Raw genomic sequence first — 114,762 nt, forward strand, 5'->3', positions numbered from 1 at the left:
ATCGACGTGTCCGAAGCGATGATCCACGTCGCCATGGGGAGCCTGTTGTTGCGCCGTATCAGCCATTAAAGCAAATTATCAAACGGACTCTGAGGTCCCACTCTGGTCTTTTGTAGCCTTTTAAATAGAGCGCTATAACACCGCATTCAGTCCCAAACTTTTCGTGGCACCACCATTGGGTTCCACATGGTACCGCCAACATACCTATCTCCAGCAGGAGCGGAGCAGACAACGTGCTCCTATCGTGAATGCGGCCCTGACCGGAGACGCAGAGCCGTCCTTATTCCGACAGTCAATCCACAATACAACTCACAGCAATTTATCATTCCCATAATGGGATTAAATTGGCAGGTCTTTTCAGTAGCTTATCGACTTTGCTTGAAAAGGCTGACGGACTGCATCGCATTTTGAAACAAAAAATATCTAGTATTTTATTATATTAGATGATTATTAAAACTAATTTCAATAATACATTTGATTAGAAATATGAAAAATAATAAATGATAATAAATTTTGGAAAAATATGACGGCATCTGCGATTATATTCTCGTGGATGCCGTCAATATATGCGTTGGCTTCCGTCGATCTTTTGAAAGGGTAGATACCCATGAACGCAAAATATTGGCGTCAGGGGCGATGCCCACGACTTTGAGCGTGCCCAATGAACTTCTGATTTTTCGCACATGGGCCAGATCGCCGAGTGTTTCACATGGATGATTGGACCTCGTCCGCGCGTTGATGACTGGAGCCCGCATGGCTGATGCCAGTTCCTTCAAAGTAGCCAGTTCCTTAGTTCTGACGACAAGAAGGTCGTACCAATTGTCGACGTAGCCCGCGAGATCAGCAGTAGTTTCTCTGGCATTGAAGCTGATCGGCGGTTGAACCACAATGCCGCCCATCGCCATTGCGCCGAGATCGAAGGCGACGGTATTTCGCCATCCGGTATCATCAACGATGAGGCCGATCCGCTTGTCTTTCAAGGTTTGCGGCATTGTGTGGCTGTCCCATTCGCGAGCGAGCTTTTCACTTCTTTCGAGCAGGCTTGCCAGGGTATCGATTGGAAGAGAATGGAATTCCAGAAAATCTCTATTGGCTTGAAAAGTCATATGACACCGATTTCGAGCTTAGTACTATTGCTGGCAAGGTCGCCGAAGAAACAGCAGTTACCAAAGTGGATTCGGTTTCGCCTTCGATGCAATGACGATGACTGCTTTAAGGCGCAAAGCGGACCCGCAATAGCTTCTCCGCAATTAGATGGTGAGTAATTGGGGTGGCTTCTATCGCTCATAAGTATGTGATATTAAGAGCGATAGAAAGGACCCCTATCGCTCATGCCCTGGAACTGGACACAGCCTGATTGGCCAAACTTTCGCTATGACGCATCCGCGCTCGCGGCACTGGAACAGCGATTTCTGCTCGCCTCCGGCGTGATCATCGGCGCCGTGCGCCATATCGGTTCGGACGAGCGTGACCGGTTGCGCATCGAACTCTTGAGCGACGAAGCGGTCAAGACGAGCGCCATTGAAGGCGAAACACTGGACCGCTTGAGCGTCCAGTCATCGCTGCGGCGGCAGCTGGGCCTGGATACGGACCGGCGTTCGGTGCAACCGCGCGAACACGGGATTGCGGAAATGACGGTCGACGTTTACGGCACTTATGCTCTGCCGCTTGATGACGCGACGCTGTTTCGCTGGCATACCATGTTGATGACCGGCAGCCGACATCTGGAACGCATCGGTACTTATCGCAGCCATTCCGACGCCATGCAGATCGTCTCTGGCCAGTTCGACCGTCCGACCGTCCATTTCGAGGCGCCACCGTCAGCGCAGGTGCCGGACGAAATGCACCGCTTCATATCGTGGTTCAACGCAAGCGCTCCGACGGGCGGTACGCCCCTCCCCGCGCTCACCCGCGCCGGGCTCAGCCATTTGTGGTTCGAAAGCATCCACCCGTTCGAGGACGGCAACGGGCGTCTTGGCCGTGCACTGGCCGAAAAGGCACTGGCCCAGTCGCTGGGGCAACCGAGCCTGATCATGCTGAGCTTTACCATCGAGCAGCGACGGAAAGCCTATTACGATCAGCTGGAAATCCATCAGCGGACCCTCGACGTTACGAATTGGCTGGTGTGGTTCGCTGAAACCGTGCTGACGGCGCAACAGACCACACTGGATCGCATCGCCTTCACGATCGCCAAGGTGCATTTTTACGACCACTTCAGAGACGCATTCAACCTACGTCAGGAAAAAGTCGTGGCGCGTCTGTTCGAGGCGGGACCGGATGGCTTTATCGGTGGCCTCAGCGCCGACAATTATCTCGCCATCACCCGCACCTCGCGCGCCACCGCCACCCGTGATTTGCAGGATCTGGTCGATAAGGGCGCCTTGACCCGCAGCGGCCAGCTTCGCTTCACCCGCTATACGCTGAACTGGGATCCGTTTGCAGGATGAAAGCGTTGTAATCATTGCATATTGAAATCACTATGAAACTGAAATCAGCCTTATGTATCGTCACCGTGACGGTGGTTTCGCGGCTATATCACATATGATAAGTATAGGTTATCGAAGGTTATTTGACCAATGCATTGACCAACCTGCGGAAAAGCGCTACAACAGCCATGAAGAAACGATATTTGCTGCCACCTGATTAACAGCCGGAGGATCTGGCCATGACTGTAACCGTGAAAGTTGCCGAAGCCAAAACGCATCTTTCAGACTTGCTGGCGCGGGTTGAAGCGGGCGAAGAGGTGATCATTTCGCGTGGCAACACACCCATTGCGCGCCTCGTTGCGCTAGATGAACGGCGTCAGCGCCTGGCCGCAATTGAAGCCGTACGGGCTTTCCGGGCCCAGGCGCAACCTGTCACTCAGGATGAAATCCGCTCATGGATTGAAGAAGGGCGCCGCTACTGATGGCTTTTATTGTCGACGCCTCAGTAGCCGGTGCCTGGCTGCTGCCTGATGAAGATCATCCATTCGCCACCGAGATGATGAACCAGTTGGCCGATGAAGACGCGGTTGCGCCGGAACTTCTGCAGCATGAAATCCGCAGCATTCTGCTGAGCGCTGAAAAGCGCGGTCGTATCGCTGAGGACATGGTGTACACAGCCCTGACGCGTTTTCGCGCCCTGCCGCTGCGTCTTGTAACGCGCAGTGAGGATTCAGAAGTTATTCGGGTCGCGCGACGCCACCAGCTTAGTGCTTACGATGCCGCTTATCTGGCGCTCGCCCTGACAGAAAGCCTGCCGCTGGCTACGCTGGATCGCAAACTGGCTGCCGCCGCCCGAGCGGAAAAGGCCATTGTTCTAGGCCCACTCGCCCATGATCACTGAGAGTGATCAATCCAGAACACTATTGCGCGCTGAAGCACTCGACACGATTGCCGCCGTTTTGCCGATGAACCGGCGCGACATGCTGGCTGGCATTTTGACGGATGAGGATGTCGAGACGCTCCGCCATCTGGTCCATGAAGGCATGGGCGAAAACACGCTGCGCGCCTTGACCTCGGATCTGGCCTATCTCGAAGCCTGGTCAATGGCTGCCACCGGCAATCCCCTTCCCTTCCCGGCGCCGGAAGCCCTGTTGCTGAAATTCGTCGCGCATCACTTATGGCGGCCGCAGCAACGTGAGATCGAACCTGATCACGGCATGCCAGCCGACGTGGAAGGGGAATTGCGCCAACAAGGCTTTCTGCGCGTGTCGGGACCGCATGCGCCGGCAACGGTACGCCGTCGTCTGGCCAATTGGTCGACACTGACCCGCTGGCGCGGTCTGGAGGGATCGTTTTCATCGCCTTCCGTCAAATCGGCCATCCGGCTTGCGGTGCGCGCTCTGAACAGGCCGCGCAGGCGCAAGAGTACCAATGCGATTACCGGCGATATTCTGGGCAAGCTGCTGGCAACCTGTTCCGGCGAGGATCTAACCGCTATCCGGGATCGGGCTATCCTGATGGTGGCCTTCGCCTCGGGTGGGCGCAGGCGCAGCGAAGTCGCTGGCTTGCGTGTAGAACAGCTCATCAAACACCCCCCGGTCACCGATGGGGATGGTCCTCCCCTCCCCTCGCTCGGCATCCATCTTGGTCGCACCAAAACCAGTGGTGCCGATCACGATGAAATCGTCTATCTGACCGGCCGACCCGTCGAAGCCCTCACCCGCTGGCTGGAAGCAGCCAGGATCGACAAGGGCAGCGTGTTTCGAAAAGTCGATCGCTGGGGCAATGTGTCCACGCGAGCGCTCGAACCAAGCGCCGTCAACCGGATCGTCAAACAGCGGGTGCAAATGGCAGGGCTTGAACCGAGGGAGTTTTCAGCGCACGGGTTACGCTCCGGCTATCTCACCGAAGCCGCTAATCGTGGTATTCCGCTCCCGGAAGCGATGGAACAATCGCGTCATCGCTCCGTACAGCAGGCGTCCGACTATTATAACAACGCCAAGCGGCGCAGTGGACGCGCGTCTCGTTTACTGAGCTGATCCAGAAAACCCTTCGTACCCTCAAAAAATACGGCATCTGCCGTATTGTTCGGTCCGTTGTGCGTCAGTAAGGACTCAACGATAACAGTTAAAATCTGGCCAGCTCTCGGGGGAATGACAATGGTTGGGAGTTCTCGATTGCGGCTGTCACAAGCAACGTTCTTATCAACGAACTCCTCGCCTGTTTGCTTCAAACTTCCCGATTCAAGGATTTTGTCTGCCAGAACGCCCCTCTATTTTGCGAAACCGGCGATAGCCACGCTGTTCCTCACTCTGTTTTCACCGATCACAGCATTCAGTGCCGAACACTCCGGCGGTAATGGGGGTGCCTCGGACCAATTCTTTCAAAATGATGCGGCGTTCAGCATGCTTCAAGGGGGAAAGGGAGGAAAATCCGGGGTAGCAGGCGGCTCCGGTCTTACGCCAGACTTCAATTCCGGTTTCTACGGCGAAGGCAGTGGTGGAGGCGGAGGCAGTGTTGGGAGCGACGGCGGAAATGGTGGCAATGGAGTCGACAAAGCAGGTAAACTGCCAACCACCGGTGGCCAAGGAGGATCCGGAGGAACCGCACCGGGAAGCAACGGCGGGAATGGTCAGGACGCCGTCGGCAAGGGTGGCTACGGTGCCGGCGGCGGCGGTGGCGGCGGCGGCGCAAATGGGCTTGAAGACATCGCCCTTCATCTCACCGCGACAGACCTACTTCTGGGTGGCAGTGGCGGCAGCGGCGGAAACGGACTCGAACTGTCAGGACAGGATCATCACGGCGGGGGCGGGGGCGGGGGAGCCGGCGGCAATGGCGCAATTGTTGGCGGCCTGATGAACAACTATGGAATTATTCGAGGCGGAATGGGCGGCAACGGAGGTATTGGTGGAGCAGGTCTGCCGGCATCTGGCACCGGGGGTGCGGGTTCGGGAGGTGACGGAGGTGACGGATTGCAGATACAGGGCTCCGATCTTTCGCACTTAAATGTTGGCCTCATACAAGGGGGCTCGGGCGGAGACGGCGGACGGGGCGGAAAGGGCAATAGCGGTTTCAAATATGCGGGCAACGGAGGTAATGGTGGCGACGGTGGTACCGGCATTTATTTGAATGCCGGGAACAATCTGACGAATGCTGGAACGATCCTGGGAGGAAATGGCGGAGCCGGTGGAGATGGCGGTATCGGCTTTCAATTGTCATCCCAAAATGGGAATGATGGCGACGATGGGACTGGCGGAGTGGGGATCATCGCCAATGGCGATACTCGAATCGTCAACTTTGGTGCGATCAGCGGCGGGTTGTCGGGTGACCATCAGACGCGTTCTAACGCTCTGCTCTTCCGTGGTTCGGCAAATGTCTTGGAACTTGCCGGCCGTTCACAGCTGATAGATGGGATCGAGCTTGACAGCGGCAGCACAGTGACCATGTCTGGAATCGATGGGCCCGTTGGATTAGATAATGATTTCAAACTTGGAGCAGGTTCGGCGTTAACACTGAACGCGGCCAGCTACAATCTCCATCTTTCTGGAATGGTCTCCGGAGAGGGCGGACTAATAAAAGATGGTTCAGGAATAGTTGAGCTGTCCGGCATCAATTCATATAGCGGCGCAACAACCTTAAACGCTGGCGTTCTGACTGTTTCTTCGGATGCAAACTTGGGCGGTTCTTCCAGCAATCTTGTGTTGAATGGCGGTGCGCTCGAAACGACAGCAACGTTTGCAATGGTACGCAACGTCGACGTGACGTCGACTGGATATATCAACACCGCTATTGGCACCGTACTTTCACTCACAGGCACAATCCAAGGCGTCGGCAATCTGACAAAATCAGGCGGCGGTGTCCTCGCTTATGATGGCCGGTCATCAGCCTTCACGGGAACAACGTCTGTTCTCTCAGGCGGGCTCATTGTTGGCTCAGAAGTCACAAAGAATAATACGCGGCTTGCCGGCTCCGTCTTAATAGAGAATGGCGCCTTACTCGGCGGACACGGGTCCGTAGGCTCCGGGCCAGGTTCTCTAGTCACGCTCGCTCCGGGAAGCAGGTTGGCTCCTGGCAACTCCATTGGCACGCTTACTGTCGACGGCGATCTGACGCTGAAACCTGGTTCAGTTCTTGAAATCGAAATTGCCAGCAATGGCACTTCCGATCGCGTCGATGTGGCGGGAACTGCTACAATTTCCGGCAGCAGTGTCTCGGTTGCCACCATCGATCCGGAAACCAGTTATCAGAATGGTCAACTCTACCATATCCTGACCTCCCACGGCGGTGTCAGTGGTGAATTCGCAAGCGTTATGTCGAACTCTGCCTTTCTCGATATGAGCCTTGCCTATAGTGACACCGCAGCAGATCTCAAAATCTGCCTGAATACCGGCTGTCCCATTCCGGTTGAGCCTGAACAGCCCTCCCCTGCCCTCTTTACGACCGTTGCCCAGACCCGCAATCAGTATGCCACGGCTGGCGGCCTGGATACGCTGGAGCAGACGGGTTCTTCGCTTGCGCTCTACAACAGCCTGCTGATGCTGTCGGCCGATGAAGCGCGTGCGGCTTTCGACAGCCTTTCCGGTGAGGCTTACGCTTCCGCCGCGGGCGTTTTTATCAACGAAAGCCAGTTTATCCGCAATGCAGCCCTTGGTCGTCTGCAACAAGCCTTTGGCGGCGCTCCCGCAACGCCGATCAATGCGCTTTCCTATGCCGAAGCGCAAAGGCCTGTTTCCGCTTCCGCCTCGGCCCTCCATGCCGTGGCTCCGGGCAGCATTGCTCCTGCTCATAATCTCTATACCGCCTGGGGCTATGCCTATGGCGCATGGACGAGACAGGATGGCGATAGCAATGCTGGCAGCGTAAAATCATCCGTTGGCGGCTTCATCACCGGTATTGACGGCTTGGTCCTCGATACATGGCGTCTCGGCCTTCTGGCAGGCTACAGCCATTCCAGCTTCGATGTGGATGATCGCGCTTCATCGGGCAGCAGCGACAATTATACACTCGGGGCCTATACGGGAACGGAATGGAAACTTGATAATGGTCATGCCTTGGCGTTCCGATCCGGACTTGCCTATACATGGCATGATATGGACATGAACCGTTCTGTCGCCTTTCCCGGCTTTGCCGATAATCTGACCGGCGATTATGATGCTGGAAGTGTTCAGCTCTTTGGCGAACTTGGCTATAAGATCCACTACGGCAAAGCCCTGTTCGAGCCTTATGCGGGTCTTGCCTATGTTCGCCTGAAGACCGATGGATTTGATGAAACGGGTCAGACTGCTGCCGCCCTTTCGGTTCAGTCCGGCACGACGGATACCAGCTTCTCAACGCTCGGCCTCCGCGCATCGACAGAGTTCGGTCTGGGCAGCATCACGGCAACGGCCCGAACCGACCTTGGCTGGCGACATGCCTATGGCGACATCACGCCGGTTTCCACCGCAAGCTTTATCGGTTCAAACGCCTTCACAGTCTCTGGGCTTCCGATCGCTGAAGATGCAGCTCTCATCGAAGCAGGACTTGATTTCAGATTGACCGAAGACGCCACACTCGGCCTGTCCTATAACGGCCAGTTTGCTTCCGGCGCCAAACAGAACGGATTCAATGCGAAACTCAGTGTGAGCTTTTGAATTGGAGTCCGCCTATGGCTATCATCCAGTGATCAAGAATGGCCAATCCAGGCAAAAAATATTCGAACAGATGGATCAACAGCCCTTCGGTGCCAAGGGCCTCATTAAGCCCACGGAGCCCCTCGGATGTTAGGCTACGCACTGCCCTCCTCCATTTTTTCAAGCGAAGGGTGCCGCGAGACTAATCAACATGTGGCGTGCGATCATTATCTAATAATGAAATCGCTTCCGTTCGCGCCCTTCCAACCCAGTCGAGGCGTGCCGCATTTTTCATTGAATGTCTGAGTGTACTTTGTAACGACACAGTCTGCCGCAGAAATTTGATTTCTTTGTCCCGAGCTTACACAACCAGCCCCAACTACCATTATTGAAACAAGTATCACAGTGTTGATAGACTTCATTACCATTTATATAACTCTTACTTTGGTTTTCCGAATGCGAATAATGAATCGCCATCTCGGCATTTGAACGCCTTGAATAGGCTCACATTCTTTAGTGTTGACGATTTATACAACATATGTGAGCTTTTACTCACATTGTCTACTCGCATTAGGAAATCGAGAATATGGCCAAGCTCAACGCTACAAATCCCAGAAAAGCCGCCTCGCAAGAGAGGTCGAGAATGACCGTCGAGGCGATACTGGATGCCACTGCTCGCGTTTTGGTGCGCGACGGATATGCGCGGGCCAGCACAAATCGCGTCGCTGCAGTAGCGGGAGTGAGCATTGGATCGCTTTACCAGTATTTTCCCAATAAGGAGTCGCTTGTGGCTGCGCTCGTCGCAAGGCACAATCGTGAAATTCTGGCTCTGCTGGAAAATGCCATGCAGGAATGCGCGTCAGACGACCTGAATAGTGCCATGCGGGAGCTCATTCGCGCGATGATTGCTGCGCACCGGGTTAATCCTGAGCTCCACCGTATCTTGAAAGAAGAAGTTCCCCGTATTGGAAAACTTGCCGAGGTGGAAGCCATCCGAAAGGACACGCTCCATCTGGTTCGGCATTATCTGGAGAAATGCAAGGACGACGTTCAGCTCAATGACCTCGATACGGCTGCGTTTATATGCGTAACGACAGTGGAGACGTTGACCCATGCCATCGTTCTCAATGACTGCGGCCATTCCCTCTCCGACGAAGCCGATATTGTCGAGCACATCACCCGGATGATTGCTGGATATCTGGGCACTGCACCAATACCTATCCGTGCTATTTTGAAAGAAGCCGCCTGATCTCAAAGGTTCAAGATGTGCTCGAACCGCCGCAACGACTATTTCTGGGGCCGGTGCCCTCATAAAATGGGGCGTGGGCACGCTTTATCTTGATCGAACCAATACCTATTCCGGTGGCACAAATATCTCACAAGGAACCGTCGTGGCCAACCGCGCCACGGACGAGAGCATCGACACGTTTGGTAATGACGCAATCACTCTCAATGGCGGAACCTTGCACGCGGCGGTTGACGGCGCGATCATAAACAGTACCGCGCAACCCCGCCGCCTGGCTGATGCATGTGGCGAAGTACCGCGCGCTAGACCGGCAGCGTCGTACCACGCTGATCGACGGCGAGCATCGCGAACTGGCAATCGACCTCACGGAACTGGTACAGGCCGATCCCAATATCGAAGCCAGGCTTGATGAAGTCATTGACGATGACTGTTGCGGCTGATCTTTACGGCCTGCCATCCCCCGTTGCCCGCCGAGCAGCGCCCGGCACTGGTCTTGCGGCTCTTGGGCGGTTTATCGACACCGGAAGTGGCGCACGCCTTTTTCGTATCTGAAGCCACCGTGGTTCAACGCATCGACAGCTGTCTTCGACCCCCCTCAGGGCCGGGAACGACGGCAGCGGCATTCCACCGTGCTGAAAGTGGTTTGTCTAATTTTTAACGAGGGTTATATGGCAAGCGAATGCGCACACTGGCTACGTGCGGATCTTTGCAATGAAGCGCTGCGCCTCGGGCTCTCGCTTGCGGCATTGATGCCAAACGAGTCCGATGTCCACGGTCTTGCCGCCCCTATGGAATGGTAGGCATCGCGCTTTGCCGCCCTCTCCGACAAGGCAGGAAACCCGATCCTCCTGCTGGTCAGGATCGCAGCCGCGGGACTGGTCGCAGATCCGGAGCGGCCTAGACGGCCTGAACCGCGCCATGGCCGTCACCCCGGCGCCTATCAACTTCAGGCGATGATCGCATCTTGCCAGCGCGCGCGCCTGCCGCCGAGACCGAATGATCGTCATTGCCGCTTGTTATCAGGCGCTGGCGCTCGTTGCGCGATCCCCATTGCTGAACTGACCGGCAATGCGCGCGAACGGGCCCCGCTTCTGGCCCACGCTATCGCAACCAGTTCATAACGCTTGGGACGTCCTGGTTGTTCTTGCGTCAGGCATTTCCGGAGCTGTTGTCTCGATCGAACAGCGACAAACTACAACAGACCTTCGATACATTAAACGAGCGGGTTGGTTTTAGTTTTAGTTTTAGTAGTACAGCGTAACGTTCAGGTTCGAACGCTTTCACGGTACCCACAGTTTCGATTTCAAAACATGCCCCTCTTCCAAGCTGATTAGATTTTCCCGCTAACCCAAGACGTCACTTTCTACATCACCTGCAGAGGATAATTCGCAGCCACCAGGCGGGAATGGCCATGTCGGTTACGATGATGTCCCGGTTGCGGTGTGCAGAACGGAGTTCGTTAGCGTATTCGTCAACTCAAAGCATGTTGAGATCTGTTTGCTTTCATCAACGACAAGAGCATTTGCGCGATGGAGAACTCACCTACTCGTGCTTTGTGGGTTAGAGAACGCAAATAACCGCCGGCTGATCCGATTTCGCTTATGCGCTGTAGAATGCCGGCAATTGTCGCAGACAATCCTTCCACGCCCATGATCTTACAGGCTTCATGATAGGCTGATCGCGTGATGCCAAGGAAAGCTGAAACAGTTCTCGTTGCTTCAATTAAATCACGCCATGACGAAATACCGGTTGGTCGGTAATCCTTGATGTCAGGACACGCTCTGAGCACGGTCTCAAGAGAGAGCTGTTTCGTGGGGTCGGGATTGCTGATCTTAATCGTGGTCACGGTGGATGATGAAGAAGGCTCGTTCAAATCATTCATTTTTATATTTTGAGATTCAAAATGGGATTCAGGCAGGGATTCAATTTGATGCCGCTCATTTTGGTCGTGATTGGTGCTCAATTCTTCGCTATTATCTTGATGAATCAAAGCCTTATCAATTTCTGCCCGAAGTCCGGTCAGCTTGACGAGAATGTCTTGAAGTTCTTTCGTTGAAGCACGGCGCGGAATGGCGTCAACGATTATGCGAAAGCGCGAATGAACATCCGACCAGAAGCTGGATGGAGAATCCGCCAGTGCTGCATCGATCATTTGGGTGAGGTCTCGTCGCTGCAAGGTGATCTGTTCACGCATGCGTTTGAGAAGCGCGGCGTCGGCCTGAATTTGCCTGGCGGCTTGTGCGATTTCCTCTGCACGGTCGAGAAGCGGCGCCAATGAAAAGCCAAAAGCTTCTTCTACCTGCCCTGCCTCGTTTTTATACGCATAGCGTTTGCCGTTGGGACTATCGCGCCGCGCAATCAGTCCGCATTCGATGAGAGTAGCAATATGGCGACGGACAGTCGATTCCGGCATCCCATGCGCTCGCAAGGAGAGCTGACGATTGGAAGGAAAAACAACTAGACCGTTTTTGACGGTGATTTCATTCTCGGGAAGAAACGACAGCAACGAGCTTATCACCGCCAGACAGCGATCGTTGATCCCGAACACTGACTTGGCAATGCAAAGCTCTTTATAGATCGCCCAACGGTTGACCGTCTTGCCATCCAATTTGGTTGGTGACGAAGGCTTCAATTGGCCAAACACCATCCTTCGCCCACGAAAAGTGGACGTTATTGACTCCAGAATTTGCATTTCCTCTTACCTTTTTTCAGGCAAAAGAAATTCAGCCGCCATAATGACGTTATGACTCTTGACACTGATTCATGGAAATGCGATTCTCTGAGTGCTTAAATCTGAGGAAGGCTTCCATGCGGCAACGTTTTGGGGGCCTTTTTCTTTTGCGTTTTAGTCTCCTGGGTTATGTATCGGTTAGATCGAGTGCTGAAGGCTTACGCTTCCCAGGCTATTTGGGTGCTTCGCTGGCCTTATATTCAGCATAGAGCTCTTCAAGTCGCGACTGGATAAAGTCGGCAAATTGCGGAGCCGCCTTGTCATTGAAGGTGAACTGTACATTTTTGCCAGCTCGTTTGATGGAGACAGGCTGAATACCGTCACCGAGAACAGGTGATAGAACAGCATTCTTTTGACGCTTATCCTTCGACGCTGACAATTTGAGCGCATCGAATACGAATTGAAATCGATCGTCTGAAGGCAAAGTGGAAAAGCCAGCGCTACCTATGGTGTCCGTTGCGACAGATTCGCCGACAGTTGTCAAAAGGCTAACGAAATCTTCCCAGCGCGTACGCCCGATAGACGGGGCACGGCCAATCTTGCGGATGATCTCTTCGGGGATCGACTTTATGATCGTGATCATCTTGGACAGGATGGCTTTATCAATGCCCGTCGACTGATAAAGCGTTTCTCGCGAATAGCCCTGCCCCTCCAAAATATAGGCAAAGAAAGCCTTTTCGATGAAGGAGAGGTTTGAACGCGTATTGTTTTCCTGGCCCTGATGAATAACCAGTTCTTCATCGGTGAGTTGTTTGACAACCGCTCTGACCTTGATGCCGAGCGCTTTAATCGCTGCGACGCGCCGATGGCCATAAGCGATCTGAAACCGATCCGCATTCTGTGGGTGAGGGCGCACCAGAATTGGCACCAGCTGCCCGCTGTCGCGGATCTGCTCAATGAGCTTTGTTTGGTCCTCATCGTCAAATCCCAGACGATCGGAGACGAACGAACTGTCAATCAGATCGGGATCAAGTTCGATGATGGTTTGACCAGTTGAAAGCTGACGTTCGATTTCATCGGCGCGGGCGGACCGTTCGTTGATCTTTTCAAGAGACTGCGAAATTGCGCCAAGCGCCGCTGGACGATTTGCACGGTCTCGATCCAAACCTGCAAGCGGCCTCGCCTGCTCGAAGGACGCTTGTGTGGAGCGATCGTCAGTTTTCTGCGATGGCTCGGTCTGTTCAGAAAAGTCGAAAATGTTCTTGCGGGCCATGGTTAGTTACGCCCCCAGGTCTGGCGAATTAGGTCTTCAATCTCAGCGTTGACAGATGTCAACGATTCCAGCGCGCGATCATAAGTACCGCGGGAGAATGCAGAACGATCAACTTCATAAAGGGTCTGTTTTGTCAGGCCCGCGTCGGAAATAGCGGTCGATTTCAGCATCGGGGTTTCAAGAACACGGTTGCCGAATATCGAGCGCATGAAGCCTGCCATCTGGTTTTGCGGCGCGTCATTGGGTTCATAGCGGGTGATCAGATAACGCATCCAGTCATATTGCGTATTGCCACCAGCGCGCTCAACAACAGCGAGGAGGTCGGACGTCATATGCAGAAACTGGTTCATCGACATAACATCAAGCATCTGTGGGTGGACGGTGATTAAAACCGATGTGGCCGCGCACAAGGCGGACAGGGTCAGGAAGCCCATCTGCGGCGGGCAATCAATCACAACGACATCGTAAAGATCTTCCACCACTGCAAGGCAACTGCCGATGCGTGAGAAGAACATGGCTTCATTCTTCTGCTCAGCCAAAACCTTGGGCGTTTCGTGTTCGAATTCCATGAGCTCAAGGTTGCCCGGAATGACATGCAGTCCCGGCGTATAAGTCGATCGAACAATATCGGTAATCTCACGCCGTTCCGCATCATAGCGAATGGCGCCATACAGCGTATCATTGACGCGCACATCAAGCTCAGGCTGATGACCGAACATCGCCGAAAGTGAGGCCTGCGGATCGAGATCAATGGCCAGAACCCGATATCCGCGCAAAGCCAGATACTGGGCGAGGTGGGCCGACGTCGTGGTTTTTGCAGAGCCACCCTTAAAGTTCATGACCGAAATGATCTGCAACTTCTCGCCGTTGCGACGATGACGGATATATTTGCCGTGCGTCTTGGGCGAATTGTCATCTAGCAATTGCCGAATGGCGTGGATGTCCTGAATGGAATACATCCGCCGACCATTGCTCTGGGGCGCAGGTCCGTGGCCTTCCGATACGATCTGCCGGAGGTAGCCTTCCGCCACGCCTATAAAAGATGCAGCTTCCGCGGGCGTGAATGAGCGAATCGATTTCTGCGCTGTTGGCGGAAAAATGCGCATTTGATGCGCCTGAAGTCGCTTCGACAGCTCTTCAGCGTCGGCTTCAATCAAAGACTGAAGGCTGCTATGAGGTTGCGGAGATGCTGTCGGGTTTTGGTGCATGGCTCGTCCTTATCAGCGCATATTCAGTAAAACGTAACAAATATGCGCTGACAAAGATGCCCCGATTCTGTCTTCACCGCAATTTGTTTTTAGTTAATGAATAGTTAACATCAAGCAAAGCAATTATCGGGACTAAAGGATTTTACTGACGAGCAATCTGGTGGTAATTTAATCTTCCGTCATGTGTTGTTTACGTTGACAGCTGTCAATGTTGCCGGAAATGCGCTGACAACTGGGTCTGACGCAGATTGGTGAAGAATAAATCTGTCTAGAGCCGAGCCGGCATTTCTGAAAAACTCACGAGATTGCCAGGATTTCAATTTCATTGTTGCCCAAAATGACGATATCACCCACAGATTTACCGCTGACGGACCGTGCCAGCGGCGAAACGAACGATATCGTGCCAGACTTCGGATTAGCTTCGTCCTCGCCGACAATCTGATAAGTTTGGGTTGCGCCACCATCCCTGCTGATGGATATAACGCAGCCGAAACCGACATTCGATGGATGTTGTGAAGTTGGCACGAGCTGCGCTGAATGAAGGCGGGCGGTATAATATCGGAGGTCACGCATTGGATGTGCCGTCTGCCGGCGGCGTTCTGAGATGTCTTCGATCGAATTTGCGACTTCATACGCAGCTCGCGCCTTCTGGAGCTCCGCTTGCAGAAGTAGCAGACCCTTCTCTGTCACAAGATTGGGGTGAGACGAGATTTCACGATCTGGCAGTATCGTTTCCGAAGCTGCTTCCGCGCTCTCTTCTTTGGCGAAGGCAACACTCATAGAAAAACTCCTTCCAGCTATTGGAGGCGATGATAACCGATTCTTACTCAGCCCTACAGCCTGAAGACTTGGATTTACGACCGGGGTCAAATGCCCATGCCGGACGATTCCGATGCGTTATTCATGTCGTGATAGGGCTCTCACATATGGATGGAATGCGGTGAAAGTGCTGTTATGGGTGGCAAAGAGTTGTTTGCGCAGACGCGTTGACAGCTGTCAATTTCAGTTTCGATTGAATATGGCGGGCGTGGGCAATAACGAAACGAGCGCAGTCGTACGCACGAGTAAAACGTTTGCGGTTTCAAACAATTCTTTTGTTATCCCAACGCGTCTCCAAGCATGAATAACTTGTCTCGCCGTCATCTCAAGGTCGACCGTGAGGCTGCCGACGTTACTGTTGGGCTGGCTGCTGCGGTCATATAATCGGGATGACGGGGCGCATCGATTGATATTGCTGATCGTAGGAGTATTGCTGGACTGGGCGAGAATATCGAATAACTACACGGGTTGGGGTTGCCCGCAGTCTCACAGGTTATACCGGGCATTCCAACCCGGTGCGCAAAACGAGACGCGCATGAACGAGTGTTTATAAAGGTACTGGGGCGATGGATTTCAATGAAATCAAGCTATTGAAACTATGACGAAAAATTTCGTAAACAAAAGCTAAGTCGAGCTTAAATTTAGCTCGAGCGATTGTCTGTTTTTAATTTTTTTGGAGGAGTGTTCCAATTCGAACGTTGTCGCGTGAGCCAGAGCGTATCGCAGCATTGGACACGAAAATTTATAACTGATTGACACCAAAAAATCTACAGCTGTGTTTGCCCAAAGACCCAAAGAATCTGTTTTCGACCGGCTAAAAGGCATCAGACGTGTTGGGCCCTCATGTGCGAACGGCTCCAGCGAAAACCTTATAGCGATCATTTCCGGACTGTTTCAGTGCGGAATGTTGGGATGCAAGTTTGGTTATCGGGTGGAAGATGATCCCCGATAATGTGGGAATCCGCATTCGATAGGTGTCGTAGTTCGATACCAACAATGGCGTAATGTTCAGCCCATAATCGTCGATTAGCCTAGGCGACCTTGTATATTGGTGATGTTCCTCTGACGGCGCGCATAACCTACCCCTTTAACGATCAGAACGGAGTTTCCGATCCCAGCATTTCCGTTTCAGGAATGCTGGTCTCGAATGCTCAAGCCCGGGTGATTGGCTTTGCTTTCGCCGGCTGGTTTGTGGGGGATGTGCGTTGGTTGCGTATTTCGTCGGATTAATTGGAGAGCGAGTCGAACAGGCGCCGGTGGTTCGGACAGGACTGGCCTCTTGGAAGAATAGTCCGGCATCGATCATGCATCTCGACATAACCAAGGCGGTCTTGTTAGTCGCAGCCGGTCTCGCCCTCACAGCGCCGGCAGACGCCCAGACTGCTTGCACATCGTCGCCATGCACGGGCGCTATGGTTATTGACGCAAACTCCGCCGACTATTTCCCCAACCTATCCGGTCCCACCTGGCTGTTTCAGGACACAAGCCTGCTCAACGCGACGGCTACCAATTCTATTAGCGGCGGTACGCAAGCATTCTATAATTCGAGTGCGCTGAACGCCACCGCGATGAACTCCATTATTGGCGGATCGCAATATTTCAACGACCTCAGCAGTCTCAATGCGTCACAATCATTCGCCATTGCCGGCGGCGGGCAGAGCTTCTACGACACCAGCACGCTAAATGCATCGGCGACAAATGCGATTAGTGGCGGCTTTCAGTATTTCAACGCCAGCAGCAGGCTGGACGTGACAACGGTAGGCGGCCTCGGTGGCGGGCAGCAGGTTTTTTATGACACCAGCGCGTTGAACGCCGCGACAGCGAACGCCATCGTTGGCGGCTCGCAGTTTTTCAATGGCAGCAGTCATCTAAATGCGACCGCATCAAGCGCAGTCAACGGCGGAACGCAGAGTTTTTACATTAATAGCGTCATGGCGTTGACAGCTGCCAACGCGCTGAGCGGTGGTGAGCAATATTTCAATGACAACAGCGTGTTGGATGCTGGCGTGGGCGAAGCGGTCGGTGGCGGCGCGCAACATTTCTACAATCTCAGTGTCTTGAATGCGTCGGCGGCCAATGCGGTCAACGGTGGCGCTCGGGAGTTTCACGATAGCAGCGTTTTCAACGTTTCCGCCACCAGCGGTCTGAGTGGTGGCGCTCAGACCCTCTATGGCAATAGCACGCTTAATGTTCTCGCCACTAACGCAGTGACGTCAGGTGTTGGCGTCAATTTCGACAATCTGCCGGGTGGCGTTGGGGGAACCATCAAACTCAATGGGTTTAGTACAACCGTCGGCGCTATCAACAGTATCGGCGCAGGCGCTGGTCTCGTTGAAAATGGCGCGGCGACAAGCAGTGTCTTGACCATTGACGGTTCGTCTGTCGGCCCGTCACAATTTTCCGGCGTGATTCAAGATGGCGGCAGCGGTCGGCTGGCTCTGCAACTCAACAGCGGTGTGCTGACGCTTGGTGGTGTCAATAGCTTTTCAGGCGGCACGACGATAGCGGGCGGCGTGTTGCAGGTGTCGCGCGATAATAATCTGGGCGATCCGTCCGGCGGTCTGGTTTTCAACGGTGGCGCATTGGCGACAACGGCGAGTTTTCAGACGGGCCGGTCGATCACGCTTACGCAGGCCGGAATTTTCGATGTGCTGGATAATACCGACCTCACCGTGAACGGTGTCATATCGGGACAGGATGATCTCGTGAAGGTGGGGGCAGGGACGCTTCAACTCACAAATAGCAGTAATAGCTATCGCAACACGGTCATTGAGGCGGGTCGTCTCGTCGGCAATTCGGAAACGATTGCGGGCAATATCGCAAATGCGGGTGTCGTCGTTTTCGCGCAGGCAGTTGATGGCAATTTTGCCGGAAATATAGCGGGCGCAAGCGGGGTTGCCGGAACGATGATCAAGGAAGGATCTGGCAGCCTTATCTTGAGTGGCGCGTCAGATCTCAACTGGATCATACAGCAAGGCGATCTGACTTCCAGCGCGGAACGTTTCTCCGGTGATGTCTCTATTGCTGCCGCGGCCGCATTTACATTCGATCAGGCGACCAGCGCGCAGTTTACCGGTTTGTTGACGGGTGAGGGGACTTTCATCAAGGCTGGACCCGGAACGCTCGCCTATAACGGCGAAAGCCCCATATTCGCAGGCATGACCAACGTGTCCGCAGGCGACTTGATCGTCGGATCGGATAATAGTCACAGCAATGCGGTTTTGGGTGGCTCCATCATTATAGGAGACGGCGCCTTGATTGGTGGGCATGGCTCCATCGGTTCGGGCAGTGGGTCGCTGGTCGACATTTTGACTGGCGCAACTTTGTCGTCTGGTAATTCGATTGGTACGTTGACAATCAACGGAGACCTGACGCTTCAAAGTGGATCGACTTTCGCCGTTGATATTGCAGGCGCTGGCATGAGCGATCTGACGCATGTGACCGGCGCAACCACGATTTTGGGCGGAAATGTCAGCGTGACCGCCCTCGATCCCGCCACCAGTTATCAAAGCGGACAGACCTATACGATCCTCACATCGGATGGCGGAATAAACGGCGCTTTTGGGGATACAGTTTCGAAGTCGGCCTTTATCAATGCAAACGAGACCTATGATCTCAACAACGTCAAAGTGACGATTGCTGTCAAAAATTTGGGCCAGACAGACGGGGGAGGTGTCGACCCGACCTTGGGCTCACCGGCGCTCTTCGAAACTGTTTCGGAAACGAGGAACCAGATCGCGACGGCAAAGGCGCTGGATACGCTGCAGCAGTCGGGGCCACCTCTCGAACTTTACAACAGATTGTTGATGCTCAGCGCTGATGAGGCGCGATCTGCTTTTAACCTTCTGTCCGGCGAAGCCTATGCTTCAACGAAAGCAGCACTCATCGAAGGAAGCGCCGTTATTCGCGACGCCATGAACAGTCGTTTGCGATCAACCGAAAGCTTTGTGCTGTCGCCCTCCGCAACTCTACTTTCCTATGGTCCCGAGAGTGGCTCGACTGCCGCCAGGCCGAACGCGTTTGCGGCTATGACATCCACATCACGCGAGCAAAATTATAACGCCTGGATTCAGGGTTATGGTAACTGGGCTTCCATTGACGGAAACGGCAACACTGCGCGGCTTGACTACAATACCGGCGGCTTCGTTGCGGGAGTAGACGGTACCGTATTCGACAATTGGCGTCTTGGATTGCTGGCGGGCTATAGCCGGACAACATTCGATGTGGATGGTCGTTCATCCTCCGGGCAAAGCGACAATTATACATTGGGCGCCTATGCGGGTTCGTCCTGGACACTGAACAATGGCAATGCAATCGCCTTCCGCACCGGGCTTGCCTATACGTGGCATGAAATCGAGCTCGACCGATCCGTCATTTTTCCGGGCTTTTCCGATAGTCTGAACAGCGATTATCACGCCAGCACGTTTCAGGCTTTTGGCGAACTTGCTTATCAATGGGGTAGGGAAGATGCTCCATTGGAAGCGTTTGCTAATCTCGCTTATGTGCATCACCGCACGGATGGCTTCAATGAAGCGGGAAGAACGGCGGCGCGGCTCCCTGTCGATAGCGATACGATGGACACGGCTTTCACCACCATCGGCTTGCGGGCGTCACGACATTTCATGCTGGGCAATGTATCGGCCAATGCGCACGGGTCTATTGGCTGGCGTCACGCCTATGGCGATATCGACACAAGTTCGACGAACAGTTTCAGCGGGTCATCCGCCTTCACGGTTTACGGAGCGCCGATTGCGAAGGACGCAGCGCTCATCGAGGCTGGCCTGAACTTCAATCTTTCCCGCAGCGCCACGCTTGGGGTCAATTATACCGGCCAGATTGGTTCTCACGCCTATCAACAGGGTGTAAACGCCGTGCTTAGGGTGAGGTTTTGACCGGGGCGGAAATCGCGGCGGCAATGGCTTCGCGCAGTTCATCGACATCAATGGGCTTATGCAGCATGAGTGCCCCGCTGGCATTGACCTCCCTCAATCGCGCGGGAGAGGTATCTCCGGTGACGATAATCGCCGGCAGAGGTCGCCCGACCACCGAGCGCAGAGTTTGAATGGCGTCGAGCCCGGTAACGCCTCCGCCCAGCCGATAGTCGGCAATGATCAAATCGACCGGCGCGTCCCCACTCTCGAGGGCTGCCGCATAGGATGCCTCAGCCTCTGCGGCTGAGCGCCCCGGATAAATCCGGTGCCCATCAAGGTGAAGCAGCTGCTCCATGGCGTCGATAACATCTTTCTCGTCATCAATGACGAAGACGCCGAGCGAGGCTTCCACTTCGAGCGGCAGATGCCCTGGCGGGTTTGCGTGGTCTTCGTCGCGGGTTTGGGGAACCGTGAGCGAGAACATCGAGCCTCGGCCCGGAATGGACACGAGTTTCAACGGATGCCCCAGCAGCATGGCTGTGCGCCGGACGATGGCGAGCCCTAGTCCCAGACCTTGCGACCGGTCGCGCGCCGGATTGTGCAGCTGGACAAACTCCTCGAAAATCTTCGCCTGTTGATCGGTTGGAATACCGGGGCCGGTATCGAAGACCTGAATTTCGATCGCATCGCCGCGTCTGCGACAGCCAAGGAGGATGCGACCTTGCTTGGTGTATCGAAAAGCATTCGATAGAAAGTTGTTCAGGATGCGTTTGAGCATCATCGGATCGCTGTCGACATAAAGATCGCTCTCGACAACATGCCACTGAAGTCCGCGTTGCTCTGCTTCCAGCGCAAATTCGTCATGCAGGTCGTGAAATAGTACCGACAGAGAAACCGGTTCGTTCACCACCGTTACAATGCCCGCGTCGAGCCGCGAAATATCGAGCAGCTCGTTTAAAAGTCCGCTCAGATCGTGGACGACGGATTTTGCCTTTCCGGCGAGATCGCGTGCATCGCTGGATGCAACATTGCCGCGCTGCCCCAAGACTCCGAGCGTGGATATCAGCAGGCTCAATGCGTGGATCGGTTGGCGAAGATCGTGGCTTGCCGCCGCCAGAAAACGTGTCTTGGCCCTGTCGGCGCGCTGCGCCCGGTCCGTTTCCTCCTGCAAATGCTCGACCAGATTTTCGTTTTCCAGTCGCAGGCGAATGGTCTCGTGCAACATGCGATAGGTGATCCGGCAATAATAGAAATTGATGGCGACAAGCGAGGCCAGCAGAAACAGGAAGGCGCCAGATATTTCGCTTTCGCTGGTGATGCAACGCACCGCTATCGGTATGACCGTCGCGATGATTGACCCGACCAGCGCTGGTGGAAAGGCCGAGAGCGAAGGCACCGTGCCACAGACAAGTCCGGTCAGGACGATGACGGTGAAGGACAGAACGATTGGCGCTTCCGGCAGAAACCCCGCCCACCCCAGCCCGCCCCACAACAGGCCAGATATCCATGAAAAGCTCGCGGCAAGCCACGCCCAGCGCTGAATGGACTGCGCGTCTCTTTGGCGGCTAAAGAATTGGCGTGATGCGAAAACACGGATTGCGGTCAGCAAATAAAGCGCGCCAAGCCATCCGGCGATCCAACTCGTCGGCACAGCATTTTTCAGAACATAGATCGCACCGAGAGAAATGACGACGTTCGAGATAATGACGCCATAGGAATTTCGGTACAAAAGCTCCGTGAGAGCCTGACGTATCCTGTCTTCCTGCATCCGTCCTCCCAATATGTTGCATTGTCGTCTGTTGCGCAGTGATATACTTAAATTATTGATCGATCAGTAACTTGCCGCCAATAAGTTGTGATTTGAACGATTTGCGCCAATGGGCGCCAATGCAAGGTGAATGATAGCCGGATGACCCGTCCTCTTACCGCCATTCTTGCCGACGACCACGCTATCGTGCGTCAGGGGCTCAAGCTTCTGGTTTCCGTGATGGACGGCATCTCCGTCATCGCGGAAGCCAATGATGGAACGTCCGTTATGGAGCATGTGCGCAGTGCAGGGGCCGATCTGCTCATTCTAGACCTCGGCATGCCAGGGGTCGCCGGAATTCAATTCATCTCGGAAATAAAAGCTGTTGCGCCCAGACTGAAAATATTGATCCTGACTGCGAATGTTGAGCCCAGAACAATTCGCGCCGCGATGGAAGCCGGGGCCAGCGCCTATCTGACAAAGGACGGCGATCCGGAAGAAATCGGCGCCGCCATCGACGCTGTCAGAAATGGCAAGACCTATCTGGCCCAGTCCATCCGTTTTGCGATCACGGGGGCGATGGGCAGCAGCAGCTCTGAGCCCGCGCCGGATATTCTGTCGCCGATCCCGCTGACGCGTCGCGAACGTCAAATTCTGGCGCTGGTCGCGCAAGGGCTGACAGCGCGGGATGTAGCAACGCGACTGGGGATCAGTCCGTTGACCGCACGCAAGCATCGCGAAAACCTGATGCGGAAGCTTAATCTCCATAGTTCTGCCGAGCTGACGGCCTATGCCGTTCGCCTCGGATTGCCGACCACGTAACGGGCACATCGCCGGAGATTTGCTGGGGTCAGCTAGCTTCCGAGCGCCGCAGCAATCCCCACGATCATTGGTCCCATGAGGGGCAGGAGAACATTGGAAATCGCATAGGTGACCGTGTATCCGATGACTGGCGTCGAATTCCCGGCCTGGGACACAAGTGCGCTGATCGTTGGCGTACTGCAATGCTGACCGGCGATTGCGCCAAGAAGAATTGGTGTCTCGATCTTCATCAGTTTCGCGCCGACAAAAAGTGACACGAGAGCCGGAACGAAGGAAACGATCAGGCCAAGGATCGGCAGGATCAGTCCGTATTGAAGGACAAGATCGATCGCCTCGGGTCCGGCGCTTAACCCGATGGCGGCGATGAATGTCGCCAGTCCGAAATCTTTAGCAAATTCAGCGGCAGGAGCCGGAAACCCGCCACGCGCCGGATTTCGCATGTTGAGCCAACCGAAGACAAGCCCGGCGATCAAGGCGCCGCCGCCTGACCCTAACGTCAGCTCCCAGCCGCGGATATTGAGGGAGAAATTGCCCAGCACAAGACCAGCGACGATGCCCAGTCCGAGAAAGACAAAATCTGTGCTGGCGACTTTGGGCAACGGCTTGCCCAATGCTCGCACTGCGCGGGTGACTATCTCTTCCTGTCCATAAAGCGTCAGAACATCTCCTTCATGGAGAACCGTACCGGGCAGAGCCGGGATATTCTGCCCTAACCGGCGGATATTCGATATGAACACGCCACGCCGCAGCTCTGGTGACGCCGAATGGCGCAACTGGCGAATTTGACGCCCAAATGCGTCAACCCGGATGAGAACCACTTCACGGGTCACCAGCGCCAGACTGGTGCCGTCTGGCACGGGAACCTCGTCTCCAAATGAATCCTGAATGGCGATAACAGCGTTACGGCGTCCATGCACAATGACAATGTCATCCGGCATCAAAAGGAACGTAGGGTCTGTTTGAACATTTTTCTTATGTCGGCGCGCACATTCAATCGTGACAGTCCAATTCCAGCCTTTCTCCAAATCGCCAACGGTCTGTCCGCCGAGGGAGCCAGCCCTGAAAGCACGAGCGACGAACATAGGTAACCCCTCGACCTGATCGTCGTCCTCATCCTCCGAACCCAGTTTTCTGGCGAGCGCCTGCGCCTCGGTTTTGAGATCGACCTTCAAAAGTATTGGCGCAAGCTGGGTCGTGAACACCACGATCGCCAAAAGGCCGAACAGATAGGTGAGGCTGTAAGCGGTGGCGACATTGGCCTGCAATTGTTCAATCTCTTCTGGCGAGACGGGCAGACGGGAAATCGTTTGTGACGCTGTGCCGATGACCGCGGATTCCGTCGCGGACCCTGCGAAAAGGCCGGTTGCCGTTCCGATATCGAGCTTGAACAGAATGATCGCAATCGAAACCAGCAAAGTGACGCATATAACTTCGATGATGGAAAAAATTCCATACCGCCACCCGCCTCGAATATTGGCGAAAAACTGAGGTCCCGCCGTAAATCCGAGAGCGTAGATGAAAAGAGTGAAGGCGCTGTCCTTCAGGTCCGGCGAAATGCGGACGCCAAGTTGCCCGATTGCTAACGCCGCCAGCAATGTCCCGCAAACCCCGCCCAATCGAACCGGGCCAATGCGCAAGCGACCGATGAGGTAGCCTATTGCAAGGGAAGCAAATAGCGCCACCACAGGGTCAGTGAGAAAATACAACGCGGACCCCCAGGCTTGCAAATTTATATTCTATTGCTGACGCATAACTAATATAATAATTCAGTTTTTCTGTCTGTCCAGATTCTGGAAAGTGCTTTTATAACAATTTTTTAGATGATTACTTGGAATTGGCCGCCTTGCGTTTCTGACGCTGCCGTCCGGCGTTGTCGGAAACAGGACGCATATCCGTAAAGGTTAATTCAGCGGTAGCTCGTGCTGAATGGGAACAACCAATTATTATTTATCTATTGAATTGATATTCGGTCGGATTTAGTTTCATAGTCCGTTAATGGGAGAATGATTATTATTTAATTGAATAATATTACATTTAGTTAAATTAGCTACATGTAAGATATGGGTAAAAATTATATTGTGGCGATATGTTCGAGCGGCTGATCAATAACAGGTTTCGGGATAGAATATGGAAAAGCGACCGCTGACCCTGACGATTAATGGCGCCACAGTCGGACCCGTTGACGTTCCGCTCGGGATGCCGATGATCGACTTTCTGCACGAATATCTCGACCTGACGGGCACGCATTTTGGCTGCGGTCAGGGCATCTGCCATGCCTGTACAGTTATCGAGGTCAAGCCTGACGGCACCAAGGCTGAAAGCCGCACATGCATCTATGATGCACATTTTTTTGCCGGCAAATCGATCCTCACCATTGAGGGCCACGCGCAGCGCGACAGTGACGGTAGTATTCTCAGCCTGACACCGGTGCAGCAGGCTTTCATCGATCATTTTTCCTTTCAGTGCGGCTATTGCACGCCGGGCTTCGTTGCAGGCGCGACCGTTTTTATCGAACAGCTGAAACGGCAGCCTGTAAAGCGTGCTGAGCTGGAAGCGGCGATTGAGGATGCGCTCGATGTGCATATCTGCCGCTGCACCGGCTATGTCCGTTATTACGAGGCGATCCGGGATGTTGCTCTCGCGACCCCCGGCTGCGTCATCGGTTGATAGGGCGGAGCGGGGGCATGAAACATAAGCGTCTTTATCACATTGCTTTGGCCGTCACGCTTGTTGTGATCGCGGGCGGATTGTCGGTTCTGCTGGGTCTGTTCCGGACCTCAACCGTCAGCCCGGATGTAAAAACACCGCTGTCAGTCGAACAGATGCATGCGCTTGTCCCCCGGGGACAGGAACTGGCGCGCGCTGCCGATTGTTTCGGTTGCCATTCCCTGCCCGAAGGTCCGATGGCAGCGGGAGGCGTTGCTATCGCCACCCCGTTTGGCACTCTGCATTCGACCAACATCACGCCAGATCCGACTTACGGCATTGGAAGATACAGCCGGGCCGATTTTCATCGCGTGATGAAATATGGCATCGCGCCCGGTCATCGCAATCTTTATCCGGCTATGCCCTACCTGTTTACGCAGGTAACGACGCCGGATGATATCGATGCGCTCTACGCCTATCTGATGACGATACCGCCTGTGGCTGTCGCCAACAGACCCAACAGCGCCATTTTTCGGCTTCCGGTTCGTCCTTTTGTGAATTTCTGGGCGCTTCTGAATTTCCCAAAACGCGAAGCGCCGCATAACGACCAGCGCTCTGCCGATTGGAACAGAGGGGCTTATCTGGTTGAAGGGCTGGCTCATTGTGGTGGATGCCACACGCCGCTCAATCTCATGATGGCGCCCGACTTTGCGCGCAATCTGCAAGGGGGCATCTTGGAGGGCATGGTCGCGCCCGATATTACGCAGCCCAGCCTGGCACGACAGGGCTTCGATCTGCGTGCCTTGAGCCAATATCTGAAAACGGGCATTGCTCCGCAGGGAACATCGTTCGCCGATATGAATACGGTGACCCATTTCTCCACCAATGTCATGTCCGACGACGATATTCGCGCTATCGCCACCTATCTGCTGACGGACAGTGACGGCAATATTCCGCCGCCAAAACCCGCGCCCGAAGCCTTGCCGCAGGCCGTTACGTTGCCGCCGGATGCCGATATGGACAAGGGGCGTATGTCCTATATTTCGGCCTGTTCGGGCTGCCACGGTTTGAACGGCGAAGGCATACCCAATGTCGCGCCTGCCATGAAAGGCAACGGTATTGTGGCGCTGGATAAACCGAACGCGCTGATCAGTGCCGTTTTGAACGGTATTGCCACTCAGGCATTCACCAACCAGCAGCGCATGTACGCCATGCCGGCCTTCGCCGACACGATGGACGAGGGCGAGATCGCCGCGCTCGTCAGCTGGATGCGGGCGCAGTGGGGCGGGCGGGGCGGCCATCCTGTTACCGCCGGGCAGGTTAAAGCGTTCCAGCGCTCTGTCCGATAATTCGTAGAACTGATTTGACCGCATCTTGGACGACATCCCTGCACGGTCAATTAAGGAGATAGATATATGGCTGCCGGACTGTCACGCCGTGATTTCATCAAATTGGGTACGTTCGCGGGCATATCCGTTCTCTTCGCGCGTCTTCCGGCTGCTCAAGCGCTGGAGGTGCAATCGGGGCCGTCGACTGCGGACTGGCTGGACGCTGACGGCAAGGCGCGCCATCGCTGGGACGCCATGCGAAAAGTGACCGGCGGGAAAACCTTTGCCCGCGATTATCGCGCCCGGGATATTCCCGGCTGGACGAAGGATCAGGGGCACGCTTTCTTCATAAAGGCGACAAAAGCAGACCGCACCTTTGAGGGGCTAGACCTGTCGTTGCTGGGAAAAGAACTCCAGCCTGACCGTCTGGTGATGCATGAGGATCTGGAGCGGGACGGTATCCGCATTCCGCAAGTGTCTGATCTGGCTGAAGAGTTTTTCGGCAAGAATTTCCTCGTTCCGAAGGGCGAAACACCGCCTTTGCTTGGCCATCCGGTGGCGCTGCTTGTTTACGACGATTTCGAGCGGTTTGAACTGGCGAAGCGTCTGCTGCGCTTTGAAGCGGATGTCGTCCGCTATGGCGCTGAGACCGGCTTCAAGCCGCCGAAGAATTACGGCGCGGCGCGTTATGTGCGCATTGGCGGGGAAACCCCGACATCGCCTTCGGTCTATTCATCCTTTCAGGATGCAACGATCTACGGCAATTTCGATGGCAACGAAGTCGTCTGGCCGGATGAAAGCAAAACGGGCCTGTTCGTTCCGCGCTCCGTGCAGACCAGGCACCGGGGCGGAGGCGCGCGCGATCCTGAACAGGTGGCGCGCGAGACTTACGAGCCCATGCGCCGGGGCATGAATGCGGCGCATCAACTTGGCGCAGAGATTGACGCAGCCCGGCAGAACCCGGACAAGATCGTGCTTGACCGCAAGGCGTTTTCCCAGTCGATCGATCCTTCGGCGCTGGAAGCTGACAATGGCAATGCATGGTACGATGCGAAAACGCGGACGTTGCATATCATCGCAGCCGTGCAATCGCCCTACGACGCGGCGCGCTTCGCAGCCATGATCGTCAAGGGCAACAAGACCTTTCCGGTCGATGAGATCAAGCTCCAATCCGGCACGACGGTTGGCTATGGCTCGAAGGACCATTCGATTTTCCCGCTTTATTGCGTGATGGCGGCGTTTTATGGCGGTGGCAAAGCCGTGCGTCTTGCCAATGATCGCTATGAGCAGTTCCAGATGGGCCTCAAACGACATTCGTTCCATATGGATGTCTCGCTTGTCGCCGACCGCAAGACGGGCCAGTTCGAAATCATGAAAGGGCACTATGTCGCCAATGGCGGCGGTCGGGCCAACTATTCCTTCTCCGTCGCGCAAGTCGCTGCAACGGCGGCGCAATCGATCTATTATCTGCCGAAATCGGATTTCAGTTCGGTCGCGCTGGCGAGCCAGGCCGTGGAGGCCGGTTCCATGCGCGGCTATGGCGCGCTTCAGGTCATGTCGGTGACCGAACTTATGGTCGATGAACTGGCAAATGAACTTGCCATCGACGCCATTGAGCTTCGTCGCCGCAACGCCACCAAGGCGGGTTACCTGAACACGCAAGGCGCTCAGCCGCTTGGCGATCCGCGCAATATCGAAATGCTCGACAAGGCGGCCAGCAATCCGCTGTGGACCAATCGCAACCAGGCCAAGAAGGATTATGACGCGGCGCATCCGGGCCGCCTTTACGGCATCGGCTTCGCGCAGGTGCAGAAGGATTACGGCACGGGGGCGGACACCTCCGCGCTTGCGCTGGAATTCGATGCACAGGGGCGGCTGACCATGCGGCATTGCGTGCAGGAAATTGGCACCGGAGCGACAACGGCGCAACAGGTTCTGGTGCGCGACATCATCGGCAAAGTGCCGGATGACGTGGAATTCGGCGTGACGGATTTTCCGCAGCTTCCGATTACCAGCACCGGTTCGCCCTATACCATGACGCAGGCGCAGCAGGACGAGGCCGAGAAGAACCCTTTCTGGGTGCCTGCCACTTTGCCAGCGATGAGCGCCTCCAACAGCGCGTATTTTCTAAGCTTCGGCACCCGGCAGGCCGCGCAGTTCCTGCTGGAAAACACCATCTGGCCTGCTGCGCGGGCCATCTGGAGCGAAGGGCCAGCCGACGGACAAATATCGGCTGGTGACGTCACTTTCGCCGATATCCGTATCGTCCCGGGCGGCGTTGGCGGTGGCAGTATGGAAACGCTTTCCTTTGAACGCATCGCCCGCAAGGCGCACGAACTAGGCTTGATCACAGGGGTGGCGCTTCATTGTTTCAGTCGCTGGGAATGGGCGACCGCCCAGTTCACCATACCCGGCGCAGGCATGCGCGAGCTTCCCATCGACGCTTTGGCGGTGCGCTATGGTGATGGCGCTCCCGCAGAGGCGAAACGGCGGATGACCACGGGTGGTTATGAATATATCAAACGCAGCAAGGTCAATTTCCCGCCGGTGCAGCGCGTCAATGCGGGCGTGACGACCTATGCGCCAGCGTCCTGCATTGTGGAACTCAACGTCAACACCTTTACGGGTGCGGTTGAGATCATGCAGCATCACAGCATTCTCGATCCCGGCAAGATCATCGTGCCCGAACTGGTTTCGGGCCAGCAGCAGGGTGGCCTCGCCATGGGCATTGGCCACGCGCTTATGGAGGAGCTGCCGCTTTACGATGATGGTCCGGGCGACGGAACATGGAATTTCAATCGCTATACATTGCCGAGGTCGAAAGACGTCGCCGTATGGAAACAGAGCGCGGACTATCTGACGCCGCTTTCCGACACTTCGCCGCCAAAGGGCATTGCCGAGGTCGTGACGATCCCGATCATTCCGGCCATTGGAAACGCCATAGCGCATGCCACGGGCAAGCGGTTCTATGAACTTCCGATCACACCTGAAAAGATCAAGCGAGCACTTGGTTAGAGCAACTTAGACAAGTCGATAAAAAACGGCCGAGCGGTTCGCACAAACCTTCAGTGGAGCAAGTCGAGGAATTGTTGCACCGGGGAAGAGCAATCAACTTTGCGAAGCCTTCGGGCGAGTTTTGCGGTGGGTGGAAGTTGCTTGTTAGAGACAGATGGTGTGTCGGGTTAGACCCAAGAAACTGGGAAAAGACTATCTGCCATTCAATTTTATCGAATGTATTCGCCCTGGCGAGTTACTTATAATCTCCCACTTTCTGTAGTCTTGACAGTTTTCCATTTCCGGCTCTACCTTGAATTCACGCTCAAGCTTAATGCTGAAGCGAGGGGAGGAATTCATGACTAAAGGTTCAATAATTAATGGGCTGGGTCTAGGTTCAATTTCGCGACGCCAGTTTCTAACGACCAGCGCGGCTGGAGCAGGCGCTCTGCTTTTGCCGTCCTTACCGTCTTTTGCAGCGGACAAACCCAAAATCGGGCTTGTCATGAAGTCGCTTGCAAACGAGTTTTTCAAGCAAATGCAAGCCGGTGCTGAAGATTATGCGGCCAAGAATACAGACAAATTTACCTTTGCCGCTGTTGGCATGAAAGACGAACGTGATTTCGCCGCCCAGGTTGACGCGGTTGAAAACTTCATCACGCAGCAGTTCAATGTGATCGTTCTGGCGCCGGCCGATTCCAAGGCTATGGTCACACCGGTGAAGAAGGCGCTGGAAGCTGGCATCAAGGTCATCAATATCGACGTGGCGCTTGATGAAGAGGCGAAGAAGCAGGCCGGTGTCGATCTGGCATTTTTCGGACCCGACAATCGCGAAGGCGCAAAGCTGTCCGGCATGGCGCTTGCCAAGGAACTCGGCAAGGGCGGTAAGGTGGTTATCCTCGAAGGTAATCCCGAGGCCGACAATGCCAAGGAGCGCAAGAAGGGTTTCGATGATGCTGTGGCGGAAGGCGGCTTGACACTGTTGGATTCCAAGACCGCACATTGGGAGACGGAAGAAGCCAACACACTCATGACGAATTTCCTTACACAATATCAGGATATTCAGGGCGTTATGGCAGCCAATGACTCAATGGCGCTGGGCGTTGTAAAGGCGCTAGATGCAGCAGGCAAGTCAGGCCAGATCAAAGTCGTTGGTTTCGACAATATTCCCGCTGTCCAGCCGCTGATTAAGGACGGCAAGATGCTGGCCACAATCGACCAGTTTGGCGCGCAGATGGCGGCAATGGGCATCGATTATGGCCTTAAGGAACTGGCGGGAGAAAAATTCTCAGGCTGGGTCAAGACGGATATCAAGCTGATTACCGCCAAGGACCTCTAGGAACTCGCAAGATAGCGAGGCCGCATCGGATGCACTCCGTTGCGGCCTTCCGTCACTCCGGCAGGCAGGAACAGTATGCAGTCAGCCGACGCGATCTTGAAGCTTGAAAAGGTCGGCAAAGTCTTTCCGGGCGTAATCGCTCTGGAGGGTATCAATCTACAACTGTTGCGCGGCGAAACGCATATTATTCTGGGTGAAAACGGCGCTGGGAAGTCAACGCTCATCAAACTGCTTGCGGGTATCTATCAACCCGATGCTGGCGAGATTATCTTGAATGATCAGTCCTATAGGCCCAAGACACCGCATGATGCGCAGGTTCAGGGCATTCGCATTGTTCATCAGGAACTCAATTTACTTCCGCACCTTTCCATAGCGGAAAACCTGATGCTGGAAAGGCTCCCGCGACGTTGCGGCATCATGGATCGGGCTTCGCTCAACAGGCGTGCCGCTGAATTGCTGGACGAGGTTGGGCTGGCGTTAGATCCCCGCACACTTGTCTCCGAATTGGGCGTCGCGCAAATGCAATTGGTCGAAATTGCAAAGGCGCTCGGCTATGATAGCAAGCTTTTGGTCCTCGATGAGCCGACAGCGACACTGACACCGCCTGAAATAGAGCGGCTCTTTACCATTATAGGGAGACTGAAGGTCAGGGGCGTGACTATCATTTATATCTCGCACCGCCTGCATGAAGTCTTTGAAATTGGTGACCGGGTCACCGTTTTGCGCAACGGTCGTCTGGTTGAAACGCGCGCCTTGGAGGGGCTGAGCGTGCCCCATCTGGTCCGCATGATGATTGGCCGGGATATTGCAGACGAATATAGCTTCGACTCCACCATCGTGCCAGGTTCGGTTGCCCTCGAGGTCGAAAGCGTTACACGATCGACAACAGACCCTGCGGTCTCCTTTTCGGTGCGCGAGGGCGAAATTCTGGGTGTGGCAGGTCTGGTAGGATCGGGCCGCACGGAGATCATGCGCGCGATCTTCGGTGCTGATCCCAAAGGCGGGGGACAAATCCGTGTGGACGGCAAGCCGGTAAATATTCGTAATCCCAAAGATGCTGTCAGAAATGGACTGGGTTTCCTGACCGAAGATCGTAAGGGGCAGGGGCTGATGCTGGATATGCCTGTAGACATAAATGCGACGATCACCGATTTGAAGAAAATCTCCCATGGCGGATTGCTGGACAAAGGCGAAGAAAAGAAATCCGTTATGGAACTGGTTGAGCAATTGCGGATCAAAACGGCCTCCATAGGCACATCGGTGCGCAATTTGTCTGGCGGTAACCAGCAAAAGGTGGTGCTTGCAAAATGGCTGTTTCGCGGTTCCTCAACACTGATCCTGGATGAACCCACGCGGGGCGTCGATGTCGGTGCCAGACGCGAAATCTATCAATTACTCTGGATGCTGGCCGCAAATCAAAAAGCAATAATTATGGTCTCTTCGGATTTGCCTGAACTCATTGGCATGTGTCACCGCATTATCGTGTTCTCCAATGGCAAGCTGGTAGGAGAACTGCCTCGGTCGCAATTTGATCAGGAGCGTATTCTCTCGCTTGCCTATCAGGAGCATGTTCAATGACAGCTAAGCCGTCTGTGCCCGAGAAATCTGCAGCAGCGGACCAACAGAAGTTGAAACGCTTCTTGCTGCGTGACGCTGGCGTTTTTCTGGCTCTCTTACTGATCACGCTGGTGTTTTCTTTCACTGCGCCTTATTTCGCCACGCCCGGCAACGCGTTGAAGATTTTCGTCCAGATCGCCATCAATACGGTTCTCGCGGCGGGGATGACTTTCGTCATCTTGACCGGCGGCATTGATCTTTCCGTTGGCTCGGTGCTCGCGCTTTGCACGGTCATAGGTGCGCTCATCATGACATCAGGTCTGGAACCCGGATTATCGATACCCCTTGCCGTGCTGGCGTGCATCACGGTTGGTGGGTTTTGCGGCTACATCAACGGTAAGGTGTCGACCTTTTGGAAGATTCCTTCCTTCATTGTTACGCTCGGTATGTTGAATATAGCCGCTGGTGCAGCGCGCGTGGTGTCCAACAACTCCACCATTACGGGACTGCCGCAAGGCTTCGTCGATTTCGGTAATCTGATCATCGGCGGTTTTCTGCCCTCAATCTTTCTGGTGGCAGTGGCGGTCATTTTTGCAGGCTGGTTCATCCTGCGGTTTACTGTTTTCGGTCGCATGATCTACGCCGTTGGGGCCAACGATGAGGCGGTCCGTCTGTCGGGGCATAATCCCGACACGTATAAAATTGCTGCATTTGTTATTTCGGGCGTCACCGCAGGTATCGCCGCGATCGTCTATTTGCTGCGCTTGAATATTGGCAGCCCGATCGCCGGTATCGGCTATGAACTGAACGCGATTGCGGCAGTCATTATCGGCGGGACCAGTCTCTTTGGGGGAAAAGGCTCGATCGTCGGCACACTGGCGGGCGCCTGTATTCTGCAAGTTCTGGCGACCGGCCTGCAATTGCTCGGCATCGGCGATAATTACAAGCCAATCATCATTGGCGCGGTGATCATACTTGCTGTGATTGTCGATACCTATCGCGAAAGATTGCTGCGGCGCATCCACTGATGCGCCGCCGTGAAAGAAAGACCTGGCGTCACCTTATTGGTGGACGCCGCCTTCATTTAAGGAAACTTCGCTCCTGGTCCGGCTTTCCCATAAGCCGATACCAAAAAGCACGGCGGTTGTGAGCCATCCCAGCGTGAGAAGATCGGCGCTCTGTGCGAAAGGCGCAATGAGAGCCAACAAAACGACCCCTCCGATATGGGACAGGGGGAGGCGACCGTAAACGACATATTTGTAGATCGCGCTGCCAATCAGGTAGATAGCAGGACCGACTGCGATGACGACAATTTGCGCCACGCTGGCATGACCTGCGGGATGCTCCATGGCAAGATCGTTGCCCACAGCGCTCACGATGATGCCGAAAATCAGTATGGCGTGGATGTAGTGGAAATAGGCACCGATCTTTCCCGGATCACGGGCCTGCGTAATGCGGGCGGTCGCATCCTTGCTCGACGTCCCAAAATAGAGCCACCACATGGCGATGGTGCCGAGAAAGGTGGCAAGCATGGCGGACAGTTCGGCAACGTTCCAGTTTTCCGCGCCTGCAAGTGTGGCGCCCGTCGCCAGCAGGCTTTCGCCCAGCGCCACGATGACAAAGAGCTGGCAACGCTCGGCGAGGTGCCCACCTTCGATCGTCCAATCGCTGACGTGTGAGCGACCCATTCCCGGCAAGGCAAAGCCGATCATGGGCGAAACATATTCGCAAAGCGCTGCCACGATCCAAAGCGCCAGCCGGGCTTCCCCGTCCGCAAAGGCTCCGCCGATCCAGAAGCAGGCCGAAATGGTGAGCCAACCCAGCATGCGCCGATAATTAGCGGAAAGCGGGTGGTCCCGCCCCAATTGCCAGACGATAAAGCCGGTTCGTCCAAGCTGCATTGCGACATAGCACCCGGCGAATATCAGGCCACCTTCGCCAAAAGCGTCCGGGATTGAGGCCGCCATGACCAGCGCCAGCGCCATGCAGCCGAACAGTACAAGGCGCATTTTCGGCTGTTCGGGGTTAAACCAGTTGGTGACCCAGCACGTATATTGCCAGCCGAGCCAGACCGCGAACCATAGCACCAGCGTTTCAAGCGCGCTCCACGCGGTCAGATGATGAAGCAGCGCGTGGCTGAGTTGAGTGACGGCGAAGACGTAAACGAGATCGAAGAAAAGCTCTTCATAGGTGACATGCGCATGATGACCGTCTCGCAGGCGCAAAAGAGGATGAACTGATTGGCTCATGGATTATTCCTTGGTGTGTCGAGCATCAGATAGTAGGTGCCAAAAACTTGGCTGGTGCGGGCGAACGATGAGAAGGATTGTCGGCTGACCTCCGTAATGAAGTATTGGCCACGCTTACATTCACACTGATCGGCATAAGCTGTGCCTTGAAAACCACCCTTTAGGCGCGTGCGGGCTGCGGTGCGCCACATCAAATCTGGCTGAAAAGGAGAGATATGCGAGGCGAGCAGTCCCATTGCTGGTTACCATCAATATAGACGTGACCGTTTTCCTATCTTTTGAAACGGCACCGGGACCCTCGATCTTATCTTAAGCTTATGCAGGCTGGGAATACTTAAGACAGTGCTTATCTGGTAATGATACGGTTACACAGCCGCCAAACAGATGGTTTGGCAGGCCCACTTCATTGCAGCTTCAGCGGTTGGAAAAGCAAAGACAGTTGGGAAAAGGCGTCGCCGCTTAGTTAAGCGTGGGCTTTTGATTATGGCGGACCATCAGTCCCGCCGCTTCGGCGGCTTTGATAAATGACGCCCGGGCAGTATTGGGCAGCCCCTCCATATCGGCGAGGCAGGCCTGCAATGCGTCCTGATATTCGTCGCCCTGGGCGCCTTCCGGCCAATAGTTTAAAAGGCATTCCGCCGCCATTGGCGTATTCGTCACGACCTGATACTTACCGACGCCGTAGAGCTGAATATCAACGGGTTCTCCCCAAGCCATCGCGGTCTCCCAATAAAAGATGTCCTGCCTTGAGGTGGTAAGGCTGAGCTGACGTCAGCTTGGCAAGTGTCGTTCGAACGGCAGCTGGCGCCAATACAAGTTTCTGGCTCCCTAACCTGGCGTGTGCATTTTTGTTCCTTGTGTCGCCGCGCTTGCAAAATTTGGGTCGAACACCCCTCGCAAGAACGGAATGGCGGCGCGAACGGGAAGTGGAAGGGGACGGATACCGCCTGCACCTGGAATCCGGTTGGTTTATTTCAGACAATTGATATCGCGTGATGATCGACTAATATGGATTAATCTTTTTGGAATGGGCGGATAAGATGGAAAGTCATCAAGATCAAACTGGCGATGAGCGGCTCGTTGGTTCGACCGGCGGTATACGTCGATTCACGTTGTCCGTCACAGCTGCGCCGCGGCCGCAATTTAGCGATACGGAACTCGACATTCGCGATTGGCTGGCCGCGATTGTCGACGGTTCTGATGACGCCATCATCAGCAAGAACTTGGACGGGATTATTAAGAGCTGGAACAGAGGCGCACAGCGCCTTTTCGGCTATCAGGCGGAAGAAGTCATTGGCAAGCCGGTGACAATTCTCATTCCAGACGACCGGTTGGGCGAAGAGCCGGCTATTCTGGCCGCGATACGCAATGGCAACCGGGTCGACCACTTTGAAACAATCCGGAAGCGAAAAGACGGAACGCTGATCGATATTTCGTTGACGATTTCACCCATTCGCAATGCGAATGGCGTGATTGTTGGGGCTTCGAAGATCGCGCGCGACATTACAGAACGTCTGCAGGCGCAAAAGCAGCAGCTGCTCCTGATGGGCGAGATGCAGCATCGTGTGAAAAACCTTTTCGCACTGGCGAACGGAATCGTTTCGCTGAGCGCAAGATCGACCACGCAGGTTGACGAACTCCGCGAGACCGTCCAGGCGCGCCTAGCCGCGCTTGCACGGGCGCACGAGCTGACAATGCCGGCATGGGAAGAGGCCGACATGACGGTTTCTTCGGTGCCGCTCCAGACTCTGGTGCGTACCATTCTCGAACCCTATGATGAGCAGAATATTCGTATTTCCGGGGCTGATCCTGCAATCTCGGGCAAGTCGCTGACAAATCTGTCGCTGCTTTTGCATGAACTGGCGACGAACGCCGCCAAGCATGGGGCACTGGCGGGTACAGGGGGCCAGCTTTTGGTCAGCATAGAAGAAACACAGGAAGCTGTCGTCGTTCACTGGCTGGAAACGGGCAATGAACATCATAACGATCAACCAAGCGAAGGATTCGGAACGCGACTTGAAAAGGCGCTGGTCTCAGCCCTTGCGGCCCGACTTGATCGGGCGTGGACGGACAACACGCTGGAAATATCAATCGCCTTGCCTAACACACCTGTTGAATAGCCTGCCCTCCGGCTGACTGAAGAAGGCATGAATCATGCGCAGCTGGACGTGTTCAGCCGCTGATACCGGCTGTTTGTTCGATTTCATTAACGGCGATGGACGCATCTCAGAAAAATCTGAACATGCAGGAACAAAGGCAATCGTTTGCGGTTGGGTTGGCTGTCATTTGCCAATGACCAAAGGAGCACGTGATATGCCAGGTCGATACCAAAACGAAGATCGCGACGACTATTATAACGAACCCTACCGGGACCGTGATTATGAAAGCCGTGGCGGAAACTACCGCGACTATGACGAACGCTATCCGGGCGATTATCGTTCGCGCGGCTATAGCGATGACGAGGAACGCTTCGCATATAATTCGCCGCAAAGAGAATCTTTTGCGCGCGATAGCCGCTATGAGCGTCACGGCGCACGCAATGAGCCGATGAAGTCCTCAAGCGGCACAGGAATGCATCGCGGAAAGGGACCGAAGGGTTACAACCGCACGGACGAGCGCATCAAGGAAGATGTCTCTGACGCCTTGATGGAAGATGCAGATCTTGATGCCTCCGACATTGAGGTCAGCGTCAAGAAGGGCGAAGTCACCTTGCAGGGACAAGTCGCAACCCGACAGGATAAACGCCGCGCCGAGGATTGCGCCGAAGCATGTGCGGGCGTGGCAGATGTTCAAAACAACATCAAGGTCCGCTCGGCCACGGCGACATCCGCCAAGGGTACAGCTTAATCGAAACCGGAACTCGCGGCTGCGGGAATGCAGCTGGAGAAGGGCTCTTGCAGCTCAATGCGCCACTGCGCGCAAAATTCATACAATCAGGAGGAAAAAATGCCACGTAATATGCCAGAACGTGACGATCAGGGCCGCTTTGTCAGTGATGATGACCGCAGCAGAGCCGGCGGTCGTCGCCACTATGCCGAAAGCCGCCGTGATGACGATTATCGCAGGTCCAGTCGTTACGACGATGACGACAGGGGACGCAGCCACGGCGGCTGGTTTGGTGATGCGCAAGGACACGCTGAAGCCGCCCGCCGTGGCTGGGACGAACGCCGCGACGACAGGGATTATGACGATCGTCGCCGCTATTCCAGCCGCAATGATGATTACGACGACCGTCGTTCCAGTCGCTATGACGACGATGATCGTGGTCGTGGCTGGTACGGTGACTCTCGCGGGCATGCAGAAGCCGCCCGCCGGGGCTGGGACGAACGACGCGATGACCGCGATGACGGTCGACGCAGCTATTCCAGTCGCGATGATGATCGCCGTTACGCAAGCCGTGACGATGACCGGCGTTCCAGCAGTCGGGGCCATGGCGGCTGGTTCGGCGATCCGGAAGGCCATTCCGAAGCGTCGCGGCGGGGATGGGATGATCGCCGCGATTACGAATATGATGATCGTCGCAGGCGTTGATGTTCCAAAGTTGGTAGGGGCGTCCATCCGGTCGCCCTTACCGGCCGGGTAGCTTGTAAAAGTCTGAATAGTTGACGTAATAGTAAGTTGTATAACGGTTTAATTCTACCTAAAGGTGCAAAGAAAGCGGCGCGGAAAAATAATGAATAACCGCATCCTTTTGTACGGATGAGCTTTTCTTGATCCACATATTAAGTGATCAGGGAATGATATCTTTATGAGAATGAATATGGTTCGCTGGTTATGTCGAAGCCGGGAGCCAGACATGCCATTTTTTAATGAAGCGAGCCGCATCTATAATCAAATTGAAGTCGACTTCATGAGAAGTTGTTATGCTCACGCGGCTATAATGCTGGAAGAAAGTGACCGGGGATATTCGGCGCGCGATTTGGCGTCTTTGACACTGTTGCTTTATGACAGCGGTCTTCGCGACCATAATTATATTACCGAACTGGTCGCCCGGCTCGCCAATAAGAAATTCATGGATCGCCGTCAAAAATCGATGGCGGCAAATTCAAATCTTGAGGGAACAAACTCTAGCGCAGGCGGTTAGGCTCACCGATCTAGAATTGGTGTCAGTCCCGCTCGAACATTGCTTGCCAGGCTGTCACCAGCCCTGCCTTTCGCCCCCGCCGAGGCAGGGCATCTTTTGGGGAGGCTGCCATGGCTTGGGGTGAACCTGTCGACGTTGAATTGTTCGGAACGGGCAAACACTGCACGGTCACGAACGCGGCGATGGCTGCGGAATATCTTCTTGAAGAATGGCCGCATGAGGCCCGCGGTGCGGAATTCTGGCGCGCCATCTAGAACTGTCTTGCCGACCTTGAGAACAAGCCCAACACAGCCAGAGAGTGCTTCATTGCCGCTATCAAGGCTGCGGATGTGTCTGCACGTCCTCCAGCACTGCCAGCTTGAACATCCGAGGGTACGGCTCATCGGATGGATGGCGCGAAGCAACACTTGGAGTGTTCGAACGCTAAGCGCCTGCCCCGGCGATGTTGGGAGACGCCGCCGGGGCACATAACACTGACGGCTCACCGGGAACATTTGGGCTGAGGTGGGGTTGGGTTGCCGAGGTAGATCAAAAATGGACAAGGACGGACACAAAACGAGCGAAGGATCCCGCATACGCGGTGCTATCCAGAAGGGACAAACCGGTGACAAGGCGCCTGGATTTGATCCGGCTGCAGCGCCTTTCGAAACGGATTCCGAAGCGGGCGGCAGTTCCTCTCCGGGGCTCGATCATGAACAATCACCAGACAGTATGAAGCACGACAGCAATGCCTCCAGTCACGCTTCGGCCCTGCGTCAGTGGGAGAAGGATAGAAAGCGAACTGTGCAGCCATTCTTAGTGGCGCTGGTGATCCTGCTGGTGATTATAGTGGCGCTTATACTGATTTGGGGCCGCTGATCGGCAAGGCTACACCTCCAACCTCAACACCAGGCGTCTATCAGTTCCTCTGTGGAAACCAGTTCCAGTTGTTCACTGAAGCGCTGGTGGCAAAGCGACATGATCGCGTCATGCGTTTGGTCGGAAACGCTGCAGATTGCATCATGAACCATAATCACCCGATATCCACGATCCACGGCCCCCAGCAGAGTAGCGAGTACGCAAAGGTCTGTTTCCGCACCGGTGATAACGAGTGTATGAATGCGCTTATTGACCAGATAGGTTTGGAGATGGTCTTCTGTCCATGGCGAATAGACTGTCTTGTCGAGTACGGCTGCGGGAGGCACGAAATCCTTCAACGGGTCCACAAGCTGAATTAGCGCAGGATCAATATGGGCCAGCGTGAGCGCTTCCCATTTCCGATAGTAATCGACCCAGATACCTATTGCATCCTCGGGGCGCTTTGGCGGGATAAAGCGCGTAAATATGGTGTTGTCGCGCTGGGCTGTGCAGATATCGATGATCCGTGGCAAAATCTGTTCTACCCACGGAACGAACCATGGTGAGTTTGGTCCAAACAGATTCTGCATGTCGATACAAAGATGCATGGAGCCGGGCTGGAGCTTACCCCGCAAAAGACCCGTTTCTACAGGCATGAGAGACGGTGCAATGAGGGCGGTGGGACAACAAGATCGCTTATCATCAAAATCCCCATCTGCGTTTCGAAAAGACAAACCTCAGGATTTTGGATCGGCTGAGGCCGGTGTCGATGGCGTTGTCACGGCAACCGGATCGCTTGCCGGAAAACTGTCCTTCAAACCTTTTTCAAGGCGCTGATTTTCATCGTCTCGTTGCGGGGGCGTGGTTGCCCGTCCCAATTCGATCTCGACCGTCTTTATCGCCTGAGACAGACAGTTTGCCGCTTGCTCGAGTTGTTCATTTCGTTCCGACGAACTGCTGGACGTAAGTTGAACCGTAATTTTCTCTTCCGCTTCACCTACAAATTCCACGACTACTCGCGTTTCGTCGCTGCGAACGTTGATCGTCAGAATATTCATGTCATGCTCCTCGAATTGGTTGGTTCTAACCATCCACGCTCCGGGTTGTTCCCTGCCTGCCGAAAAAATGTACGGTAACGTACCAATTGCAGTTGCGTCGGAACCAATAGCTTCGAGAGGCCTTATCTCACCGGGTGGGCAGGAGGAGATACCATGTCATCCAATCCCGATTTCGAAGATGAGTTGCTGAAACTTTTACCCGCGCTCCATCAGTTTGCGCGAACAATGTGCCGCCAATCCACCGATGTGGACGATCTGGTTCAGGAGACAGTGGTGAAGGCGCTCAAGAACCAGGATAAATATGTGCCGTTTGGGCCGCTGAAGTCATGGCTCTTCACCATTATGAAGAACACTTTCTGCAGCAAAATCAAGCGCGCGCGGCGCGAGGATGTCATGCTGGAGTGGGACGGGCCCACGATCGGTCCGTCGCAGGACTGGGCCATGGAACTGCAGGATGTCGGACGCGCCTATGACAGGTTATCGCCACTTCACCGGAACGTCATCGAACTGGTGATTTTTAACGGATTGAGCTATGAGCACGCCGCCACAAAAGCGGGTTGCACCATCGGCACCATCAAAAGCAGGCTTAACAGGGCAAGAACACAGCTTGAAGGCGATTTGAGTTCAGCCGGTAAGCATTGAATAAGAACCCGCCTGCTCGATGGTCCGGGTTCTGCTTCTTCATCAAAGCGCCTCCACAAAGTTGGGATGGCGGCTATTTCGGAACCAAGCGTTCTTCTGGTTGTTGTTCTTGGTGAGGGGCCCAGAAGAGGTGCATGTATGTCATTTCCCAGCCAAGACGCCATGGCGAACAAACTTTTGGCTTTGCTCCCGCCTGACGATTATGCTGCGATCATCCGTGAAACCGTGCATGTCGATCTTCCGCGGGGTGTCACTATCGCGGAAAAAGGCCGGTCAATCACAAAAGTCTATTTTATGACATCCGGCATCGGCTCCATTGTGGTGACAACCGCTGAAGGTCACCGGGCCGAGGCGGGGCTGTTTGGATTTGACGGTTATGTGCCGACCTCGGCAATTGCCGGTGTTGAAACAAGCTCTTACGATGTCTTCATACAGGTCGCAGGCGAAGCGTACGAAATACCCTATGACCGGTTTCGTCATTGGATGGCCAGTAGCTGCAATTTCTCCAATATCATGATCCGGTCAATAGAAGCCTTTTCGGTTCAACTGGCCCACACTGCGGCTTCCAACGCCATTCACGATGTTCCTCAACGCCTCGCGCGCTGGTTATTGATGTGTGACGATCGGATATCCGGCAGCGAAATCGCCCTGACCCATGAATTCATGTCTATCATGCTTGCGGTCCGGCGACCAAGCGTGACCACTTCGCTCCATATATTGGAGGGGCTGGGCCTGATCAAATCCGTGCGCGGAGCGGTTCTCATTCGCAGCCGCCGAGGATTGGAGCAATACGCGCGGGATGCTTACGGCTGGCCGGAAAAAGAGTATTCACGTCTGATGGGCAGTTTTGACTGCGCCCGTTCCGATCCGGTCTAACCGCTCAGACCAAAAAGACGACGATATTCCTCTTCCGGTTTGCCGTAGGCTTCACCGGCAAAATCCTCCAAACCCTTTCGATCACGAACCGTAATACGGCCTCTTTCGGATATGATCAGCTTTTTCCCTTCCAGCACGTGCAGGCCGGTCGTGATGCTGGGACGTCTGACGCCGAGCATCAACGCGATGAAATCGTGGGTGAGCACGATTTCATCCCCGTCGGTCCGGTCGTGAGACATCAAAAGCCAGCGAGCCAGACGTTCGTGAATATGCAGATTCACATTCGCCCAGACTGTGTAGGATAATTGCGAGGCGAAGGTCTGAATGTAACGAGCCAGCAAATTGGCGAACAAGCTGTTGCGGTTGATTTCCGCCCGCGCCGAGCCGATTTCGATCCGATGGCCAGAACCACTGACCTGCATGACGACTTCATGGATACTGGTCGTTGCGCCAACGGCCGCCGATGTGGGCGAAAATCCCTCGCGACCGAACATGCCCGCTTCCACCATTGGACCTTTATCAGACACGGTGATGACCGATCCGATGCCTTCGCAGAGAAAGTAAATATAATCGATAGGTTGGTCAGCTTTAACGAGTACCTGTCCACGTTCCAGGGTAACAGGCTCCAATAAAGTTTGAATTTGATTGTAGATGTCTGGCGGAAGGCTTTTTAACAGGCGGTTTTTCACTGTATTTCTGTCGTACATCTTGTTTTTCTTCGGGTAGAGTACGAGCGCCTCGCCGTCACGCTCCCAATCCTCTTTGACGGTTTTAAGTCTATAACACTTTGATCCGGCAAATGATTTTTGGTACGCTAGCGGACAATTCCGGCAAAGCCAGCCAATCAGGAGCCACTTTCGGGAAAGCCGCTTTGTTGAGATGTACTTCAAAACGAGCAGCTTTGCAGAAATGGGACTTAGAAGGGGAGTCCGATAGTGGCAACAGGCGGCCTGAAGAACGGAGACCGCGGGAAAGCTATATGGTCTGTACGTTAGCAGACCCTTTAATACGCGGCTGAGAAGTAGGCGCATAATGGTTTTTTAATGGAGGCAGACATGCCATTATTCCACGAAGCAAGCCGCATTTACAGCCAGGTCGAGGTCGACTTCATGCGCAGTTGTTATACATTGGCGGCGATCATCCTCGAAGAGAGTGATCATGAATATTCGGGCCGGGATTTGGCGTCATCCATCCTGCTTCTCTATGATAGCGGGCTGCGGGACCAGAACTATATTGTAGAGCTTTCCGCCCGGCTCTCGCACAAGAAGTACGCAGATCGTCATCAGCCGAACACTGGGGTAGCAAATTCCAATGCACGCCAAGGGGTCATTGCGGATGACACCTAACTGTGCTTGTTTTCAAAGGAACCGCTTTCGGCTTGAAAACACCGGCGCTAAAGGCCTTCATGAACAATAATGATGCTCTGCGCATGTTTCTGAGCCGTAGCGCTGTAGAGATCGCTCCGCAACTGATTGGCTGGACGTTTCGCGTCGGCGAAGTCGGCGGTCTGATTGTCGAAACTGAAGCCTATTGCAGAACTGACCCGGCCTCTCACAGTTTCTCTGGTCCGACGCGCCGAAACGCCTCCATGTTTGGAAGTCCGGGCAGCGCCTATGTTTATCGGATATATGGCCTGCATTGGTGCATGAACATTGTCTGCGCCGATGCATCTGCCATACTCCTGCGGGCAATCGAGCCGCGACAGGGCATACCGCTCATGCAGGAACGGCGAGGTATTACGGACCTGAAGCAGCTTTGTTCGGGGCCGGCGAAGCTTGCCCAGGCTTTGGCAATTTCCGACGAGTTGGATGGGGCTGCACTTGATGCCGCCCCGTTTTTGCTTTCGGCGCCTGAACAGCCATGCACTGTCGATTGCGGTCCGCGCATCGGTATCAGTCGAGCAGTTGAGGAGCCCTGGCGCTTCTGGTTGCGAGGGTCCGGTTTTGTCAGCGGGCCAAAATCGCGTTTGAATGCCCCGAAAGTCACGCCGTAACAGTCCCGGAAACTTAGCAAAGTTGCCTTGTCGCGCCTGCTTTAAAAGACAAGCGCAAGCGGGCAGTTTGGAACAAACCCCAATTCGCAAGGTTAGGACGCAAGCTCCTGTCACTCCAAGTGGCTCACAACCGTTGAAAAAGGGGAGGCGAACCATGCCCGCGAGCAAAAGGCCGAGCGCCGAAGACAAGCCGATTACAATCCACGACCAGAAGCTTTTTCCCGGCAACAGTGGCGATCTTCACCAGATTGCGACTGACGATGTTCCGGTCATGACGACATCTCAGGGCGGGCCGGTATCAGACGATATGAACACGCTTAAAATCGGCGAATCCGGCCCAACGCTGACCGAGGATTTCCATTTTCGGGAAAAGATTTTTCATTTTGACCATGAACGCATACCGGAACGTGTCGTCCATGCGAGAGGATATGGCGCGCACGGTTATTTTGAGACCACCCGGTCGATCTCCGAATATACGCGCGCCGATATATTCCAGCGCGTTGGCGAGAAAACACCGGTCTTCGTCCGCTTTTCCACGGTTGCGGGTTCAAAAGGCTCGTTCGATCTCGCCCGTGACGTGCGCGGTTTTGCGGTCAAGTTTTACACCAAGGAAGGCAATTGGGATCTCGTGGGCAACAATATTCCAGTCTTCTTCATTCAGGATGCGATACGCTTCCCTGACATCATTCATGCCGTGAAGGAAGAGCCGGATCGCGCTTTTCCGCAGGCACAATCCGCTCACGATAATTTCTGGGATTTCATCAGCCTGACGCCGGAATCCATGCACATGATCATGTGGATCATGTCGGACCGCGCAATCCCACGCTCGTTTCGCTTCATGGAAGGGTTCGGTGTCCATACGTTCCGCTTCTTGAACGAGGACAATCAATCGACATTCGTCAAATTTCTCTGGAAACCGAAGCTTGGACTGCAATCGGTCGTCTGGAACGAGGCTGTGAAGATCAACGGGGCCGATCCGGATTTTCACCGGCGCGATCTCTGGACTGCCATTCAAACCGGTAACTTCCCGGAATGGGAATTGTGCGTGCAACTCTTCGATCAGGAATTTGCGGACAGCTTCGATTTCGACGTGCTGGATCCGACCAAGCTGATACCCGAAGAAATTCTCCAGCCGATTTCGGTCGGTCGGCTGGTCCTCGACCGCATGCCGGAGAACTTTTTCGCGGAGACCGAGCAGGTTGCATTCATGACGCAGAATGTGCCGCCCGGCATTGATTTCTCAAACGATCCTTTGCTTCAGGGGCGCAATTTTTCCTATCTGGACACCCAGCTGAAGCGGCTCGGTGGACCGAATTTCACCCAGCTTCCCATCAACGCGCCCAAATGTCCGTTTGCGCATTTTCAGCAGGACGGGCATATGGCTATGCGCAATCCAGACAGCCGGGCCAATTATCAGCCCAATTCCTGGGGGAAGGGGCCGCGCCCCGATCCAGTCAACGGCTTCCGGTCTTTTGAGGCGCAGGAAAGCGGTGAAAAAGTCCGTTTGCGCCCGGAGAGTTTTAACGATCATTATAGCCAGGCTCGCCAATTCTATCTGAGCCAGACATCGGTTGAGCAAAGACATATTGCGATGGCGTTGACCTTCGAACTGTCGAAAGTAGAAACGCCCATTATCCGCGAACGGATGGTCTCGCATTTGATGAATATTGAAGAGGGGCTGGCAAACGAGGTCGCGGAGAGGCTTGGCATCCGCACAATGCCAAAGCCTGCCGATGCTCTTGCACCCGTTCGCCAGGATCTCCCTCTGTCGCCAGCGCTCAGCATTATTGAAAATGGCCCCTCAAGCTTCAAGGGCCGCAAGATCGGCGTTCTTGTGGCGAATGGGACGGATATGGAACTGGTTGAAGCGATCCGTGAGGCGGCTGTGACAGAAGGAGCGGTGATAGAACTTGTCTCTCCAACAGTTGGCGGTTTTGAGACCTCTGCTGGCGAATGGATCGTGGCCCATCATATGATTGATGGTGGCCCCTCTGTTGTGTTTGACGCCGTTGCCCTTGTCCTGGCAGAAGAGGCGGCCAATAGATTGACCGGAGAAGCTGCAGCGCGTGATTTCGTGGCCGATGCTTTTGCGCATTGCAAGTTCATCGGGTTCAATTCCGGGGCCCTTCCGCTCCTTGCAAAGGCGGGCATAGCGCCGGATGCCGATAAGGGCCTGCTTTCCATCGACAGTGCGACTTCGATCCCGGTTTTTGTCGAAGCTTGCCGCAAGCTCAGGTTCTGGCCGCGCGAGGAGGCCGTAAAACTGTAACCAAGTGGCCTTCCCCGTTTGTCCGCTAATGCAGTGAGAGAGACATGAACAATCAACCCAAATCAGTTCGCACCGCAGACGATGATCACTATAGCAAGCCTGGACCAGACGAGGAAACCGGAGGCGTCACCGGCGCCATGGGAGAAGGGCTATCGGCATCCGATGCGCCTGAACCCGCTTTAAGCAAGCCTGTGGTCTATTTGAAGAAAGGCTGCTCTTTCTGTTTCAAACTGCGGCTCGCATTGCTGGAAGCCGGAATGCTTGATTGTATTGAGCTTATCGAGTTTGCCGAAGGAACAACTGAGCAGGCTCAGATCAGGGAAAAATTGTCCCCGGTGCTGGAGGATTTGAGCTTCCCCGCTGCAGAGGTTGAGCGGGGCAAGTTCATGAAAGGCTCCGATGCACTAATCAAGTATTTTCTCGGTCAGAAGGGCATCAAGGCCGAGGCACTCCCGACGCTACAGGCATATATTGACGGGCCATTCGCTCAGCTTGTTGAGCGCGTTAAAAACGATTAGCGAGATGGGGGCGAGGATGAGCCCGAATTCCTTGCACAAACTGAAGGGTGCTGGCTATCTCGTTTCCACGCTAAGCGTTTTGCTGTTGGCAGTCGTCAGTTGGGACGGCGCGCAGAAAAGTATTTTGCTGACGATATGTTTGATATCCGGCGCGGCAACATCCATTATCGGCATGTTCTGCCGCTGGCTTACCTATCAGATTGAGAAGAACCAACAGAATGGCGATTGAATAGTCGCGCGACGAATTATCACTCTGTCTTCGCGTTCTAATTGCTTTTAGAAATACCTCTCCAGCCGATTACCTTCGCCGAAGCCACTTTCCTTGCAGAACTCCATTTCAGTAGCGTCGCGATCAGCACTTAAGTGCAGCAGGCAACTCGCGCCCATTATCTCATAAATAGATGTATATTATAAGTTACTAATTTTCTTTATGTTAACATTAATTCAGATTACACTAAACAAGTCATCACGAAATTGTATAAGTATATCTCGTGGGTTTGTTGCATTGGTCACGTGTTCTAGGCGCACTCTGACCAGCACGACGGAATGTCAACGGATTCGGAGGGAAGAATGCTAAGATATCTGACCATGGTGGGGGCTATCGCGGTTGGTGCAACAATTGCGCCGCCGTTCACTCTCGAAGCAAAAGCTCAAACGACTGTCGAGTGCCGCTCAAGAGACTACAAATACGATGAATGCTACGCCGGGCCGCTGTCCAGGCCACAACTTATCCATCAAACGTCAAGCTCTGCTTGCATACTGAACCGCACGTGGGGATACAATCCAAAGAGCCGCTATATATGGGTTGCGCAAGGGTGCTCCGGCGTTTTTGCAGATGTCGGTGGCTATCACCATGGCCGAGGCGATGGGTTCGATCCGGGTGCGCGCCAGTATGATCATCATGGTCATGATATTGGCGGTGTTGTCGCAGGCGCAGTTCTCGGTGCAATCGTCGAGGGAATGGTTGCCGATAACAAGCACAAACACAGCCATGCAACAAGCAACTACCGTGACTCCGGTGACTATAATGGCTGCCACGGCATTGGGTGCACTGTCGACAGGCCGGATAGCTCTGAGCGTATCGATAACACACCGCAGTTCGATAGAAACGGCGAACCCAACTACGATACGCATGGCAATTATATCGGCTGTCACGGTGTCGGATGTTTGGTGGACAGCCCTGATTAGCAGCTTGCATAGATGAGGGCGCGCAAACGCGCCGCCCTTATCTTTAAAACGCAAAGCAAATGGCAATGTTGTTATGCGTCGTCAAAAATAAGATTTCGTATTTACTTCGAATCTGCCATAGACAAGAAGCTCTTAATGGGCGGGGGCGCGGCGGCTGTTAATATTGGCCGTCGGGTGGATTAATCTCTGGCCGGATGCGTCGCTGCCACGAAATGACGTGGTCGCCCTTTTCTAAAAGTCAGGATGACATTGCAGATCGCGAACTACAGGAAGTCAGCTAACAAAGACCTCTAAAAATGCAGTCGTCGTCGTGTTTCCAAGTTTAAATGTTGCTCTGGTGCCGTGTTCTTTCGAGACGGGCTTGATCCAGCATAGCCTCGCACGCGGCCATCTGTTCCCCCATATGAGGAGTATCGAATGCCACGATTGAATTTAAAGTACCTCATACTTGCAGCTGTGCCTTTGGTAATCACTGGCTGTGTCACCGCAGATGAAGTCTTCCAAGACAAATGTTCCTCCTTCGGCTTTCGCCCGGGCACCGATGCCTTCGCGAACTGCATGATGCAACAAAGTGCGCTTCATGAACAAGATGAGCAGCGCGCTCAGGATCGCATTCAGGCACAGGAAGAGCGTGATCGTGAACGCAAGCGGGAGCGCCGCCGCCGTGAAGAAAGCCAGATAGATACACGGCCACAGTTCGACAGGGACGGCAATCCGAACTTCGATACACAAGGCAATTATACCGGTTGCCATGGCGTGGGATGCGAAGTCGATAATCCGGATACCGACAACTAAACGGACGGCTGGATCAACAATCGAAAGCTTTCGTGCCGTCCTCGCGAGGGGGATACTGAATTCTTTTTAGTGTCCCCCGTTATATGCGCGTTCACTGAAAATGTACGAAATAAATACTCATTTGAAATGCATAAGCGATTAAATTTATTGTAGGGCCAAAGACCTGGTGTTAGTCGATTTTTAAAAGGAGCGGCTATCAACCCTCCAAATTACATAGCGCGGGTTCCCCCCTTTATTGCCCTCGTTATCGCCGTTTAAAGAAAAGGCCCTGAACTATGTTAACTGCTGCCCTGGAGTGGTCCGTTCCGATATTGCTTTTCCTTTGCGGGATCGCACTTATCGTCGCGGCAAAGTTGAACGCGACGACCATAAAATGGGGCGTCGGTTTGTGTCTTTTGGGCGTCGGTTATTCGTTGATGCTTATTCGTACTGAAAGCTTTTCCGCTATTAAACCGCTTGGTGAAGATCTCCTGATACTGTCGGGGATTGCAATTTGCTGCCATGCGTTTGCGAGCAAGTTTAAGCTTCGGGTTATATCGATTTTGGATGCGCTGATTATTTTTCTCTCTTTAGCAACGGCTGCTTTTTCATTGTTCTATTTTCAAAGTGTTAGGCTGGAAAGTCTATCTATTCTAATAGGATGTGCTTTTCTTTTGCTTTCATATTTATCACGCGTAAAATTTGGAACAAGAATCGCTAGTGAATTGATATTAATATTCGTTTTTTCTCTTGCTTTTCTTTGTTTGCTGGTGCAAGCGGCGGCATATATATTTGTTCAAGACGTCGATCCAAAAATAGGTCTATGGAGTAATTCCATATGGGGCGTCTTTCTGCAATATACTGGTCTTTTCGGCGGTCTTATACTCGCGCTGTCAGTGCTTCTGACAATAAATTTGGATATCATTGCTGCCTATCGAGATAGGATAAGCCGAGTTCCCGATACGCTTCCCTTATCGAAATCGCGTGCGTTGGATCAGTCGTCCGCTACGGTCGAAGCCTCTGTGCTGCACAGCGGAGCGGAGATAATGCATTCTTCTGCCGATTTTTCGAAGACGTCCACTATTTCGATGAATGGCGTAAAACAGCGGGAAGTGGAACAGACTGAATTTCCGGATATGGATGAAGCTATACGTGCATGTCTTGCCAAATTGACAAGTGCAGCCGAATTCTCCAGATCGCCGCGTGCGCGGAAATTTCTTATCTACATTGTCGAAGAAACCCTTTCAGGGCGGGCGGACAGAATAAAAGAATATACAATCGCCCTAGATGTATTTGACCGGAAAAGCGGGCACGATCTTGCAGGCGATTCACTCGTGAGAACAAGTGCCAAGAGGCTCCGGCAATCACTGGACGCCTACAATAACGGGAAGGGAAAGCTGGAACCCATCCATATCGCGATCCCCAAAGGAAGCTACATACCAAAGTTTTTCCGTAACATTCCGTCCGATATCAACCCCGTCTGACGTTTCGCGGTGGATGTGACGGTTACGTAACCTCCCCAAATCGTGTTGCTTATATAAGAAATATTAAAAGTAGCATATTCTGATTGAGCGTTGGTCAATACGAGGGGGTTAAATAATGCGTTTAAGGGATGCGCATGGTTGATCGGATATACTGGTTGTCAGCGGCCAGTTTGAGAAGCTTATATTTATTAATCGGCGAACTGCGGATGGATTTCAGACATGCCACCTGGCGACTAAAGTTGCAAGGCGGCATTTTTCGGCGCACATATCCCTCTGCTCGAACCCAGCCCTTTCGCGACAGAAAAGAAGTTCTACCCTCGCGTGAGTGGGTAATCGAAGTCCACAGAACATCGTTGGCTGTCCGCACTCTCCAACGCAGGCACTGTGACAGACCGCTGTCAGTTCGCCCCCAGTTAACTGGCAGCGGTTGCCCTTTTGTTGCGCAGAACGAACGGATTAGTACGGTTTTGAGTTGGGCGATCAGATGAAGTGGCTCGACAGTATTCCCGAAGAATGGGGTAAGCTGCACAAGACCGATCAAAGCGCGGTCACTCTTACCCGGACCGGGCCAAATCAAATCCAGATTGTGGCCCCAGATCCCTTCGCGCTTATCCTGCTCACACCGCAGATAAAACGGGAGGCGAGGATAGGCTCCGACCGAAGCACCACTGCGAATGTCCCGGTGGGGTCGCTGGAGCTTATTCCGGATCAGGCTGATCTCTTCGCGCGCTGGCGCACGCCAAAGGAAAACATCCTGTCCTGTTTTGGAAGCGATCGGTTGCGTAATCTGGCCGGTCTAGAATTTGAAACGGATGAGTTTGAGTTAAGGCCGTTGAGCCCTGGGCGGATAGATAAGACGGCATTGGCGCTTGCGCGGCTCATGCGGGAGGAGATTTTACGCGGAAACGACAGCTCTAATTTGCTGTACCTGGATTCCCTGAATGTCGCGTTATGGCTGCATCTCCTGCGAAATCATTCTTCCATTAGGAAAACTACGTATAACGGTCTCGCAGGTGGATTCTCGGCAAGGGCCTGGCGCACGGTGGACGATTATATGCGCTCGCATCTTGCAGATACCATTCCTATCGAAACCCTTGCAAGTTTGGCGCGCTTATCGGTCAGCCATTTTTCCCGCGCTTTTCGTCAAACCACCGGCAAAAGCCCGCATCAGTATCTCATTGATCTGCGTGTCGAGCGCGCAGAACTTCTCATTCGCGCCGACGATCTACCGCTCGCCGAAATCTGGCGGATTTGCGGGTTTGGAAGCCAAAGCCATATGACTTCCCTGATAAGGGAACGCTTGCATACGACACCCACAAAGATACGGCGTGGCGAAATATAACTGCGCAGGCAGGTTGTCTCTTAACTTGCCGCATTCCAAAGGGCCGCCATTGTTCGAAAACGACTGTCATATCTGAATTCAATCAGAAACGAATAACAGCATCTGATTTAGTAGCGATAACTCAGATATGCATGCTCATATAGCGAGTATCAGCAGCACCCTTTCTGGAAGGATTGCTGATAAATTCGGTACTTTTCAAAGGAGGCCCTTTCCATGACCGATCATTCCATCAAAGGCAAAACCGTCATTATTGCTGGCGGTGCGAAAAATCTGGGTGGGCTTATCGCGCGTGATCTCGCCTCTCATGGCGCCAAGGCAATCGCGATCCACTATAACAGCGCAGCAAGCAAAGCGGATGCCGATGCCACCGTTGCCGCTGTCAAGGCGGCAGGTGCGGAAGCCGTTGCATTTCAGGCCAATCTGATCACGGCTGGCGCGACGGAGAAGCTTTTCGCTGACGCGATTGCAGCCCTTGGCAAGCCGGATATTGCCATCAATACCGTCGGCAAGGTCTTGAAGAAGCCAATGACCGAGATCTCCGAGGCTGAATATGACGAGATGTCCGCAGTCAATGCGAAAGCCGCGTTCTTCTTCATCAAGGAAGCAGGCAAGCAACTGAACGATAACGGCAAAATCTGCACGCTGGTCACTTCGCTGCTCGGGGCTTATACGCCGTTTTATTCGAGCTATGCCGGTACGAAGGCTCCCGTCGAACATTTCACGCGCGCCGCTTCCAAGGAGTTCGGTGAGCGCGGGATTTCAGTGACCGCTATCGGACCCGGTCCCATGGATACGCCGTTCTTCTACCCCGCTGAAGGTGCGGACGCGGTGGCCTATCACAAGACAGCCGCAGCACTTTCGAGCTTCTCGAAGACAGGCCTCACGGATATTGGCGATATTGTTCCGTGGATCCGCTTGCTGGTCTCGGAAGGCTGGTGGATGACGGGTCAGACAATTCTCGTCAATGGCGGTTATACAACCAAGTAGACCAGTAAAGGCGGATCGAGTACGCTCGGTCCGCCGGTGCCCGTTCAGATTTTAGGCGATAGAGGAGCGAGACGATGCAGCGATTGATGATGTTCGGTTTGGTTGTGTTTGCTGTGCTCCAGTCTTCTCTTGCCTATGCCGATTTGAAGGCGGCGGATCGCCGGCTGAATGATCTTTATGGTCAGGTCATCAATGCCTTGCCGGATGGAAGTCAAGCGCAGCTCAAGGAAAGCCAGCGCAACTGGATCAAGTACCGCGACAGTGAATGCCGCTATCAGCAAGTAAACTACGCGATCATGGTGTCTGAAGCGGATTGCAAGGAAGTTCTGACGCGTCAAAGAATAGGTCTCTTGAGCCAACAGCTGGGTTGGCTGAAAAAAATCGGACAGCAGGACGATTCCGATGCAGCCATGGATTGCAGACAGGAGATTGGTGCGAAAGCAGCCAATATTCTCGTCAACCAATGCAAGGAAATTTCACCCGCCACCAACCCGCCATGCAATTCGGGAAATTCATGCGATTTGATCAGGGATGAAATCAAGCGCGGTTGCGGCATGGTAGGCGGCAAGAAGCCATCCTATTGTCAGTAGCTCGATCCTCTGCAGGTAGGCTGAATTCACTCAGCCAGAATGGCAGCCCTAAGCCAACGAATGAGATATCAACCGTCGTTGGGAAAGGTGCGCCCTAATAGCAGGTCGTTATAGATAAGGTAGTCACTCTTCTCACCAATCATGTATGATTAACACATTGTTTTGATTGATTTTAAGTAAACCGTGGGTTGTTGAATGCGCCCTTAAGTGTTAGTCGATCAGCAGACAGGACGGCGTAAGCAATCCACGTTTTTGCGTGGCATACTCGGCCTTCTGACATCAGTTAAGTCTGTATTCAACTAAATGATTGTAAAGGCCGCCGTATGATCAATTCCGCTTTGGAATGGTCCGTTCCACTATTGATCCTTGTTTGCGGTTTTGGCCTGATTGTTGCTGCCCGGTTCGGTTTTCCAACAATTCTATGGGGCCGCGGATTATGCCTGCTTGGAGCTGGCTATGGCCTGATGCTCTTTCGCACGGCCACATTTTCGGCGGTTAAACCTTTGGGAGAGGACTTGCTCATTCTGGCGGGCGTGGCCCTATGCTGCCGCGCGCTGGTTTACCATTTCAAAATGCCAAAGAAGCCGGTTTTAGAAATCGCTCTTGTCGTGATTTTCCTTGGCGCAGCGGCACTATCGCTGGTGCTTTTTCAAAGCGTGAGGCTTGAGACGCTGTCGATACTCAGTGGCAGCGCATCACTGACATTGGCGTCTCTCTGGCAGGTGAGAGCAAAGAAGAAATCCTCTTCCGAGAATGTACTTTTTGTGACCTTTATTGTCATCTTCGCGTTTCTTTTGGTTCAGAGTGTCGTCTATCTGTTTTTGAGCGACGCCGCGCCTGAGGTCGGCTTTTGGAGCCGTTCGTTCTGGGGCGTCATGCTGCAATATACGGGGCTTTTCGGCGGCGTTATCTTAACGTTTTCGATTGTCCTTGCGGTGAGTATCGATCTGATCAACGGCTATCGCGATATGGCTCACACGGACTCGCTCACACGTGTTCCAAACCGCAGAGGTCTGCAGGCGTTCCTGCGCTCGTTTCAGCTGGCCAATGGGTCGGTCGAGCCAACGACAATCATTCTTGCGGATATTGATCACTTCAAAACGGTGAATGATCGGTTTGGCCATCATGCCGGCGATATGGTTTTGACTGATTTTGCTCAATTGTTACAGGAACGGGCTGGCCCGGGAAGCTGCGTGGCGCGCTTGGGGGGTGAGGAATTTGTGGCACTTCTGCCCGGAACTTCTGCGGCGGTTGCAACCACTTTGGCCGAGGATTTGCGCCAAACATTTGCAGCCAGACGATGGCGCCATATATCTGCCGATCTGCAGCTGACCGTGAGCTTTGGCGTAACAGTGCTGGAACAGGGCGAGCCGTTTAAATCGGCAATCGCCCGCGCCGACAGCTATCTCTATCGTGCCAAGCAACACGGACGAAATCGCGTTGAAAGGGATCGAGCGGCGTAGTTCGGCGTTGCTTCCGCCTTGCCCGTCGAACAATGGCCAATTTGCCCGTTCCTGTATTAAGAAAGAAATTAGCGACGCGGGTTGCGCGGTGCCCCGTGACAGCGCGAGCAAGGCATGCCATAGGAAGGCCAAGTTATCACAAGGCCTCCCACACTCATGATCCGTATCGACAATATCAGTAAGTCGAATAGCCATCGCATTCTGTTTATCGAAACCTCCGCCGCATTGAACCGTGGTGAAAAGATCGGTCTTGTCGGACCAAATGGCGCCGGCAAGACAACGCTTTTCCGCATGATCACCGGTGAAGAAATGCCGGATGAAGGCCAGGTCACGGTCGAAAAAGGCGTGACGATTGGTTATTTCAACCAGAATGTCGGCGAAATGGGTGGGCGTTCGGCGGTTGCCGAAGTCATGGATGGCGCCGGGCCGGTCAGCATTGTTGCTGGGGAACTGCGCGAACTTGAAGCGGCCATGTGCGATCCCGATCGGCTCGATGAGATGGATGCGATCATCGAGCGCTATGGCGAGGTTCAGGCCCGCTATGAGGAACTCGACGGGTACGGTCTGGACGGCCGGGCGCGTGAAGTTCTGGCTGGCTTGAGTTTCAGTCAGGAAATGATGGATGGCGATGTCGGCAAATTATCCGGCGGCTGGAAAATGCGCGTTGCGCTTGCCCGTATTTTGCTGATGCGTCCTGATGTGATGCTGCTCGACGAACCAAGCAACCATCTTGATCTTGAAAGCCTGATCTGGCTCGAAGCTTTCCTCAAGAACTACGATGGCGCGCTGTTGATGACATCGCATGATCGCGAATTCATGAACCGCATCGTCACCAAGATTATCGAAATCGATGGCGGCTCGCTTAATTCCTATTCGGGTGATTATGCCTTTTATGAAGGCCAGCGTGCGCTGAACGAAAAGCAGCAACAGGCCCAGTTCGAGCGTCAGCAAGCAATGCTGGCCAAAGAAATAAAGTTCATTGAGCGTTTCAAGGCGCGCGCATCTCATGCATCGCAGGTGCAGAGCCGTGTGAAGAAGCTTGAAAAAATTGACCGTGTGGAGCCACCGCGTCGGCGCCAGACGGTTGCTTTCGACTTCGCGCCCGCTCCGCGTTCGGGAGAAGACGTGGTCAGTCTCAAGGGCGTCAACAAAACCTATGGTAGCCGCACGATCTATGACGGACTGGATTTCATGGTTCGCCGCCGTGAGCGTTGGTGCATTATGGGCGTCAATGGCGCCGGTAAATCGACGCTGCTGAAGCTTGTCGCAGGTGCAGCGGAACCCGATCAGGGGATTGTGAATCTCGGCGCCAGCGTGAAACTTGGCTATTTTGCGCAGCACGCGATGGATATTCTGGACGGCGATAGCACTATTCTCGAATGGCTGGAGCAGCGTTTTCCAAAGGCAGGGCAGGCTCCATTGCGCGCGCTAGCTGGCTGCTTCGGCTTCTCCGGGGATGATATCGAGAAGAAATGCCGGGTGCTGTCCGGTGGTGAAAAAGCGCGGCTAGTCATGGCCGCGATGCTGTTCGATCCGCCGAACTTCCTCGTACTCGATGAGCCGACGAACCATCTTGATCTCGACACCAAGGAAATGCTCATCAAGGCGCTTTCATCTTATGAAGGCACAATGCTTTTCGTATCGCATGATCGTCGTTTTCTGGCGGCGCTTTCCAATCGCGTGCTGGAACTCACACCGGATGGCATTCAGCAATATGGTGGCGGCTATACCGAATATGTCGAAAGCACAGGACAGGAAGCACCGGGCCTGCATGTGGGATAATGCGTAAAAACAAATAGATAGAGTGGTTCCCCGATTCCGTTTGAACCGGAACCGCTCTAGGTCGCGACTTTCCGAAGCGACTTCTCGATTTCTCCGCCGCAATAGGCATCGCCATAATCATTGAAGCTTTTGCTATCCAGCGCAGCCAGCGACGGTATCTCCTGCATCCGCTTGGAAAGACTCCATATCATCGGTGAGGTATCTTTGATTATGGTCTCAATTGTAGCGAACCTGTCGGCCATCGTAGACCAAACGATAGAAGTCACGATGTCGGCGATGCCGGGCTTTTCAGTTCCAAGCATAAATCCTGTATCGACTTTAAGCCCGTTTCGCTTGCCAGTATCTTGAAAAATGCGGAGCCATTGGCGTAGTCGGGGAACGAATTCGGTCCATTTTTCACGCGTCCACATTTCACGCCCGCCGTCGAGCGTCAGTTCATCGATGACGTCGTTGGCATCGTTTACAATCTTGGCTGTCAGTGCTCGTTTTTCGATCGTTGTTGGCAGGAGTTCCAGCCTTTCTCCGAGGTACATGGCGATCGCGGGCATTTGTGACACCGCAAAATTGCGCGGACGATCAATCAGCACCGGTGGGCCCATAAATGCGATCGGCTGCTCCTCGACATCAAGGCGCATGACTTCTTCAATCTCGCCGAAATCATGTTCATCCCAGGAACATTCAGCATAAGCCAGAATTCCTCGAATGAACTGGCCGCGGAATGGTACTGGCCAGTAGTAAAGATCGAAATGGCTCAATTGCCACTCTCCTCCTCGCACGCATCAAGGATAACCGGCCAGACCAGCTGAGGTTCCATGTGTTGGAGCTAAGCGGCGATTACTGTCCTCGGCGGGTCAAGGAGACGGAGTTTTTTGGTCTGGTCAGGAGACTCCAGCGGAGATTTGGTTCAGCAGCGCAAACAGGATGGCGGAGAGGATCGCGGCGGCGGGGACAGTCACTACCCAGGCGGCAGCAATGGTCAGCGCATGCGAACGGCGAACCAGCTTGCGACGGCGACGCTCTTCTACGGGAACAGAATTCAGTGGTAGAGCCTGGCGTGCTTTCTTCAACCGCCGTTCTGTGTCCCATTCGCGGAAAAAGCCGACCCCAAAGATCGCACCGATGGCAATGTGGGTCGAGCTGACGGGCAACCCCAGCCAGCTGGCCAGAATGACCGTGATTGCGGCTGAGAGTGAGACGCAATAGGCCCTCATCGGGTTCAGCTTTGTGATCTGATTGCCAACCATGCGAATGAGTTTGGGACCAAACAAGCACAAGCCGAAGGAAATGCCGCAGGCTCCAATCAGCATGACCCAGAGTGGTATTACAACGCCGTCAGTTAGCGTGCCAGTCTGTGATGTCTGGACAATTGCCGCGAGTGGCCCGACAGCATTGGCGACATCATTCGCGCCGTGGGCAAAGCTGAGCAAAGCAGCCGACACGACCAAGGGAATGCTGAACAGGACTTTAAGCGACTTGTTACGGTTTTCGAGGCCCCGGGACTGGCGGCGAATGACCGGGATCAAGGCAATCCAGCTTCCGATGCCAAATGCCAATCCGATAATCAAGGCTACCCCGATCGACACGTCGATCAGCTGCTTCAGTCCTTTCATGATCAGATAGGTTGCAAAGGTCCCCGCCATGAGCCCCACAAGGATGGGCACCCAGACGCGAGCCGCAGCAATTTTATCCGCGCGATAGACGATACGGGCCTTGATTAGCCAAAGAAAACCAGCCGCTATGATAGCGCCCAACACAGGCGAAATAACCCAGCTTGCCGCGATGGCCGCCATCTGGGACCAATTGACTGCGCCGAGGCCTGCCGCAACTACACCCGCTCCGACGACCCCGCCGACAACCGCATGAGTGGTCGAGACAGGCGCACCGATCCATGTCGCGAGGTTAACCCAGAGGGCAGAGGCAAGCAAAGCCGCCATCATTGCCCAGATGAACATCATCGGGGTGGCGAGCGTATCTGGCGCGATGATGCCCGTCGCCACAGTGGACACGACGTCAGCCCCCGCGATGAGCGCACCCGCACTTTCAAACACGGCGGCAATCGCAATCGCGCCGCCCATGCTCAAAGCATTGGCACCGACGGCAGGGCCCATATTGTTGGCCACATCATTAGCGCCGATGTTCAGGGCCATATAGGCGCCAAAAACGGCTGCGGCGACGACAATCAGCGTCTGGCTGGTCTGACCGAGCAGCATCGCCGCGCCAAGCCCGGCAAGGATGATAAATACCAGTGCGACGCCCGGCGCCACGAGCGGACGTGAAACGTAACTCGCTGCCGTTTCGAGGTTGGCGAAACGGCCCAAATCTCGATCCAAGGTCTCTAAGTGCCGAGCTTCGAGATCTTCGTTTGCCATGATTTACTCTTGATTACTAACGCGATGTAGCGGTCGAAATAGCCGCTTGTGAATGGTCCATTGAAGGAATTTTGAGCGTTTTTAACTGTCACAATTGAAAAAAGTCAATGACTCGACGCGGCGAAGATGCCTTCGGTCTGTCATTTCATAAGAACCGCCGACAACTTACAGGCCCTTGAAACGGCACCCAGTCGCCGTGGCGAACAAATTACGGCGCGCAGAACGCCGTGATTATCAATTTGCCGGCTAATCTCCCGACGGCAAAGGTGCACCTCATTCTGCGGAGGAGGCGCGGCAGTTCTGCCAGGCCCCAGCTGCGACATGGGATTTCATGCCGCCTGACCTTGCAGCGATCGCCATGCAGGGCAGGATTTCAAATCCGCAATAGCACGAAAATACCGTCTTGACTCTCAATCTGACATGTTACATGTCTAATTAGGAAATGGGAGGAAATCATGCGAAATTATCTTCTGGGCGCCAGCGCGCTCTGTCTTGTCGCCTTGTCCAGTCCGGCTTCTGCTGCCTGTTCCGACGCGGATCGCGTCGAGATCACCTGGTCTACGATTGCAGGTTTTTACACCGACGCCATGGCGCAGCTCGTCAATGACTTTCAGGAAAAGGAATGCGCCAAGGTCAATGTCATCAACATTGACAATTCCCAGCTCTATAACAAACAGGTTATCGAGATGGTGGGGCAGACCGGCGCTTATGATGTCGTGACGCTCAACAATGCGGAATATGCGGAGTTTGCGGAAAACGGCTTCATTCTGCCGATGACGGATTTTCTGAAAGACAAGCAAAGCATCATCGACGATATTCACCCCACTCTCGCCAATATGACGATCCGTTATAAGGACGATCTGTGGGGATTGCCTTATTATACCTATTCCTCGGGCTTCTTCTATCGCGCCGATCTTTGGGAAGATCCAACGGAGCAGGCCGCCTTCAAAGCCAAATATGGTTATGAGCTGGCGAAGCCCGCCGACTGGAAGCAGCATCGCGACATGGCCGAGTTTTTCACGCGCAAGGCGGGCGAAAAACTGAAGGGTGAAGTTCTGAAAAAAGACTTCTACGGTGTCGGTCTGATGGCCGGTCGTTTTCCCGACATTCAGGACGAGTTGTCGGCGCCTTTGTGGGACATGAAGTCCGACTGGCTGAACAGTGAGGGCAAGGTTCCTGTCGATGACGTCGAGAAGGTCCTGTCCGATTATATCGAACTTCTGAAATTCGCGCCTCCCGCGGCTTTGACCGTCACCTATGACGGTGTCATGAACCAGATGCGCGACGGCCAGATTGCGATGACGCATGACTTCTTCCTCGACCAATGGCCAAATGCGGTCAAAACCGAGGAAAGCGTGCCCGGAGCGAAAATGGCCGTCGCGGAGGCACCGGGTAAAATGTCTTATGTCGGCGGCTTCCTTCTGGCGGTTTCGTCGAGTTCGGCAAATCCAGATATGGCAATGAAGTTCATTGCCCATATCGGAGGACCGGAAGCGCAGGCGAAGTTTGCATCCTATGGCGGTGCGACCACCCTGATGTCGATCCTGACCGATCCGAAGTTCCAGACGCCGGAAGCCCGCAAGACCAATGGCGAATATGCAACGCTGGCCAAGGTCTTCGAGAGCATGAACGGTTTCACGTCCAATCTCGTCTCCTCGCCATTTGGCGCCAAGATCTACAACACCATGCAAATTCCGTTGCAGTCAGCGGCGGCCGGTCAGTTGACCGCGCGGCAGGCGGCTGAAAGCCTTGCGACTGAAGTTGAAAAGATCTGCGGCGGTCCTTGCCCCATCGGCAAGTGAACCAGATCGTTGTCGGACGGTATCCCAACAACGGATCAACTGGCATGTTTCTGGAAGCATTGAGCCTTCCTGTTGAAATGTCCAACAATCCACCCGGAGCGGTTTCCGCCCGACGCCACTTGCGGGCCGCTCCGGTATCCCTATCAGAAAACAGTCCGGATTCCTGTCATGAACAGTTATCACGCCCCGCCTGAAAAGGTGGCGTCCGACCGCGCATTCTCGGTCCTGCTTATCGTTCCTGCGATGCTGGTCATCGTTATCTTCGCGCTGTTGCCGCTTTATTATGCGGTGGACGTATCTTTCCGTTTTGCCGACCTCTCGCGTGGTAAACTGGGAGACTATGTCGGACTCGACAATTTCCGCACGATATTTGCCGACCAGGCCTTCTGGGCTGCGGTTTGGATCACGCTGAAATTCACCATCGTATCGGTCGGCCTGCAAATGTCGCTCGGCATAGCGATTGCGTTTCTCATCCACGGGGCGAGCTATGGCAAGGGCCTCATCCGGTCGATCATGATCCTGCCTCTGGCGACTTCGGCTGCCGTGACGGGGCTGTTCTGGCGCTACCTCTATGATACGCAGTTCGGCGTCGTAAACTGGGTGCTGGGCGCGTTCGGTCTGCCGGAGCCCAATTGGCTCGGCGATTTCAATATCGCGCTCTGGTCGGTCATTATTTTTGACGTCTGGCAGTGGACGCCCTTTGTGGCCCTGATTGTGCTGGCCGGGCTTCAGGCGCTGCCCAAGGAACCCTTCGAGGCTGCCGAACTGGACGGCGCATCCACATGGCGCGTCCTGCGCACGCTGACCTTTCCCTTGCTCAAGCCGGTTCTGTTCCTGATCCTCGTGCTGCGGACCATTGATTGCGTTCGTCTCTATGATGCGGTCGCAGTGCTGACGCAGGGTGGTCCTGGCACCTCGACGGAAACCATGACCTTCTATCTCTATCGCACAGGCTTGAAGCTTTTCCGCATGGACTATGCTTCGACCATGGCTGTCTTTTTCCTTTACGTGATGCTGGTGGCGTCAATCTTCGCGCTCAAGCCTTTGCTCAAGCAGTTCACCGATCGTGCAGGGGAGGCATGAGATGTTGCAACACAAGACATCACCACTGAAAGAAATTCTGCGCTATGCGGCGATCCTTGTCGTACTTCTGTTCTTTTTCTTTCCGATTTTCTGGATGCTGCTGACGAGCTTCAAGCCGGAATCGGCGATCATGGTGTCGCCACCCCAGTTTTTCTTCACGCCGACACTGGAAAACTACCAGCATGCGCTCTTTGACAAGGGGTTCCTTTTCTATGTGCGCAATACGCTCATCATTTCGGTGATCTCGACTGCAATCGTGATCGTTGTCGGCTCGCTCGCGGCTTACAGTTTCGCCCGTTATAATGTTGGCGATGGTCATGTGCTGTTCTTCATCCTGTCCACCAAGATGATGCCAGCCATTGCGGTGATCCTGCCTTATTTTCTGATCTTCCGCGATATCGGGCGCACCGGATTTGGCAAGTTCATGCATTTGGGGCTCGACCAGCATGGCGCATTGATCGTGTCCTATGTGATGTTCAATCTGCCGTTCGCCATCTGGCTTCTGGTCAGCTTCTTTCAGGACATTCCGCGTGAACTGGAACAGTCGGCGCGTATGGACGGTCTCAGTCGCATGAAAGTACTGCGCAAGGTGACGTTACCGCTGGCTGCACCCGGCATTGCCGTGACCACGGTTTTCACCCTGATTTTTTGCTGGAACGAGTTCCTCTTCGCCTACATTCTCACCCGCAAATTTGCCTCGACGGTGACGGTCGGCGTTGAAAGCTTCTTCACCCTGCAAGGCATTCTCTGGGGGCCCGTCGCCGCAGCGGCAACGATCTCGGTCGCGCCAATGCTTCTCTTCGTCCTTTTGATGCAGCGCTATATGGTCCGCGGACTGACTTTCGGCGCGGTGAGGGGGTAACGATGTCTTTCTCACAAATCTGGGATGCGGGCTTCAAGTCCGTGATGATCTACATCGGCGTTGTCTTCTTCTGGCTCTGCTCTCTTGAAGCACATTTTCCTGACCGTGGGTTTTCGGTCACGATCATGAATATCGTCGCCGCCATACTCGCCATTGGCTTCTTCATTTTCGCCCGTCAAAGCTGCCGCAAGGAGCGCGCGCTGGCCGAAGCTGAAATCGCCGCCCTCATGAAAGAGGTGGACTGACCATGTATAGTTTTGTCAACGTCCATAAACGTTACGGCTTGCGAACGGTTGCGCTGCGCAAGATCAATCTGGATATTCAAAAGCGTAGCTTCTTCGTTCTCTACGGTCCAGCAGGTGCCGGAAAGTCAACGATGCTCAACCTTTTGGGCGGCATCACCAGGCCGACATCGGGCGATATTCAGCGCGACGGCGTTTCCCTGTTGCCGCTGCCGCCCGAACGGCGCGATGCTGCGATGGCGTTTGAAAATTACGCGCTTTATTCGCATCTGAGCGTCGGCGAAAACCTCGCCTTTCCGCTCAAGGCGCGCAAGATGTCGCGTGCGGAAGTCGAAGACAGGGTCAAGCGGGTCTCGGGGATGCTCGGCATCGGCCATCTGCTCGATCGCCGTCCGGGCTTCCTGTCTGGCGGGCAGCGTCAGCGCGTGGCTTTGGGACGCGCTATCATCCGCCCGGCCGACATTTATCTTCTGGACGAACCCATCGGCCACCTTGACGCAAAGCTGCGTCACCAGATGCGGGCTGAACTCAAGGCGCTTGCGCAAGACCTCAATGCGACCGTGGTGTTCACCACCACCTCCAGTCGTGAGGCATTGGCGCTCGGCGACCGCATCGCGGTGCTCAATCTGGGCAAGCTGGAACAGGTTGGAACCCCTGCGGAGCTTTACCACAGGCCCGAAAACGCTTTTGTTGCCTCCTTCATTGGCGATCCCCCGATGAGTTTCGTTTCCGTGCGTGTGACAGGCGAAGGCAAGAGCGTCGGACTGACAAGCCTGGCCGGTGAAAAGATTGTCTCCGATGAACATTTCAGCCGCTTCAGCAAGCTGGATGATCTCAAGGCCGGCTTCCGGGCGGAAGCGGTTTCGCTTGGCGAAGCAGGTAAGTCCGGCACGATTGCAGGGCAGGTCAGCGTCGTCGAGCATCTTGGTTATGCGAATATTGCCGTCGTCAATGTGGGTGGGGATCAGGTGTCGATATCGCTGCCGACAACGACCTCTGTGCGCGCTGGTGACAGGGTCGGCGTTGCAATCGATCCCGGCAAGTTTCAGTTGTTCCAGGGCGAAAAGGCTCTGGAAGGAAGGGCCTGACACATGGCATCGATAAGAGCGGAAAACCTCGTCAAGCGATACGGCACCGTGGAAGCCGTGCACCCGCTGAATTTTGAGATTAATGACGGTGAATTCGTTGCTATTCTGGGGCCTTCCGGCTGCGGCAAGTCCTCGACCATGCGCATGATCGCTGGCCTTGAAACCGTTTCGGATGGTGCCATTTATTTCGACGGTAAAAAGGTCAACGATGTGCGCGCTCGCGATCGCAACGTCGCCATGAGCTTTGAGAATTACGCGCTCTATGCGCCGATTACCGTTTTCGAAAACATCGCCTTTCCGCTGCGCGCATCCGGCATGAGCGATGCGGAGGTAAAAAAGCGTGTGCGCGACATCGCATCCAAGATGGAGTTGGAGTCTTTGCTCTCGTTGCGTCCGGGCGGTCTGTCGTCGGGGCAGGCGCAGCGTGTTTCACTGGCGCGCGCCTTGGTCAGAAAGCCGTCGGTCTTTTTGCTGGACGAGCCTATCAGCCATCTCGATACGCGTCAGCGTTATCGCATGCGGCGGTTCATCAAGGCGATCCATCAGGAATTCGCCCATACGATGATCTATGTGACCCATGATCAGGAAGAGGCTCTTGCGCTCGCCGACCGCATCATGGTGATGAGCAACGGCAATATCCAGCAATTCGACGTCCCATCGGAGATTTATCAACGCCCGAAAAACGCCTTTGTGGCGGGATTTGTCGGAGAGCCACCGATCAATTTTCTCCCCTATAAGGCAGCCTCCAACCGTGCGCTGGATGTGGAGGGCAATCATATCGATCTGCCGGAACATCTGCTGCCGCGTCTGCAAGAGGTAGGGCCACAGGGACAGATCGCAGTGCGACCGCATTTCCTGAAAATCGGCGCGCATGGTCCGATCCAGTTGAAAGCCAATGCCTTCATTACCGAGGAATTGCAGGATCACAGCATTGTCTTTGCCGATGTCGGCGCGACCCGCATATCCATCGTTACGCCGCCGGATATTTGTGTAGAACGCGGTGAGGCGATCACGATTTCCATCGATCCGTCGCAACTGCTTCTGTTTCATGCGGCAAAGGAAGACCAGTTCAAATGACGCGCAAGGCTTATGATTATATCGTCGTCGGTGGCGGCACGTCCGGTTCCTATATCGCGGCTAAAATGGCCGAGCAGGGCGCAAGTGTTCTGGTTCTCGAAGCAGGCGGATCGGATCGCAATCCGCTGATCCAGATGCCGGCAGGTTATGTGAAGCTGCTGAATGCTGCGCGCTATATGTGGTTTTTCCAGTCGGTACGACAGGAACAGCTCAATGGACGCACACCGGTCATTCCATCCGGCCGCGTCATTGGCGGCGGGTCGTCGGTCAACGCGATGGTTTACATCCGTGGCCAATCCACCGATTACGACCGCTGGGTGGAGGCGACCGGTGACGAGAGCTGGCGTTACGAGCGCCTCTTGCCCCTTTTCCGCGCCATTGAAGGCAATAACCGTTTCAACGACGATCTGCATGGCAGCGAAGGACCGATGAAAGTGTCGGATCCGCTGCATGTCAATGAGTTGTCGCGAGCATATGTACAGGCAGCGCAGGCCACGGGCCTGCCCTTCAAGGCTGACTTCAATCGCGGTCAGCAGACCGGAGCGGGCTTTTTTCAGCTCAACACGCATAATGGTCGACGCTGCTCGGCAGCCGATGCTTTCCTCTATCCGGCGACGAAAACGGGGCTCATCGATATATCAAGCGGCAGCCTCGTTCATCGCGTGCGCATCGAAAACGGACGTGCAAAGAGCGTAATATTCTCGCGTGGCAATGCCGTAACCGAGATCGAAGCGCAAAAGGAAGTGGTGCTTTGCGCCGGGGCCATCGCCACGCCGAAAATCCTGATGCTGTCGGGCATCGGTCCGCAACAGCATCTGAAGGCGCACGGCATCGACGTTGTGCTGGATCGCGCAGGCGTTGGCGAAAACCTTCAGGATCACACCGAGGTGCCGGTGCTTGCGTTCTGCAACGGCAAATACGGCTATTTCGGTCAGGATAGGGGCTGGAACCAGATCCGCAATGGCCTGCAATATCTTCTGTTCAAAAGCGGTCCGGTCACATCGAACGGGGTGGAAGCCGGTTCGTTCTTCGACCCGGATGATTTCTCTAACGACGCGAAAATACAGCAGTTCTGTATTCCTTCGGTTTATCTCGACCGGGGCACAGCCGATCTGAAGCCGAGCTATGGCGTCACCATCAATTCCTGTGTGTTGCGTCCGGCGTCCAGGGGAACGGTACGGCTGGGTTCCGGAAAGGCTGACGAACAGCCCCTGGTGAACCCGAATTATCTGTCCGATTCGGAAGATCTGCGCCTGTCTGTCGCTGGCTTGCGTCAGGCGCGCAGGGTGCTGAATTCGGCGCCGCTCAAGCATATGGTCGACCGCGAAATCTTTCCGGGCACCGGCAAGGATACGGATGAAGAGCTGGCCAAACATGCAAGGGCATTCGTCAAAACCGTTTATCATCCGGTCGGTACAGCGCGAATGGGGCGCGAGGACGATCCGTACGCGGTTGTCACCAGCGATCTCAAAGTGATGGGTGTCGAGGGCTTGCGAATCGGCGATACTTCCGCAATGCCGAATATCATCAGTGGCAATACCAACTCGACGACACTTGTGATCGCGGCAAAGGCAGTGGAAGCCATGGCCGGTACTGTGACCGGCGCCATGGGTAGCAAGCGGGCAGGATGATATGAGATCCAAGAAAACGATTGCAAAAATCGTCCGACCGAAACCGGTATCCGAGATCGTGCTGGAACGACTGCGCGCCGATATCGTCAACAACGAATTTGCGCTGGGCGAGAAGATTTCGGAAGGCCAGTTGTCGGAACTTTATCAGGTCACGAAGGCACCAATCCGTTCGGCCTATATCCGCCTTGAAGCAGAAGGGCTGATTGAAATCCGGGCGCAGTCTGGAACTTTTGTTTTCAAGCCGACGCCGCAGGAGCTTCAGGCTCTGTCCGAGCTGCGCACGGCGCTGGAACTTGAGGCAATTTCGCTTGCCATGCAGCGCAGCCTGCGCGTGTTGCAGCGCAGCGTCGGCGAGATTTACGACGAGATGGTCGATTGCGCCCAGCGCGGGGCAATTGATGAATATCAAAAGCTCGATACGCGGTTGCATCTTCTGTTCGTGGAAAGTGCATGTTCGCCTTTCCTGGAGGAAACATTCACCAGCAAGGTCAATAGCCGCTTTGCCGCGCTCCGCACGCGTTTCAGCCAACAGCCGCAGCATGTCGAACATTCGCTCAGCGAGCATAAGGGATTGCGCGATGCAATCGAAGCCAATGATGTGGAAGCGGTGCGCAAACTCCTGCGCCAGCACATCGGCTATTCTGAAGTCTATTACGCCGGTCTGATGGACGAGTGACGGCATGACAAATCCCGACCGCAGTGCAGAAATTTCTAACATGTTACATGTTTCAGGCGAGCCATTGATGTGGGCCGTCGTTTGCGATGCGCCGGACGAGAAGATGGAGGGTGTCAGCCTGCGCCGGATTCCGCGTCCACAACCTTCTAAAGGGCAGGTCCGCGTCCGCGTTGAGGCGGCATCGCTCAATCCCGTGGACTGGAAACTTGCGACCGGCTTTGCGCCATGGTGGCAAGGAACCGGCGCGCATGTGGTTGGCCTTGATGGCGCAGGCGTGATCGACAGTCTGGGACCGGACGTGACGGGCTGGAACGTGGGGGATCGAGTCCTATGGCACAGCGACCTTAACCGGCAGGGCGTTTTGGCCGAATTTGCACTGGCTGACAGCCACGTCCTGTCCCGATTGCCAGACGACATAGCGGCGACGTCTGCGGCGGCGCTACCCTGTGCCGGCCTGACGGCCTATCAGGCATTGGTGCGCAAGGCGCACGTGGAAGCAGGGCAGACCGTACTTGTTCAGGGCGCGAGCGGCGCCGTGGGCGGCTTTGCCATGCAGATCGCCAAATCCAAAGGCGCGACGGTCATCGCTCTGGCGCGTAAGGATCAGGAACCGCGCGTAAGATCGCTTGGCGCGGATCATGTTCTGGACCGCCATGCAAAAGATCTGAAGCAACAAGTGCACGCCCTCACCGATGGTTACGGAGCCGATATCATGCTGGAGGTCGCCAATCCCGGCGATGCGCGGCAGTCACTTGATCTGATCCGCTATAACGGGCATCTGCTCTGCATCGATCCCATGCCGGTTTTGCGTGACGTTCCGCCCTATACTTATGCCGCTTCCATCCATGAGGTGGCGCTGGGCGGCGCCTATGCCGCCGGGCATGTTCCCACCCAGCGAGACTTCGCCGTGATGGGCGACGCCATGCTGGCGCTTTTGCAGCAAAAGAAAATCGACCCGATGATCGAGCAGGTCATTGCGCTGGACGAGGCGGTCGATGCGCTCAAGAGCATGCGCGAGCGTAACGTACTTGGGAAAATCGTGGTGCGGATCGGAGGGGCTTCATGAGCAACCTGTCTTCCGTCCGTGGCATTCGTTTTCCGGGCCGCTATATCCAGGGCCCCAATGTCTTCGCGCAACTGGGGCAGCACAGTCGCGAACTTGGCGTCAAACCTTTGGCGCTTCTGGACGGGTTTCTTTTCGCGGAGCTGGAACCGCGCCTGCGTTCCGCCTTCGGCGAGGCCATGCAGCCGGTGGCTGTCAGACATGGCGGCGAGTGTTCGGAAACGGAAGTGGAGCATGTCGAGAGACTGGCCGTCACATCGTCCTCAGACCTGATCGTCGGGATCGGTGGTGGCAAGGTGCTCGATACCGCCAAGGCCGTCGCTCACCGGCTCGGCCTTCCGGTTGTCGTGGTGCCGACAATTGCCGCGTCCGACGCGCCGTGCAGTGCGCTTGCCGTGGTTTATCGCGATGATGGTACGGTTGCCTATGATCTGTTCCTGCCGCGCAATCCTGATCTCGTCCTTGTCGATACGCTGCTGATCGCGCGCGCTCCCTCCCGTTTTCTGGCGGCGGGGATCGGCGATGCACTTGCCACCTTCTATGAGGCCGAGGCCTGCCGCCGAAGTGGTGCGGCGAACTGTATGGGTCTGCCCGGCACCAATCTGGCTTTTGCCATTGCCTCCAGATGCCGGGATGAAATCTTTGCCTTCGGTGAAGAAGCACTTGCGCAATGCGACCGCAACGAGACGGGCCCGGCGCTGGAACGCATCGTTGAAGCCAACATTCTTTTGTCGGGCATTGGCTTTGAATCCGGCGGCGTTGCAGCCGCCCACGCCATTCACCATGGCCTTTGCGAACTGGATGACGTGCACCATCATCTGCATGGCGAAAAGGTCGCGATCGGCGTGCTGGCGGGACTGCTCATTGCTGGCGAAACAGAAGAATTCGAGCGCGTACGCAGCTTTTGTCAATCGGTGCGCCTTCCGACCCGCCTGTCCGATATCGGCATAACTGAGGTGACGGAACAAAAACTTAGCGTCGTCGCAAGGCGCGCCACCCGCGAAGGCGAGATTATTCACAACGAGCCGATGCCCGTTACAGCCAACATGGTGGTTTCGGCGCTCAGGGCACTGGCTTCGTGATTTCAAGGACAAATGAGGAGGTTAATCAAAATGGATGTAAGCACATTCGCAAAGCCGGTATTTGACGGCAAAATTGTGATCGTTTCCGGCGGCACCAGCGGCATCGGGCTTGCCATGGCGCGCGGTTTTGCCGAAGCCGGTGCGACCGTCATCGCGACGGGCAGTTCCGAACAGCGTATCGCAGAGGCCGAACAGTTTGCGACTGACCGGCTGTCATTCCAGCGTCTGGATGTGCGCGATGCGCCAGCCGCTGATGCATTTTTTGCCAAACTGGAACGTCTGGATGTTCTGGTGAATTGTCAGGGCATTTCCCGCCCGGACAAGGAATGGGATGAAGATACATTCCTGAATGTGATCGATATCAACCTGTCGAGCGCCATGCGCCTCGCCCGCAGCGCTTATCCTCTCTTGAAGGCGAGCGGCGGCAATATCATCAATGTGGCGTCGATGCTGAGCTATCTTGCCGATGAAACCGTGCCCGCCTACACCGCGAGCAAGGCGGGTATCGTCGGTCTGACCCGCGCCATGGCGCATAAATATGGTCGTGACGGCGTGCGCGTCAACGCGGTCGCGCCGGGCTATCACAAGACCGACATGACGAAAGACCTCTGGCAGGTCGAGGACAGTGCGGACAAGATCGCGCAACGCTCGGCGCTGAAGCGGTGGGGCACGGTGGACGATCTGGTCGGGCCGACGCTTTTCCTTGCGTCACCTGCGGCAGCTTTCGTCACCGGTGCCGTATTGCCGGTTGATGGTGGCTATCACAGCGGCTGACGGATTTTTCAGATAGTGGCTCCGCAGGCAGAAGGTGCGGAGCCATTAATACAATTAATGACATGTTACATTTCTGTTTGCATGGGCATATTCGGCAACGGACAGCGAGCATTTGATGAAAAGACGATATTACGCCGGTTGGGATTTCAGACGCGCCCGCAACATCGAGGAACTGCGTTTGATCGCGCGCCGCCGAACCCCGAATTTCTGCTTCGAATATGTCGAAGGCGGAGCGGATGACGAGGTGACGTTGCGCCGCAACCGGGACGTCTTCGAACAGATCGGCTTTTTGCCGCGCACGCTGGTCGATGTGACCAGTCGAAACCAGTCGGTCGAGCTCTTCGGCCAGCGTGTCGCGAGCCCGTTTGCGATCGGGCCAACCGGCTTTAATGGAATGCTCACGCATCAGGGCGACCTGAAGCTTGCGCGCGCCGCTGCGAAGGCTGGCATTCCGTTCACGCTCAGCAATGTCTCAAATACCTCGATGGAAGATATCGCCGAGCATGCAGGCGGCACCTTGTGGATGCAGGTCTATATGTACCGGACACGCGAATTCGTCCGCAAAGTCGCTGAACGCGCCAAGGCCGCCGGGTTTCAAGGCCTTGTGGTCACGACGGATATTCCGGTCTATGGCAATCGCGAATGGGACCTTCGCAATTTTCGCCGCCCCATGAAGCTCAATCTGCGCAACCTTATCGACACGGCTCTGCGTCCGCGCTGGTTGCTGGATGTGCCGATCCCGCATGGTTTGCCGCGTTTCAAGAACCTTGGCGATCTTCTGCCGCCGGGACAGGACTCTGCCAAGGGCGCATCGGCGGTTTTGGGTCGCGAGCTTGATCCATCTCTCAACTGGAACGACATTCGTTGGCTGCGCGATCTGTGGCCGGGAAAACTCATCGTGAAAGGCGTCTCGACGGGAGCGGATGCAAGGCTGGCACTCGATTGCGGCGCCGATGGGATCGTGATTTCCAACCACGGCGGACGTCAGCTTGACGGTGCGGTGTCGGCTCTGGAAGTGCTTCCGGAAATTGCCGCCGAGCTGAAAGGCAAGCTTGCTATCATGCTGGATGGCGGCTTCCGACGCGGCACCGATATTCTCAAGGCGAAGGCTCTGGGAGCTGATCTTGTGCTGATCGGCCGCGCTGGGATTTATGGTCTGGCCGCAGGCGGTGAGGCTGGCGCGCAGCATGCCATCGGCATCCTGTCGTCGGAGGTCGATCGCGGGCTAGGACTTCTTGGATGCCCCGATATTGCGACCCTCAACAAGGATGCGCTGAGGTTTCGTCCGCTGCACGACTATTCTGTACCGCAAGAGACGAGACACGGCATCTAGCCTGTTCAAACGATTCATGCGCTGAAAGGCGAAAAGATACCGAAAGGGAGTGAGACATATGGAAAAGGATGCCAAATTGCGCACGACAAAAACGGTGATTGTGACGGGCGCTGGTGGAAATCTGGGCGCGAAGGCAGTCGCAGCACTGGCCGCAGCGCCCTGGTGCGAGAAAGTCATTGGTTTCTATTCGCCCAATCGCACGCCACCGAAACCGGAGAACGACAAGATCAAAATCGTGGTGGCTGATCTGACCGATGCGAACGGAAGCTGGCGTCAGCACCTTGAAGGCGTGGATGCCGTTGTTCATTTTGCCGCAAAAAACCCCGTGCCGGACTCCACATGGTCCGAAGCGGCTGCGTCATTCGACATGACCGTCAATCTCGGACTCGCTTGTCTTGAGCATGGCGTCGCCCGTTATGTCTTCTGCTCGTCCAATCACGCGATGGGCGGCTACAAGGATGGCGAATTGGCCGCCACCATGGCTCCGGGTGCCCTCCGCGAGGAACTGGCGCCAGCGCCGGGCACCCGCTGGAACGATGGCACGAAGGATATCGACTCGACGGCGTATGGTTCCTCCAAGATCATGGGTGAGCGTTTCGTCGCCGGTCTTGCCGCTGGTTCCAAGGGACGTCTGAGCGCTGTGTCGTTGCGCGTCGGTTGGGCGTTGCCCGGCGACAATGATCCTGCCGATATCAGCACCTCCGGCTCGCCCAGCGGGCAGAGCGCGACCAGCGCCGCCGACGCAGAGGAAGCGCGCACATTGCGTTGGTTCCGCAATATGTGGTTATCCAACGGCGATTTCGTACAGCTTGTCTTTACCAGCGTCACCGCATCGAGCGACGCTTGGCCGGAGCCAGGCATTGTGGTTAACGGTGTATCGGCGAATGCTGGTTCAGACTGGAGCCTCGAAAATGGCAAACGCTTCCTCGGCTATCATCCGAAGGACGATCTTTACGCCCGCATCGCCCAATGAATGGAGGAGACCCCAATCATGACCGAACAGAATATCAATCCGGACGAAATCACCCTGATCATTGGCAGCTATACGGATTCGCTACCCCATGTGCAGGCGCGCGGGCAGGGGATCAGCGTTCTTCGGCTTTCGAGCGAAAGCGGTCGGATCACACCGGTTTCGCAATTCGCGGGGCTTCGCAACCCGACTTATCTGACGCTATCTGCCGATAAGAAGACGCTTTATGCCGTCGAGGAACTTTCTGCCAAGGATGGCGCGGCGGCGGCAGCGCTCAGCTTCGATAAAGCCTCGGGCGATATGCGCTTGCTCGGTCGCGTCGATGCGATGGGCGACTGGCCTTGCCACGTTGCGCTGGACAAAGCCGAAAACAGGCTTTTCGTTTCCAACTATCTGAGCGGAAATTTCATAACCTGCGAACTCGACGCCGCCGGTGTTCCGACCGGTGTGGTTGTCAATGTTCAGCGCAGTGGGACGGGTCCCAACGAGAGCAGGCAGGAAGGACCGCATGTTCACTGCGCAGCGGTTACTCCCGATGGCAACCACGTTCTGATCTGTGATGCAGGAACGGATGAGATTGCGCGTTATTCACTTGTTGGAGGCTTGATTACAACAACTCCCGATCGCGTGGTGAAAACCAGAGGCGGGTTTCTGCCCCGGCATATGGCGCTTTCGACCGATGGGTCGAAGCTCTTCGTTGTGCATGAACTGGGATGCTCGGTCAGCGCATATGCCCTTGGCGACGATGCAATCCGGCTGATCCAGGAAATCTCCACCTTGCCCGCGGACTTTACCGGTGAATCGGCTTGCGCGGCGATCCGCGTCCATCCGAACGGGCGGTTCGTCTACGCATCCAATCGCGGCCACGATACTATCGTCGCTTTCAAGGTTCATGCTGAAAGTGGAGAAATGGAGGCGGTTGGCTGGTACTCGACCCGGGGTGAAACCCCGCGCGATTTCGCCATCGACCCGAGTGGGCGCTATCTGGTTGCGGCCAATCAGGACGGTCATTCGCTCACGGTCTACGAGATTGATCAGACAAGCGGGTCGCTTTCGCCACTTGGTGAAACGTACGAGATCGGCAGCCCGGTCTCCGTCGTGTTTGCGTGAGGGTCAGCCGTTAAACTCATTAAACTGACGGGCGATGTCGCGGACACAATCCGCCATCGCTCTGAGGATTGCTTCCGCCGGGGTTTCCTCGAACCGATATCGCGGCATGCTGACACTGATACAGCCCAGTACCTGCCTGTTGCGATCCACGATAGCGCGACCGTAACAGCAGATATCGTCCTCGTTTTCTTGCAGATCGAGGGAATAACCGCGCTCGCGGGTCGCCCCGATTTCACGGGCGAAATCGTCGCGACCGGTAATCGTTTGGCGCGTTCTTTGGGGAAGGGGCAGCGTATCGAGTGTTGCCTGAATTTCAGCCTGATCAAGCGCCGCAAGCCAGGCTTTCCCGACCGCGCTGGAGTGAAGCGGCACCCTTGTGCCTACCCGGGACATCATCCTGACGGTGCGGTTGCTTTCCAGCTTGTCGATATAGATCATTTCATTGCCGCTGCGGATCGCCAGATGGATTGTCTCATCGATGGCGTCGCGCAGCCGCACCAGCGGCAATTCCGCCGCTTGTCTCAAATCCGAACGCTCCCAGCTGCGTGCGGCAAGGCTGATAAGCCGCGGGCCCAGCAACAACAGGCCCGATCCCCGAACTTCCGTCAGCATACCTTCGGCCTTGAGTGCCGCAACGATGCGATAAACCGTAGGGCGCGGCAGATCGACCGCCGTGGCAAGCCTGGCAGTCGTCAGCGGTTGTTCCTGATCGCTGACCGCCTGCAATACCTGCATGAAACGGGAGAACGCGGCGGTGCCGGGTACTTTTTCCTGCATTGTCAGGATCTATTCTCCCTGTTTCGGCGGTCCTTCGGCCTTTGGTTAGGCTATTAGGTAGCCGCCATCGACGGGCATGACAATACCGGTGACAAAGGCTGCCGCAGGGCTGCAAAGAAACGCGACAACGCCAGCAATATCCTCCGGCTTGCCCCAGCGCTTCATCGGGGTGCGGTCGAGGATGGGCCCGGAACGCGTGGGGTCGTCCTGTAAAGCCTGTGTCAACGGCGTGGCGATCCAGCCGGGTGCAACAGCATTCACCCGGATGCCGTCGGGAGCATAGGCGATAGCCAGCGATTTGGTGAGCTGAGCCACGCCGCCCTTGCTGGCGCTATAGGCGGGGACAAGCCCGCCGCCGAAGAAGGACAGCATGGAAGCGGTGTTGACGATGGCGCCTTTGCTTTCCGCGAGTTTGCTGCGCGCTGCCGTGCAGACGCGCATCGTGCCGGTAAGATTGATCGCGAGCACTTTTTCAAACACGTCGAGTTCATGTTCCTCATGTCGCCGGATGACGCCTGCGCAATTGACCACCATGTCGAGCCGGTCGAGACCGTCGATCAGAGCCTGAACGCCATTTGCATCGCAAACATCCAGTTCATGATAGCTGATATCGAGACCTGCTTCCGGCTTTGACTGGTCGCTGCCGAGGCCGACGGCGACGACACGCGCGCCAAGCCTGGCAAGGCCGGTCGCAATTCCGGCTCCAATACCGGTTGTGGCTCCGGTGACGAGCGCCAGTTTCCCTGAAAACAGATCGGGGGCATAGGTCATGGTGAAAACTCTTTGACGGGTTGGGAGAATGGGAGCGTGCAACTGGTGCTGCAAAAAGGCAGGATTCAAACCTGCCTTTTTTGACTTATTTTGTATCCGGCAACCGATTGCGATCAGCGGATAAACTGATCGACATAGTCGGCGCCGAGGCCGATTTCTTCATAATGTTTCCGGCACATGTCTATCTTCGTGAAGACATCTTCATAGCCGTTATTGTTGCCCCAGGGGTCGACGTAATACATGCAACCATTAACCTGGAAATAGGTGATCATTTCTTCCACACCTTCATCGACAACCAGCGTGTGGATTTCGCCTGGTGGTTCGAAAGCATAGGACCCCTCGGTGGCGATCCAGTCGTGCTCCAGATAGCGCCAGCTGCCTTTAAGCACCAGCGCGTGGACAGGGCCAGGATGACGATGGCGGCTGAGCACGCCAGACTTGCGAACCTTCAACAGGTTCATCCAGTAACCGGCTGACCGGTTGAGGCACAATGGCCGGAACCAGACATTTTCGGACTGTGGAACCCAGATACGTTCGTCGGTTGGAATGGCGTTGGGCACCACCAAATCAGGCAGCATTTCTACTGGCTGCGGCTTTTGATAGGGCATCCGACGCAATGTTTCGGGGTCGATATCCCCGGGCGGTTGCGCGACCACGGCTCCTCCTGTGTTCATATTATGGACAAAAAGTCTATAATATGAACGTAGCATTTGCGAAACTGACATGTCAATTTAAAACTGACATGTCACATTCTGTTTTTCAATCATTGTTTTGCGGAAGTGACGGCGTTCGGCCTTTCCAATTTCTTTGGAACAGCTCGTTTCCAGCGATCTTATAATGACCTGGAGCGGCGCTTTTCGCTCGACCGCTTGTTTCTGGCATGATATTCGAAAATTGAATTATATTCAATTATTGGAGGAAATATGGCCCCCGAGCTGAATGGCGCGCTGCGTCTCCACTTCGTCATCGGTGATCCCATCGCACAGGTGAAATCGCCGCAAGGTGTAACCGAGATGCTTCAATCTCGGGGGCATAATGCCATCTGCATACCGGGCCACGTGAAGCCCGAAGATCTGGCCAGTTTCTGGCAATGCGCCCGCGCGCTTCAGAATCTGGATGGTATTATTGTCACCGTTCCCCACAAGATCGCAGCCACACGCATGGCGGATCGTCTTTCTGAAACGGCGGCGTTTCTGGGATCTGTCAACACGTTGCGACGGACCCCAACAGGCTGGGAAGGCGCGATGTTTGACGGAATGGGCCATGTTGCGGCGCTACGTAAGGCTGGCTGCCAGCTGGAAGGCAAAAAGGTTTTGCTGGCAGGCGCTGGGGGTGCAGGTGGGGCTATCGCCTATGCGCTCGTTCAGTCGGGCATCGCGGAACTGGCGGTCCACGAAATGGATGCGGCACGCCGCGATAGCCTGATCGAACGGCTTTCTTCTCTGGGTCTGGCGAAAATTGACGTGGGCACATCAGACCCGTCCGGATTTGATGTTATTGTCAATGCGACGCCTGCGGGCATGAAGGAAGGCGATGCTCTTCCCTTTGACGGCGACAAGCTGACATCCGACATGTTTGTGGGAGAAGTGATCACCAAACCGGCCATTTCCCCGCTTGTGGCGCGTGCGCGCGAAATCGGCTGCGGCACAATCACCGGCGCTGACATGTTCGTCGAAGTACGCGATCTGATGGTCGATTTTCTCTGCGCGGTGTGAACGACATGAACAGGCATTTCGCACTCGCATTCCTCACCGTTCCCGATCTCGCTCCTGCAGAAGCGATCCGCATCGCAGCGGAAACTGGCTATGACAGCGTTGGTCTGCGCTTGCTTCCAGCCGCCGCCAGCGGTGAGGGACCCTATCCCATTTTGACCGACCCGGCAGTTCTGAGAGAGGCCCGGTCAGCTTTGTCCGATACCGGCATTCGCATTGGGGATGTCGAGATCGTGCGTTTGAAAGCCCAGACAAAGGTCGAGGAATTTCTGCCGTTTCTGGAATGTGCGGCAGTGCTCGGCGCTGCAAATATTCTGGTTGCTGGTGACGATCCAGATCCAGCGCGGCTCACCCAGACTTTTGCGCGTTTCGCCGAGCTTGCGGGCCGCTATGGTTTGACCGCTGATCTCGAATTCATGCCGTGGACTGGCGTGCGGGACGCACAAGCGGCTTTGGCCATCGTGGAAAAGGCCGGCCAAGCCAATGGTGGTGTGCTTGCCGACGCTCTGCATTGGGACCGCACTGGCGGCAAGGTCGATGATCTCACATGTATTCCGACCGAGCGTATTCATTATTTTCAAATATGCGATGCGCCAAAAGAATTCATCGACACCGATAGCGAACTGATCCGGGTTGCCCGCAGCGGGCGGCTGTTTCCGGGACAGGGCGGTATTGATCTGCGCGCATTTCTGGCGGCTTTGCCTGCGAATGTGCCGATCAGTGTGGAAATCGCCTCCGAAGAATTGAACGCGCGGCTGGCGCCGCGTGAAAGAGCGGCTCAGGCGCTGGCCGCGACACTGAGCTTGGTGAATTCCCTCGAAAATTAAAATCAAATTATTTTCTGGAATGATATTCAAATTTCTGTATAACGATCCTCACGCTGGGGAGTGAGGATCGTGAGTCCTCGGCGCACGAGGACAAGAATGTCGCATCATGACGGTGGAACCGCGCTGCAAATGCAACGTGGAACGCATGCGATCGAGTGGAGGAACAGATGAACAGCATAGATGCCGTCGGGTCCGATGGCGCAAAACTGACGCTTGCAGCCCGCAAGGGTGTGCATGGAAAAGCCATTGATCAAACGAAGCAGGACAATATTGCGTTAGAAGCCATCGGTGCTTCGCAAAACTGGTCTTCGTTGAGGGTCATCATTCTGGCGATCTGCTTTTTGTTGAACGCCATCGACGGCATGGATGTTGTTATCCTTTCCTATATCGCGCCTGCGCTTTCGGCAGACTGGGCGCTGTCACCGGAGCGGCTTGGTGTCGTGTTCTCCGCAAGTCTTGCGGGCATGGTGATCGGCTGCTTCTTCGTTGCGCCGCTTGCCGACAGATGGGGTCGCCGGCCACTGACGATTACTGCCCTCGCGGCAATCACAATCGCCATGATCCTGAGCGGCTTTGTAACCACAGTCATGGAACTGGTTGTCCTGCGCTTCTTCATCGGCGTTTGGATCGGCGCGATCCTTGCTTCGATGGCCGCGCTTGCTGCGGAATTTGCACCGGTAAGGGAGCGTTCCTTCGCCGTGGCCGTCATGACCGCTGGCTATCCGCTTGGAGCGGTTTTTACCGGCCTCGCCATGGCACCGCTGCTCCCTGTCTACGGCTGGCATATGATGCTGATCGGCGCGGGCATTGCCTCGTTGGTGGTGCTGCCGTTCGTCTGGTTTTTCCTACCGGAATCGCTGGATTTTCTGGTCCGCAAACGGCCTGAAAATGCTCTGCAACGCGTCAATCATGTGCTGACGAGGCTCGGTATGGAGCCGGTCAAGCAATTGCCGCAAAAGTCCCCCCAGCAGAAAGCTGCCGGTTTCGCTACCATCTTCGCCGAAAATCGTCTGGTGCCAACGATTTGGCTCTGGGTCGGAATTTTCATGGGCTTCCTGTCACTTTATTTCGTTATCTCATGGGTGACGAAGCTTGCCTCGCAAGCCGGTTTGACATTGGAAAATGCCATCTATGTCGGTGCGATCCTAAACTTCGGCGCGTTTCTGGGAACGTTGCTGATGGGCAAGCTGTCGAACCGCTTTCCGCAAGGCATTGTCGGGGCTGTATTCCTTGTTCTCGCCGCAGCACTTCTGGTGGTGTTCGGAACAGTCCACATGTCGCTCGGCATTATACTCTTCACGGCATTCCTCATGGGAATGGCGATCTATGGTGGCTTCAACTCCTTCTATGGTCTCGCAGCCAGCCTTTATCCGGCTTCCGTCCGAGGCACGGGCGTTGGCTGGGCCATGGGAGCGGGACGCTTTGGTGCCGTCGTTGGCCCGTCGATGGGCGGCGTTCTGATCGGTTCGGGTGCAAGCCTTTCGACGGTAATGATCGTCTTTGCGGTTCCACTGGTGATTGCGGCCATCGCCGCACTTTATTCCCACGTCCGATAGTGACGCGTTCTGGCAGATAGGAAATACATATGTCTCCCGACCACTCCATCGATAACAACGACCCGATGGTTTCCTCTCATCGAGCGGCATGCGATGTCCTCGTTATCGGTTCTGGTGCCGGGGGACTTTCTGCAGCGGTAGCGGCAGCGCATTTCGGATTGAAGGTCATCGTGGCCGAAAAAGCCGATGTATTTGGTGGCACCACTGCCTTTTCCGGTGGCTGGTTGTGGATCCCCAATGCGCCTCATGCCGTATCAGCTGGCAAGGGTGAAAACCCCGATGAACCGAAAGCCTATTTGAGGCATATTCTTGGTAATCGTTACGATGAGGCCATGATCGACGGTTATCTGAAAGCCGCGCCGCGCATGCTGTCTTTCTTTGAGCGCAACACGCAAGTCCGCTTCAATCCGGGCAGCGGCGTACCGGATTTTCACGGCAATGCACCGGCGGCGGCGACAGGCTGGCGTTCGGTTGTCGCCGCACCTTATGACGGTCGCGAACTTGGCTCCTTGATCGGAAAATTGCGCCCGCCGATCCCTGAAACAACGTTTTTGGGCATGGGCATCGCATCAGGCGTCGACATGCGCATGTTCCTGACGGCGATGCGTTCACCCAAGGCATTTGCCTATGTTACACGACGCGTGTCGAAACATCTGCGCGATCTCGTTGTTCATCGGCGCGCGATGCAACTTGTCAATGGCAACGCGTTGGTCGCTCGGCTATTGCGGTCTGCATCCGATAAGGAGATTACCCTTTGGTCGGGAGCCGCAGCGCGCGAATTGACCGCCGATCAGGGACGTGTCACGGGCGCGGTTCTCATGACCGCTAAAGGCCCCCTTACTGTCACTGCCAAACACGGCGTCGTGTTGGCGACAGGCGGCTTTCCGCATGATAAAGAGCGGCTTTTCGAACACCTGCCGCATGTTCAGGCCGGTACGGATCACGCATCGGCAGCGCCCAAGACAAACATTGGCGATGGTATGCGTCTTGCCGAAATGGTCGGCGGGCACGTATCGGACCGCATGGCGCATGGCGCGGCCTATGCGCCGGTATCGCTCGTTCCCCGCAATGATGGAACCGTGGGGCGTTTTCCGCATCTTGTCGAGCGCGGAAAGCCGGGTGTGATCGCGGTGTTGGCTTCGGGAAGCCGTTTCGCCAATGAGGGCGGCCCCTATCATGACTATGTTTGTGATATGATAGCAGCGACCCCGGAGGGGCAACCGGTTGTCTCATGGCTCATCTGTGATCATCGGTTTTTGCGCCGTTACGGTCTTGGCGCTGTCAAACCAGCGCCCGTTCCTTATCGGCGTTGGTTGAACAACGGCTATCTTATCAAGGGCGCAACGATCACCGAATTGGCTGAACGCTGCGGCATCGACGCGGCGGGTCTCAACGCGACCGTCACAGCGTTCAACCGTGATGCGCAATGGGGAGAAGACCCGCAATTCAATCGCGGCCAGACACTCTATCAGCGGGTTCAGGGTGACCCTGATCAGAAACCCAATCCCTGTATTGCTCCCATCCGCAATGGACCTTTCTATGCGGTGCGAATTGTACCAGGCAGTCTGGGTACATTTACCGGTATCGAGACCGATGCATCTGCGCGTGTCCTCGATGCTTCGGGCCAGCCAATTGCCGGTCTTTATGCAGCCGGCAACGACATGAACAGCATTATGGGTGGTCACTATCCAAGTGGTGGTATCACGCTCGGCCCTGCCATGACCTTTGGGTTCCTCGCAGCTGAAACCATTGCCAAGCGGGCTGCGGCTGAGAGCGCACAATCCAACAGCAAGGAAACAGAATATGCGATCTGAGCATGATCAGCACAAAACGGACGAAGTCGACCTGCTGGTTTGCGGTGCAGGCGCTGGTGGCATGACGGTGGCGCTGGTTGGTGCTCTGGAGGGACTAAATGTCCTCCTATGTGAAAAGACAAAACAGGTTGGTGGCACAACCTCAACCTCGGGCGGCACCACTTGGGTGCCGGGAACACATCTTTCTGAAGAAGCAGGCGTTCCTGATACAGTCGAGGATGCGCGCGCTTTTCTGGAAAGCGTTGTCGCCAATCGCAGCGGCATTCGGCTGCGCGAGGCGTTTCTCGCCTCAGGGCGCGAGGCTATCGAGGAACTCGACCGTCGCACCGATGTGAAATTTGCCGCCGCTCTTGCACATCCCGACTATCTCGACGGGCCGGGTTCTGCCTATGGGGGCCGGGCTTTGGGCCCAGTCGCATTTGACGGTCGCCTGCTGGAGCGTGATGATTTTGACCGGGTTCGTCCGCCGCGCCGCGAATTCATGGGGCTGGGCGGTATGATGGTGGGACGCAATGAACTGGGCGCCTTGCTGCAACCCTTTGGCTCTATCGCCAATTTCCGCAGCACCGTTCAGATCGTCGGGCGCTATGTGCTCGACCGTCTACGTTACAAGCGCGGAACACGTCTTTTGATGGGCAATGCGCTGGTGGCGCGGCTTCTCTATAGCCTGCGCAAGGCAAAGGTGCCAGTACTGTTCGAAACCGGCGTTCATGAACTGATTGTGGAGGATGGCCGCGTTGTTGGCGCGGTGCTGGAGGGGCCATCGGGGTCGCGCCGCATCAGGGCTCGCAAAGGGGTCGTGCTGGCGACGGGGGGCGTATGCTGGAACGAGAAAATCCGCGACCGGCTGTTTCCTGAAGCGGCGCGCGATTATTCGCTGGCGCCTGTCACCAACACCGGCGATGGAGCGGATGTGGCAATGGCGATAGGCGCGCGCTTCGAAGATGGCGGCGATAGCCCCGCCCTTTGGATGCCGTGCTCGTCCTATCGTCGGGCAGACGGATCACTGGCCGTGTGGCCGCATATCATCCTCGACCGCGCCAAGCCGGGCCTTCTGGCGGTTGACGCCGCAGGCAAGCGCTTTGTCAATGAATCCAATTCCTATCATGATTTTTCGATGGGCCAGATTGGTAATGGCGCTAATCCGGCCCACCTGATTTGCGACGCAGCATTTCTGCATCGCTATGGTATGGGGATGATCCTGCCGGGGGCGAAGAACCTGAAAACCATGCTCAAGGCCGGATATGTGATTGAGGGCGCGACCTTGCCGGAACTGGCGGCCAAGATCGGTTGCGACGCGAGCACGCTTGTCCAGACCGTCGAAGCCTATAATCGTTCTGCTGCAACCGGTACTGATGAAGACTTTGGGCGCGGCACATCGGTGATGAACCGGTTCAATGGCGACGCCAGCTTCAGGCCTAATCCGTGCTTAGGGCCGGTTGGTGCCGGTCCCTATTACGCCATGGCTGTGCGCCCGTCCGATCTCGCCTCCAGTGCGGGTCTTTCCGGCGATGAATTTGGCCGGGTTCTCAATGAGAACGGCGAGCCGATCCATGGACTTTATGCTTGCGGTAATGATCTCGCCTCCATCTTTCGCGGGACCTATCCGGGGCCGGGCACGACCATTGGTCCAGCCATTGTGTTTGGATGGCGTGTGGCCAAACACGCCGCCGGAAAGCTTACCGATGTGTCACAAGATGCGCCCGACGTTATGACGAATGAAAGGAAGAAACATGCAACGCTATGAAATCGCAACTCTTTCCACGACCATGGGGGCAGCCGCCAAGGTTGCGCCGGCAGTGGAAGCATTCGCGGGGGAAGGCAAGGGGCGTCTTCTGGGCATTTTCTATGCCGATATTGGCGCGTTGAATAAGGTTCTGGTTCTGCGCGGCTTTGATACCACCGGTGATTTTGAAGTAGAACGTGAGCGCACACTTCGCGCGGCCAACCCGTTCGGTGCTGCCGAATGGCTGACCGGACTGGAACTTGAAGGCTATGCGCCATTTCCATTTCTGCCGCCGATTGAAATCGGCAGCTTTGGTCCTGCCTATGAATTCCGTACCTATGTTCTCAAGACCGGTGGTCTGGAGCCGACAATAAAGGCATGGGAAGCGGCTGTACCGGCGCGCACGGAACTCTCAAAGCTGACCATCTGCATGTATGGCGTCGACGGCAAGCCGCGCATGACGCATATCTGGCCTTTCGCTTCGGTGAACGAGCGCGGCCAGATCCGTGCAGATTCCGTTGCCAAAAACGTGTGGCCACCGAAAGGCGGGCCGGATTGGCTGACGACCGACATGCGTTCGACCATCGCTTTTCCGACTGCGAATTCGCCTCTGAAATAAGTCGCGACGATCAAAACGGGAGAAGAAGAAATGGCCTCGTTTCCTCTTGGAGTGAGTACGATCAGTGATGCCTGGACAGTGCCGCTGGAAGAGTCTTTGACTCGTCTGGCGAAGCTTGGCTTCACGCATTTCGATGTGATGGTCAGCCCGGCGCATCTCGACATCCAGAATATGACGGCGCGTGATTATGCGCGCATCCGTCGGTTTCTGGAAGCGGAAGGCTTGACTATTCATTCGCTGACGGCACAGAGCCTGGACCATAATCTTGCTTCGCCCCGCGAAGAAATCCGCGAAATGACGGTCGGCTTCAACAAGAAGCTTCTGGACGCGACCTACGAACTTGGGGCGCAAGGCTTTGTCTCCGTATCAGGGCGATATAATTCTCTAAATGCGCCACCAAAGGCGCAGTTGGAGGGCTGGTTCCGGGGTTCTCTCGAGAAGACGGTCGCTTATGCGGAGCGGGCTGGGGTAAAGGTGTTTCTGGAAAACATCCCGATGGGGGTTTTGCCGGATGCAAAGAGCATGGTCAAATGGGTGGAAGAATTTGCGAGCCCCGCTTTGACCATCTGCTACGATCTGGCCAATGCGCATTTCATCAGTGAGGACCTGAGTGAAGCGATCCCGCTAGTGGTCCCTTACCTCGATATACTTCACATGTCCGACACCGGGAAAAGCGCCTGGAAACACGACCCCATCGGAACGGGCAGCGTTGATTTCGCGGCGGCGGCCAAAGCACTGGCCGCGTCGGATTATCGGGGACTGTCGGTCGTGGAAATTCTCAGTTCCGAACCGGACGCCGCAATTCAGGACGCTTTGCAAAAGCTGCAACCTCTGGGCTGGGCGCTGTCTGAACAACAAAACTTACGCAAGGCTGGCTAAGCTTTTTTCAGCTCTGCGTTAATCCTCCGAAACAAAAGAAGCCCCGAAAGGATCATTCCCTTCGGGGCTTTTTTAGGGCGGTTCCGGTTAAGACGGAATCGTGGAACCGCTCTATCTATTTGCTTTTAAGCATTATCCTACGTATCGAAGCGGGATCAGAAATCAGTCCAGTGAACTGATTTCCCCGCGTAGGCGCTACGCACTTTTGCTGGAAATACTCTATGCCGGCCGGGCCTCAGCTTCGCTTGTGCAAGCCGGGAAAGTAGCGCGATCCACTCGCCGCAAGACCGATCTCTTCTGCTGCTCTGGTGAGATGCGGTGCAAGCTCCGCCATCCGCTCCGGTGTCATGCGGACAGTTGGTCCGGCGATGGAAAGGCAGCTAATAACCTCGCCGCCGCTGCGAACCGGCACAGCCATCGCAGCCATGCCAATAATGTAGCTATTGACCGAAATGGAATAGCCACGCTTGCGTGTCTGCGCCAACACTTTCAGAAGTTCGGTGATCGTGGTGGGAGCACCAGGACCGGAAGGCTTGTTGCTGTTGACGAGGCCCTGTTGCGCAACCCGGTGCAGAGCCTCTTCATCGGTCATCGAGGCAAGCCACGCCTGACCACCAGCGCTTGTGGCCAGATGAACATTGACGCCCTGTTCTTGTCCGGGATCATAACGCAAACCGCCGGTCGCGCCTTGTGCAACCGCGACCCAGATCAGATCGTCGCCATCAATCACCGAGAGACGAATCAACTCGCCGCTGGTTTGGGCCAACCGGTCCAATATGGGCTGAGCCACATCTCCAACGCCCGTGCGGCCGAGAAAACCTACACCGAGCGCTGCGAGCTTCATGGTGAGCGCATAGTCTCCTTGATCCTGAACCTGACGAACATAACCAAGTCGAATCAACTCGTTAAGCGTGCGGTGCACGCCACTTGGAGGCTGATTGACATGCTGGGCAATCACTGAGACGGACAGACCGGCAGGACGAGCCGCGAGCAGCTCGATGATGGTCAGCGATTTTTCAAGAGCGCTCATAGTATCCCATTTCAGTTACCTATGCTCTTTGTGGCACATGAGCCAAGACAGTCAAGGCGATTACAGTGCGCTGTCAGAAGAATTGACCCAAGCCGTGGCGAACAATCGGTCAGTGTGGCACTTTTGGTTCCCACGGATAGAAGCTGAGGGGGAAGGGGCGCAAACCTTCGGGCAATCGCTTAGATAGTTAAGACGATCTTGGCGGCGGCGGTGTGCCCCCTATCAAGATCGCGGAAGGCTTGGCTCCCTTCGGATAAATGCCGGCTTTCAACCCAATTGAGCGGACCCAGTCGCCCTGATGCCAGCAACGCCACGGTTTCCCGAAAATCCGCCATTGAATAACAATAGGAGCCGATGAAAGCGATTTCCGCAAGCGTGATCCGTCTGACATCCACGCCTTCCGATCCCGGCAGAAGGCCGAGATGCACAATCGTAGCCCCGCGGCGTGCCATCAAGAATGCTGCCTCTCTCGTTTGCTTCGCGCCGACCGCGTCAAAGATCAGATCGACCGAGTTCGCCGGAGGCGCCGATGACGCATCGTTGGGATCGTAGGCGATAATCGCGGAACTGGCGGCGGACGCGGTCCTGCGGCGAATAGGATTTGGTTCTGCAAGCATTACAGCACCCGCCCCTTGGGCAATTGTGACAAGCGCGGTCGTCAGTCCGATGGCTCCCCCGCCAAGCACCGCAACGCGCGCTGCCGAAAGCGGACGACGCAAATTGTTTGTCCCGAGAAGAACTGCATGATAGGCGACCGCTACCGGTTCGGTGAGCGCGGCCACACGAAAATCCATGTCGTCTGGAATTTTCACCAGATTGCGTTCTGGGACCACGATCCGTTCGGCAAAGCCGCCTGCATGCGGCGGGAGCCCTATGTTGCGCTGGTTCTCACACAGCTGTTGCGTCCCGGACAGGCACTCGGTGCATTCTCCGCAGGTTAAAAGTGGATTGACCGCCACACGCTGCCCGGCCAAAGATCCTGTTTCCACAACACCAGCTATTTCATGTCCCATAATCATCGGTGGAACCCGACGCGGGTCGTGTCCGTGATAACCATGCATGTCCGAGCCGCAGATGCCACACGCCTTGACCTTGAGAAGCGCTGTGCGGGGGCCAGCTTGCGGTTCATCGACTTCGCGATAAACCATGTTTTCTTTACCCAGATAAACCAGCGCTTTCATTGTGTTCCTCTCCCAAATTGTGACATTGCATGCTTTATCGCCCGCGCGTTCTTGAAGCCGCGTTGCTGCTATGCACGAGGGTTGACTACGGTTCACCTGGGGGCGCGGGGTTCGATGGGTTGAACCCGTGGACGCTTGGCTCGCTCCGCCCGGATTATGCGCTAATCTGTAAGCGGTCCGATATGATCAAGCCTGGCGCCGCGAGCGGCTCGCGTACCCAGCGCGCGCACCGGTTCGTTATCTATGCCGTAACGCTCAGCCATCATCATGATATGTGCAGAAAGTTGCTGCAGCGCTTCGGTAATCTGGTTGTTTTCGAGAAGATCGACAATGACGAGATGCTCCGCGCTGGAAAATTTGCGGGTTGACAAAGACGAGCGATGCGACCGCAACGCCGCAACTTTGCTGGCGACCAGATGATAGGCGTTAACGAGGTAGGGATTGCCACAATTTTCCAGCGCCGCGTCGTGAAAATGATCGTCAGCCCGGGCACCGCGCAAAACATCGCCAGCCTCACATGCCTCAACCATGTCTTTCGCTGCGATGCGCATCGCGTTCAACGTTTCATCACGCCTGCGCACCATGGCGAGACGTACCGCTTCAACTTCGATAGTCTTTCTGAACTCGCACAGATTGACGGTATCTTCATGGGTCGGCAGGAAAACAAAAGTGCCCCGCTGGGGTTGCACATCAATCAGGCCCTGCTGCTCAAGAATGGCGAAGGCTTCCTTGACGGGACTGCGGCTGACACCGAGCGCGGTTGCGAGCTTGTCTTCCGACAGCGCATCCCCCAGTTCAAGTTCACCGTCTATAATTGCCCGCCGCAACCTGTCGGTCACCCGTGCACCCAGCGAGGATCGCGGTTTTGAATGCATTTCTGCGGACCCTTTCCTTGTTGCAGCTAAAATAACTTCTCAATGCAGTATAAATGATTCCTGTACGCGTCCACCGGGGGCGAAGCAACACCCCCGGTGCCATGACACCACGGCAGTTACACACTGTCGAGGAAGCGTTTTGTTGCTGCCATTCCCTGTTCGGCGCGTTCAAGGAAACTAAGTTCGGTATCGCCTTTATGCGGAGTTTCGACGCTGATGACGACATCGTCGGGCAGTACGGACATCAGTTCGCGCAACCAAAGACCACCGTCGCCGGGGAACATCCGTCCAGTTCGGGCCTCAGCAATGCAACCGGCATTGTCCACCGGCTGTTCAGCCGGTGCATCGCAAAGTTGCAGATAGAGCGCCAGTCCTTCCGGCAGGGACGCAACATCACGGGGATTACCGCCCGACCGGGACAGATGCAGCGCATCGATCAGGAGCCCGACATTTTTCCGGCCTGATGCGGTGGCAAGGCGCGTTGCATCCTGGATCGTCGCCGTCGAACGCCAGCGCATGAACTCTACCGCCATTTTGATGTCGTATTGTGCTGCAGCATCGGCGATCTGCGCCAGATTGTCCGAAGACCGCGACAGGTCGGGGTCTTCGCAGGTGATCTGCATCACCGGCATGCGCAATTCGCCAGCCGTTTCGATGATTGGTAGCCATGCGGCAATATCGGTCTGTGGCAAAAGCGTAAATACTTCCCCGTCATAGAACGAGACACCGGTATCTGCGGCGGCGGCCTTGATCTCCCGGAGCAGCGGCTTCTGGCCGACAATGGGATGGGCGAGTTCCAGTCCGTGCGGGGCGATCAGCCGCAGACTGACCATATCGTAACCGCAGGACGCTGCGATCTTGACGTTATCAACGGGTGGGCAACCGAAGACGGTCAGATAGGCGAGGGAGAGAGGATGTTTTTTATACATGCTGCGGCCTCAATAGGTTGCGCGACCGCCGGACACATCGAAAACCGCGCCGGTTGAGAATGAACATTCTTCTGAGGCGAGCCAGCACACGAGTGCTGCAACTTCATCGGCTTCTCCGAGCCTGCCGACCGGTATTTTCGCGGTTACAAAGGCTTTGAATTCCGGCGTCAGCTGGTTCATCATCTCGGTTTCGATAGCTGCGGGCGTGACGCAGTTGACGCGAATCTGTGTGGTTGCCAGCTCTTTTCCGACAGATTTCGTCAGGCCAATAACGCCCGCTTTGGAGGCGGAATAAGCGACCGCGTTGGGATTGCCCTCCTTGCCGGCGATGGAGGCGATATTGACGATGCGGCCATATCCAGTCTTGCGCATTTCGCGCACCGCCGACTGGCAGCAATAGAACACGGCATCCAGATTGAGCGACATGACGAACCGCCAGCCGTCATGGGGATATTTTTCGAATTGCTCCAGAGGACCATTGTGACCGGCGCTGGTAACGAGGATGCCGAGTGGCCCCATCTCAGCCACCACCTCTGCGGTTGCAGCTTCAACCTCGGCGGCATCCATCACATTCACCACATACCCTTTGGCGCCCGGCAATTTTGCGGCGGCTCCCTCCACGCGCTCGCGGTTGATATCCCAAAGCGCGACCTTGTGCCCTTTGGCCGCAAGGCGTGCCGCAATGGGAAATCCGAGCCCTCCCGCACCGCCGGTTACAATCGCGACGCGTGATGTTTCCTGTTCTGCCATAATGGCTTTCCTCCCTGATAATCCGGCCCGCTTTCGCGCGGCCCTGTGAATGAGATGTTTGGTGCTCCCAAACGGACAGCGAATCTTGTGCTTGACATTCTGTAGAATACTAACATTCTAGTAGCCTAAATGGGTCGGAAACGACCGACTTGTCAAGCGGGAGGACGCGGGGCAAGCAGAATGGAGGAGAAGAATATGGGACTGAAGGGCTCTGCCTTTCTGGCGATCTGGCACGACATCGAAGATGGTGCCCATGACGAATATATCGAGTGGCACACACGTGAACATATGCCTGAACGCCTCTCGATACCCGGCTTCAGGACAGGCAAACGGCTCCACGCGCCCGCTGCCACCCGATATGTCTTCGGGACAATCTATGCTGGCGAAACAGTCGAAACATTTCGGTCACCGGCCTATCTCGAACGTCTGAACAATCCAACGCGGTGGACTGCTGCCGTCGCGCCGAGCTTTCGCAACTTTCTGCGCGTCGCCTGCGAACGGATAGCGACCGCCGGTACTGGCGACGGAGGCTCTGTGGCAACGATCCGCTTCGATCTTTCGGGGAGCGAAGGAGAGGAAGGGCTGAGGGCGAAGGCGCAGGGGCTTGCGGACAAGATGCTCGCCGTTCGTGGTGTCGCTTGCGTGCATATCGGTATTTCGCGCAACGAAGTTTCGAGCGTTCGCACCAGGGAAACCGAGTTGCGTGCCGAAATGAGCGAAAGCGGTTTCGATGTGGTGGTTCTCATTGAAGGGTCTTCAAATCCGGGACTTCATTCGGCGCTGCCACAGATTGAGCAACTGGCAATTGAAACCGGCGTTCTTTCTTCTCCCATCAGCAATATTTACGATGCCGCCTTTTCACTGACCTCCGAAGATATGCAGGGGGCAGCATGACGCGGGTCCTCGTTACCGGTGGGGCCGGTTTTCTGGGCGGATGGATTTTGAAGGCGTTGAAGGCGCAAGCTCACGAAGTGCGGATATTCGACCGTACCAGTGATCGACGTATTCTGCGGGAAATTGTCGGCGACGAGGCTGAGCAGGTTGAGTGGTATCAAGGCGATATCGCAGATGCAGAGGCTGTAAAGGCGGCTGCCAGCAATTGTACCTCTATTGTCCATCTTGCAGCACTTTTAACGCCCGCCTGCAAGAACGATCCGGTGCTCGGTGCAACGGTCAATCTGATTGGTACGCTGAATGTTTTCGAAGCCGCCAAGGCAAATGCGATTGGGCGGGTGGCCTATGCCAGCAGTGCTGCCGTCTTTGGCCCGGACGATGGGCTGACGCCTTATCCGGTCACGCAGTATGGTGCTTTCAAACTCGCATGCGAGGGAAGCGCCAGAGCCTATTGGCATGATTCTGGTATTGCCAGTATCGGCCTGCGTCCCACTGTTGTTTACGGGCCGGGCCGGGAAAGCGGGCTAACCGCCGGGCCGACAATTGCCTGTCGCGAAGCGGTTCGTGGCAATTCTTATACAATTGGCTATTCAGGGCCGCAGGACATGGTTTTCGTGGCTGATGTGGCGGCGGCGTTTGCGGCTGCGGCAACACGATCTTACGAAGGTGCGCACGCCTTTTCGCTGGGTGGCGCATGCGAGGATGTGCCCGACGTCATCCGGGCGATCCGGTCAGAAATACCCGGTGCCAAAATCGACTTTGCCGGTGAAGCCGTACCGATGGCGCCCAATATCGCGGCAACCGACAACAAGCGTCTGCTGGGAGCCATCCCCGTCACGTCGCTGCGTGACGGGATTGCCCAGACCGTTGCCCATTATCGTGCAGTGGCGAGAGCAGCCTGATGGCCATCTACAGCGATAAATCGCAGGATCATGTCGGTCATCGTCTGCAAGCGGGCATCGATAGCGTCTTCCGCAAGGAGTTCACGACCGAACAGGACCTTCAGCGTGTGCCGGTTGGAGACATAGGTAAAACCAAGCGCAGAGATGGAGATATAGAGATCGAGCGGATCGACATGACGGAAAAGTCCCTGGGCGACACCGCTCTCGATAATCGTCGATACTCTGTTGACGATGGCGCTGTTGAGCCCCTCCATGCCGGTCGCCGCCTGCAAATGGACGGCACCATGCAGGTTCTCGGTATTGATCATCCGCACGAAGGCTGGATTGTCGATGTAATAACGGAAGGTAAAGGAGATCAGCGCTTTCATCGCGCCAATGGGGTCGGCGGGATCAAGCAACAGCTGCTCTTCAGCGGAACGGATGCCGACATATAGGTGTTCCATGGCCGCAAGGTAGAGTTCCTCCTTGCTGCCGAAATAATGGTAGACCATCGCCTTATTGGAATTCGCCCGCTGCGCAATGCGATCCACCCGAGCGCCGCCAATTCCATGGGTCGAAAATTCCGCAATAGCGGATTCAAGCAGAAGGCGCCTGCGTTTTTCCGGCGATCGTTGCCCAGGATCGAGCGTGTTCTGTGTTGGCATCGTATCGGTATTCGTCATCTGGATTCCTCGGACTGGCTGTCCTCTTACCACATTGGAAGGAATTGGGCAGCAGCTTGAGCATAAGTCATCGATCTGCGGACAGGGATATCACGTGGATTGACATCAACCAACTGGTTGGTTAATAAAAAAACGAACACAGGTCCGGTAGCGAAGAGGAGTCGCTGTCTGGACAAAACGGCACAAACCCTGAGGAGGACCATCAATGCCGGGCAAATTCTCAATTCGTAATGCTGCACTGACGCTTTTTGCAGGCGTGGCTATGGTATTCGGCGCTTCTGCAGCCCATGCACAGGCCCTGGAGAAAATCAAAAGCGCAGGCGTCGTTCGCATCGGCGTGATGGGCGAACAGGCCCCATGGGGTTCAATCGACTCCACAGGCAACAATGTCGGCTATGACGTCGATGTTGCGAAGCTGATCGGCGAGGAAATGGGTGTCAAGGTCGAGTTCGTGCCAAACGCCGTTGCTGCACGTATTCCCAACCTTTTGACCGGCAAGGTCGATCTGCAGATGGCGGTCATGGGCATGTATCCTGATCGCGCGAAAGCTGTCCAGTTCACCAAGCCCTATGCCGGGTTGAAGATCATTCTTCTGTCGAGCGCCAAGAACAACATTACCAAGATTGAAGACGCGAAAAGCCTTCGTATAGGCGTGCCGCGCGGCGCTGCGCAGGACAAGTCAATCACCAGTCTTCTGGGCGATGTCGCCAATATCCGCCGTTTCGATGATGACAGTTCGACAATGCAGGCGCTGGTATCCGGGCAGGTCGATGCCATTGGTGGCAACACCACCTACAAGATCAATCTCGACAAGGCTGCACCGGGCAACGATTACGAGCAGAAACTGGTCTTCAATGAACAGTGGATGGGCGTTACGACCAAGCTTGGCGACAAGGAAATCAACGCCTGGCTGAACCAGTTCATCGACAAGATCAAGGCAGATGGCCGTCTTGAGGCGATCAACAAGAAGTGGCTCGGCGAAGACAAGCTTCCGAATTTCCCGGAGAAGCTCGAAGGCGTGCCCTACACAGTCGAATAAGATCAGCGACAATTCCAATACAGCATGATGAGGCGGGGTGTGCGGCCGCGATTGTGAAGTCGCGCCCTCGTTTCCATGGAAAGTTTGAACATGCGTAAAATCTTCATACTGAACGGCCCCAACCTTAATCTGCTCGGTCAGCGTGAGCCGGAAATTTACGGTCGAACGACGCTCGATGAAATTCGTTCCTGGGTGGAGGCGGATGCCGCAGAGTTTGGTGTGGCGATTGAGTTTCGCCAGTCGAACTTCGAAGGTGAAATCATCGAAGCTATCCATACCGCACGTCACGAAGCGGTTGGGATCATCATCAATCCGGCCGCCTTTACTTTCACCTCGATTGCTATTCTTGATGCACTCAAGACCTTCAATGGTCCCAAGATCGAGCTGCACATTTCCAACGTGCATCAGCGTGAGGAAATCTATCACAAGTCGCTCGTATCGAGAACGGCAACAGCCGTGATGGCAGGTTTTGGAGCTCAAGGGTATCGCCTTGCTCTCAGGGCAATGACGGAGATGACGGCATGACACGCATTGGTCTTATGGGGGCGGGCCTGATTGGCCGCGAACATGCGGAACTTCTGACTTCCAACCGGCGCGCGAAAATTGCCGCCATTTGCGACCCGACGCCAGCCGCTGCTGAAATGGCGGCACGGCTTTCCGTCCCGCATTTCTCCGACTATGGCACGATGCTCGATGAGGCAAAGCTGGACGGTGCCATCATCGCCCTGCCAAACCAGTTGCACGCACCGGCAGCTCTGGCTTGCATCGAGCGCGGTGTACCTTGCCTGATCGAAAAGCCGATTGCGGAAAGTCTGGCGTCAGCCAACCGGATTGTAGAAGCATCCGAACGTTCGGGTGTTGCTGTGCTCGTCGGGCATCAGCGGCGTCACAGCCCGGATATCCGGTCGGCAAAGCGTGCCATTGACGCGGGCGAACTCGGCCCTCTGGTTGCCGTCAATGGCATGACCTTGTTTGACAAGCCCGATGACTATTTCAATACGGAATGGCGACGCAAATTGGGTGGTGGGGTGCTGTTGATCAATCTGATCCACGACATTGATGTGCTGCGCTATCTGGTAGGCGAGATCGAAAGTATACGCGCCTTTACGTCATCTGCGCGCCGCGGCTTCGAAGTGGAAGATACTGCAAGTATCTCGATCCGCTTCGTCAATGGGGTACTGGGCACGTTCCTGATTTCCGATGGTGCCGTCAGCCCCTGGGCCTGGGAATATACGTCCGGTCAGGCGCTCTATCATCCGGCACAACCCGGACCATGCCTCTTCCTTGCCGGACGCAAGGCAGCATTGTCCGTTTCCGATATGTATCTATGGCGACACGCGGAGGAAAGTGATCATTGGCAGCATCCGCTGATCCGCGAATACCGGCCCGGTGATGGCTCGTTGACCTATGTGAACCAGCTCGACCATTTCGTCGATGTGATCCATGGCAATGCCAAGCCGTTGATCACGGCACGCGATGGCATGTTGACACTCGCCGCCACGCTTGCGGTCGATGTTGCGGGACGTGAGGACCGTACCGTGACCCTTGCTGAAATGTTGAACACAGCCGGAGTGGCGGCATGACGAGCAGAAAGACATCACTCTCGTTCCTGACCGGGCTTGGCGTCGCGCCGGAAGAAGCCGTGCTGGCCGCAGCGGAAGCAGGTTACGATTACCTCGGTTTTCGCCTGCTGCCCGCTGTTCCCGGTGGACTGGCTTATGCGCTGATGGACGAGCCAGCCCGTGTGAAATCACTTATCAGCCTCATGAATGACAAGGGCGTCGAGGTATTTGACATCGAGATGATCCGCATAGGACCGGATTTCGATCCCGAGCCATATCTGCCATTTCTGGATTGCTCGGCCCAATTGGGTGCGCGTGCCATTCTGGTTGCGGGCGATGACGCCGACGAGGGGCGTTTGACCCACTCCTTTGTGAAACTGTGTGAGGCCGCGCGTCCTTTCGGTCTGTCGATGGATCTGGAGTTCATGCCGCAATCCGAACTCCGCGACCTTTCGGCTGCGACCCGCGTGCTGACTGCGGCTGACCAGCCAAATCAGGGCGTGATTATCGATACGCTCCATGTTTCGCGAGCGCGCACCACGATTGAAGAGATTGCCAATGTGCCGCGCCAATGGCTGCATTATGCGCAGATTTGCGATGCTCCGGCCAAAATTCCGGAAAGTCGTGAAGAGCTGAATTTTGCCGCACGCCACGAGCGGTTCCTGCCCGGAGAAGGCGAGCTCGATCTCATTGGCATGTTCGATGCTTTGCCGGCTGATATCCCGGTTGCGGTCGAAATCCCGAATGATCGTCAGTCGAAAGGCTTGTCCGTTGCTGAATGGGCGAAGCGAACGCTGCGGGCATCAAATGACATACTGGCCAAAGTGACCGGGGAGGTTGTAGCGTGAAAAACCTTGAAACCAAGACCATTCAGGGCGTGACGATCCCCAGCCTTGGACTGGGCACGTTCGAACTGAAAGGGCCGGAAGGCGAAGCTGCAATCCGCACGGCGATTGAGCTTGGCTATCGTCAGATCGATACGGCCATTCGCTATGGCAACGAGGTTGAAGTGGGGCGCGCTGTTCGCGAGAGCGGTGTCGCACGCGGAGACTTGTTCGTTACGTCCAAAATCTGGTTCACCGATCTTGATCCGGAAACAGTTTCCCGCCGGGTCGATGAAAGCTTGGAGCGGCTTGGCTTTGACTATGTCGATCTGCTTTTGGTGCACTGGCCGAGCAAGACTGTTCCTCTCGGCGAAACGCTTTCAGCTTTTGCAGAAGCAAAAGCGAGCGGTAAGACCCGCCTGATCGGCGTCAGCAATTTCACGGTCGCACTTCTGGACGAAGCGCTGGATGTTCATAACGCCGAGTTGTTCTGCAATCAGGTCGAGTATCACCCTTATCTGTCGCAGGAGAAGCTCCTTACGCGCATGCGTGAGGCAGGCATGCTTTTAAATGCCTATCAGCCGATCGCGCGGGGCAAGGTTTTCAACTCGGATATCCTTGTCGAGCTTGGGCGCAAATACGGAAAGTCCGCTGGCCAGGTCACCTTGCGCTGGCATCTACAGCAGGACAATGTTGGCGCCATTCCGCGCTCCGCCAAACCTGAGAATATGAAGTCCAACCGGGATATTTTTGATTTTGAATTGTCCCCGGAAGATATGGCGGCAATCCATGCGCTTGCACGCGGCGAACGGTTCTCCCGTTTTGAATGGGAACCCGAATGGGACTGAACGCCCTGCTGGAGGAGGTTAGAATATGACACTTGATTTCAGCGTCGTCGCGGATGCCTGGCCCTCGCTGGTCTATGGGACACTGGGAACGCTATTCCTGGCCGTCGTTGGCATGACCCTCGCCACCATCATCGGTGTCGTGGGGGTTGCAATCTTGCGGACTCATAGGGTGATCCCATCCTTTGTGGTCACGACCTTTGTTGAGGTGATCCGCAACACGCCGTTTCTGGTACAGATTTACTTCATCTTCTTTGCATTGCCTCTTGCGGGTGTACGGCTCAATCCCACACTGACGGCCATTCTTGCCCTCGGGTTGAATGGTGGTGCCTATGCCATTGAGATTATCCGTGGCGGGGTCGAAAGCATTCCGAAAGGTCAGACGGAAGCGGGACTGGCGCTCGGCCTTCACCGGCACGAAGTGTTCCGTATGATCGTTCTGAAACCAGCGTTGCGCGCGATATATCCATCACTGTCGAGCCAGTTCATCCTGCTCACGCTCACGACCGCAATTTGCACGTCGATCTCCGCCTATGAGTTGACGTCAGCGGGACAGCGCATCGAGGCGGAAACATTCCGCAGCTTTGAAACCTATTTCACGCTGACCGGCATTTATCTCGTGATCTCGCTGGTGACTATGTGGTCCCTTGCCGCCATCGGGCGACGTGCATTCAGCTATCCGCAGCGTTGAGGAGGACGACTTATGGGACTGCAAGAATTCACCTATCTGCTGCAAGGTCTCGGCTGGACGCTCATACTGACCGCTATGGCGTTTGCTGGCGGTATTGTCTCCGGCATCATCATCGCTCTGATGCGGGTATCGAAGCTCAAATGGGTTCGGGCTCTCGCAATCGGCTGGATAGGTCTCTTTCAGGGCACGCCTTTGCTGATGCAGCTCTTTGTTGCCTATTTCGGCTTGCCCCTTCTTGGTTTCGATCTCCCGGCATGGGCGGCGGTGGGCATAGCCCTCGCCGCGCACGCTTCGGCCTTTCTGGGTGAAATCTGGCGTGGCGCGATTGAAGCCGTTCCGAAAGGGCAGACTGAAGCGGCGGATGCGCTTGGACTGCATCGCTACAGCCTGATGGTCGACGTCATCATGCCGCAAGCGTTTAAACTATCGTTGCCGGCCACCGTTGGCTTTCTTGTTCAGCTTCTGAAGGGCACGTCGCTTGCCGCGATTGTTGGCTTCATTGAACTGACCCGCGCCGGTTCGATTATCTCCAATCAGATCTACCGACCGCTTCTTGTGTTCGGTGTTGTAGGGGCGATGTACTTCGCCATGTGCTGGCCGCTCTCCTTGTGGGGCAGGCGTATTGAACGACGCATGGCCGCCGGCCTCTCCAGATAAGAAAGGGAACTTCTCATGACAACTGATAAAAAGTCAGATGCGCCACCGATGATCATGATGCGCGACGTGGAGAAGTGGTATGGCAACTTCTATGCGCTGAAAAAGGTCTCCCTGACGGTCGCAAAGGGAGAGAAGATCGTTCTGTGTGGTCCATCGGGGTCCGGCAAATCCACCCTGATCCGTTGCATCAACCGATTGGAAGCGAGCCAGGGCGGCGAGATCGTCGTTGCCGGTCACGCGGTCAAGGAAGACCAGAAAGCCATTGATGCGGTGCGCCGTGAAGTTGGTATGGTCTTTCAGCAGTTCAACCTGTTTCCACATAAGACCGTATTGGAGAACTGCATTCTGGCGCCGATGCGGGTGCGCAAAATTTCGCGGGACGAAGCGGAAGCGACGGCACGAAAATATCTCGACCGGGTGCGTATCGGTGATCAGGCCGAAAAATATCCCGCGCAGCTTTCCGGTGGACAGCAACAGCGCGTTGCTATTGCGCGGGCGCTATGCATGGAGCCCAAGGCCATGCTTTTCGATGAGCCGACTTCGGCGCTAGATCCCGAAATGGTCAAGGAAGTCCTTGATACGATGGTATCGCTTGCCCGCGATGGCATGACGATGATCTGCGTGACGCATGAAATGGGCTTCGCTCGTCAGGTTGCGGACCGGGTCATCTTCATGGCGGACGGAGAGATTCTCGAAGAGAATGATCCCGAAACATTCTTTCGAGCGCCGGCGCATCCCCGCACACGAACCTTCCTCGGTGAGATACTACAGCACCACTAATCAACCAAATTCAGAAGCGCGTTAAATCTCCCGCTTTGACAAGCGGGAGATTGCTGCGAATGCAGGGTCGTTCTTGTGACCCTAACCTGCTTTTGCGAAACGCCGGGAGATAGCCTCCGCGGCATCGATAATTGAATCTGTATCGATACCAAAATGCGCATAGAGATCAGCGATGGTTCCCGTCTGGCCGAAATGTTCAACGCCCAGCGATGTGGTCGCGTTGCCATGAACGGAGCCCAACCATCCGAGCGTTGCAGGGTGTCCGTCCGTGACAGTGATGAAATGCGCATGTGAAGGAACGGGGGCCAGAAGCCGTTCAATATGGCTCACGGCCTCGCCAAATCCGTGGCGCCGCGCCCGTTGAGCCGCTGTCCAGCCCGCATTCAGGCGATCTGCCGAGGTGACGGCGAGCACGGCAACGTCTCTTTGTGTCTCTGCAAGGCGGCCTGCAGCCGTCAGAACTTCGGGCGCCACACAACCCTGATAGGCCAAAACGAGGCGCGTGTTCGGTCGGGGTTCACGCAGCCAGTAAGCGCCGTCGATGACACCCTGACGGAATGCTGGATCTTCCCGCCGCGTGATCTGCTCGATTGGTCGTGTCGTCAGGCGCAGATAAATCGATCCGCCGGCTTCGTCGCGCAACCAGGTTCGGGGATCGTGTTTTGCATGCCCCTCTCGCTGCATGTAGTCGAAAGACCAGTCCATGATGACGGAAAGTTCGTCAAGGAATGCCGGTTCGAAACTGGCAAGGCCATCCTGGCTCATGCCGATCAGTTGCTGACCGATGGACTGATGCGCTCCGCCCTCCGGTGCGAGGGTGACGCCGGAAGGTGTGCCCACAATCATGAACCGGGCGTCCTGATAACAGGCATAGTTCAAGGCATCGAGGCCCCGCGCAACGAAGGGATCGTAGACGGTGCCGATTGGGATCAGCCGCTCCCCGAAAAGCGAATGAGACAGGCCTGCCGCGCCGAGAAGCAGGAACAGGTTCATCTCGGCAATTCCTAGTTCTATATGCTGCCCGCCTGGTCCAAAGGACCATTTTTGAACCGACGGCACCTTTTCCTGCTGGAAAGTATCCGCCAGGGTCTGGCGTGCAAACAGCCCGCGCCTATTGACCCAGGGACCGAGATTGGTTGAAACCGTCACATCGGGTGCCGTGGTGACAATGCGGCGCGCCAGATCGTCGTCTTTCCGACCGATCGCATCCAGTATCTTGCCGAAACCGGCTTGCGTCGAAAGCTCGCGATCATCAAGGAATACCGGACCTTCCGTGCGAACCGGTTTGGCGCTGTACCGCCGTTTGCCATTGGCAAAGAACGGAACGGTTTTGAGGAATTTTTTGACTTCGGCTGAATCCGGGATAGCGCCGAATTCCTCCCATTCCTTTCCTGCGGGCACACCGACGCGTCGCTGCAACTCTTCCATTTGGGCTTTGGTCATAAGCCCGGCATGATTGTCCTTATGACCGGCGAGCGGCGTGCTCCATCCTTTGATCGTATAAGCAAGAAAAACGGTTGGCCGGTCGTGATCGATGTCTTCAAACGTCTGCACGAGGCTTTCGACACAATGGCCACCGAGATTGTTCATGAGATCGGAAAGTTCTTCGTCGGAACGGCTCTCGATCAACCGGCTCACGTCGCCTTGATCGCCAATCTCATCGTTCAGACGCCGCCGCCATGCTGCGCCACCCTGAAACGCCAGCGCCGAATAGAGCTGGTTCGGGCAATTGTCGATCCATGCTCGCAGCTTCTCACCACCGGGCTCCTTGAACGCTGCTTGCTGGAGTATCCCGTGCTTGAGCACTTTGACATCCCAGCCGAACGCAGTGAAGATGCCTTCGATCCGCTGCCACAGGTTCTCACGCACCACACCGTCCAGACTTTGGCGGTTGTAGTCGATGATCCACCAAGTGTTGCGGAGATCGTGCTTCCAGCCCTCCTGAAGACATTCATAGATGTTGCCTTCATCGAGTTCGGCGTCGCCGACGAGCGCGATCATGCGGCCCTTCGGAATATCGGTCGCAAAAGGCTTCGCTGCCAGAAAATCCTGTACAATCGAGGCAAAGGCAGTGATCGCCACGCCGAGCCCAACGGAGCCGGTCGAGAAATCGACGTCGTCAATATCCTTTGTGCGGCTCGGATAAGACTGTGCCCCGCCAAACCCGCGAAAATTGATAAGGTTTTCGCGGGTTTGATTGCCCATTAGATATTGGATGGCGTGAAAGACCGGCGATGCGTGCGGTTTGACAGCAATCCGGTCCTCTGGCTTCAAAACGTGGAAATACAATGCCGTCATAATCGACACCATAGAGGCGCACGACGCTTGATGACCGCCAACTTTAACCTCGCCTTTTTCGCGGAGATGATTGGCGTTATGGATCATCCAGCAGGCGTGCCACAGGATTTGGCGTTCCAAATCCTTCAGGTTTTTCGTGAGCGGCGCGACCTTGGTCGATGGCATTGCTTATTCCTCCCTGGGAAGAGCTGTGTTCCGGTGCGAAATCAGCCTATGCGCGGAAGCTTACCGCTTCTCGCGTTTTGTTCAAAGGTCTGACGACGCCCGGCAACAATTGGTTGAGTTTCGCCTATTTCCCCATAAGAATGGAGGCAAGGCTTTCGCCTTTCGAAAGGCGTTGATGTATAGCAGTTTCGCGCTCAACGACGGCATTCGCCGCAGTGACAAGTTCATCGGCCTCGCCGGGCGGCGTTACCATGATGCCGTCTGCGTCAGCGGTAATAAGATCGCCGTTGCGAACAACGGCGCCACCAACCACCACATCAACGCCAACCTCCACCGTTATCTCTTTCGAGACCGGACCCGCAGGCGTAATGTTCTTGTACCATGTTGGTGGTGCAACATTCGCCAGACCCGCCGTATCGCGGATGGGTCCATTGATCACGACGCCGCTGACCCCGATTGCCGCCAACCGATGGGCAACCAGATCGCCCATGGGCACGCCGCCAATATCGGTCTGCACTTCAACGACAACCACAGCACCCTTGGGTGCATTATCATAGGCCTGCAAAAACTGAAGTCTGTTTGAAGGGTCGCTGTTCTTGGCCCGGCGCATTCTGATCGTATAGGCCACACCAATCGCACGATCCGTTGGGCGAAGTGCTTTCAATGTGTCGATGGTCCTGTGACGGATGGAAAAGCCACCATGAAGATGTTCCGTAACATCCCAAATAGTTGAACTGCCGACGCCATCCGCCGCCGGTGAAAAATTCGTCTCGTTCGACATGAAATTACCTTTCTGCATCCCGATCAAGGGGTTATCTCGTCGTCCAAATTCAGCACCTTCAACAAACTTTCGTTGTTTTCCAGGGCTGCATGAACCAATGCTTCTTTGGCTGTAATCGTATCCGCTTGGCTGACCAGTGCTTCATAGTGCGTACCGGGGAAGACAAACACGCCGTCGCGATCGATCGATATGATCGATCCGGGCTCCACCAAAGCCGCGCCCAGTTGCAGCGCAACCTGGACTTCAACCTCTGTTTCAGCCAGTTCGAGACCCGACGCGACCGCATTTCGATACCAGATTGGCGGGCCGAACTGGATGAGCCCGTCAATGTCGCGCACCGGACCTTCAACAACCACGCCAGCGACGTTCAGCTTTTTCAGCCGATGCGCGATGATATCGCCAACAACCGCACCCCCAAGATCATCCACGAGTTGAATGAAGACAATGCTGTCGGCGGGCGCGGCATCGTAAGCCGCCAGTGTTCGGGCGGCATTTGCTCTCGATGGCTGTGATGATCGTCGAAGTCTTATTGTGTAGGCTCTTCCTGTTGCTTTATCGTCCTTGCGCAGCGCAACGAGACCATCAAGGATCATCTGCCTTGGCGTCCACGGGCCCAGCACCCGTTCGGATGCGTTGGCAAGCACGGGCGTGGAGAATTGATAATTCGCTTTTTCCATTGCCTCTCCTGTCTGCTTGAATGATTGTTGGTACAGGCCAGACTATTCGAGCAGCCATTCATTAAAGCGATCCGAAATCGCGTCTCGGTTGGCGGACCAGAAGTCGCTGTTGATTTCCACGGCGTCTTTGGAGTTTTCCGGGCTGCTGGCGAGAAGCTTTGCTCTGTCGGGTGGGATCAAGGCGAAGGCGTCGGGATTGGTGGGAGCGATTGCGACCTGGGACGCAACGCCCGCCTGCTGCTTCGCCTGAAGGCTGAACTTGATGAACTCCCGGCAGGCGTCCACGTTTGGCGATCCTTTGAGTATCGTAAACATGTCCACACCGAAAATGTTGTTTTGCCAGCTTAGTCCCAGCGGAGCGCCGTCGCCGATGGCTGCTACGGGGAAGTTTACCCATACTGGAACCATATTCACGTCTCCATTGACGATGAGTTCGGTTGCCTGCACCGGTGTTGTCCACCAGTTCGAAATATGGGGCTTAATTCGGTTGAGCGACTTAAAGGCGCGGTCAATATCGAGGGGATATAGCTGCTCTCCGGGAACGCCGTCGGCCATCAGCGCAATCTCGAGCGTTTCCACGGGGTTTTTGCGCATGGCGCGCGGTCCTGGAAACTGTTCGACATTGAAAAAGTCTGCCCAGTTTTTAGGCGCCGTCTGATATTTATCAGTTCGATAGGTAATCGGTGTCGCATAAATGCCGTGTCCCACGGCGAAGTCATTGCGGTAGGCTTTGGGTATCATGGCGATAGCCGGATCATCACTCAGGCCATGCGGTTCGAGATAATCGCCATCCTTGATCAGCTGAATTATGGTTGAGCGCGAAAACGATGCCGCCATATCCCATGTTTTGGCGCCGGACTCCACGATGGCCTTGACCTGACTGACCGGCTCGTTCGTCGAGGTGGCTGGAACCACCTTGATGCCGGTCGCCGCCTCAAAAGGATCGTAATAGGACTTTTGCATTGCTATGGCGGTCGGGCCGCCGGGCGTCCGTATGACTATCTGCCTGGTTTGTGCAAATGCTGAACGGGCTATCATCGGTGCGGCAAGTGCGATCCCTGCACCTGTTGCGGTCGCTTTCAAAAGGCTGCGCCTTGAGATCATCATCTTGTTCATAGTTCCCTCCTTGTTTTTCTATGAGTGAGTAGCGTCGTCAGTTACGAGATTGCAGTTTGAGACCTATCAGTGTCATCACAGCCACAAACAGAAGCATCAACGTTGAAAGCGCTGCGAGTGTCGGGGTGGCGATATTCATCGCGTCGTCCCACATCTGTTTTGGAAGTGTGGTGGTTAAGCCACCGGTGACGAAAAGGGCGATGGTGAGCTCATCAAACGATGTGATCATTGCAAAGCTGAACGCCGAAAACAGACCGCCGCTCAAAAGAGGCAGAGTAACGCGCCGTAACGTTTGCGACTTGCGTGCGCCAAGGCTCCATGCGGCCTGCTCATAGCGCGGGTCGAAGTGCTTTTGCACGGCAATGATTGTGATGACCACATAAGGTATCGCCAGAATTGCGTGGCCGATAATCAGCCCGATATAAGTCCCGACCAGACCGATCTGCGCGTAGAGATAGAACAGTGCGACGGCGAGAACCATACGTGGCATGATCAGAGGCGAGAGAATGATCGCCAGGATCAAGGTCTTGGCAGGCAGTTTCTGGCGCGCAATAGCGAAAGCTGCGGGCGTTCCGATAATGACGGCCAGGGTTGCTGAAGCCAGAGCGACAATCAAAGACCGTATTGCCGCCTGAGTCCAGATTTGTGAGGACAGGATGGCCTCATACCAGCGGAGACTGAAGCCTTCCGGCGGCCAGGTCATGCGGCTGCCCGCGGTGAAGGAAACCGGCATCATGACGAGAACCGGAAAAATCAGGAACAAAAGTGTCAACCCGATAACGAGATAACGGGCGAGGTTTCCGACATTCTGCATGTGAGAACCAGCCAGGCGGTTCACGCCATTATAAAGAGTGTCCGAGACAAGCGAAGCAATCTTCATCAATCGCCGACTGATCGACCCCATAGACCGACCGGACTTGCCCTGATCCGTTGTGCCGGCGAGGGCGGATAGACCAATCAGATGATCATAAATCCAGAAGACCAGCAGAGCCGACAAGAGCAGCAGGAGCGATAGTGCCCCGGCAAAAGGCCAGTTCAAATATTCCTGAATTTGCTCGATGATGAGCTGGGTCAGCATCGTCTGAAGTCTGCCACCCAGAAACGCTGGTACGATGAAGAACCCAAGAGACGTGATGAAGACGAGAAGCGCAGCGGCGGTCACGCCGGGGAACGATAGTGGGAAGTAGATTTGCCAGAATACGCTGCCCGGCTTGCCACCCAACACCATGGCCGCCTTTGAGAGATTGTGATCAATGGATTGAAACACCGGCAACATGGTCAGGATGCAAAGGGGCACCATCGCATGCGTCATGCCGATCACGACAGCGGTGGGCGTATAGAGAAAGCCGACCGGTTCGCTGACGAGGCCGAGCGACGCCAATATCTGGCTAAGCAGCCCATTCTTGCTCAGGATCACCATCCAGCCGAAGGTCTTGATCAGAAAGCTTGCCCAGAACGAAAGCATGATGACGAAAAGAAGCAGGTTCTTTTGGCGTCGTGGTAATTTCGCTGCAAAATAGGTGATCGGGTAGCTGAGGATAAGGGTAAAGATCGTTGTCAGTGCAGCTACTTGGAACGTGGTGCCCAGCACGCGGAGATATACCGGTGACGATAACAGACGCGCATAATGGCTGAGGCTCCAATTGCCTCCATCCCGGAAGCTCATCTCCAGGAGCCGGGCGACCGGCAAGATGGCAATGACAATTAGAATAACGAGCGCTGGTGTGATCTTACCCCATTTTGCAGCAAGCAAAGAGAGGTTGAACGGTTGGAGATTACCCCTGACGGCTTTGACGTTCATCGCGATCTCCCCGGCGCGTTTGGTAGAACGACTGCGCTGTCGGGCGACCATACGGCCATCAGTCTTTGCCCGGCCATTGGCTGACCGTTTGGTCCCGACGTGAGTTCCAATGTCGCCATTTCAGCGCCGGTCGGATCGGAGACATAATGCCGTGTAAAGCTGCCCACGAAGATCGATTGCTTTACCGTTACGGGGATAGCGTTCCAGTTCTGCGGCGCGTCGGCGGACAGCTTGAGGCGTTCTGGTCGAACCATCATTCTGGCTTTGTCGCCAACACTTAAAGTTGGTCCATATCCGCGCAGTATTGTTTGCCGGTCAAAACTGGCCGCGAGGTGCACATAGTCACCATTCCGGCTCACGACCTCGCCATCGATGAAGTTTGAATCGCCCAGGAAATCCGCGGCGAACACCGTTTTTGGCCTGAAATAGAGTTCAGACGGGGTATCCAGCTGTTCTATCCTGCCGTGATTCATCAGGCAGATCCGGTCTGACATGGTCAGGGCTTCGCCCTGGTCATGCGTGACGTAAAGGATCGTTGTCTTGTGGGTGAGGTGGATATTCTTGATTTCGAGTTGCAGCTGATCGCGCAGATTTTTGTCGAGCGCACCCAACGGCTCATCCATCAGGATAATATGCGGTTTGAATACGAAAGCGCGAGCCAAGGCGATGCGTTGTTGTTGACCGCCGGAAAGGTCGCGCGGACGTCTATGCGCGGTGTGTTCCAACTGCACCATCTGCAAGACGTTTGTGACTTCGCGCTTGATCACATCAGGAGGCGCGTTTCTCATCCGCAAAGGAAAGGCGACATTCTCGAAGACGCTCATATGGGGAAAAAGCGCATAGTTCTGGAACACCATTCCGATGCCGCGCTCCCATGGCGGCGCGTTGGTGGTACGGCGACCGTCGATCCAGAGGTCGCCGGTGTCGGAATTCAGCAAACCAGCCACCATCATTAAAAGTGTCGTCTTGCCTGATCCCGACGGGCCGAGAAGGGTCATAAACTCCCCTGCTTTCAACTCAAGATCAGTTGGGTGGAGTGCGGTGAAGGAACCATAAGTCTTGCTGAGGTCTTTCACCGCCAGTTTGATATCAGCGCTGCTTGTGGTCGAGTTCACGTTTAGCTTGTTCAACATGGCTGCAATCTCACTCCCCGGGATTTGCGGCATTCGCCAGCGTTGCGCCCAGAACTTCCCGATCATGCCGGATTTGCTTGCCCATCAGAGCGAGATCGGAGCCTATAGCGATGATTTTGAAGCCCTGTTCTATCCGCTTCCTGGTGTCATCTGGACCAATGGCATAAATACCGGCAGTTACCCCATGCGCCTTGGCTCGGGACAGGACATGCTCGATCGCTGCTGCAGTATCGGCTGTATCCCATTGTCCGAGATGACCAAGACTGGACGACAGGTCACCGGGGCCGATGAAGAAATGGTCGAGGCCCGGTATACTCAAGATGTCATCGATCGCAGAAACCGCATCCTTGTGTTCGATCATGGGCATAAGGATAAGCTCGTCATTGGCCGAGGCGATATATTCGTCCACGCCCAGTCCCCACTTCTGCGCCCTTTCCCCTCCGAGGCCACGGCTTCCTCTGGGTGGATAAAGCATATAATCCATGGCCCGAAGGATATCGTCCGAAGAGCGGACGAGTGGCAGGACGATCCCGTCGACGCCCAGATCCAGGCAACGCGCAATTGCATCCACCGATATGGAAGGGACACGCACGAAAACGGCAACTTCCGTTCCCTTGGCGGCGCGAACATGGTTGGCGACATCGGCATAAGAGGTTGCGCCATGCTCCATATCAACGCAGACCCAGTCCAGATTAAGTTCCGCCGCAAACTCTGTTACGGCGGGGTTCGACAAGGTGATCCAGAGACCTTGTGTGAATTCACCGCGTTGGAGTTTCGCCCGCAGCGGATTTCGATAGTTGGCTCTGGAGTGTTCTGCTCCCGATTTGCTTTCGAATAGCTGTGACATCTGTTCCCCTATTTTTTGTATTCTTTTTACGCTGCGAGCAGATGTCCCAGCCGATAATTGGCGCGTGTCAGAACCTCGGGGTTCACGACGCCTTCAACCGGCAAACCATCAAGCGCGTCAATGACCGACTTGGCGATCGTTTCGGAGCAACGGCTACGCGCCTCGTTGGTGTCTCCGGCAAAGTGGGGGCTTAAAACAATCTTTTCATGGGTCGTGACAGGGTCGTTCAACGGAACGGGTTCCGGATTGAAGACATCAAGACCTGCACCAAACAGATGACCTGAATCAAGTGCAGCAAGCAGTGCCGATTGGTCCATCGTTCCACCACGCGAAGCATTGATAAAGGTAGCACCTTTCTTCATGAGAGAGAATGTGTGTTCATTCATGATGAGGCGCGTTGTGGGATTGAGCGGCGTATGAATAGTGACAAAATCCGCCTGCCTCAGTCCGTCCTCCAGGCTGACTTTCTCAACGCCCTTTTTGGCCAGTTCGTCGGCTGTATAGGCGGGATCATGGCCCAGCACACGCATATTGAACGCGGCTTTGCATTTACGGGCCATTTCACCACCGATACGCCCGACACCGATGATGAAAACCGTCTTTCCTTCCAGTTCCGTTGGCAGATGGTTATTACGGTAGTAAACGAATTTGCCATCCTTCACGGCTTGGTGGCCGGGCATAATCTTTTTAGCCACGGACATCAGAAGCGCCAGCGCATGTTCGGATGTGGACTTGTAGTTGACCCACGGTGTATGCAGAACCAGAATGCCCTGATCCGTGGCGGCTTCGATATCGATAGTATCTGTTCCAACACCGTGCATGCCGACAACACAAAGGCTTGGGCATTGCTCGAAAATCGTGCGGGTTGCATCCTCCACGCGCACGATCAGCGCCTGCGCCTGTGCTTCCTGGATCGTTTGGATCAAAGTCTTTTCATTGCCGTCTGAAGCAAGCGTCACACGCGCCCGGCTCTTGAGATAATCAACGCCCACCGGCAGAATGGTTGGATCGATGAGTGCCACACACTTGGTCATTATTCTTGATCCTCGATATGTTAGAAGAGAACGTTCGGATTCATGATGCCTTCGGGATCAAATACCGATTTGATGCCTCGCATAAGCGCGAGTTGGGTGTCATCAAGATAAGAGTGGAGACGCGCGCGATTGGAGCGGCCAATTCCGTGTTCGGCGCTTATCGAACCTGCGAGCGAAATCGCGACTTCGTCGATTGTTGCGTTAACGGCGGCAGCCAGCGCGTCGACGGCGGCTTTGTCGGTCTTTAGCTCACGTGGCAGGATGACGACGGCATGGATGTTTCCGTCTCCGACATGTCCCACAAACACTACCTTCGCTTCAGGAAACCTTTCACCGATGTGCTTTTGAACGTCAGTTACAAAATGCGGGACGCGGGAAACGGGGACAGAGGTGTCGTGAGAAAAGGTGAGGCCAGCATTCACATTGGCTTCGGTGACGGAATGCCGGATTTCCCAAATCAGCTCGGCCTTGGCGTCGCTATTGGCCAGAATGGCTTCATCAACGATCTTCGCCTCCATGGCTTCATAAAGTATGGAGGCCAGCAATTCGTCGAGCTCCGCCTTTGGGTCAGGGTCGGTGAGCTCGATAATTGTTATCCATGCATGCTGTTCGGCCAGGGGATTTTGTAGCCCCTTCGGGAGGTTCATTACGAGGTCGTATTGGCCGGAAGATAGAACCTCAAAATTGGTCAACCTGTCCCCCACCGCCATCTGAAATTTGTGAAGCAGGTCCAGAATCTGATCAATATCGGCAAGGCCGACCATCGCGACTGAACTTTTGGCGGGTTTGGCGACGAGTTTGAGCACCGCACCGGTTACGATTCCAATCGTTCCCTCAGAACCGATGAAAAGATGTTTGAGCGCGAAGCCGGTATTATCTTTTCTAAGTCCCTTCATTGCGTCAACGATGCGTCCGTCAGGGAGCACCGCCTCGATGCCGAGGACCAGGTCGCGCATCGGGCCATAGCGCAGCACCGAGGTGCCGCCCGCATTGGTGGCAATATTGCCGCCAATCTGGCATGTGCCTTCGCTTCCCAGCGATATCGGGAAAAGCCGCTCCACTTCCGTTGCCGCGGCTTGTATGGATGAGAGCGTGCAGCCAGCATCGACGGCAATAGTATTGTTCGCCGGATCGAGGTGACGCACCTTGTTCATTCGGCCAAGCGCGACGACGATGGACGCTCGATTTTTCAAAAGCGGGGTTGCGCCACCGCACATTCCCGTATTGCCGCCCTGCGGTATGACAGCCACTTTCTCCCGACTGCAAAGCGCGACTATCTTCGAAACCTCCTCCGTCGTCGCCGGGCGGACAACGGCCATGGTGGTTCCTTCGTAACGGCGTCGCGCATCGATCACATAGGCAGCCAGATCGTCCCTGTCCGTCAGGACGTTGTTGCTGCCCACGATTTCTCGAAGTTTGGAAAGAAACGTTTCTTCCGCTGAGCCGTCCATCTTTGTTCCCTTTTTGAGAAGTAGCGATAATCGCTACTAAAGTGCGTTATATGAATTAATGGTACATTTATCGCCATTCGAGTCAATACATTTAATATCGGTTTGACAGCGGCAGCTGCACAATGAGATAGAGAGACGATTGATTACGAACGAATTTTGCGTTGAGCCGCCTCTGAAAAAAATTGAGAAGAAGTGGCCCAGCCTTCATGAAAGCAAGAAGCCATGAGTGAACCAGAAGAGAACTCGCGTCTGCTAAGCACCTCGCTGCAACGAGGCTTGAGAATTCTGGAAGCTTTTGAGTACGGCCATCAAACTTTAGGCTTGACCGAACTGGTATCCATGACCGGCATAGAGAAGACGGCTGTACAGCGGTTCACAAGAACCCTTGTGGCTTCCGGCTTATTGATCAAAGATCCAACGACACGGCGCTATTCTCCGGGGCCTGGCCTCGTGAGGATGGGGTCTATCTATCTGCGGGGAAATCAGTTCATTGAAAGAGCCACCCCGCATATTCTGGCCTGCAATCATCGTCTGGGTAAAACGGTGAATATGGGCGTTCTGGACCGTGGCCAGATTACTGTGGTGATAAGGGCGTCAGGCCATGAAGTGGTGTCGCCCAACGTGGCGTTGGGTTCCAGCTTCCCATGGCATATCTCGGCAATCGGTCAGGCGATTGTTGCGTTTCTTCCAGAGGAGGAAGCGGAGAAGTTGATCGATGAAGTGAGATTTGTCCCCTATGCAAGCGGCTCTCTTTTAACCAGGGAAGATATCGTTGCCCGGCTGCACAAGGTTCGTAGCGAGCGCATTGCAACGACGCATCACGAAATTTTCGAAGGGGATATTTCCGTCGCGGCGCCTGTATTCGACGCCTCCATGCGTGTGGTGGCGGCTGTCAATATCAACCTTGTTCGCCCGGGTGGGACGCTCAGTGCCGACGAACAGGAAGCGCTCGCCAAGACGGTTTCAAACGTCGCAGGCTCCATTTCGGTGCGCGAGCCTTGGAACGATGATTTCAGAACGCGGATGCGTGATGGCCGGTGATAAGGGTTACCGATCCGTTTCTATTGCCAGATCGTCTATAAGGGCTTCACGCTTTGCAAGCGCGTGTATCGCCTGATCGCCAAGCGCGCGCGCGACGAGATTGAGTAGTCCTTCGCAGAAGACGATATACGCACCCATGCTGTTGCTGAAGAAGCTGCTGTTATGGGGAATGAAGAACGCATGTTTCGAAGGCACGACGAGTGGTGACGCACGGGTGTCGGTGATAGCGATCACATCAATGCCGTGCTTTGCCGCCACCTTCGCTACATCTGCAACATTGCGTGTATAGGGCGCGCAACTGGCAACGACAATGACATCGCCCTGTGAGAGTTGGGCAATGCTCTCGGCTTCCCCAAGGCGTGGCGCATCCAGCAACGCCACATCACTGCGGATCATCGACAAACCATAGGTCAGAAAACTCGCAAAAGCATGAAATTGCCTGACACCGTGAACGCGAATGCGTCCGGCACGGGCAAGCATCGCAGCCGCTTCGCGCAACTGGGTATTGTCCAATTGCGAGAGGAACCCATCGATATTCGCCTTGGATTCTGCTGAAATTATCTCGACGACGTGCAGTTCTTCGTCAGGTTCGGATTTAACGGACATAAGTTTACCGGCCTGTCGGCTGTAAAAATATTGTTCGTCGTCGGCGATGGCCTCACGAAAAATGCTCTGTAAGTCAGCAAAGCCACCATAGCCCAGTCGCTGTGCAAGCCGGGTCAATGTCGATGCATTGATACCAAGAATCTCGGCAAGCTCAGAGATTGAGCGCACGGCAGTTTGTTCCGGCACATCGACAAGGCGCGAGAGCACATCCAGGGATTTGCCGCCTAAGGATGGTCCCGCCGCGCCGCGCCGAATATCGACTGTCAGCGCACGCAGCTGTTCCAGCGTCTGTGGACGTAAGAAATCAGTCGATGCGCTGCCACCGGTCATCCATGAACCTCATTGAGGGCTGAGCGCATCGCTGCGAAAACGAAAGCGCGAAGAAGATTCGAGATTATCATAAACTGCGCATTCAACACTATCGGCGCCAATCACAAAGTTTGCTGTGGCCAGTGTGTTTTCATTGTCGGGGTCATCCGGCTGCATGCGATAGATCGGCAGTGCCGTCCGTTGTGTGTCGCGCAAAATGGTCAAAGGATCAGCAGATATCGTTCCGCAAAGGGCGAGCATTTCATCGCCACGTTCCTGTCGCGAGAGCGACGAACCCGTCACGACCTGCTTTTCAGCGATCATAGTATCATGGATCAGATGATTGGCATGGCAAGACTGTTTGGCCACCGGAATGACCGATACATCGCCATGGGTGAATTCGACGCTGAGGATTTCAGGCTCGCCGGGCCGGGCGAGCGTCAGGTGGAAGGCGCCCGAGCGCGGCGAAGCGCGCAAGAGATTGATGGCTTCGTCCAGTGATGTGCAATCGAGCAGAGCGCGGGTCAGCACCATGCGCGGAAGCCCGTTGCCGCTCTGGCGGGAGCGGATATTGTTCACGGTCATCACAAGCCCGGCGTCGTTGAGTGCAAATGTGTGGCCCGGAATGGAGGCGGGGTAAACAAATGCGCTGAAAGCGCGGCCCTGATCCGGCTGGACGGTTGCAATCGCGCAGCCCGTCCGAAGTCCGGGGTCACCATCCTCATTATGAGCGACCCCCTGTTGCGAGCCGGGTGTCTGCACGGTCGTGCAACCGTCCGGACTTAAAGCCCATACATCACCACGGCAGTTCCAAGCAAAAACACTCTCGAAAGGAAGGTCCAGGCCGTCAGCCAGCCCGGTTAGCTCGTCAAGGTAGTTTGGAAAATGCTTTTCCGTCAGCGCAAGCGCCGTTTGTACACGCTCGCTGTCCCTGAACCCGGTAACGACGGCCCAGGCGTGGGTGCGGATCAGATGCCGGTGCGCTGCGGCGGCACCATGCTGCCCCAGCGCCTTTCCGATTTCGAAAGGCGTGCCAGTGACTGCGATTGCCGAAAGCCGATTGGAGACATTAATGGACATGTTGAAGGAACTCGCGCAGGCGGGGATTTTCGGGATTATCGAGCAATTCGGCAGGGCTTCCATCGACCGTGATCTTGCCACCCTCCATGAAGATCAGTCTGGTGCCCACTTGCCGGGCGAAGGCAATCTCATGCGTAACGACAATCATGGTCATGCCCTCTTCGGCAAGCGATTGCATGACCTTAAGCACCTCCTGACGCAGTTCGGGATCGAGCGCCGAGGTGGGTTCGTCGAAGAGCATGAGCTTGGGCTTCACGGCCAAGGCGCGCGCAATGGCGACACGCTGTTGCTGTCCACCGGACAATTCCGACGGATAATGTCCACCGCGATCTCCCAAGCCTACTTTGACCAGCAAGGCCTGTGCTTGCTCGATTGCTTCGGCTTTCGAAACACCGCGCACGCGGCGCGGACCGAACGCCACGTTCTCGAGTGCAGTCATCTGAGGAAACAGGTTGAACTGCTGAAACACCATACCGGCTTCCTGACGGATCAGGCGCACGCGCGAGCGTCCATCGCGGACGCTGATCTTGTCCACAATCAGGTCACCCGCATCGATTTCTTCCAGTGCATTGATGCAGCGCAAAAGCGTGGATTTGCCTGAACCGGAGGGACCGATCAGAACAACCACCTCACCGGCATTGATGCTGAGATCGACATCCTTGAGAACGGTGATGTGGCCGAAAGTCTTTGTAACGTTCTTGAACTCGACGATGCTCATAGGATGCGCATCCTTTTTTCGGTGAAGCGGAGAGCAAGGGTCAGAACGCCCGTCATGATGAGATACAATATCGCCACTGCGGTCCAGATTTCGACGGCGCGAAAGTTGGAAGCCATGATCTCCTGACCCTGCCGGGTCAATTCCCCAACGCCGATTACGATGAATAGCGAGGTGTCCTTGAGGCTGACGATGAACTGGTTGCCAAGCGGTGGGATCATGCGGCGGAAAGCGATGGGACCAATGACATAGGCCAACACTTTCCACATCGGCAGGCCAAGGGCGAGCCCCGCTTCTTTCAAGCCCTTGCTGACTGAAAGCAATGTGCCGCGAACGATTTCGGCAATATAGGCGCCAGCATTGACGACGATTGCAGTCACGGCCGCAGTCATCGGGTTCACACGAATATCCGCGACCATCGGCAATGCGAAATAAATGAACATCACCTGCACGACGATGGGAGTACCGCGAATAATCTCGATATAGATAAAGGCGATGGCGTTCAGCAGCCAGTTGCCATAGGCCCGCATGAAGCCGGTAATTGTTCCAAGAATGGTGCCGCCGACAAGGCCGGCAAGAGCAATCAGGATGGTCAGGCGCGCGCCGCCCAAAAGGGCGGGCATTGCATCCACGACCACCGACCAGTCAAACTGCATTGGTGTACTCCCATAGGATGCGCGTCGGTAAGCCCGACGCGCGAAGACCGTTTAATGACGGATCAAAGTTTTGGCTCGGTGCCGAACCATTTCTTGTATATAGCGGTGTAGCTTCCGTCCTGCTTCAGCTTGGCGAGCGATGCATTGACCTTGGCGACGAGATCGCTGCCCTTGGGAAACGCAATGCCGTATTGCTGAGCCATCATCTGTTCGCCCACAGCCTTTACCTTACCGTTGCCCGCGGTGTTGATGTAGTAGAGGATGTTCGGCGTATCGTGCATGGCTGCATCCACGCGGCCCGTCTGCAATTCCATATAGGCGTTGTCGACGTTCGGGAACTGACGCAATTCAGTGTCCTTGAAGTTCGCTTTGGCATAGTCGGCGGCAGAGGTTCCGGTCTTGATCGCCACCGTCTTGCCTTTCAGGTCCTGCGCGCCCGTGATTGCGCTGTCTGCAGGCACCATCAGCAAAAATCCGCTATCATAATATCCGTCGGAGAAATCGATGACCTGCTTGCGCTCATCCTTGATGGTTATACCGGCAAGACCAACATCGACCTGTTTGGTCTGAAGTGCGGGAATAATGCCGTTGAAGTCCATCGGCTGGAGCTTGTAGGTAACGCCGAGATCCTTGGCGATGGCATCCCACAGGTCGATGTCGAACCCGACATATTTGTCGCCCTGCTTGAACTCGAAGGGCACGAAGGCGGTATCGGTCGCAACGACGAGGTCTTCGGCCTTTGCAGTGCCGATGGAGATGGCGGCGATAACAGCGCCCAGCAACAGATGACGAATACGCGTTTTCATGGATGTGTTCCCTTTATCGTTGGTTGCGTTGAAGGTTGATCCCTCTCTGCTGTATGCAAATATAGAATGCTTTTTTATATTTGTCGCAAT

The 114,762-nt window shown here is 55.3% G+C and carries 110 protein-coding genes and 1 pseudogene; 72 read left to right on the forward strand and 39 right to left on the reverse strand.

Features of this window, described 5'->3' with window-relative positions:
* Nucleotides 1-602 precede the first annotated feature (602 nt).
* Nucleotides 603-1,106 (reverse strand): annotated as a pseudogene (locus FIC94_RS18410) (ornithine carbamoyltransferase); the annotation flags it as partial.
* A gap of 225 nt (nt 1,107-1,331) precedes the next feature.
* Between FIC94_RS18410 and FIC94_RS18415 the strand changes: the two are divergent.
* The 6 genes from FIC94_RS18415 (at nt 1,332) to FIC94_RS18445 (ending at nt 9,284) form a co-directional block, all read left to right on the forward strand.
* On the forward strand, nt 1,332-2,447 hold the full coding sequence (locus FIC94_RS18415; RefSeq protein ID WP_140025956.1) for a Fic family protein: 1,116 nt from the start codon (nt 1,332-1,334) through the stop codon (nt 2,445-2,447).
* A 218-nt stretch (nt 2,448-2,665) separates the two neighbouring features.
* Nucleotides 2,666-2,908 carry a type II toxin-antitoxin system Phd/YefM family antitoxin gene (locus FIC94_RS18420; protein ID WP_112807412.1) on the forward strand — a complete coding sequence of 81 codons (243 nt, stop codon included), beginning with the start codon at nt 2,666-2,668 and terminating at the stop codon, nt 2,906-2,908.
* Nucleotides 2,908-3,327 carry a type II toxin-antitoxin system VapC family toxin gene (locus FIC94_RS18425; protein ID WP_124915753.1) on the forward strand — a complete coding sequence of 140 codons (420 nt, stop codon included), beginning with the start codon at nt 2,908-2,910 and terminating at the stop codon, nt 3,325-3,327. The genes FIC94_RS18420 and FIC94_RS18425 overlap by 1 nt, the downstream gene beginning before the upstream one ends.
* On the forward strand, nt 3,317-4,465 hold the full coding sequence (locus FIC94_RS18430; protein WP_140025957.1) for a site-specific integrase: 1,149 nt from the start codon (nt 3,317-3,319) through the stop codon (nt 4,463-4,465). Before FIC94_RS18425 ends, FIC94_RS18430 begins: the two co-directional genes overlap by 11 nt.
* Nucleotides 4,466-4,585: 120 nt before the next feature.
* Nucleotides 4,586-8,056, forward strand: a complete 3,471-nt coding sequence (locus FIC94_RS22765; RefSeq protein ID WP_180918054.1) for an autotransporter family protein — start codon at nt 4,586-4,588, stop codon at nt 8,054-8,056.
* 565 nt (nt 8,057-8,621) lie between these two features.
* Entirely contained in the window at nt 8,622-9,284 is a 663-nt protein-coding gene (locus FIC94_RS18445; RefSeq protein ID WP_235892064.1) for a TetR/AcrR family transcriptional regulator, read from the forward strand.
* 127 nt (nt 9,285-9,411) lie between these two features.
* Here the strand turns inward: FIC94_RS18445 and FIC94_RS22770 are convergent, their stop codons facing one another.
* Entirely contained in the window at nt 9,412-9,543 is a 132-nt protein-coding gene (locus tag FIC94_RS22770) for a hypothetical protein (protein ID WP_268967498.1), read from the reverse strand.
* A gap of 22 nt (nt 9,544-9,565) precedes the next feature.
* Here FIC94_RS22770 and FIC94_RS22710 point away from each other — a divergent pair, with 22 nt between their 5' ends.
* From FIC94_RS22710 to FIC94_RS22845, 3 genes are all read left to right on the forward strand, one after another.
* Nucleotides 9,566-9,721: a hypothetical protein gene (locus tag FIC94_RS22710; RefSeq protein WP_180918056.1), complete on the forward strand. Its 156-nt coding sequence runs from the start codon at nt 9,566-9,568 to the stop codon at nt 9,719-9,721.
* Entirely contained in the window at nt 9,690-9,833 is a 144-nt protein-coding gene (locus tag FIC94_RS22910) for a hypothetical protein (RefSeq protein ID WP_210237307.1), read from the forward strand. The genes FIC94_RS22710 and FIC94_RS22910 overlap by 32 nt, the downstream gene beginning before the upstream one ends.
* A gap of 116 nt (nt 9,834-9,949) precedes the next feature.
* Nucleotides 9,950-10,081 carry a DUF6596 domain-containing protein gene (locus tag FIC94_RS22845; RefSeq protein ID WP_328592145.1) on the forward strand — a complete coding sequence of 44 codons (132 nt, stop codon included), beginning with the start codon at nt 9,950-9,952 and terminating at the stop codon, nt 10,079-10,081.
* Nucleotides 10,082-10,752: 671 nt separating this feature from the next.
* Here FIC94_RS22845 and repC read toward each other — a convergent pair.
* From repC to repA, 3 genes are all read right to left on the reverse strand, one after another.
* The gene (gene repC / locus FIC94_RS18455) at nt 10,753-11,973 is read right to left on the reverse strand and encodes a plasmid replication protein RepC (RefSeq protein WP_140025959.1); all 1,221 of its coding nucleotides are present in this window, start codon (nt 11,971-11,973) and stop codon (nt 10,753-10,755) included.
* Nucleotides 11,974-12,184: 211 nt separating this feature from the next.
* Complete coding sequence (gene repB, locus FIC94_RS18460) at nt 12,185-13,225, reverse strand: plasmid partitioning protein RepB (protein WP_140025960.1); 1,041 nt, start codon at nt 13,223-13,225, stop codon at nt 12,185-12,187.
* A 2-nt stretch (nt 13,226-13,227) separates the two neighbouring features.
* Nucleotides 13,228-14,382 carry a plasmid partitioning protein RepA gene (gene repA, locus FIC94_RS18465; RefSeq protein ID WP_235892065.1) on the reverse strand — a complete coding sequence of 385 codons (1,155 nt, stop codon included), beginning with the start codon at nt 14,380-14,382 and terminating at the stop codon, nt 13,228-13,230.
* Between repA and FIC94_RS22715 the strand changes: the two genes are divergently transcribed.
* On the forward strand, nt 14,289-14,537 hold the full coding sequence (locus tag FIC94_RS22715; RefSeq protein WP_235892070.1) for a hypothetical protein: 249 nt from the start codon (nt 14,289-14,291) through the stop codon (nt 14,535-14,537). The genes repA and FIC94_RS22715 overlap by 94 nt on opposite strands.
* A 193-nt stretch (nt 14,538-14,730) precedes the next feature.
* Here the strand turns inward: FIC94_RS22715 and greA are convergent, their stop codons facing one another.
* Nucleotides 14,731-15,213 (reverse strand): transcription elongation factor GreA, encoded by a 483-nt coding sequence (gene greA / locus FIC94_RS18470; RefSeq protein ID WP_140025961.1) that lies wholly within the window; start codon nt 15,211-15,213, stop codon nt 14,731-14,733.
* A gap of 1,080 nt (nt 15,214-16,293) precedes the next feature.
* Here greA and FIC94_RS18475 point away from each other — a divergent pair.
* Together FIC94_RS18475 and FIC94_RS18480 are read left to right on the forward strand one after the other, a co-directional pair.
* Complete coding sequence (locus FIC94_RS18475; protein WP_140025962.1) at nt 16,294-16,482, forward strand: hypothetical protein; 189 nt, start codon at nt 16,294-16,296, stop codon at nt 16,480-16,482.
* Nucleotides 16,483-16,556: 74 nt separating this feature from the next.
* Entirely contained in the window at nt 16,557-20,144 is a 3,588-nt protein-coding gene (locus FIC94_RS18480) for an autotransporter domain-containing protein (protein WP_140025963.1), read from the forward strand.
* Here the strand turns inward: FIC94_RS18480 and FIC94_RS18485 are convergent.
* On the reverse strand, nt 20,128-21,891 hold the full coding sequence (locus FIC94_RS18485) for an ATP-binding response regulator (protein WP_140025964.1): 1,764 nt from the start codon (nt 21,889-21,891) through the stop codon (nt 20,128-20,130). The two genes, FIC94_RS18480 and FIC94_RS18485, sit on opposite strands and share 17 nt — an antisense overlap.
* A gap of 141 nt (nt 21,892-22,032) precedes the next feature.
* Between FIC94_RS18485 and FIC94_RS18490 the strand changes: the two genes are divergently transcribed.
* A complete protein-coding gene (locus FIC94_RS18490) occupies nt 22,033-22,692 on the forward strand; it encodes a response regulator (RefSeq protein WP_140025965.1) in 660 nt (219 codons plus the stop codon).
* Between the two features lie 32 nt (nt 22,693-22,724).
* Here the strand turns inward: FIC94_RS18490 and aspT are convergent, their stop codons facing one another.
* Entirely contained in the window at nt 22,725-24,398 is a 1,674-nt protein-coding gene (aspT, locus tag FIC94_RS18495) for an aspartate-alanine antiporter (RefSeq protein ID WP_140025966.1), read from the reverse strand.
* Nucleotides 24,399-24,819: 421 nt separating this feature from the next.
* Between aspT and FIC94_RS18500 the strand changes: the two genes are divergently transcribed.
* From FIC94_RS18500 to FIC94_RS18525, 6 genes are all read left to right on the forward strand, one after another.
* Nucleotides 24,820-25,359, forward strand: a complete 540-nt coding sequence (locus FIC94_RS18500) for a (2Fe-2S)-binding protein (protein ID WP_140025967.1) — start codon at nt 24,820-24,822, stop codon at nt 25,357-25,359.
* Nucleotides 25,360-25,376: 17 nt separating this feature from the next.
* Complete coding sequence (locus tag FIC94_RS18505; RefSeq protein ID WP_140025968.1) at nt 25,377-26,687, forward strand: cytochrome c; 1,311 nt, start codon at nt 25,377-25,379, stop codon at nt 26,685-26,687.
* Between the two features lie 66 nt (nt 26,688-26,753).
* Nucleotides 26,754-29,681 carry a xanthine dehydrogenase family protein molybdopterin-binding subunit gene (locus FIC94_RS18510; RefSeq protein WP_140025969.1) on the forward strand — a complete coding sequence of 976 codons (2,928 nt, stop codon included), beginning with the start codon at nt 26,754-26,756 and terminating at the stop codon, nt 29,679-29,681.
* A 337-nt stretch (nt 29,682-30,018) separates the two neighbouring features.
* The gene (locus FIC94_RS18515) at nt 30,019-30,999 is read left to right on the forward strand and encodes a sugar ABC transporter substrate-binding protein (RefSeq protein WP_109365588.1); all 981 of its coding nucleotides are present in this window, start codon (nt 30,019-30,021) and stop codon (nt 30,997-30,999) included.
* A 75-nt stretch (nt 31,000-31,074) separates the two neighbouring features.
* Nucleotides 31,075-32,577 carry a sugar ABC transporter ATP-binding protein gene (locus tag FIC94_RS18520; RefSeq protein WP_140025970.1) on the forward strand — a complete coding sequence of 501 codons (1,503 nt, stop codon included), beginning with the start codon at nt 31,075-31,077 and terminating at the stop codon, nt 32,575-32,577.
* Nucleotides 32,574-33,584 (forward strand): ABC transporter permease, encoded by a 1,011-nt coding sequence (locus tag FIC94_RS18525; RefSeq protein WP_140025971.1) that lies wholly within the window; start codon nt 32,574-32,576, stop codon nt 33,582-33,584. Before FIC94_RS18520 ends, FIC94_RS18525 begins: the two co-directional genes overlap by 4 nt.
* Nucleotides 33,585-33,617: 33 nt before the next feature.
* On the opposite strand, the gene FIC94_RS18530 is transcribed toward FIC94_RS18525, so the two are convergent.
* The 3 genes from FIC94_RS18530 to FIC94_RS18540 all read right to left on the reverse strand — a co-directional run bounded on the left by FIC94_RS18530 (nt 33,618) and on the right by FIC94_RS18540 (nt 35,522).
* Entirely contained in the window at nt 33,618-34,805 is a 1,188-nt protein-coding gene (locus FIC94_RS18530; RefSeq protein ID WP_140025972.1) for a low temperature requirement protein A, read from the reverse strand.
* On the reverse strand, nt 34,802-35,041 hold the full coding sequence (locus tag FIC94_RS18535) for a hypothetical protein (protein ID WP_140025973.1): 240 nt from the start codon (nt 35,039-35,041) through the stop codon (nt 34,802-34,804). The genes FIC94_RS18530 and FIC94_RS18535 overlap by 4 nt, the downstream gene beginning before the upstream one ends.
* 223 nt (nt 35,042-35,264) lie before the next feature.
* On the reverse strand, nt 35,265-35,522 hold the full coding sequence (locus FIC94_RS18540) for a DUF982 domain-containing protein (protein WP_140025974.1): 258 nt from the start codon (nt 35,520-35,522) through the stop codon (nt 35,265-35,267).
* A gap of 323 nt (nt 35,523-35,845) precedes the next feature.
* Between FIC94_RS18540 and FIC94_RS18545 the strand changes: the two genes are divergently transcribed.
* The 6 genes from FIC94_RS18545 to FIC94_RS18570 all read left to right on the forward strand — a co-directional run bounded on the left by FIC94_RS18545 (nt 35,846) and on the right by FIC94_RS18570 (nt 39,747).
* Nucleotides 35,846-36,925, forward strand: a complete 1,080-nt coding sequence (locus FIC94_RS18545; RefSeq protein WP_140025975.1) for a PAS domain S-box protein — start codon at nt 35,846-35,848, stop codon at nt 36,923-36,925.
* A gap of 193 nt (nt 36,926-37,118) precedes the next feature.
* Nucleotides 37,119-37,652 carry a BON domain-containing protein gene (locus tag FIC94_RS22915; protein WP_210237308.1) on the forward strand — a complete coding sequence of 178 codons (534 nt, stop codon included), beginning with the start codon at nt 37,119-37,121 and terminating at the stop codon, nt 37,650-37,652.
* 99 nt (nt 37,653-37,751) lie between these two features.
* Nucleotides 37,752-38,336, forward strand: coding sequence for a hypothetical protein (locus FIC94_RS22505; RefSeq protein ID WP_180918057.1), 585 nt, complete (start codon nt 37,752-37,754; stop codon nt 38,334-38,336).
* Nucleotides 38,337-38,601: 265 nt separating this feature from the next.
* Nucleotides 38,602-38,889, forward strand: coding sequence for a hypothetical protein (locus tag FIC94_RS18560; protein ID WP_140025977.1), 288 nt, complete (start codon nt 38,602-38,604; stop codon nt 38,887-38,889).
* A gap of 110 nt (nt 38,890-38,999) precedes the next feature.
* Nucleotides 39,000-39,143, forward strand: a complete 144-nt coding sequence (locus FIC94_RS22725; protein ID WP_235892066.1) for a DUF982 domain-containing protein — start codon at nt 39,000-39,002, stop codon at nt 39,141-39,143.
* 280 nt (nt 39,144-39,423) lie between these two features.
* Nucleotides 39,424-39,747, forward strand: coding sequence for a hypothetical protein (locus FIC94_RS18570; RefSeq protein ID WP_140025978.1), 324 nt, complete (start codon nt 39,424-39,426; stop codon nt 39,745-39,747).
* A gap of 23 nt (nt 39,748-39,770) precedes the next feature.
* Here FIC94_RS18570 and FIC94_RS18575 read toward each other — a convergent pair whose 3' ends face one another.
* Both FIC94_RS18575 and FIC94_RS18580 read right to left on the reverse strand, forming a co-directional pair.
* Nucleotides 39,771-40,382, reverse strand: coding sequence for a cysteine hydrolase family protein (locus FIC94_RS18575; RefSeq protein WP_140025979.1), 612 nt, complete (start codon nt 40,380-40,382; stop codon nt 39,771-39,773).
* Between the two features lie 81 nt (nt 40,383-40,463).
* The gene (locus FIC94_RS18580) at nt 40,464-40,784 is read right to left on the reverse strand and encodes a hypothetical protein (RefSeq protein WP_140025980.1); all 321 of its coding nucleotides are present in this window, start codon (nt 40,782-40,784) and stop codon (nt 40,464-40,466) included.
* Nucleotides 40,785-40,937: 153 nt separating this feature from the next.
* Between FIC94_RS18580 and FIC94_RS18585 the strand changes: the two genes are divergently transcribed.
* Both FIC94_RS18585 and FIC94_RS18590 read left to right on the forward strand, forming a co-directional pair.
* Entirely contained in the window at nt 40,938-41,426 is a 489-nt protein-coding gene (locus FIC94_RS18585) for a sigma-70 family RNA polymerase sigma factor (protein ID WP_140025981.1), read from the forward strand.
* A 138-nt stretch (nt 41,427-41,564) separates the two neighbouring features.
* Complete coding sequence (locus tag FIC94_RS18590; protein ID WP_140026044.1) at nt 41,565-42,302, forward strand: Crp/Fnr family transcriptional regulator; 738 nt, start codon at nt 41,565-41,567, stop codon at nt 42,300-42,302.
* On the opposite strand, the gene FIC94_RS18595 is transcribed toward FIC94_RS18590, so the two are convergent.
* Complete coding sequence (locus FIC94_RS18595; RefSeq protein WP_109365601.1) at nt 42,299-43,009, reverse strand: Crp/Fnr family transcriptional regulator; 711 nt, start codon at nt 43,007-43,009, stop codon at nt 42,299-42,301. The two genes, FIC94_RS18590 and FIC94_RS18595, sit on opposite strands and share 4 nt — an antisense overlap.
* A 348-nt stretch (nt 43,010-43,357) precedes the next feature.
* Between FIC94_RS18595 and FIC94_RS18600 the strand changes: the two genes are divergently transcribed.
* From FIC94_RS18600 to FIC94_RS18660, 13 genes are all read left to right on the forward strand, one after another.
* Nucleotides 43,358-43,648, forward strand: a complete 291-nt coding sequence (locus FIC94_RS18600) for a hypothetical protein (RefSeq protein WP_109366384.1) — start codon at nt 43,358-43,360, stop codon at nt 43,646-43,648.
* A 59-nt stretch (nt 43,649-43,707) separates the two neighbouring features.
* The gene (locus tag FIC94_RS18605) at nt 43,708-44,295 is read left to right on the forward strand and encodes a DNA-3-methyladenine glycosylase (protein WP_140025982.1); all 588 of its coding nucleotides are present in this window, start codon (nt 43,708-43,710) and stop codon (nt 44,293-44,295) included.
* A gap of 154 nt (nt 44,296-44,449) precedes the next feature.
* Nucleotides 44,450-46,564, forward strand: coding sequence for a catalase (gene katE, locus FIC94_RS18610; protein WP_140025983.1), 2,115 nt, complete (start codon nt 44,450-44,452; stop codon nt 46,562-46,564).
* A gap of 44 nt (nt 46,565-46,608) precedes the next feature.
* Entirely contained in the window at nt 46,609-47,082 is a 474-nt protein-coding gene (locus FIC94_RS18615) for a glutathione S-transferase domain-containing protein (protein ID WP_140025984.1), read from the forward strand.
* Between the two features lie 16 nt (nt 47,083-47,098).
* Complete coding sequence (locus FIC94_RS18620) at nt 47,099-47,311, forward strand: hypothetical protein (RefSeq protein WP_124915777.1); 213 nt, start codon at nt 47,099-47,101, stop codon at nt 47,309-47,311.
* A gap of 341 nt (nt 47,312-47,652) precedes the next feature.
* The gene (locus FIC94_RS18625) at nt 47,653-48,270 is read left to right on the forward strand and encodes a DUF3011 domain-containing protein (protein ID WP_109365605.1); all 618 of its coding nucleotides are present in this window, start codon (nt 47,653-47,655) and stop codon (nt 48,268-48,270) included.
* 417 nt (nt 48,271-48,687) lie between these two features.
* On the forward strand, nt 48,688-49,065 hold the full coding sequence (locus tag FIC94_RS18630) for a hypothetical protein (protein WP_140025985.1): 378 nt from the start codon (nt 48,688-48,690) through the stop codon (nt 49,063-49,065).
* 275 nt (nt 49,066-49,340) lie between these two features.
* Nucleotides 49,341-50,528, forward strand: coding sequence for a hypothetical protein (locus tag FIC94_RS18635; protein WP_140025986.1), 1,188 nt, complete (start codon nt 49,341-49,343; stop codon nt 50,526-50,528).
* A 484-nt stretch (nt 50,529-51,012) separates the two neighbouring features.
* On the forward strand, nt 51,013-51,870 hold the full coding sequence (locus FIC94_RS18640) for a helix-turn-helix domain-containing protein (protein WP_140025987.1): 858 nt from the start codon (nt 51,013-51,015) through the stop codon (nt 51,868-51,870).
* 213 nt (nt 51,871-52,083) lie between these two features.
* A complete protein-coding gene (locus FIC94_RS18645; protein WP_109365609.1) occupies nt 52,084-52,857 on the forward strand; it encodes an SDR family oxidoreductase in 774 nt (257 codons plus the stop codon).
* A gap of 74 nt (nt 52,858-52,931) precedes the next feature.
* Nucleotides 52,932-53,447 (forward strand): lysozyme inhibitor LprI family protein, encoded by a 516-nt coding sequence (locus tag FIC94_RS18650; RefSeq protein ID WP_140025988.1) that lies wholly within the window; start codon nt 52,932-52,934, stop codon nt 53,445-53,447.
* 323 nt (nt 53,448-53,770) lie between these two features.
* Entirely contained in the window at nt 53,771-54,910 is a 1,140-nt protein-coding gene (locus FIC94_RS18655; protein ID WP_140025989.1) for a GGDEF domain-containing protein, read from the forward strand.
* A gap of 156 nt (nt 54,911-55,066) precedes the next feature.
* The gene (locus FIC94_RS18660; protein WP_140025990.1) at nt 55,067-56,692 is read left to right on the forward strand and encodes an ABC-F family ATP-binding cassette domain-containing protein; all 1,626 of its coding nucleotides are present in this window, start codon (nt 55,067-55,069) and stop codon (nt 56,690-56,692) included.
* Between the two features lie 56 nt (nt 56,693-56,748).
* On the opposite strand, the gene gst is transcribed toward FIC94_RS18660, so the two are convergent.
* Together gst and FIC94_RS18670 are read right to left on the reverse strand one after the other, a co-directional pair.
* Nucleotides 56,749-57,447 (reverse strand): glutathione transferase, Atu5508 family, encoded by a 699-nt coding sequence (gst, locus tag FIC94_RS18665; RefSeq protein WP_140025991.1) that lies wholly within the window; start codon nt 57,445-57,447, stop codon nt 56,749-56,751.
* Nucleotides 57,448-57,570: 123 nt separating this feature from the next.
* Nucleotides 57,571-59,061: an inorganic phosphate transporter gene (locus tag FIC94_RS18670; RefSeq protein WP_140025992.1), complete on the reverse strand. Its 1,491-nt coding sequence runs from the start codon at nt 59,059-59,061 to the stop codon at nt 57,571-57,573.
* A gap of 455 nt (nt 59,062-59,516) precedes the next feature.
* Between FIC94_RS18670 and FIC94_RS18675 the strand changes: the two genes are divergently transcribed.
* From FIC94_RS18675 to FIC94_RS18740, 14 genes are all read left to right on the forward strand, one after another.
* The gene (locus FIC94_RS18675; RefSeq protein ID WP_140025993.1) at nt 59,517-60,863 is read left to right on the forward strand and encodes an ABC transporter substrate-binding protein; all 1,347 of its coding nucleotides are present in this window, start codon (nt 59,517-59,519) and stop codon (nt 60,861-60,863) included.
* Between the two features lie 168 nt (nt 60,864-61,031).
* Nucleotides 61,032-61,946, forward strand: coding sequence for a carbohydrate ABC transporter permease (locus FIC94_RS18680; RefSeq protein WP_140025994.1), 915 nt, complete (start codon nt 61,032-61,034; stop codon nt 61,944-61,946).
* Between the two features lies 1 nt (nt 61,947).
* Nucleotides 61,948-62,808, forward strand: a complete 861-nt coding sequence (locus FIC94_RS18685; protein WP_121539057.1) for a carbohydrate ABC transporter permease — start codon at nt 61,948-61,950, stop codon at nt 62,806-62,808.
* A 2-nt stretch (nt 62,809-62,810) separates the two neighbouring features.
* Nucleotides 62,811-63,053 carry a hypothetical protein gene (locus FIC94_RS18690; RefSeq protein ID WP_140025995.1) on the forward strand — a complete coding sequence of 81 codons (243 nt, stop codon included), beginning with the start codon at nt 62,811-62,813 and terminating at the stop codon, nt 63,051-63,053.
* 2 nt (nt 63,054-63,055) lie between these two features.
* Nucleotides 63,056-64,138, forward strand: coding sequence for an ABC transporter ATP-binding protein (locus FIC94_RS18695; protein ID WP_109365618.1), 1,083 nt, complete (start codon nt 63,056-63,058; stop codon nt 64,136-64,138).
* Between the two features lie 3 nt (nt 64,139-64,141).
* Complete coding sequence (locus tag FIC94_RS18700; protein WP_140025996.1) at nt 64,142-65,215, forward strand: ABC transporter ATP-binding protein; 1,074 nt, start codon at nt 64,142-64,144, stop codon at nt 65,213-65,215.
* Nucleotides 65,212-66,846: a GMC family oxidoreductase gene (locus tag FIC94_RS18705; protein WP_140025997.1), complete on the forward strand. Its 1,635-nt coding sequence runs from the start codon at nt 65,212-65,214 to the stop codon at nt 66,844-66,846. The genes FIC94_RS18700 and FIC94_RS18705 overlap by 4 nt, the downstream gene beginning before the upstream one ends.
* Nucleotide 66,847: 1 nt before the next feature.
* Nucleotides 66,848-67,522 (forward strand): GntR family transcriptional regulator, encoded by a 675-nt coding sequence (locus tag FIC94_RS18710; protein ID WP_140025998.1) that lies wholly within the window; start codon nt 66,848-66,850, stop codon nt 67,520-67,522.
* A 40-nt stretch (nt 67,523-67,562) separates the two neighbouring features.
* A complete protein-coding gene (locus FIC94_RS18715) occupies nt 67,563-68,588 on the forward strand; it encodes a zinc-binding dehydrogenase (protein ID WP_235892067.1) in 1,026 nt (341 codons plus the stop codon).
* Nucleotides 68,585-69,667, forward strand: coding sequence for a glycerol dehydrogenase (locus FIC94_RS18720; protein ID WP_140026000.1), 1,083 nt, complete (start codon nt 68,585-68,587; stop codon nt 69,665-69,667). Before FIC94_RS18715 ends, FIC94_RS18720 begins: the two co-directional genes overlap by 4 nt.
* Before the next feature lie 30 nt (nt 69,668-69,697).
* Nucleotides 69,698-70,441: an SDR family NAD(P)-dependent oxidoreductase gene (locus FIC94_RS18725; RefSeq protein WP_140026001.1), complete on the forward strand. Its 744-nt coding sequence runs from the start codon at nt 69,698-69,700 to the stop codon at nt 70,439-70,441.
* A 115-nt stretch (nt 70,442-70,556) separates the two neighbouring features.
* Nucleotides 70,557-71,774 (forward strand): alpha-hydroxy acid oxidase, encoded by a 1,218-nt coding sequence (locus FIC94_RS18730; protein WP_140026002.1) that lies wholly within the window; start codon nt 70,557-70,559, stop codon nt 71,772-71,774.
* A gap of 58 nt (nt 71,775-71,832) precedes the next feature.
* Nucleotides 71,833-72,747 (forward strand): NAD-dependent epimerase/dehydratase family protein, encoded by a 915-nt coding sequence (locus tag FIC94_RS18735; protein WP_140026003.1) that lies wholly within the window; start codon nt 71,833-71,835, stop codon nt 72,745-72,747.
* A gap of 18 nt (nt 72,748-72,765) precedes the next feature.
* On the forward strand, nt 72,766-73,854 hold the full coding sequence (locus FIC94_RS18740) for a lactonase family protein (RefSeq protein WP_180918058.1): 1,089 nt from the start codon (nt 72,766-72,768) through the stop codon (nt 73,852-73,854).
* Between the two features lie 3 nt (nt 73,855-73,857).
* On the opposite strand, the gene FIC94_RS18745 is transcribed toward FIC94_RS18740, so the two are convergent.
* The 3 genes from FIC94_RS18745 to FIC94_RS18755 form a co-directional block, all read right to left on the reverse strand.
* Nucleotides 73,858-74,631: an IclR family transcriptional regulator gene (locus FIC94_RS18745; protein ID WP_140026005.1), complete on the reverse strand. Its 774-nt coding sequence runs from the start codon at nt 74,629-74,631 to the stop codon at nt 73,858-73,860.
* A 45-nt stretch (nt 74,632-74,676) separates the two neighbouring features.
* A complete protein-coding gene (locus FIC94_RS18750) occupies nt 74,677-75,402 on the reverse strand; it encodes an SDR family NAD(P)-dependent oxidoreductase (RefSeq protein ID WP_140026006.1) in 726 nt (241 codons plus the stop codon).
* Nucleotides 75,403-75,515: 113 nt separating this feature from the next.
* Nucleotides 75,516-76,010: a 2,4'-dihydroxyacetophenone dioxygenase family protein gene (locus FIC94_RS18755; protein ID WP_121539079.1), complete on the reverse strand. Its 495-nt coding sequence runs from the start codon at nt 76,008-76,010 to the stop codon at nt 75,516-75,518.
* A 315-nt stretch (nt 76,011-76,325) separates the two neighbouring features.
* Between FIC94_RS18755 and FIC94_RS18760 the strand changes: the two genes are divergently transcribed.
* From FIC94_RS18760 to FIC94_RS18790, 7 genes are all read left to right on the forward strand, one after another.
* Complete coding sequence (locus FIC94_RS18760) at nt 76,326-77,117, forward strand: shikimate dehydrogenase family protein (protein ID WP_140026008.1); 792 nt, start codon at nt 76,326-76,328, stop codon at nt 77,115-77,117.
* A 5-nt stretch (nt 77,118-77,122) separates the two neighbouring features.
* The gene (locus FIC94_RS18765) at nt 77,123-77,941 is read left to right on the forward strand and encodes a sugar phosphate isomerase/epimerase family protein (protein ID WP_140026009.1); all 819 of its coding nucleotides are present in this window, start codon (nt 77,123-77,125) and stop codon (nt 77,939-77,941) included.
* A 167-nt stretch (nt 77,942-78,108) separates the two neighbouring features.
* The gene (locus FIC94_RS18770) at nt 78,109-79,497 is read left to right on the forward strand and encodes an MFS transporter (protein ID WP_140026010.1); all 1,389 of its coding nucleotides are present in this window, start codon (nt 78,109-78,111) and stop codon (nt 79,495-79,497) included.
* 29 nt (nt 79,498-79,526) lie between these two features.
* On the forward strand, nt 79,527-81,311 hold the full coding sequence (locus tag FIC94_RS18775; RefSeq protein WP_140026011.1) for an FAD-dependent oxidoreductase: 1,785 nt from the start codon (nt 79,527-79,529) through the stop codon (nt 81,309-81,311).
* The gene (locus tag FIC94_RS18780) at nt 81,301-83,058 is read left to right on the forward strand and encodes an FAD-dependent oxidoreductase (protein WP_140026012.1); all 1,758 of its coding nucleotides are present in this window, start codon (nt 81,301-81,303) and stop codon (nt 83,056-83,058) included. The genes FIC94_RS18775 and FIC94_RS18780 overlap by 11 nt, the downstream gene beginning before the upstream one ends.
* Nucleotides 83,045-83,656: an NIPSNAP family protein gene (locus FIC94_RS18785; protein WP_140026013.1), complete on the forward strand. Its 612-nt coding sequence runs from the start codon at nt 83,045-83,047 to the stop codon at nt 83,654-83,656. Before FIC94_RS18780 ends, FIC94_RS18785 begins: the two co-directional genes overlap by 14 nt.
* 30 nt (nt 83,657-83,686) lie before the next feature.
* The gene (locus FIC94_RS18790) at nt 83,687-84,535 is read left to right on the forward strand and encodes a sugar phosphate isomerase/epimerase family protein (RefSeq protein WP_140026014.1); all 849 of its coding nucleotides are present in this window, start codon (nt 83,687-83,689) and stop codon (nt 84,533-84,535) included.
* Between the two features lie 235 nt (nt 84,536-84,770).
* On the opposite strand, the gene FIC94_RS18795 is transcribed toward FIC94_RS18790, so the two are convergent.
* The 5 genes from FIC94_RS18795 to FIC94_RS18815 all read right to left on the reverse strand — a co-directional run bounded on the left by FIC94_RS18795 (nt 84,771) and on the right by FIC94_RS18815 (nt 89,300).
* The gene (locus FIC94_RS18795) at nt 84,771-85,565 is read right to left on the reverse strand and encodes an IclR family transcriptional regulator (RefSeq protein WP_140026015.1); all 795 of its coding nucleotides are present in this window, start codon (nt 85,563-85,565) and stop codon (nt 84,771-84,773) included.
* 179 nt (nt 85,566-85,744) lie between these two features.
* On the reverse strand, nt 85,745-86,746 hold the full coding sequence (locus FIC94_RS18800) for an alcohol dehydrogenase catalytic domain-containing protein (RefSeq protein ID WP_140026016.1): 1,002 nt from the start codon (nt 86,744-86,746) through the stop codon (nt 85,745-85,747).
* Between the two features lie 161 nt (nt 86,747-86,907).
* Nucleotides 86,908-87,621 (reverse strand): GntR family transcriptional regulator, encoded by a 714-nt coding sequence (locus FIC94_RS18805; protein ID WP_140026017.1) that lies wholly within the window; start codon nt 87,619-87,621, stop codon nt 86,908-86,910.
* Between the two features lie 116 nt (nt 87,622-87,737).
* Nucleotides 87,738-88,550: a sugar phosphate isomerase/epimerase family protein gene (locus tag FIC94_RS18810; protein WP_140026018.1), complete on the reverse strand. Its 813-nt coding sequence runs from the start codon at nt 88,548-88,550 to the stop codon at nt 87,738-87,740.
* A 9-nt stretch (nt 88,551-88,559) separates the two neighbouring features.
* Nucleotides 88,560-89,300 carry an SDR family NAD(P)-dependent oxidoreductase gene (locus tag FIC94_RS18815; RefSeq protein ID WP_140026019.1) on the reverse strand — a complete coding sequence of 247 codons (741 nt, stop codon included), beginning with the start codon at nt 89,298-89,300 and terminating at the stop codon, nt 88,560-88,562.
* A 195-nt stretch (nt 89,301-89,495) separates the two neighbouring features.
* Between FIC94_RS18815 and FIC94_RS18820 the strand changes: the two genes are divergently transcribed.
* On the forward strand, nt 89,496-90,194 hold the full coding sequence (locus FIC94_RS18820; protein ID WP_140026020.1) for a hypothetical protein: 699 nt from the start codon (nt 89,496-89,498) through the stop codon (nt 90,192-90,194).
* The gene (locus tag FIC94_RS18825; RefSeq protein ID WP_140026021.1) at nt 90,191-91,096 is read left to right on the forward strand and encodes an NAD-dependent epimerase/dehydratase family protein; all 906 of its coding nucleotides are present in this window, start codon (nt 90,191-90,193) and stop codon (nt 91,094-91,096) included. Before FIC94_RS18820 ends, FIC94_RS18825 begins: the two co-directional genes overlap by 4 nt.
* On the opposite strand, the gene FIC94_RS18830 is transcribed toward FIC94_RS18825, so the two are convergent.
* A complete protein-coding gene (locus tag FIC94_RS18830; RefSeq protein WP_121539038.1) occupies nt 91,069-91,758 on the reverse strand; it encodes a TetR/AcrR family transcriptional regulator in 690 nt (229 codons plus the stop codon). The two genes, FIC94_RS18825 and FIC94_RS18830, sit on opposite strands and share 28 nt — an antisense overlap.
* A 205-nt stretch (nt 91,759-91,963) precedes the next feature.
* Here FIC94_RS18830 and FIC94_RS18835 point away from each other — a divergent pair, with 205 nt between their 5' ends.
* From FIC94_RS18835 to FIC94_RS18870, 8 genes are all read left to right on the forward strand, one after another.
* Nucleotides 91,964-92,797 carry a transporter substrate-binding domain-containing protein gene (locus FIC94_RS18835; protein WP_121539037.1) on the forward strand — a complete coding sequence of 278 codons (834 nt, stop codon included), beginning with the start codon at nt 91,964-91,966 and terminating at the stop codon, nt 92,795-92,797.
* A gap of 90 nt (nt 92,798-92,887) precedes the next feature.
* Entirely contained in the window at nt 92,888-93,322 is a 435-nt protein-coding gene (gene aroQ, locus FIC94_RS18840) for a type II 3-dehydroquinate dehydratase (RefSeq protein ID WP_121539036.1), read from the forward strand.
* Complete coding sequence (locus FIC94_RS18845; protein WP_121539035.1) at nt 93,319-94,380, forward strand: Gfo/Idh/MocA family protein; 1,062 nt, start codon at nt 93,319-93,321, stop codon at nt 94,378-94,380. The genes aroQ and FIC94_RS18845 overlap by 4 nt, the downstream gene beginning before the upstream one ends.
* A complete protein-coding gene (locus FIC94_RS18850) occupies nt 94,377-95,207 on the forward strand; it encodes a sugar phosphate isomerase/epimerase family protein (protein WP_140026022.1) in 831 nt (276 codons plus the stop codon). Before FIC94_RS18845 ends, FIC94_RS18850 begins: the two co-directional genes overlap by 4 nt.
* The gene (locus FIC94_RS18855) at nt 95,204-96,031 is read left to right on the forward strand and encodes an aldo/keto reductase (protein ID WP_210237309.1); all 828 of its coding nucleotides are present in this window, start codon (nt 95,204-95,206) and stop codon (nt 96,029-96,031) included. Before FIC94_RS18850 ends, FIC94_RS18855 begins: the two co-directional genes overlap by 4 nt.
* Before the next feature lie 25 nt (nt 96,032-96,056).
* Nucleotides 96,057-96,719: an amino acid ABC transporter permease gene (locus FIC94_RS18860; RefSeq protein ID WP_140026023.1), complete on the forward strand. Its 663-nt coding sequence runs from the start codon at nt 96,057-96,059 to the stop codon at nt 96,717-96,719.
* Nucleotides 96,720-96,731: 12 nt separating this feature from the next.
* Complete coding sequence (locus tag FIC94_RS18865) at nt 96,732-97,376, forward strand: amino acid ABC transporter permease (RefSeq protein ID WP_140026024.1); 645 nt, start codon at nt 96,732-96,734, stop codon at nt 97,374-97,376.
* 15 nt (nt 97,377-97,391) lie between these two features.
* Nucleotides 97,392-98,156 (forward strand): amino acid ABC transporter ATP-binding protein, encoded by a 765-nt coding sequence (locus FIC94_RS18870; RefSeq protein ID WP_140026025.1) that lies wholly within the window; start codon nt 97,392-97,394, stop codon nt 98,154-98,156.
* A gap of 81 nt (nt 98,157-98,237) precedes the next feature.
* Here FIC94_RS18870 and FIC94_RS18875 read toward each other — a convergent pair whose 3' ends face one another.
* The 9 genes from FIC94_RS18875 to FIC94_RS18915 form a co-directional block, all read right to left on the reverse strand.
* Nucleotides 98,238-100,619: a thiamine pyrophosphate-binding protein gene (locus FIC94_RS18875; RefSeq protein WP_140026026.1), complete on the reverse strand. Its 2,382-nt coding sequence runs from the start codon at nt 100,617-100,619 to the stop codon at nt 98,238-98,240.
* Nucleotides 100,620-100,743: 124 nt separating this feature from the next.
* Nucleotides 100,744-101,400: an RraA family protein gene (locus FIC94_RS18880; protein ID WP_180918059.1), complete on the reverse strand. Its 657-nt coding sequence runs from the start codon at nt 101,398-101,400 to the stop codon at nt 100,744-100,746.
* Between the two features lie 23 nt (nt 101,401-101,423).
* Nucleotides 101,424-102,077 (reverse strand): RraA family protein, encoded by a 654-nt coding sequence (locus FIC94_RS18885; RefSeq protein ID WP_140026028.1) that lies wholly within the window; start codon nt 102,075-102,077, stop codon nt 101,424-101,426.
* A 42-nt stretch (nt 102,078-102,119) separates the two neighbouring features.
* Nucleotides 102,120-103,193, reverse strand: a complete 1,074-nt coding sequence (locus FIC94_RS18890) for an extracellular solute-binding protein (protein ID WP_140026029.1) — start codon at nt 103,191-103,193, stop codon at nt 102,120-102,122.
* 37 nt (nt 103,194-103,230) lie between these two features.
* Nucleotides 103,231-104,994 (reverse strand): ABC transporter permease subunit, encoded by a 1,764-nt coding sequence (locus tag FIC94_RS18895; RefSeq protein ID WP_180918060.1) that lies wholly within the window; start codon nt 104,992-104,994, stop codon nt 103,231-103,233.
* The gene (locus FIC94_RS18900) at nt 104,991-106,193 is read right to left on the reverse strand and encodes an ABC transporter ATP-binding protein (protein WP_235892068.1); all 1,203 of its coding nucleotides are present in this window, start codon (nt 106,191-106,193) and stop codon (nt 104,991-104,993) included. Before FIC94_RS18900 ends, FIC94_RS18895 begins: the two co-directional genes overlap by 4 nt.
* Nucleotides 106,138-106,974, reverse strand: coding sequence for an HpcH/HpaI aldolase family protein (locus FIC94_RS18905; RefSeq protein WP_140026031.1), 837 nt, complete (start codon nt 106,972-106,974; stop codon nt 106,138-106,140). Before FIC94_RS18905 ends, FIC94_RS18900 begins: the two co-directional genes overlap by 56 nt.
* Before the next feature lie 26 nt (nt 106,975-107,000).
* Complete coding sequence (locus FIC94_RS18910; RefSeq protein WP_140026032.1) at nt 107,001-108,008, reverse strand: hydroxyacid dehydrogenase; 1,008 nt, start codon at nt 108,006-108,008, stop codon at nt 107,001-107,003.
* A 20-nt stretch (nt 108,009-108,028) separates the two neighbouring features.
* On the reverse strand, nt 108,029-109,459 hold the full coding sequence (locus FIC94_RS18915) for an FAD-binding oxidoreductase (protein WP_140026033.1): 1,431 nt from the start codon (nt 109,457-109,459) through the stop codon (nt 108,029-108,031).
* Between the two features lie 222 nt (nt 109,460-109,681).
* On the opposite strand from FIC94_RS18915, the gene FIC94_RS18920 reads away from it, so the two are divergent.
* Nucleotides 109,682-110,500, forward strand: coding sequence for an IclR family transcriptional regulator (locus tag FIC94_RS18920; RefSeq protein WP_140026034.1), 819 nt, complete (start codon nt 109,682-109,684; stop codon nt 110,498-110,500).
* Between the two features lie 6 nt (nt 110,501-110,506).
* Here FIC94_RS18920 and FIC94_RS18925 read toward each other — a convergent pair whose 3' ends face one another.
* From FIC94_RS18925 to glnH, 5 genes are all read right to left on the reverse strand, one after another.
* Nucleotides 110,507-111,436 (reverse strand): MurR/RpiR family transcriptional regulator, encoded by a 930-nt coding sequence (locus tag FIC94_RS18925; protein ID WP_140026035.1) that lies wholly within the window; start codon nt 111,434-111,436, stop codon nt 110,507-110,509.
* A gap of 9 nt (nt 111,437-111,445) precedes the next feature.
* Nucleotides 111,446-112,495, reverse strand: a complete 1,050-nt coding sequence (locus FIC94_RS18930; RefSeq protein WP_140026036.1) for a C45 family autoproteolytic acyltransferase/hydrolase — start codon at nt 112,493-112,495, stop codon at nt 111,446-111,448.
* On the reverse strand, nt 112,485-113,213 hold the full coding sequence (gene glnQ, locus FIC94_RS18935; protein ID WP_140026037.1) for a glutamine ABC transporter ATP-binding protein GlnQ: 729 nt from the start codon (nt 113,211-113,213) through the stop codon (nt 112,485-112,487). The genes FIC94_RS18930 and glnQ overlap by 11 nt, the downstream gene beginning before the upstream one ends.
* Nucleotides 113,210-113,866 (reverse strand): glutamine ABC transporter permease GlnP, encoded by a 657-nt coding sequence (gene glnP, locus FIC94_RS18940; RefSeq protein WP_140026038.1) that lies wholly within the window; start codon nt 113,864-113,866, stop codon nt 113,210-113,212. Before glnP ends, glnQ begins: the two co-directional genes overlap by 4 nt.
* A 62-nt stretch (nt 113,867-113,928) precedes the next feature.
* On the reverse strand, nt 113,929-114,672 hold the full coding sequence (gene glnH / locus FIC94_RS18945) for a glutamine ABC transporter substrate-binding protein GlnH (protein ID WP_140026039.1): 744 nt from the start codon (nt 114,670-114,672) through the stop codon (nt 113,929-113,931).
* Nucleotides 114,673-114,762: the final 90 nt, after the last annotated feature.

The sequence above is a fragment of the Ochrobactrum teleogrylli genome (assembly GCF_006376685.1).
GTDB lineage: Bacteria > Pseudomonadota > Alphaproteobacteria > Rhizobiales > Rhizobiaceae > Brucella > Brucella teleogrylli.

Bases quoted from the DNA above. Each gene is read 5' to 3' on its own strand.
- FIC94_RS18415 (WP_140025956.1), top strand. From the start codon at position 1,332: ATGCCCTGGAACTGGACACAGCCTGATTGGCCAAACTTTCGCTATGAC.
- FIC94_RS18420 (WP_112807412.1), top strand. From the start codon at position 2,666: ATGACTGTAACCGTGAAAGTTGCCGAAGCCAAAACGCATCTTTCAGAC.
- FIC94_RS18425 (WP_124915753.1), top strand. From the start codon at position 2,908: ATGGCTTTTATTGTCGACGCCTCAGTAGCCGGTGCCTGGCTGCTGCCT.
- FIC94_RS18430 (WP_140025957.1), top strand. From the start codon at position 3,317: ATGATCACTGAGAGTGATCAATCCAGAACACTATTGCGCGCTGAAGCA.
- FIC94_RS22765 (WP_180918054.1), top strand. From the start codon at position 4,586: ATGGTTGGGAGTTCTCGATTGCGGCTGTCACAAGCAACGTTCTTATCA.
- FIC94_RS18445 (WP_235892064.1), top strand. From the start codon at position 8,622: ATGGCCAAGCTCAACGCTACAAATCCCAGAAAAGCCGCCTCGCAAGAG.
- FIC94_RS22910 (WP_210237307.1), top strand. From the start codon at position 9,690: ATGAAGTCATTGACGATGACTGTTGCGGCTGATCTTTACGGCCTGCCA.
- FIC94_RS22845 (WP_328592145.1), top strand. From the start codon at position 9,950: ATGGCAAGCGAATGCGCACACTGGCTACGTGCGGATCTTTGCAATGAA.
- repC (WP_140025959.1), bottom strand. From the start codon at position 11,973: ATGCAAATTCTGGAGTCAATAACGTCCACTTTTCGTGGGCGAAGGATG.
- repB (WP_140025960.1), bottom strand. From the start codon at position 13,225: ATGGCCCGCAAGAACATTTTCGACTTTTCTGAACAGACCGAGCCATCG.
- FIC94_RS22715 (WP_235892070.1), top strand. From the start codon at position 14,289: ATGAGCGAATCGATTTCTGCGCTGTTGGCGGAAAAATGCGCATTTGAT.
- greA (WP_140025961.1), bottom strand. From the start codon at position 15,213: ATGAGTGTTGCCTTCGCCAAAGAAGAGAGCGCGGAAGCAGCTTCGGAA.
- FIC94_RS18480 (WP_140025963.1), top strand. From the start codon at position 16,557: ATGCATCTCGACATAACCAAGGCGGTCTTGTTAGTCGCAGCCGGTCTC.
- FIC94_RS18485 (WP_140025964.1), bottom strand. From the start codon at position 21,891: ATGCAGGAAGACAGGATACGTCAGGCTCTCACGGAGCTTTTGTACCGA.
- FIC94_RS18490 (WP_140025965.1), top strand. From the start codon at position 22,033: ATGACCCGTCCTCTTACCGCCATTCTTGCCGACGACCACGCTATCGTG.
- FIC94_RS18500 (WP_140025967.1), top strand. From the start codon at position 24,820: ATGGAAAAGCGACCGCTGACCCTGACGATTAATGGCGCCACAGTCGGA.
- FIC94_RS18505 (WP_140025968.1), top strand. From the start codon at position 25,377: ATGAAACATAAGCGTCTTTATCACATTGCTTTGGCCGTCACGCTTGTT.
- FIC94_RS18510 (WP_140025969.1), top strand. From the start codon at position 26,754: ATGGCTGCCGGACTGTCACGCCGTGATTTCATCAAATTGGGTACGTTC.
- FIC94_RS18515 (WP_109365588.1), top strand. From the start codon at position 30,019: ATGACTAAAGGTTCAATAATTAATGGGCTGGGTCTAGGTTCAATTTCG.
- FIC94_RS18520 (WP_140025970.1), top strand. From the start codon at position 31,075: ATGCAGTCAGCCGACGCGATCTTGAAGCTTGAAAAGGTCGGCAAAGTC.
- FIC94_RS18525 (WP_140025971.1), top strand. From the start codon at position 32,574: ATGACAGCTAAGCCGTCTGTGCCCGAGAAATCTGCAGCAGCGGACCAA.
- FIC94_RS18530 (WP_140025972.1), bottom strand. From the start codon at position 34,805: ATGAGCCAATCAGTTCATCCTCTTTTGCGCCTGCGAGACGGTCATCAT.
- FIC94_RS18535 (WP_140025973.1), bottom strand. From the start codon at position 35,041: ATGGGACTGCTCGCCTCGCATATCTCTCCTTTTCAGCCAGATTTGATG.
- FIC94_RS18540 (WP_140025974.1), bottom strand. From the start codon at position 35,522: ATGGCTTGGGGAGAACCCGTTGATATTCAGCTCTACGGCGTCGGTAAG.
- FIC94_RS18545 (WP_140025975.1), top strand. From the start codon at position 35,846: ATGGAAAGTCATCAAGATCAAACTGGCGATGAGCGGCTCGTTGGTTCG.
- FIC94_RS22915 (WP_210237308.1), top strand. From the start codon at position 37,119: ATGCCAGGTCGATACCAAAACGAAGATCGCGACGACTATTATAACGAA.
- FIC94_RS22505 (WP_180918057.1), top strand. From the start codon at position 37,752: ATGCCACGTAATATGCCAGAACGTGACGATCAGGGCCGCTTTGTCAGT.
- FIC94_RS18560 (WP_140025977.1), top strand. From the start codon at position 38,602: ATGCCATTTTTTAATGAAGCGAGCCGCATCTATAATCAAATTGAAGTC.
- FIC94_RS22725 (WP_235892066.1), top strand. From the start codon at position 39,000: ATGGCTTGGGGTGAACCTGTCGACGTTGAATTGTTCGGAACGGGCAAA.
- FIC94_RS18570 (WP_140025978.1), top strand. From the start codon at position 39,424: ATGGACAAGGACGGACACAAAACGAGCGAAGGATCCCGCATACGCGGT.
- FIC94_RS18575 (WP_140025979.1), bottom strand. From the start codon at position 40,382: ATGCCTGTAGAAACGGGTCTTTTGCGGGGTAAGCTCCAGCCCGGCTCC.
- FIC94_RS18580 (WP_140025980.1), bottom strand. From the start codon at position 40,784: ATGAATATTCTGACGATCAACGTTCGCAGCGACGAAACGCGAGTAGTC.
- FIC94_RS18585 (WP_140025981.1), top strand. From the start codon at position 40,938: ATGTCATCCAATCCCGATTTCGAAGATGAGTTGCTGAAACTTTTACCC.
- FIC94_RS18590 (WP_140026044.1), top strand. From the start codon at position 41,565: ATGTCATTTCCCAGCCAAGACGCCATGGCGAACAAACTTTTGGCTTTG.
- FIC94_RS18595 (WP_109365601.1), bottom strand. From the start codon at position 43,009: ATGTACGACAGAAATACAGTGAAAAACCGCCTGTTAAAAAGCCTTCCG.
- FIC94_RS18600 (WP_109366384.1), top strand. From the start codon at position 43,358: ATGCCATTATTCCACGAAGCAAGCCGCATTTACAGCCAGGTCGAGGTC.
- FIC94_RS18605 (WP_140025982.1), top strand. From the start codon at position 43,708: ATGAACAATAATGATGCTCTGCGCATGTTTCTGAGCCGTAGCGCTGTA.
- katE (WP_140025983.1), top strand. From the start codon at position 44,450: ATGCCCGCGAGCAAAAGGCCGAGCGCCGAAGACAAGCCGATTACAATC.
- FIC94_RS18615 (WP_140025984.1), top strand. From the start codon at position 46,609: ATGAACAATCAACCCAAATCAGTTCGCACCGCAGACGATGATCACTAT.
- FIC94_RS18620 (WP_124915777.1), top strand. From the start codon at position 47,099: ATGAGCCCGAATTCCTTGCACAAACTGAAGGGTGCTGGCTATCTCGTT.
- FIC94_RS18625 (WP_109365605.1), top strand. From the start codon at position 47,653: ATGCTAAGATATCTGACCATGGTGGGGGCTATCGCGGTTGGTGCAACA.
- FIC94_RS18630 (WP_140025985.1), top strand. From the start codon at position 48,688: ATGCCACGATTGAATTTAAAGTACCTCATACTTGCAGCTGTGCCTTTG.
- FIC94_RS18635 (WP_140025986.1), top strand. From the start codon at position 49,341: ATGTTAACTGCTGCCCTGGAGTGGTCCGTTCCGATATTGCTTTTCCTT.
- FIC94_RS18640 (WP_140025987.1), top strand. From the start codon at position 51,013: ATGAAGTGGCTCGACAGTATTCCCGAAGAATGGGGTAAGCTGCACAAG.
- FIC94_RS18645 (WP_109365609.1), top strand. From the start codon at position 52,084: ATGACCGATCATTCCATCAAAGGCAAAACCGTCATTATTGCTGGCGGT.
- FIC94_RS18650 (WP_140025988.1), top strand. From the start codon at position 52,932: ATGCAGCGATTGATGATGTTCGGTTTGGTTGTGTTTGCTGTGCTCCAG.
- FIC94_RS18655 (WP_140025989.1), top strand. From the start codon at position 53,771: ATGATCAATTCCGCTTTGGAATGGTCCGTTCCACTATTGATCCTTGTT.
- FIC94_RS18660 (WP_140025990.1), top strand. From the start codon at position 55,067: ATGATCCGTATCGACAATATCAGTAAGTCGAATAGCCATCGCATTCTG.
- FIC94_RS18670 (WP_140025992.1), bottom strand. From the start codon at position 59,061: ATGGCAAACGAAGATCTCGAAGCTCGGCACTTAGAGACCTTGGATCGA.
- FIC94_RS18675 (WP_140025993.1), top strand. From the start codon at position 59,517: ATGCGAAATTATCTTCTGGGCGCCAGCGCGCTCTGTCTTGTCGCCTTG.
- FIC94_RS18680 (WP_140025994.1), top strand. From the start codon at position 61,032: ATGAACAGTTATCACGCCCCGCCTGAAAAGGTGGCGTCCGACCGCGCA.
- FIC94_RS18685 (WP_121539057.1), top strand. From the start codon at position 61,948: ATGTTGCAACACAAGACATCACCACTGAAAGAAATTCTGCGCTATGCG.
- FIC94_RS18690 (WP_140025995.1), top strand. From the start codon at position 62,811: ATGTCTTTCTCACAAATCTGGGATGCGGGCTTCAAGTCCGTGATGATC.
- FIC94_RS18695 (WP_109365618.1), top strand. From the start codon at position 63,056: ATGTATAGTTTTGTCAACGTCCATAAACGTTACGGCTTGCGAACGGTT.
- FIC94_RS18700 (WP_140025996.1), top strand. From the start codon at position 64,142: ATGGCATCGATAAGAGCGGAAAACCTCGTCAAGCGATACGGCACCGTG.
- FIC94_RS18705 (WP_140025997.1), top strand. From the start codon at position 65,212: ATGACGCGCAAGGCTTATGATTATATCGTCGTCGGTGGCGGCACGTCC.
- FIC94_RS18710 (WP_140025998.1), top strand. From the start codon at position 66,848: ATGAGATCCAAGAAAACGATTGCAAAAATCGTCCGACCGAAACCGGTA.
- FIC94_RS18715 (WP_235892067.1), top strand. From the start codon at position 67,563: ATGTTACATGTTTCAGGCGAGCCATTGATGTGGGCCGTCGTTTGCGAT.
- FIC94_RS18720 (WP_140026000.1), top strand. From the start codon at position 68,585: ATGAGCAACCTGTCTTCCGTCCGTGGCATTCGTTTTCCGGGCCGCTAT.
- FIC94_RS18725 (WP_140026001.1), top strand. From the start codon at position 69,698: ATGGATGTAAGCACATTCGCAAAGCCGGTATTTGACGGCAAAATTGTG.
- FIC94_RS18730 (WP_140026002.1), top strand. From the start codon at position 70,557: ATGAAAAGACGATATTACGCCGGTTGGGATTTCAGACGCGCCCGCAAC.
- FIC94_RS18735 (WP_140026003.1), top strand. From the start codon at position 71,833: ATGGAAAAGGATGCCAAATTGCGCACGACAAAAACGGTGATTGTGACG.
- FIC94_RS18740 (WP_180918058.1), top strand. From the start codon at position 72,766: ATGACCGAACAGAATATCAATCCGGACGAAATCACCCTGATCATTGGC.
- FIC94_RS18745 (WP_140026005.1), bottom strand. From the start codon at position 74,631: ATGCAGGAAAAAGTACCCGGCACCGCCGCGTTCTCCCGTTTCATGCAG.
- FIC94_RS18750 (WP_140026006.1), bottom strand. From the start codon at position 75,402: ATGACCTATGCCCCCGATCTGTTTTCAGGGAAACTGGCGCTCGTCACC.
- FIC94_RS18755 (WP_121539079.1), bottom strand. From the start codon at position 76,010: ATGCCCTATCAAAAGCCGCAGCCAGTAGAAATGCTGCCTGATTTGGTG.
- FIC94_RS18760 (WP_140026008.1), top strand. From the start codon at position 76,326: ATGGCCCCCGAGCTGAATGGCGCGCTGCGTCTCCACTTCGTCATCGGT.
- FIC94_RS18765 (WP_140026009.1), top strand. From the start codon at position 77,123: ATGAACAGGCATTTCGCACTCGCATTCCTCACCGTTCCCGATCTCGCT.
- FIC94_RS18770 (WP_140026010.1), top strand. From the start codon at position 78,109: ATGAACAGCATAGATGCCGTCGGGTCCGATGGCGCAAAACTGACGCTT.
- FIC94_RS18775 (WP_140026011.1), top strand. From the start codon at position 79,527: ATGTCTCCCGACCACTCCATCGATAACAACGACCCGATGGTTTCCTCT.
- FIC94_RS18780 (WP_140026012.1), top strand. From the start codon at position 81,301: ATGCGATCTGAGCATGATCAGCACAAAACGGACGAAGTCGACCTGCTG.
- FIC94_RS18785 (WP_140026013.1), top strand. From the start codon at position 83,045: ATGCAACGCTATGAAATCGCAACTCTTTCCACGACCATGGGGGCAGCC.
- FIC94_RS18790 (WP_140026014.1), top strand. From the start codon at position 83,687: ATGGCCTCGTTTCCTCTTGGAGTGAGTACGATCAGTGATGCCTGGACA.
- FIC94_RS18795 (WP_140026015.1), bottom strand. From the start codon at position 85,565: ATGAGCGCTCTTGAAAAATCGCTGACCATCATCGAGCTGCTCGCGGCT.
- FIC94_RS18800 (WP_140026016.1), bottom strand. From the start codon at position 86,746: ATGAAAGCGCTGGTTTATCTGGGTAAAGAAAACATGGTTTATCGCGAA.
- FIC94_RS18805 (WP_140026017.1), bottom strand. From the start codon at position 87,621: ATGCATTCAAAACCGCGATCCTCGCTGGGTGCACGGGTGACCGACAGG.
- FIC94_RS18810 (WP_140026018.1), bottom strand. From the start codon at position 88,550: ATGTATAAAAAACATCCTCTCTCCCTCGCCTATCTGACCGTCTTCGGT.
- FIC94_RS18815 (WP_140026019.1), bottom strand. From the start codon at position 89,300: ATGGCAGAACAGGAAACATCACGCGTCGCGATTGTAACCGGCGGTGCG.
- FIC94_RS18820 (WP_140026020.1), top strand. From the start codon at position 89,496: ATGGGACTGAAGGGCTCTGCCTTTCTGGCGATCTGGCACGACATCGAA.
- FIC94_RS18825 (WP_140026021.1), top strand. From the start codon at position 90,191: ATGACGCGGGTCCTCGTTACCGGTGGGGCCGGTTTTCTGGGCGGATGG.
- FIC94_RS18830 (WP_121539038.1), bottom strand. From the start codon at position 91,758: ATGACGAATACCGATACGATGCCAACACAGAACACGCTCGATCCTGGG.
- FIC94_RS18835 (WP_121539037.1), top strand. From the start codon at position 91,964: ATGCCGGGCAAATTCTCAATTCGTAATGCTGCACTGACGCTTTTTGCA.
- aroQ (WP_121539036.1), top strand. From the start codon at position 92,888: ATGCGTAAAATCTTCATACTGAACGGCCCCAACCTTAATCTGCTCGGT.
- FIC94_RS18845 (WP_121539035.1), top strand. From the start codon at position 93,319: ATGACACGCATTGGTCTTATGGGGGCGGGCCTGATTGGCCGCGAACAT.
- FIC94_RS18850 (WP_140026022.1), top strand. From the start codon at position 94,377: ATGACGAGCAGAAAGACATCACTCTCGTTCCTGACCGGGCTTGGCGTC.
- FIC94_RS18860 (WP_140026023.1), top strand. From the start codon at position 96,057: ATGACACTTGATTTCAGCGTCGTCGCGGATGCCTGGCCCTCGCTGGTC.
- FIC94_RS18865 (WP_140026024.1), top strand. From the start codon at position 96,732: ATGGGACTGCAAGAATTCACCTATCTGCTGCAAGGTCTCGGCTGGACG.
- FIC94_RS18870 (WP_140026025.1), top strand. From the start codon at position 97,392: ATGACAACTGATAAAAAGTCAGATGCGCCACCGATGATCATGATGCGC.
- FIC94_RS18875 (WP_140026026.1), bottom strand. From the start codon at position 100,619: ATGCCATCGACCAAGGTCGCGCCGCTCACGAAAAACCTGAAGGATTTG.
- FIC94_RS18880 (WP_180918059.1), bottom strand. From the start codon at position 101,400: ATGTCGAACGAGACGAATTTTTCACCGGCGGCGGATGGCGTCGGCAGT.
- FIC94_RS18885 (WP_140026028.1), bottom strand. From the start codon at position 102,077: ATGGAAAAAGCGAATTATCAATTCTCCACGCCCGTGCTTGCCAACGCA.
- FIC94_RS18890 (WP_140026029.1), bottom strand. From the start codon at position 103,193: ATGAACAAGATGATGATCTCAAGGCGCAGCCTTTTGAAAGCGACCGCA.
- FIC94_RS18895 (WP_180918060.1), bottom strand. From the start codon at position 104,994: ATGAACGTCAAAGCCGTCAGGGGTAATCTCCAACCGTTCAACCTCTCT.
- FIC94_RS18900 (WP_235892068.1), bottom strand. From the start codon at position 106,193: ATGATCGGGAAGTTCTGGGCGCAACGCTGGCGAATGCCGCAAATCCCG.
- FIC94_RS18905 (WP_140026031.1), bottom strand. From the start codon at position 106,974: ATGTCACAGCTATTCGAAAGCAAATCGGGAGCAGAACACTCCAGAGCC.
- FIC94_RS18910 (WP_140026032.1), bottom strand. From the start codon at position 108,008: ATGACCAAGTGTGTGGCACTCATCGATCCAACCATTCTGCCGGTGGGC.
- FIC94_RS18915 (WP_140026033.1), bottom strand. From the start codon at position 109,459: ATGGACGGCTCAGCGGAAGAAACGTTTCTTTCCAAACTTCGAGAAATC.
- FIC94_RS18920 (WP_140026034.1), top strand. From the start codon at position 109,682: ATGAGTGAACCAGAAGAGAACTCGCGTCTGCTAAGCACCTCGCTGCAA.
- FIC94_RS18925 (WP_140026035.1), bottom strand. From the start codon at position 111,436: ATGACCGGTGGCAGCGCATCGACTGATTTCTTACGTCCACAGACGCTG.
- FIC94_RS18930 (WP_140026036.1), bottom strand. From the start codon at position 112,495: ATGTCCATTAATGTCTCCAATCGGCTTTCGGCAATCGCAGTCACTGGC.
- glnQ (WP_140026037.1), bottom strand. From the start codon at position 113,213: ATGAGCATCGTCGAGTTCAAGAACGTTACAAAGACTTTCGGCCACATC.
- glnP (WP_140026038.1), bottom strand. From the start codon at position 113,866: ATGCAGTTTGACTGGTCGGTGGTCGTGGATGCAATGCCCGCCCTTTTG.
- glnH (WP_140026039.1), bottom strand. From the start codon at position 114,672: ATGAAAACGCGTATTCGTCATCTGTTGCTGGGCGCTGTTATCGCCGCC.